We start from the raw sequence: 110,626 nt of genomic DNA on the forward strand, positions 1-110,626 counted from the left end.
CCAATGATTTCCTGGGTGGCTGCATCGATCACCGTGGTACCGACGGGCACCGGCAGCACCAGGTCTTCACCCTTGGCACCGGTGCACTCGGTGCTGCCGCCCTTCTCACCGTTCTGCGCGTTGAAACGGCGGGTGTAACGGTAGTCGACCAGGGTGTTGAGGTTGATGTCGGCTTCGAGCCAGATCGACCCGCCGTCGCCACCGTCACCGCCATTGGGGCCACCCTTCTCGATGAATTTCTCCCGGCGGAAACTCATCATGCCGTTGCCGCCGTCACCCGCTTTTACGTGTATGGATACTTCATCGACGAATTTCATCTGGACCTCCCGCGCTCGCGGGCCGCTGCAAACAAGGAACTAGTGTGGTGTTTCAGAAGTTCGCGCAAAAATTGGCGAGTGATTTTTTGACCTGGGCTAGGCGCCGCGACGAGTCATAGCAGGGCTATGGCGAGGAGTGGCAACAACATCCAGGCCGAAAAAGCGCCGCCAAAATTGTGCAGGTAATTTCTGAAACACCACACTAGCTTAACTACAAACGAAAAAGCCCCGTCGGGTAGACAGGGCTTTTCTTTCGTCACGAGCCTTAGGCGGCGGCGACGATGCTCACGTAACGACGACCAAAGGCGCCCTTCACGTCGAACTTGATCACGCCGTCCACTTTCGCGAACAGGGTGTGATCCTTGCCGAGGCCCACGCCGTAACCGGCATGGAACTGGGTGCCGCGCTGACGCACGATGATGTTGCCGGCCTTGACGACCTGGCCGCCGTACAGCTTCACGCCAAGGCGTTTGCTTTCGGAATCGCGACCGTTACGAGTAGAACCACCCGCTTTTTTGTGTGCCATGAGTCAATTCTCCGGTAAAGGCGAGATCAGGCCTGAATGCCAGTGATCTTGATTTCAGTGAACCACTGACGGTGGCCCTGACGCTTCATGTGGTGCTTACGACGACGGAATTTGATGATGGTGACCTTGTCGTGACGGCCCTGGGCAGTCACTTCGGCGGTCACTTTGGCACCATCAACGACCGGCAGACCGATCTTGACGTCGTCACCGTTGCCAACCAGCAGAACCTGGTCGAAGGTGACGGTTTCACCGGTGGCGATGTCGAGCTTCTCGACCTTCAGGTATTCGCCTTCGGCGACCTTGTATTGCTTGCCACCAGTAACGATAACTGCGTAGGACATGGTAAATCTCCGTTAAACCTGCTCACCCGGTGCTTTATAAGAGGAATCGTCGACCGGCATGGCTGCACGGGACCGGAAGGAGCGCCGCGCAATTGCGTAAGACAGGGGGTTAACCCTAGGAATGTTCAGGGCCCGCGATTCTACGCAAGCAATGACCAAGAGGCAAGAGCCGCCAGGCCGTGCCTTGACACGCCCCCACCCCACCCCTAGCATGCCGCGCAACCTCGTTCAGCGGCCATGCCGGGTCGGTGCCCATCCGAATCGGCAGGAGCGGCGAGCCGCGGGAGCGCGATGGCATTCCCTGGGATGGCACTTTGGCCGGTCCCTAGGGCATAGTCTGGCGGTCATGCGCCATCCGGCCGCCTGAATATTGCCCGGACCTCCAGTGGACACCTCTCAATGACGCAGCAATCCCAGTCCTTCTATCGCGTGGTGACGGACGATTTCGCCGCCGTAGACGGCATCATCCGCCAGCAGCTGACCTCGCGCGTGCCGCTGGTCGAGAAGATTGGCGACTACATCGTCTCCGCTGGCGGCAAACGCCTGCGTCCGCTCCTGGTGCTGCTGGCCGGCAAGGCGCTGGGGCGCGCCGATCATGACCTCCAACTGCTGGCGGCCACCATCGAATTCCTGCACACCTCCACCCTGCTGCACGACGACGTCGTCGATGCCTCGGGGATGCGCCGTGGCCGCTCCACCGCCAATGCCCTCTGGGGCAACGCCCCCAGCGTCCTGGTCGGCGACTTTCTCTATGCCCGCTCCTTCGAGATGATGGTGGCGTTGGGCTCCATGGAGGTGATGCGCATCATTTCCCAGGCGACCCGCGTCATCGCCGAGGGCGAGGTACTGCAGCTGTCGAAGATCCGCGACGCCAGCACCACCGAAGAAATCTACATGGAGGTCATTCGCGGCAAGACCGCCATGCTCTTCGAAGCCTCCACCCATAGCGCGGCGATCCTGGCCGGCGCGAGCGCGGAACAGGCCGAAGCCCTGCGCCGTTATGGCGATCACCTGGGCGTGGCCTTCCAGCTGGTAGATGACCTGCTCGACTACCAGGGTGATGCCGTGGCCCTGGGGAAGAACGTGGGCGACGACCTGGCCGAGGGCAAACCGACCCTGCCGTTGATCGTGACCATGCGCGAAGGCAATGCCGAACAGGCTGCCCTAGTGCGCCAGGCGATTCGCCAGGGCGGCAGCCAGGACCTGGAAAGCGTGCGCGCCGCCGTCGAAGCCGCTGGCGCTCTGGACTATACCGCTCGCAAGGCGCAGGAATTCGCCGAGCGGGCCATTGCCTGCCTGGACGCCCTCCCCGCCAGCCCCTACCGTGATGCCCTGGCCGACCTGGGTCGTTTTTCGGTGGCCCGTACCCACTGAGGTTCGTTACCGATAGAGCAAGCCCGCCGTCGTCAGACTGCGGGCTTTTTCATGTCCGACCAAAAAAGTCAGGCAATGGCTTGCTATTTATTGAATAAGAATTATTCTCATAAATAGCCCTCAGGAGCCCTTGCCATGACCTATCTCATCGACGCCTGGCTGGACCGGCCTCAGCCCTATCTACGCATTCTCAATCGGGAAACCGGCAAAGTCTGCGCGGAGCTGGACGAAACCGCCTTGGAAGAACTCAAGGATCTAGGCGAACTGGATCTGCACAGCCTTACCTCCAGCGAACCGCGGGTGGTGAAGGAGCAGATCCGCCAGGTCTTCCTGTTCAGCTACGCCCTGGCGCTGCGCCCGGAAAACGACGGGCTGCGCCTGGACTGCTGAAAATCTAGAGGACGTCGAGAAGCTCGACGTCGAACACCAGCACGCTATGTGGCGGGATACCGCCGACGCCCTGGGCGCCATAGGCCAGCTCGCTGGGCACATGCAGGCGCCACTTGCTGCCAGCCGGCATCAGCTGCAGGGCTTCAGTCCAACCGGCGATCACGCCACCGACCGGAAACTCGGCTGGCTGGCCGCGCTGGTAGGAGCTGTCGAACACGCTGCCGTCGATGAGGGTGCCGTGGTAGTGGGTACGCACCTGGTCTTCACGGGTAGGCGTGGCGCCCTCGCCCTGGGTGAGCACCTCGTACTGCAGACCGGACGGCAGCACCACGACACCGGGGCGCTCGGCGTTGGCCTTCAGGTAGTCGACGCCTTCCTGGGCCGCGGCCGCTGCCTTGGCTTGGGCTTCCGCCTGCATACGCTCGCGAATGACGCGGAAGCTGGCGTTCAGCGCCTCGACATCCACCCGGGAGTCCTGGCCGTCGAAGGCCTCGTTGAGACCGGCGAGCACAGCCGCCAGCTGCATGCCGGGGACCGGATTCTGACGCAGCTGATCGCCCAGCTGGCGGCCGATGCCATAGCTGACGCGGGCTTCGTCGGTATCGAGCAGGATGTCGTTCATAGCAGTTTTTCCATCATGAAAAAGGAGCCGAGCCTAGCACATCAGCGGCTCGGCTCGCCGCCGCCCTGGGTGCCGCGCTGCCGTCGACAGCGCTCGGAGCAATAGCGCACCTCGGCCCAGTTACGCTCCCACTTCTTGCGCCAGGTGAAGGGGCGCTGGCAGACCGGACAGAGCTTGGTGGGCAGATCGCCCTTCTTCATAGGGATTCCCCTGCGTCGAGACGCACCAGCAATTCATCGGCTGACCGCCTCAGTGCCTGCCGCCGCTGCAGTGCCGGGCGGCGCCCTCGCTCAAGAAGCGTTCCGGTAATTCAACGGGATCTTCAGCGGCTCGGCCGAACGTGGCGCCATACCGACCATCTCGTCGTAGGCGCTGTGCTGGATGAGAAAGCACGGCAGCGCCGGCAGGTCGGCCAGCAGGCGTCGCGCCTGGGCGGCCGAGCCCAGGCGATAGAAGTGGCCATCACGCCCGGTCAGCCGTGTACGACCGTCCTGGGTGAGCACTTCGAGTACATAGAAGCCGCCCTCGATGGACAACAGATTGAGTTCACGAACCTCACCGGCCTGGGCGCGCTGGGTCAATTCCGGCAATTGCATGGAAACCTCCGGGTCGAGATCGGCAACCGGGATGGTGCCGAACGGCTGCTGTGAGCATTCGACAACCTAGGACAGGCAAGCGCAGCGGCGCAATCCACAAAGCGTAAGCGGAGATGCCCGGAACGGACGAGCGGCTGCCCTACCCTAGTGCTTGGTCAGACGATCCAGGTAGCCCATGGCGAAGGCAGACACCACGAACACCAGATGGATAATCACGTACCACTTGAGGTATTCGGGATTGGTGTTCTGAGCGTCCATGAAGATGCGCAGGAGATGGATCGAGGAGATGGCGACGATGGAGGCAGCCACCTTGTTCTTGAGCGAACCCGAATCCATCTTGCCCAGCCAGCTGAGCTTTTCCGACCCTTCGTCGATATCCAACTGGGACACGAAGTTCTCATAGCCGGAAATCATCACCATTACCAGCAGACCACCCACCAGCGCCATGTCGATGAGCGACAGCACCAGCAGGATCAGCTCGGCCTCGGTGGACTCGAAGATATGCGGCAGGACGTGGAAGACTTCCTGAAAGAACTTCAGCGCCAACAAGACCAGCGCCAAGGATAGCCCCAGATAGATGGGGGCCAGCAGCCAGCGGGAGGCGTAAAGGGCTTTTTCGATCAGACGTTCCATGCAGACTCGCTCGGATTACCAGGGCCGGGCGAGTATACCGGGGCGTTGCAGGCGGACCAATGCGGCAGGTTGTACCTGACTCAGGCGTCGGGGCCGACCTGGAAACGCACCTGCTGATGGGCGCGCTCGCCATTCATCTTGCGCAGCTCGCTCTGCATGTGCAGGCGCCAGATCTGGGTCTCTTCGACCTGGATGTAGCCCTGCTCGACCAGGTTCTCGGCAATGGCGGTCATGACGCCTTCAGCGGCCTTGGGACCATGGAAGGGACCCTGCGCCTTGATGGCGGTAGGCTGCTGACCGTTGAGGCCAGCGGCGCACAGCAGGGTCCAAAGGCCCTGCTCCTGACCGAGCGGCTTGATTTCGCATTCGATACGGGTGACGAGGCCCAGGCAGGGGCGGATCAGGGTAATGGTGCGGGACATGGCGTCATCCTCTCGAAGCGCTCGATGCTCGCCGGTCCTAGGGCCAGAGGTATCCACAGAGGCTGTGGACAACCCTGTTGGTCAACAGGGGGCAAGCGGGTCTGGGCGCCGTGCTACTTGGGCTACGACGCCTTGTACAAAATCCGACCTGCCCCCTGGACCTCAGTTCTCCTCCGCTTCGTTGTTTTTCCCTTTTGCCTGGGAGTTATCACTGAGTTTGTCGGCCAGTTCATCTTCCAGCTCGAGCTCGGCGATTTCCTTGAGACGCTGCACCACACGGGCATTCACGCTGCCATCGGGGAAGCGGCCCTTGGCATCGGGCGCACCGGCAGGCTCACCCACCAGCAGCGACAGGGCCTCGTCCGCCTGACGTACGGCATAGACATGGAACAGCCCCTCGCGGACCGCTTCCAGCACGGTTTCGTCGAGCATCAGATTGGTCACGTTGGCGCGTGGGATGATCACGCCCTGCTCGCCGGTCAGGCCACGGGCCTTGCAGAGGCGGAAGAAGCCTTCGATCTTCTCGTTCACACCACCGACTGGCTGCACTTCCCCGAACTGGTTGATGGAGCCAGTGATGGCGAAGCACTGCTTGAGCGGTGTGCGCGACAGCGCGGAGATCAGGGTGCAGGCCTCGCCAAGGGAGGCACTGTCGCCATCGACATAGCCATAGGACTGTTCCAAAGCGATGCTGGCCGAGATCGACAGCGGAAATTCCTGGGCATAGCGACTCCCCAGGTAACCGGTCAGGATCATCACGCCCTTGGAGTGGATGGGCTGGCCCAGGCTGACCTCGCGCTCGATGTCGAGAATGCCGCTGGCGCCCGGGTAGACGGTGGCGGAGATGCGCGCCGGCATGCCAAAGGCGGAGTCGGCCACTTCCAGCACCGTCAGACCGTTGCACTTGCCCACCGCGGCGCCCTGGGTGTCGATGAGGATAAGCCCGGTGAGCATGTCGTCCAGCACCCGGGCGCAGACGCGTCCGGTGCGGGTTTCCTTGGCCTTGAGGGCGCGCTCCACATGGCCCTTGTCGGTGCGCTCGTCACCGGCCAGATGGCGGATGAAATCGGCTTCGCTGACCAGCTGGAAGAGATCGCCGATGCGCGCCGACAGCCGCCCCTGGTGTTCGGCCAGCCGGGCGCTGTAGGTGGCCAGACGCGCCACCGCGGCCGAAGTCAGAGGCGCCATGCCCTCTTCCGAGGTGCGCGTCTTGAGCAATTGGGCGAACTGCTCCAGGCTCTCGTCGCGCAGCGGCAGCTCTTCATCGAAGTCCACCAGTACCCGGAACATCTCCTGGAAGTCCGAATCCAGCTCTTGCAGGGTGTAGTAGATGTTGCGCGAGCCGATGATGATGACCTTGAGCTGCAGCGGAATCTGCTGCGGCGCCAGGCTCATGGCGGTGAGTCGCCCCAGCTCGGCCAGCGGCGACTCCATCTTCAGCTGGCGTGAATGCAGGGCCCGCTTGAGCGCGTCCCAGACGAAGGGCTCGGTCAGCAGCTTGTCCGCCTCGACGATCAGGAAGCCGCCATTGGCGCGATGCAGCGCGCCCGGGCGCAGCTGACGATAGTTGGTGTAGAGCGCCCCCTGGTCGGACTGGTATTCGATGCGGCCGAAGAGGTTGTCGTAGGTCGGATGGGGCTCGAACACCACCGGGGCACCACCAGTGACATGGTGGCCGATGATGAGATTGGGCTCGTACTGCTCGCGCAGTTCCTTGCGCCGCTGCATGTCGGGCTTGGCGTCGTCGGCCAGTTGCTCGACCACCGTCTTGAGCAGATCCACCTGCATGGCCTGCAGATAGGCACAGACGCCGGGGTTGTCGTTGTACTTCTCCGACAGCGGCGCCAGGAGCGGCTGCAGGGCCTGGATGATGGTGTCCTCGTTCAGCGCCCGCAGCTGGTTGCTCGACTCGCGCCGCCATTGCGGCAGGCTGGACAGCTCTTCGTTGAGACGTTCTTCGAGGCTGGAGATATCGGCGTGAAAGCGTTCGCGCTCGGCCTCGGGCAGCTGGGCGAATTCGGCTTCATCCAGCGCCTTGCCCTCCTTCATCGGTGTGAAGGCGACATTGTTGGCATCGCGATAGAGGGCGATCTCCTTTTCCAGCGCGAGCTTTTCCACCACGTCCAGGGCCTGGTCGTAGCGCTGATTGAACGCACGCTCGATGGCGTTCTTCTTCTGTTGGAATGCCGGATGCTCGAACACCGCCGGAAAGGTGGCCAGCAGGTTGTCGATGAACTGCGCCATGTCGGCCACGAAGGCCTCGCCTTCACCAGGTGGCAGTTCCAGGGCGCCGGGAGCGCGCGGCTCTTCGAAATGATTCAGGTACACCCAGTCGTTCGGCGTGGGCTGGCGTTTGGCTTCGGCCTTGAGGTAGCGCTGAACGAAAGAGAAGCGGCCGGTGCCCGGCTCGCCCATGACAAAGACGTTGTAGCCGGGCCGTGGCATCGCCACCCCGAACTGCAGCGCCTCTACCGCACGCTCCTGGCCCAGGATGCCGCGGAAGGGTTCGAGCTGATCGGTATCGGCGAAGGAAAATTGTTCGGGAGCGAAAGGGCGGGTCAGCTCATCGGGAGCGAGCCGGAGACCGGCCGCGACGGGATCGTGCATCGTAAGTCCTTGTCAGGCATGCAGGCAGTGTCCGCATTCTGCGACCGGGATGACAACCGAGGCAAGGCAAGTAGCGCGCCGCGGTCGCTTTCGGCAGCGCGTCTCGAACACACGACTGCAACGTCCGTCGGTATTTTTCAGTGGCAGCGTTTTTTGACGAATTTCTCACCAGCCGCCAACTAAGCTCTGTTCATGGGGATCAGTCGTAGGATCCCGTGAGGAGGCCCGATGGCTGTCTCTCGTCGTTTCATACCGTTGTTCGCCCTGCTGTCCGCGCTCGCGGCCTGTACCAGCTATCACGACCAATTGATCGCCAAAGGCTATCCGCCGGCCTATGCCGACGGCTTCAGCGACGGCTGCCAGACCGGCAAGCAGGCGGTCAACGGCATAGGGTACGAGCACAAGGATGCGCGCCGCTTCGCCGCGGAGAAGCCCTATCAACAGGGCTGGGACGCAGGCTACGCACAGTGCGTGCAGGTGGCCCAGCGCGAAGAACAACAACGCTTCATGGACCAGGTTCGGGAAAACCGCGAAGGCGCCGAGCAACTGCACCTGCGCTCCAAAACACGTTGAGGTCGCAGCCAACCTTGCAGCGTGGATAGGATGACCTATGCTGGCGGGCCCGCTTGTCGAGCCCTGCCGATGTCTGCCCGTTCGCCGCTGTTCGCCGTCGCCCTGCTGCTGGTCGCCATGACCTCCATCCAGACCAGTGCGAGTCTGGCCAAGACCCTGTTCCTGCGCCTCGACCCGGTCGGCGTTACCACCCTCCGCCTGATCTTCGCCGCCCTGGTGCTGCTGATCGTGTTGCGGCCCTGGCGCAATTTTCGTCGCGAGGCCCTGGGCAGCCTGCTGGGCTATGGCGTCGCCATGGGCGTGATGAACCTGACCATCTACATGGCCATGCAGCGGCTGCCGATCGGCATCGCCGTCGGCCTGGAATTCGTCGGCCCTCTGGTGGTGGCCTTGTGTGCGCTGCGCCGCTGGCTGGACCTGTTATGGATCGTCCTGGTGGTCGCCGGCCTGGCCGTGCTGTTGCCCTTCGGCCACAGCGCCTCGGCGTTGGACCCTCTGGGTACCGCCCTGGCCCTGGGCGCCGGTGCCTGCTGGGCCCTGTACATCGTGCTGGGCAAGCGCGCGGGCGCGGTCCATGGCACTGCCACGGTAGCCTTTGGCGCCACCATCGCCGCCCTGGTCATCCTGCCCATCGGCATCCTGCACAGCGGCAGCAACCTCTTGATACCGGAAATCTGGCCGTTGGCACTGGCCCTGGCGCTGATGTCCACGGCCATCCCCTACGCCCTGGAAATGGTCGTACTGACCCGCCTGCCCGCCTCTACCTTTGGCACCCTGATGAGTCTGGAGCCCGCGCTGGGCGCGCTCTCCGGCTGGGTATTTCTCGGCGAGATCCTCGGCGTCGCCCAGTGGTTCGCCCTCGCCTGCATCATCGTGGCATCGATCGGCGCCACCTGGAGCAGCCGCCTGACTCCGGAGCAAACGCCGCTCTAGGGACTCTATAACGAGGCGAACCCTCAAGCGGAGTGCCGACGATGATCTATCTGATAATGGGCGTTTCGGGTAGTGGCAAGACTACCCTGGGCGAACTCCTGGCCAGCCGGCTGGGCTGTCGTTTCGACGATGCCGACACCTTTCACAGCCAGGCCAACAAGGACAAGATGGCCAAAGGCATCGCCCTCACCGACGAGGATCGCTGGCCTTGGCTGGATGCCATCCACGATGCCATGCAGCAGGCGCGAGCCGAGGGCACTACCCGGGTGTTCGCCTGCTCGGCGTTGAAGAAGGTCTATCGCGATCGCCTGCTGAACGGCCTCGAAGGCGTGCGCCTGCTGTTTCTCAAGGGCTCCCCGGAGCTGCTCGCCGAGCGTATCGGCAGCCGCCGTGGGCACTTCTTCGATCCCAAGCTGTTGCAGAGCCAACTCGATACCCTAGAAGCACCCGACCACCTGGAGGCCCAGGTACTGGACGTTCGCAAGCCGCCCGAGCAACTGGTGGACGAGGTGCTGGAGCACGACCGCAGCGCCTGAGCGCAGCGGTTACGGCGTCAGACCGCGACCGGTGCCTTGATGTGCGGATGGGCCTGGTAGCCTTCCAGCTCGAAATCCTCGAAGCGGAAGGCAAACAGGTCCTGGACCGCCGGATTGAGCTTCATGGTCGGCAGCGGCAGCGGTTCGCGGGTCAGCTGCAGATCGGTCTGCTCCAAGTGATTGGCATAAAGGTGGCAATCGCCCCCGGTCCAGATGAATTCGCCAGGTTGCAAGCCGGTCACCTGGGCGACCATCAGGGTCAGGAGCGCATAGCTGGCGATGTTGAAAGGTACGCCGAGGAAAATGTCGGCGGATCTCTGATAGAGCTGGCAGCTCAGGCGGCCGTCGGCGACATAGAACTGGAACAGTGCATGGCACGGCGGCAACGCCATCTCGTCCACCAGCGCCGGGTTCCAGGCCGAGACGATCAGCCGGCGTGAATCGGGCTTGGCGCGGATCATGTCCACCACCCCGGCGATCTGGTCGATATGGCGACCATCCGGTGCCGGCCAACTGCGCCACTGGTAGCCGTAGACCGGTCCCAGCTCACCGTTCTCGTCGGCCCATTCGTCCCAGATGGAGACGCCGTTGTCCTTCAGGTAGCGGATATTGGTCTCGCCCTGCAGGAACCACAGCAGCTCATGGATGATGGATCTGAGATGGCATTTCTTGGTGGTGACCAGGGGAAAGCCCTCGGCCAGGTCGAATCTCATCTGGTAGCCGAAGACGCTGTAGGTCCCGGTGCCAGTGCGGTCGCTCTTGAAGGTGCCGTGTTCACGCACGTGGCGCATCAGGTCGAGGTACTGTTTCATGGCGGGGGCGCTACCTGGCAAAAGCCAAATGGTATCAAATCGCGCCATGCGGGAGCGGTCGCGCTTGTCGCAGCCAGCAGCGGGGCACAAAAAAGCGGCCCGAAGGCCGCTTCTCGTCGCTTAGCTGTTAGCTGTTAGCTGTTGGCCGGCGGCGCCGTGAGGGTCGCTGTCTCGCGTTCGCGCTGGGTGATCTCCGAGGCCGTGGCGTCCATGGCCTCCTGCAGCCCCTGCAGGCGCTTCTTCTCGGCACGCCGGGTGAAATACCAGGCGAAGAAGGTGAACAGCGAGACCGCCAGCAGGATCAGGCTGGCAATGGCATTGATCTCCGGCTTCACGCCCAGGCGCACCGCGGAGAAAACCTCCATGGGCAGCGTAGTGGAGCCGGGACCGGACACGAAGCTCGCCAGCACCAGGTCGTCCAGTGACAGGGCGAAGGACATCATGCCACCCGCCGCCAGCGACGGCGCGATCATGGGAATGGTGATCAGCAGGAACACCTTCCAGGGGCGTGCGCCCAGGTCCATGGCCGCCTCTTCGATGGACAGGTCCAGCTCGCGCAGGCGCGAGGAGACCACTACCGCCACATAGGAGGCACAGAAGCTGGTGTGGGCGATCCAGATGGTGGTCACGCCGCGGTCCTGCGGCCAGCCGATCAGCTGCGCCATGGAGACGAACAGCAGCAGCAGCGACAGACCGGTGATCACCTCGGGCATTACCAACGGCGCCGTGACCATGCCGCCGAACACGGTGCGGCCACGGAAGCGTGGGATGCGGGTCAGCACGAAGGCCGCCAGGGTCCCGAGGATCACCGAGGAGATGGCCGTGTAGAAGGCGATTTCCAGGGAGCGGAACACCGCACTCATCAACTGGGTGTTGTCCAGCAGTCCGACGTACCACTTCACCGACCAGCCACCCCAGACGGTCACCAGGCGTGACTCGTTGAAGGAGTAGATGACCAGGATGACCATCGGCAGGTAGATGAACAGCAGCCCGAGCACCAGCATCAGGTTGGTGAACTTGAGGCCTCTCATAGCTTGCCCTCCAGTTCCTTGGCTTGGTTCCTGTTGAACAGCACGATGGGTACGATCAGGATCAGCAGCATCACCACGGCCAGCGCCGAGGCCACCGGCCAGTCACGGTTGTTGAAGAACTCCTGCCAGAGCACGCGGCCGATCATCAGGGTCTCCGGGCCACCCAGCAGCTCGGGAATGACGAATTCTCCCACCGCCGGAATGAACACCAGCATGCAGCCGGCGATGATGCCGTTCTTGGACAGCGGCACGGTGATCTTCCAGAAGCTGGTGAAACGGCTGGCTCCCAGGTCGCCAGCGGCTTCCAGCAGGGTCAGGTCGTGCTTCACCAGGTTGGCGAACAACGGCAGGATCATGAACGGCAGGTAGGAATAGACGATCCCCAGGTACACCGCGAAGTTGGTGTTGAGCATCTGCAGCGGACTGCTGATGATCCCCAGACTCATCAGGAAGCTGTTGATCAGGCCATTGGTGGAGAGCAGGCCCATCCAGGCATAGACGCGGATGAGGATGGCGGTCCAGGTCGGCATCATGATCAGTAGCAGCAGGACCGTCTGCTTCTCGCGACTGGCGCGGGCGATGGAATAGGCCATGGGATAGCCGATCAGCAGGCAGATCAGGGTGCTGATACCGGCCATCTTCAGCGAACCGAGATAGGCATCCAGATACAGCGGATCATCGGCGAACATCATGTAGTTGCCGAAGTTGAGCGCGATATCCAGTTGCTGATCGGCGTAGCTGAACAGCTCGGTATAGGGAGGAATGGCCACGTCCGCTACCGAGAAGCTGATCTTGAGCACGATCAGGAAGGGCAGCAGGAAGAACAGGAACAGCCAGACGAAGGGCACGCCAATGGTCAGGCGGCGGCCATCCAGCAGGCGCTTGAGCAAGGGAGGTCTGGTCATGCTTGCAGTACCACGCCGCTGTCGTCTTCCCAGTACACCACCACGGCGTCATCCCAGGTGGGTCGCTTGCCGAGCCGCTCGGCGTTGGCGATGAAGCACTGCACGATGGGCCCGGTCCCCAGCTTGACGTGATACACCGAGTGCCCGCCCAGGTAGGCGATGTCGTGCACAGTACCGCTGCACCAGTTGTAGTTGGGATGCTCGTGATCGGCCGGCAGGCTGGTACCCATCAGCAGTTTCTCGGGACGCAGGGCGAAGGTGACCTGCTTTTCCTGGGCCCGGGTGCTGATGCCGTGACCGATGTAGATCGGCCGTTCCAGCTGCGGGCTGTGGATGATGGCGTGGTCGGCGCCATCGTCGGTCAGCTCGCCGTCGAAGATGTTGACGCTACCGATGAACTCGCAGACCAGCCGGCTCGCCGGGGTCTCGTAGATGTCCATGGGGCTGCCCACCTGGGCGATCCAACCCAGGTGCATGATGGCGATGCGCTCGGCCATGGTCATGGCCTCTTCCTGGTCGTGGGTCACCATGACGCAGGTCACGCCCACGCGCTCGATGATCTCCACCAGTTCCAGCTGCATCTGCGAACGCAGCTTCTTGTCCAGGGCGCCCATGGGTTCGTCGAGCAGCAAGAGCTTGGGCCGCTTGGCCAGGGAGCGCGCCAGGGCAACCCGCTGGCGTTGGCCACCGGAGAGCTGGTGCGGTTTGCGCTTGGCGTACTGGGTCATGTGCACCAGCTTGAGCATCTCGGCCACACGTGCGTCGATCTCGGCCCTGGGCAGCTTGTCCTGCTTGAGACCAAAGGCGATGTTCTGCTCCACGCTCATGTGCGGAAACAGCGCATAGGACTGGAACATCATGTTGATCGGCCGCTCGTAGGGCGGCATGTCGGTGATGTCCACGCCGTCGAGGAAGATGCGCCCTTCGCTAGGTCGCTCGAAGCCGGCCAGCATGCGCAGCAGGGTCGACTTGCCCGAGCCCGAGCCGCCGAGCAGAGCAAAGATCTCGCCCTTGTTGATGGTCAGGGAGACGTCGTCTACAGCGACGGTTTCGTCGAATTTCTTGGTGACCCGGTCGATCTTGACCAGGACTTCCTTGGCTTTCTTGTCGCCGGTGGCGGCTTTCTTGAAGGCACTGGTGGCGGTCGCCATGTACATCTCCCCAGGAAAATCGGGGACCGGCCTGGCCGGTCCGCTTAGCGTTGGTTATTTGCCGGACTTGACCCGCGTCCAGCTACGGGTTTCCAGGCGCAGGAGTTGCGGGGGCAGCTCCTTCATGACGTAAAGCTTGTCCATCACCGCTTGTGGCGGATAGACGGTCTCGTCTTGCCGCAATTCGGCATTCATCAACTCGCCTGCCTTGGGATTGGGGTTGGCATAGCCGACATAGTCACTGACCTTGGCAATCACCTCGGGCTGCAGCAGATAGTTGATGAAGGCATGGGCCTCCTTCACGTTCTTCGCATCCTTGGGGATGGCCAAGAGGTCGAACCAGAGGTTCGCACCCTCCTTGGGAATCGCGTAGCCGATGTTGACGCCCTTCTTCGCTTCCTCGGCACGCGAGCGCGCCTGAAAGACATCACCGGAATAACCGAAGGCCACACAGATGTTGCCGTTGGCCAGATCCGAGATGTACTTGGAGGAATGGAAATAGGTGATGTACGGCCGCACCTTGAGCAGCTGTGCCTCGGCCTTCTTGTAGTCGTCAGGGTTGGTGCTGTTGGGGTCGAGCCCCAGGTATTGCAGTACTGCCGGATAGACCTCATCGGGCGAATCCATGAAGGAGACACCGCACTTGCTCAGCTTCTTGAGGTTCTCGGGTTCGAACAGGATGGCCCAGGAATCCAGCTTGTCGGTTCCCAGCGCAGCCTTGACCTTGTCGACATTGTACCCGATGCCGTTGGTACCCCACAGGTAGGGAACGCCGTATTGATTGCCCGGATCACTCTTTTCCAGTTGCTTGAGCAACGCCGGATCGAGGTTCTGCCAATTCGGCAGCTGGCTCTTGTCCAGCTTCTGGAAGGCGCCCGCCTTGATCTGCTTGGCCAGGAAGTTGCTCGAAGGCACCACCACGTCGTAGCCGGTATGGCCGGCCAGCAGCTTGCCTTCGAGGGTTTCGTTGGAATCGAAGACGTCATAGACCGGGGTGATACCGGTGGCCTTCTGGAAATCCTCGAGCGTGGTCTCGCCGACGTAATCGCTCCAGTTGTAGACGCGTACCGTCGGCTCGGCGACAGCAGTTCCCATGACGGTCAGGGTGGTCATGGCCAGCAGGGTTTTACGCAACGAAAGCACGGGCGGCTCCTTTCATGGTGGGCATCGGGGCGACACCCTTTCAGCGGTCCATACAGACGTACGGCACGCCGGAGCAACCCCGGCGTGCCGTCCTTTTATCCGCACATGGCGGCAGACATCACTTACCGGACTTGATGGTGGTCCAGGTGCGGGTCATCAGACGCTGGGTCTTGGCCGGAAGATCCGGGAAGGCGTACAGCTTGCTCATGGTTTCCTGGGTCGGGTAGATGCCCGGGTTGGTGCGGATCTCTTCGGCTACGAGCGGAGTCGCCTCTTTGTTGCCGTTGGGATACTGCACATAGTCGCTGACCGCAGCGATCACCTTGGGCTCCATCAGGTAGTTGATGAACTTGAGCGCGCCCTCGGGATTCTCGGCATCCTTGGGAATGGCCATGGTATCGAAGAAGGTACCAGCGCCTTCCTTGGGAATGTTGTAGGCCACGGTCACACCGTTCTTGGCATCGGCCGCGCGGGCCTTGGCCTGGGCGATGTCGCCGGAATAACCGACGGCCACGCAGACGTTGCCGTTGGCCAGGTCCGAGATGTACTTGGAGCTGTGGAAGTAGGTGATGTACGGACGGACCTTGAGGAACAGCTCCTCGGCCGCCTTGATCTCCTTGGGATCCTGGCTATCCGGCTTGTAGCCGAGATAGTGCAGGCCGGCGGGAATGATCTCGGTGGGCGAATCTAGTACCGCCACGCCGCAGCCCTTGAGTTTGGAGAGGTTCTCCGGCTTGAAGATCAGGTCCCAGGAATCCACCGGCGCATTGTCGCCCAGGGCCGCCTTGACCTTGGCTGGGTTGTAGCCGATGCCGATGGTGCCCCACAGGTAGGGGATGGCGTACTGGTTGCCCGGGTCGCTGACTTCCAGGGTCTTCATCAGCTGCGGATCGAGATTCTGGTAGTTGGGCAGCTTGGATCTGTCCAGCGGCTGGTAGACGCCGGCTTTGATCTGCTTGGCCAGGAAGGAGTTGGACGGCACCACCACGTCGTAGCCGGAACGGCCGGCCAGCAGCTTGGCCTCGAGGGTCTCGTTGCTGTCGTAGACGTCATAGACCACCTTGATCCCCGACTCCTTCTCGAAGTTGGCGATGGTGTCTTCGGCAATGTAGTCGTTCCAGTTGTAGACGTGCAGGACCTTGGGGTCCGCCGAGACGTTGCCGGCGAAGAGACCGGCCAGGCTCAGCGCTAGAAGAGTCTTGCCAAAAACATTCATGCGGTGGTGCTCCTCAAGTCATCGTTGGTCTTTTGATTCGGTGCGCGGCCAGCGCCCGCGCGCAGTCTGGCAAGGTCCGCCGCTAGGCTCAAGCCTTGCCGGCCATTAGCCACGTTGACGCAGCACCGCATGGGTCTGATCGAGACTCAGGCGCGCCAGGGTGACGAGCTCGTCGATGGACTCCGGCGTGATGACCAAGGGCGGGGCGATGATCATGGTATCGCCCACCGCACGCATGACCAGACCATTGCGGAAGCAATGCTCGCGGCAGAGCATGCCCGCCCCACCCTCGTACCGGGTCCGCGTCTTCTTGTCCCGCACTAGCTCCAGCGCCGCCACCATCCCGACGCCGCGGGTCTCGCCCACCAGCGGATGGTCGGCCAGCTCCGCCCAGCGTTTTTGCAAATAGGGTGCCGTGGCGCTGCGAACCCGGTCGACGATACCCTCGTCACGCAGGATGCGGATGTTTTCCAGGGCCACGGCAGCCGCCACCGGATGCCCCGAATAGGTGAAGCCGTGGTAGAACTCGCCGCCCTCGTCCAGCACCTTGACCACTTCGTCGCGCACCACCACGCCACCCATGGGCACGTAGCCCGAGGTGAGACCCTTGGCGATGGGCATCAGGTCCGGGGCGTTGCCGTAATACTGGCTGCCGAACCATTCGCCGGTACGGCCGAAGCCGCAGATGACCTCGTCGGCGATGAAGAGGATGTCGTACTTATCCAGGATCTGGCGCACTCGCGGCCAGTAGCTTTCGGGCGGGACGATCACCCCGCCGGCACCCTGGATGGGCTCGGCGATAAAGGCGGCGACACGTTCTTCGCCGACCTCGAGGATCTTCCGCTCCAGCTGATCGGCCGCCCAGACGCCGAATTCCTCCGGACTCATCTCGCCGCCTTCACCGAACCAGTAGGGCTGCGGGATATGCACGATGTCGGGCAGCAGACCGCCCTGCTCGTGCATCGCCGCCATGCCGCCCAGGCTGGCGCCGGCCATGGTCGAGCCGTGGTAGCCATTCCAGCGGCCGATGACCACCCGCTTCTCCGGCTGGCCCTTGGTTGCCCAGTAATGGCGCACCAGACGCAGCACCGTATCGTTGGCCTCCGAGCCCGAACCGGTGAAGAACACGTGATTCATGCCTTCCGGTGCCAGCTCGGCGATGGCCTTGGCCAGCTCCAGCGCCGGCGGGTGGGCGGTCTGGAAGAACAGGTTGTAGTAGGGCAGCTCACGCATCTGGCGACTGGCCGCCTCGACCAGCTCTTCACGCCCGTAGCCGACGTTCACGCACCAGAGCCCGGCCATGCCGTCGAGGATGCGCTGACCCTCGCTGTCCCAGAGGTGCACGCCCTCGGCACGGGTAATGATGCGTGCGCCCTTCTCGTTGAGCTGGCGATAATCGGTGAAGGGCGCCAGCAGGTGCCGGCGACTCAGGTCCTGCCAATGGGCGGTGGTAAAGGTAGTCACGAAGCCTCTCCTTGAATCGCGGTCAGACGCTGAGCAGCAGGAATTCCCGCTCCCACGAACTGATCACGCGCTTGTAATTCTCATGTTCGGCGCGCTTCACCGCGACGTAGCCACGGGTGAAACGACTTCCCAGATAACGCTCCAGGGTGGCCGACTGCTCCATGCGCTCCAGGGCGGCTTCCAGGGTCAGCGGCAGGCGCAGGTTGCGGCGCTCATAGCCGCGGCCTTGTACCGGAGCACTGGGCGAGACGTTCTCGACCATGCCCAGGTAGCCACACAGCAGGCTGGCCGCCAGGGCCAGATAGGGGTTGGCATCGGCCCCGGCCAAACGGTTTTCCACCCGACGATTCTGCGGATCGGAATCCGGTACCCGCAGGCCCACGGTGCGGTTCTCTTCACCCCACTCCACGTTGACCGGCGCCGAGGTATCGGGCAGGAAGCGGCGGAAGGAGTTCACGTTGGGCGCGAATAGCGGCAGCGCCTCGGGAATGTATTTCTGCAGACCGCCGATGTGGTGCAGGAAGAGCTCGCTCATGCTGCCATCGGGGTTGGAAAACACCGTCTTGCCGGTCTTGAGATCCACCACGCTCTGGTGCAGGTGCATGGCGCTGCCGGGCTCGCCGGTCATGGGTTTGGCCATGAAGGTGGCGGTGACGTTGTGCTTGAGCGCGGCCTCGCGCAGGGTGCGCTTGAAGACGAAGATCTGGTCGGCCAGGTGCAGCGGATCACCGTGACGGAAGTTGATCTCCATCTGGGCGGTGCCTTCTTCGTGGATCAGGGTATCCAGATCCAGCTCCTGGGCCTCGCACCAGTCGTACATGTCTTCGAACAGCGGATCGAATTCGTTGGCCGCATCGATGGAAAAGGATTGGCGCCCCGTTTCCTGGCGGCCTGAGCGGCCCACCGGAGGCTGCAGCGGATAATCGGGGTCGTCGCTGCGCTTGGTCAGGTAGAACTCCATTTCCGGCGCGACGATAGGCTGCCAGCCGTGCTCGGCATAGAGCTTGAGCACCTTTTTCAGCAGATTGCGCGGCGATAGCTCGATGGGGATGCCGCGCTTGTCGTAGGTATCGTGGATCACCAGGGCCGTGGGCTCCAGCGCCCAGGGCACCAGGAACACCGCGCGATCGTCCGGGCGACAGTGCATGTCGATGTCGGCCGGGTCGAGCAATTCGTAGTAGATGTCGTCGTCGACATAGTCCCCGGTCACGCTCTGCAGGAGCACACTCTCCGGCAGGCGCATGCCCTTTTCATTGAGGAACTTGGCGGTGGGGGAAATCTTGCCGCGGGCAATGCCGGTCAGGTCGGCTACCAGGCATTCCACTTCAGTGATCTTGCGTTCTTTCAACCAGGCGGTCAGCCGGTCAAGCGGGGTGCTCATAAAGACCTCGAAGGTTCGAGCGGGAGATAGAGAACATCAGCGATGGGCAGCGCGCTCCTTGCAGGCACTCCCAAACGCCTGGAACAGGGCAAGGTACACGGGATGACTGCGCACCTGCCATTCCGGGTGCCACTGCACGCCACAGGCGAAGGCCTGAGCCTCACGGACCGAGACGGCCTCGATGAGGCCATCGGGAGCCAGCGCCTCGGCACGCAACCCCGGTGCCAGGCGCTCGATGCCCTGGCCATGAATGGAATTCACCTCGAAGCGCGCCGGCAGGTCCAGGGCCTCGAACAGGCCACCCGGCTGAACCTCGACCGGGTGGTGCAGGCCATAGTGCTCCTCCAGGGTTTCGCCGTGCTCGCGGTGATCCATGAAGGGCCCTGCCTCGTGCACCTTCTGGTGCAGGCTGCCGCCAAAGGCCACGTTCATTTCCTGGAAGCCTCGGCAGATGCCCAGCACCGGCACACCGGCCGCCACGGCCGCACGCAGCAGTGGCAGGGTCACGGCATCACGAGCCGCATCGTGCAGGGTACCGGGCTCGCTGGGTGCGCCCTGGTAGTGTTGCGGCTCCACGTTGGACGGCGAACCGGTGAACAGCAGACCGTCCAGGCGCTGGACCAACGCCTCGGTTGCGATCAGATCGGCTAGCGCGGGAATCACCAGCGGCATGCCTTCGGCCCCCTCCACCACCGCGCGCAGATACTTGTCGCCCGCGATATGGAAAGGATGCAGACCTAGTTGTCGGGTACAGGCTGTGACACCAATGAGCGGCAGCGCAGACATGGGACACCGGGGTGATCAGGATCACCCGAGCCTAGTCTTGTTCGTTATTTTTCACAACCACCGCCAAAAAGTTTCGAGATTCTGCACAGAAGCAGCGAAACAGAGGTCCTCGACCGCCCGTGAGTGCGCCAAAAACAGGCACCTCCGCACCACCCTTGAGCGCCGCTGCCGCCAGTTGACTTTGGTCCGCCTTTCGGATTGACTCCAGGGTGGTAACTCCGCTGATTGATATTTTTAACAGGGGCGCTGGCAAAGCGTCGGAGCGCAGGCGAGACCGTACTCTCAGGTCGCTGTCGGATCGACAGCGGGCACTCGTGCCCTCACTGCGGTTGGCCCACTGGGCAAACAGGCGCGTCAGGCGCTAACCGTTTTGTCGAGCGCAGCCAAAAGCAAAGGTGTTTCATCATGTCGGTACCCCCGCGTGCCGTTCGTTTGGATGAAGCGACCGACTTCCTCAGGGAACATCCTGAGGTTCAGTTCGTCGATCTTCTGATTGCAGATATGAATGGCGTGGTGCGTGGCAAACGCATCGAGCGCAACAATCTGCCCAAAGTCTTCGAGAAAGGAATCAACCTCCCCGCTTCGCTGTTTGCCCTCGACATCACCGGCTCCACCGTCGAAAGCACCGGTCTCGGTCTCGACATCGGCGATGCCGACCGCGTCTGTTTCCCCATCACCGACACCCTCTCCATGGAGCCCTGGCAGAAGCGCCCCACCGCGCAATTGCTGATGACCATGCACGAGATGGAAGGCGAGCCCTTTTTCGCCGATCCCCGCGAGGTCCTGCGCCAGGTCGTGCAGCGCTTCGACGAACTCGGACTCACCGTCTGCGCCGCCTTCGAGCTGGAGTTCTATCTGATCGATCAGGAGAACATCAACGGCCGTCCGCAGCCACCGCGCTCACCCATCTCCGGCAAGCGTCCCCAGTCGGTCCAGGTCTACTCCATGGACGATCTGGACGAATACGCCGACTGCCTGCAGGACATCATCGACGGCGCCCGCGCCCAGGGCATTCCGGCCGACGCCATCGTCGCCGAATCGGCGCCAGCGCAATTCGAGGTCAACCTCAATCACGTCGCCGATCCGATCAAGGCCTGCGACTACGCCGTGCTGCTCAAGCGTCTGATCAAGAACGTCGCCTACGACCATGAAATGGACACCACCTTCATGGCCAAGCCCTACCCGGGCCAGGCGGGCAACGGCTTGCACGTGCATATTTCCCTGCTGGACAAGGAAGGCCGCAACATCTTTGCCGGCGAGGATCCCGAGCAGAACGCCGCATTGCGTCATGCCATCGGCGGTGTGCTCGAGACCCTGCCCGCCTGCATGGCCTTCCTCTGCCCCAACGTGAACAGCTATCGCCGCTTCGGCTCGCAGTTCTTCGTGCCCAATGCACCGAGCTGGGGCCTGGACAACCGCACCACGGCCCTGCGCGTGCCTACCGGTACACCGGAAGCGCACCGCATCGAGCATCGGGTAGCCGGCGCCGACGCCAACCCCTACCTGCTGCTGGCCGGTGTCCTGGCTGGCGTGCACCACGGTTTGACACGACAGATCGAGCCCGGTCCGGTGACCGAGGGCAACTCCTACGAGCAGCACGAGCAGAGCCTGCCGAACAACCTGCGCGATGCCTTGCGCTACCTGGACGACAGCTCGGTGATGGCGGAGTACATCGATCCGAAGTACATCGACATCTTCGTCGCCTGCAAGGAGCACGAGCTGGAGGAGTTCGAACACTCCATCTCCGACCTCGAGTACAACTGGTACCTGCACACCGTGTAGGCGTATGCCTGCCGACCGGCCCCGCGCCGGTCGGCAGGCACCTGCGCTGCGTACCGCCCGCCCCGAGCCTGGTCGATCGTCCCATCGCTCGCCGCAACACCCTCGCCGACGCTCCTACCGTTACAGGAGATAAACTGCGGACCTCGAACGCTTCCCGCCGTACTGCGCCAGCCCGCTCGCGCCTTTGCGCCTGAGGCGATCTGCCGGCCCTTTTCCCTTTCAGCCCCCCGAAGACTCTGGATGGAGAGCCTCGCCATGACCACCCTCACCACGCCGCGTGCCGACGGCTTCCACATGCCGGCCGAATGGGCCGACCAGCGCCAGATCTGGATGGTCTGGCCCGAGCGCCCCGACAACTGGCGCCTCGGCGGCAAGCCCGCCCAGGCGGCCTTCACCGCGGTCGCCCAGGCCATCGCCCGCTTCGAGCCGGTCACCATCGGTGCCTCGGCGCAGCAGTACGAAAACGCCCGCGCCCGCCTGCAGCATCCCAATATCCGGGTGGTGGAAATCAGCAATGACGACGCCTGGTGCCGCGATACCGGCCCGACCTTCGTCAGCGATGGCCAGGGTGGTGTGCGTGGAGTGGACTGGAGTTTCAATGCCTGGGGCGGCCTGGACGGTGGCCTCTACTTCCCCTGGCAGCGCGACGACCAGGTAGCGGGCAAGATCCTGGCAATCGAGAATCTTCCGGGCTACCGCACCCCGGATTTCGTTCTCGAAGGCGGCTCCATCCATGTCGACGGCGAAGGCACCCTGATCACCACCGAGGAATGCCTGCTCAACGCCAATCGCAATCCACACCTGGATCGCGCGCAGATCGAGCGTTATCTGAGCGACTACCTGGCGGTGGACAAGGTCATCTGGCTGCCCCACGGTCTCTACAACGACGAAACCAACGGCCATGTGGACAACTTCTGCTGCTATGTGCGTCCGGGTGAGGTGCTGCTGAGCTGGTGCGACGACCAGGCCGACCCCAACTACAGCCGCTGCCGCGAGGCGCTGGCCGTGCTGGAGCGCGAGACCGATGCCCGTGGCCGCACCTTCAAGGTGCACCGCATCGTCACCCCGGGTCCGCTGTTCGCCAGCGAGGACGAATGCCGCGACGTGGACGCCTGCCTCGGCACCCAGCCACGTCGTGCCGGCGAGCGCCTGGCGGCCTCCTACGTCAACTTCCTGATCGTCAACGGCGGCGTCATCGCACCGACCTTTGGCGTCCCCGAGGATGCCGAGGCGCTGCGTACACTGCAGGCCTGCTTCCCGGAGCACGAGGTGGTACAGGTGCCTGGCCGCGAGATCCTGCTGGGTGGCGGCAACATCCATTGCATCACCCAGCAGCAGCCAACCGGTCGCTGATTTCCGGTAGAAACGAAAAAGCCCGTCTTTCGACGGGCTTTTTCTTGACCTGGGCGCGGCTTAGAGCAGCGGCAGGGTGTAGCTGACGATCAGACGGTTTTCGTCCTGGTCACGCTGACCGGGAACGCCCTGGCTGCTGGCGGCCGGCAGGTCGGAACGCAGCGAAGCATTACGCCAGGTGAAGCCAAGGCCTTTCAGCTGGCCTTCCGGAATGACGTAGCTCAGAGTCAGGTCGCGTTCCCACTCCATGTAGTCGCCGTTGCGGGTACTGATGTTGTCGCCGTACTGGTAGATGATGCCGGCAGTCAGCCCCTTCACGCCCAGCTGACCGAAGTCGTAGGAGTAGCGAGCTTGCCAGGTGTCCTCACCGGAACGAGCGAACTTGTTGATCTGCAGGTCGGTGATGATGTAGGCGGAAGCACCATCACCCTGGTTCAGGAAGGGGAAGTCGCTGTTGCCATTGCTGCCCTGATAGCCGGCGCCAAAGGTGTGGCCCTTGATCGAGTAGGTGAACAAGGCACTGTACAGACGGTTGTCGACTTCGCCACGGGTAACGGCGCCGGTGGCAGTACGACCGTAGTAACCGCTGGAGGCGTAGAGCGCACCCTGGGTATCGGCATTCTTGTTGGCGCCATCGCCATTGCTGTCGAAGTAGCGCAGATCGGTCTTGAAGGTACCTTCGCCCAGCTTGACGCTGTGGGTCAGGCCCAGGAAATGCTGGCTGTAAAAGTCTTCCAACTGACCGAAGTAGTACTGCAGCGTCAGGTCTTTGGTGACCTTGTAGTCGGCACCAGCGAAACGGAACTGGTTGCTGTCACGCGCGGTGGTACCACTGTTGGAACCCGCGATGGACATTTCTTCGTAATTGCTGGAAGCACGACCTTTGACGTGTTCGATCTGACCGGCAGTCAGCGTCAGGTCCTTGATTTCCTTCGAAGTCACCTGACCACCCATGAAGGTTTGCGGCAGGATACGACCATCGTTGAAGGTGACGACCGGAAGCTTGGGCATCAGGGTGCCATAGCGCAGCTCGGTCTGGGAGATCTTCATCTTAGCGGTAGCGCCAACGCTGCTGAATTCGTCGACAGAGCTGCCGTCGGACTCACGCGGGAACATGGTACCCGGCTGGTTGGAACCGTCGGCCTTGCCCGCACGGCCACCGCCGTCCAAACGCAGGCCCAACATGCCGATCGCGTCTACACCGAAGCCAACGGTGCCTTGAGTAAAGCCGGACTGATAATTGAGCAGGAAGCCCTGACCCCATTCCCGGTTGGTCGACGGGTTAGCGGTGCCATTGCGGTTGTCGAGGTTCTCGTAGAAATTGCGCAGGCTTAGGGTTGCTTTGCTGTCTTCGACGAAGCCGGCAGCTTGAGTGGCGGCAATGAGGGACAGGTTCAGACAGGCCGCGGAGACCGCGACCACCAGTGGCTTCTTGACCATGAGTGCTCCAGGGGTAAATCGTTGTTATGCAGCCACCAGCGGTGTCAGCGCCTACTGGTGGTATGCCCGACGGGCCGTGCGGAAGGGAAAGCTAGAGGGCTTTTGTTTCATTTTCGAGAATTTTCCCAGGCCTGGTCGACTTTTGAGTTGCGACCTCCAGCACAGGACCTCTGCTACCGCCTTCCACGTTGCGAAAGCTAATTGCAAAAAAGCATTTCGTCTAGCAATACGTGGTCGAAAAACCGCCCTAAGGTCTTCCCCTGTAACCGGTCGGTCATGAACAAGGGGAACCTGTTCTTCCGCACCTGCGGTAAAGGCGAATCTTTTCCCTGATATCGTCGATCCCTTCCCTTCCCGGACGCTCTGGGACGGTAGTTTCGCGCTCTATCTCTGCGCTTCAGAAAGCACACGCCCTGATCTACCACACTCAAAATCCATTAGAGTTCTGTATATATTTCAATGGCTTGCAGCTATTTTCCGTCGACTATCAGGCTGATCCCTACAGCCGAAGGCATTCTTGCCTTACCTGCCGGTAAGAATGTCCGCGTGGAACCACGCTCGCCTGGTTACGAAAAGGTCCGAGAGTCTATTCATGACTTCGGTCAATTCGTGCCGAGCGCCGGCCTGTGAAGCAAAGGCGTCGATACTGACGGCAGGCGAGGAAGGCGCCAGCCAACGGGCGATGTTGCTCTTGAGACGCGTCAAGATCGAGCGCGGGAGCAGAACGTAGAAAGGCCTGCCAAGATGCGGGCCCTTTACCGGGCAACCGCCCTGCTAGAGCGGTCGGGAGAGCTGGTCAGCGCAGCGAACCTAAGGACAGCAGGACCTGGCAAGGGAGTGCTAGCCCTGAACCACCTGGTCCTTACCCTGGCGCTTGGCTCGGTACATGGCCTCGTCAGCGCGAACATAGAGGGTATCCAGCGACTCATCCTCTTCGCGCAGGACGGTGACCCCCTGACTGATGGTGACTTTCAGTGGACCTTCAGCAGTGGGCACCGCCAGTTGCCGGACGGCACGCTGCAGGCGGCTGCCTATCTGCAGCGCGAGGTCGCTGTCACACCCCGGCAGCAACAGGGCAAATTCTTCACCACCGATACGGCCGAAAAGATCACCGCGACGGGTAGTTTGAGCCCCACATTCGGCAACACGCTGTAACACTTGATCGCCCATCTGATGGCCGAAGCGATCATTGATCTTCTTGAAGTCGTCGATATCGAGCAGCAGGAAGGCGAGCGGCTCCCCTTCGCTACGGGCAAACTCGAAGGCACGTTGCGCGCTTTCGAAGAAATGGCGGCGGTTGCTGCTTCGCGTCAAAACATCGGTGGTGGCGAGTCGCTGCAGCTCTTCCTCCATACGCTTCTTCTCGGTGATGTCTTCGGCGATTCCCACCACCAGGAGCGGCATACCGGCTTCGCTGCGCTGACTGACAAAGCATTTGTCGCTGAGCCAGCGAATCTCGCCGTCGGCACGGATGATGCGGTACTCACGCGATTCGATAGCGCCCTGCTCTATCACCTGTTCCAGGGTTCGTTGCGCGTATTCGAGGTCATCGGGATAGATGTTGTTAAGCCAGGTACTGTAATCGCTCAACACCTGCGATTGGGAGCGACCGAAGATCTGCTGGTAGGCGGGGCTGACGTAGATGATCTGACGAGTGCGCCAGTCCAGCGCCCACAGCACGGCGTTGACGCTTTCCAGGAGCGCACTGAACAGCTGTTCGCGATCACGCAGGCGATCTGCTTCGGCCCGCGAGTGCAGGAGCGCCAGAAGATTCTCTTCCGGGGTGGGAAGAGCAGACAGCGGGGGTTGTTCATCCATATACACATGCGCCTACGCGGGGTCCTGAGGGAATTAGAGACAGCTGAAAGCAAGCTGGTTCAATCCCCGCGCAGCGCAGCCCACCGCTTCGGTGGGCTTTTGTGAAGCCTTTCTCAGGCGGTCCCAGCCGGTCGCAGCGAATAGGTCTTCAGCTGTTCGGCGAACTCGCGCAGCGACTGGATACCGCTGGCTTCGGCCTCGCCGATCCACTGCCGGGTCGCGGCCAGCATGTCGTGGCCATTGGCACTGGTGCGGGCCCAGATCTGCTGCAGCGCCAGGCGCTTTTCGTAGATCAGCTTCAGCGTCTGGCTGTGCTCGAGCAACTCATCGATGCGTACCTGGTGGCGCGCCTTGAGCAGACTGGTCTCTCGCGCCAGCAGACCACGCGCCCGACGAAACAGCGGGCGCTGGGAGGGTGCGGCGCTGACGCGCTCCTGACGGAGCAGCGGACCTATTACCTGCTTGCGGTACTGGGCCATGATCTGGAAACGGTTGTTGAGGATGGCCATGGCGGTATCCATGTCCAACTGTCCCTTGCCCTCGATACGGTGGGCGATGGGCGCGACGCGATTGACCTTGGCCAGGCGCAGCCAGGTGAACAGCTTGATCCAGGCCCAGCCCATGTCGAATTCCCAGCGCTTGACCGACAGCTTGGCCGAGTTGGGATAGGTGTGGTGGTTGTTGTGCAGCTCTTCACCCCCGATGACGATGCCCCAGGGAACGAGGTTGGTGGCGGCGTCGCGGCATTCGAAGTTGCGATAGCCCACCGCGTGCCCCAGGCCATTGACCACACCGGCGGCCCAGAAGGGAATCCAGACCATCTGCACTGCCCAGACGGTGAGACCCAGGGCGCCGAACAGAGCCACGTCGATCAGCAGCAGCAACACGACCCCCAGATTGCGGGTACGCGGATTGGAATAGAGCTTGCGCTCGATCCAGTCGTCCGGGCAGTTCTTGCCATAGATGCGCAAGGTGTCGGCGTTGTTCGCCTCGGCCTTGTACAACTCGGCGCCGCGCCGAACCACGGTGGCAAGCCCCTTGTGCACCGGGCTGTGCGGGTCGTCTTCGGTTTCGCACTTGGCGTGGTGCTTGCGGTGGATGGCGGTCCACTCGCGGGTGTTCATCGCCGTGGTCAGCCACAGCCAGAAGCGGAAGGCGTGCTTGAGCGCCGGATGCAGCTCCAGCGAGCGGTGGGCGGAGTAACGATGCAGGTAGACGGTGACACTGACAATGGTCAGGTGAGTCAACACCAGGGTGACCACCACCAGTTGCCAGACCGTCAGGTCGAGCAGGCCGTTGTAGCTCATGACGCAGAGGACCTCGCGCGGATGTTGTCGTGCAACTGTCACTGAAAGTTCAGTGAACAGGCGTTCGCGCATTATTGCCGGGGTTGGCGATAAATCCAGCCCTACCTTTTGCTACACAACGTGTCCTTCACAAACCGCTAATTCTAAAAGCGCATAAACAAAGCATTATTAGCAATTTTAAGAAATAACAAACCTCCTTCTAAGATAGCGTCACCTCTTCACTTACCCCTCCTTCGAGGACGCCATCCCATGAGCTCCGCTCCGTTCCGCAGCCTGGAAAACCAGGACGAAACCGCACTGCTCCGCGACATCCAGCAGGCCTTGCGTGGCCTCCGGTTCGGCGCCATTGAGATCACCGTGCACAACGGTCAGGTGGTGCAGATCGAGCGCAAGGAGAAATTCCGGCCTCAGACCGGCCCGTCAAACAAGCATTGAGTTCACGAGATTAGCGGACGAGCGGGCAAGGTGCCCGCCAGACGGTGTTCGCCTTTCCTACGTAAAGGAGCCTTTCCATGTCCCTTCGCCGCTTCGCCATGGCCGCACTCGCCAGCGCCTTGTTCGCCAGTCAGGTCCACGCCGTTGAGTTGCTCAACGTGTCCTACGATCCGACCCGTGAGCTCTACCAGCAGTACAACGCCGCCTTCGCCAAGCACTGGAAGGCCGAGACCGGCGAAGACGTGAGCATCAAGAATTCCCACGGTGGCTCCGGCAAGCAGGCCCGCTCGGTGATCGATGGCCTGCAGGCCGATGTCGTCACCTTGGCGCTGTCCGGCGACATCAATGCCCTCAATCTGCACCAGCAGCTGGTCGACCCCAACTGGCAACAGCGTCTGCCGGACAACAGCACGCCCTATACGTCGACCATCGTCTTCCTGGTGCGCAAGGGCAATCCCAAGGGCATCAAGGACTGGGACGACTTGGTCAAGAAAGACGTCCAGGTCATCACCCCCAATCCCAAGACTTCCGGCGGTGCGCGCTGGAACTTCCTTGCCGCCTGGGCCTATGCCAAGGCCACCTACGGCAGCGATGCCGAGGCGCTGAAGTTCGTCACTGAGCTCTATCGTCATGCGCCGGTGCTGGATACCGGCGCGCGCGGCGCCACCATCAGCTTCGTACAGCGCCAGCTCGGCGACGTGCTGATCGCCTGGGAGAACGAAGCCTATCTGTCGCTCAAGGAAGAAGGCGGCGACCAGCTTGAGATCGTCACGCCGTCACTGTCGATCCTGGCCGAGCCACCGGTGGCCGTGGTGGACAAGGTGGTGGACAGGAAGGGCACCCGCAAACAGGCCGAAGCCTACCTGAAGTACCTCTACAGCCCCGAGGGCCAGCACATCGCCGCAGAGAATTTCTATCGGCCCCGCGACGCCAAGGTGGCGGCGCAATTCAAGGATCAATTCAAGCCGGTGAAATTGGTGACCATCGACCAGGAATTCGGCGGCTGGAAAGCGGCCCAGCCGAAGTACTTCGCCGACGGTGGGGTGTTCGACAAGATCTTCGCCGACATCAACCAATAGCGTCCCGGCCGGGACGGCTCACGCCGACCAGCCCGGAACAGGTATCGTTCCCCCCTCTGCGCCCTGGCGAAGGCATCGCCGGGGCGCCTTGCAGAAGGACGTCTCATGTCTCGCCGCCTCTCTCCGGTCATACCCGGCTTCGGGTTGACCCTGGGCTTTTCCCTGACCTACCTGGCGCTGATCGTGCTGATCCCGCTGGGTGCCATGTTCCTCCATGCCAGCGAGCTGAGCCTCGGCCAGTTCTGGTCGCTGATCACCGGTCGTCAGGTGCTGGCTGCCCTACGGCTCTCCTTTGGCACCGCCCTGCTCGCCGCCTTCATCAACGGCATCCTCGGCACCCTGCTGGCCTGGGTGCTGGTGCGCTACAGCTTCCCCGGGCGCAAGCTGATCGATGCCATGGTCGACCTGCCCTTCGCCCTGCCCACCGCCGTGGCCGGCATCGCCCTGACCGCGCTCTATGCGCCGAACGGGCTGATCGGCTCGCTGTTTCCCTTCAAGATCGCCTATACCCCTATCGGCATCACCCTGGCGCTGATCTTCGTCACCCTGCCCTTCGTGGTGCGCACCCTGCAGCCGGTGCTGGCGGACATTCCCAAGGAAATCGAGGAAGCCGCCACCTGCCTGGGCGCGCGCCCCTGGCAGGTGTTCCGCTACGTGCTGGTGCCGACCCTGCTGCCGGCCTGGCTGACCGGTTTCGCCCTGGCCTTCGCCCGCGGCGTGGGCGAGTACGGCTCGGTGGTGTTCATCGCCGGCAACATCCCGTTCAAGACCGAGATCCTGCCGCTGCTCATCGTCTCCAAGCTGGACCAGTACGACTACACCGGTGCCACCGGCATCGGCGTGTTCATGCTGCTGGTGTCCTTTGTCATGCTGCTGCTGATCAACATCCTGCAGCGCCGCATCCAGCCCAACATCTAAGGACGACCGCATGAGCCTCATGACTTCGACCAAGGCCGATGCGCGCGCCAGCAAGCAGCGCACCCCGGTGGCCATCGCCCTGATCGCCAGCGCCTGGCTGATCTTCCTGCTGATCCTGGTGCTGCCGCTGTACATGGTGCTGAGCCAGGGCCTGGCCAACGGCATCGGCGCCTTCTGGAACGCCATCAGCGAACCGGATGCGATCTCGGCGCTCAAGCTGACGCTGTTCGCCACCGCCATCTCGGTGCCCCTGAATCTGGCCTTCGGCCTGGCCGCTGCCTGGTGCGTCACCAAGTTCGAGTTCACCGGCAAGAGCCTGCTGATCACCCTGATCGACCTGCCCTTCTCGGTCTCGCCGGTGATCGCCGGCCTCATCTATGTGCTGCTGTTCGGCGCCCAAGGGCTGATGGGCCCCTATCTACAGAGCGTCAACGTACAGATCGTCTTCGCCGTGCCAGGCATCGTGCTGGCGACCATTTTCGTCACCTTTCCCTATGTGGCCCGCGAACTGATCCCGCTGATGCAGGAACAGGGCACCCAGGAGGAAGAGGCAGCGCGGTTGCTGGGCGCCAGTGGCTGGCAGCTGTTCTGGCACGTGACCCTGCCCAACGTGAAATGGGCGCTGATCTATGGCGTGGTGCTCTGCACCGCGCGGGCCATGGGCGAGTTCGGCGCGGTGTCGGTGGTCTCCGGCCACATCCGCGGCCTGACCAACACCCTGCCGCTGCACATCGAGATTCTCTACAACGAATACAACATCGTCGCCGCCTTCAGCGTGGCGATCCTGCTGCTGCTGATGGCCCTGGTGATCCTGCTGCTGCGGCAGTGGAGCGAGAGTCGCCTGAGCCGCCAACTGCAGCACCGTGACGAGGAATAAGGCGCCATGAGCATCGAGATCCAGGGCATCAACAAGAGGTTCGGCGCCTTCCAGGCGCTCAAGGACATCAATCTGCACATCGAGAGCGGCGAGCTGGTCGCCCTGCTCGGCCCCTCCGGCTGCGGCAAGACCACCCTGCTGCGCATCATCGCCGGCCTGGAAGCGCCGGACACCGGCAACATCGGCTTCCATGGCGAAGACGTCTCCGGCCGCGACGTGCGTGATCGCAACGTCGGCTTCGTCTTCCAGCACTACGCGCTGTTCCGCCACATGACGGTGTTCGACAACGTGGCCTTCGGCCTGCGCATGAAGCCGCGCCGCGAGCGGCCGAGCGAAGCGCAGATCGCCAGCAAGGTGCACGAACTGCTAGACATGGTGCAGCTCGACTGGCTGGCCGACCGCTATCCCGAGCAGCTCTCCGGCGGCCAGCGCCAGCGCATCGCCTTGGCCCGTGCCCTGGCGGTGGAACCCAAGATCCTGCTGCTCGACGAACCCTTCGGCGCCCTGGATGCCAAGGTGCGCAAGGAATTGCGGCGCTGGCTGGCGCGCCTGCACGAGGAGATCCACCTGACCTCGGTATTCGTCACCCACGACCAGGAAGAAGCCATGGAGGTGGCCGACCGCATCGTGGTGATGAACAAGGGCCAGATCGAGCAAGTGGGCTCGCCCGGCGAGGTCTACGAGCAGCCGGCAAGCGACTTCGTCTATCACTTCCTCGGCGACTCCAATCGCCTGGCGCTGGGCGAACAGGAGGTTCTGTTTCGACCCCACGAGGTGGAGCTGGAGCGCGAGCCGCGGCCGGGTTATCACGCGGCAGAGGTGCGCGACATCCGCCCGCTCGGGGCCATCACCCGGGTGACCCTGCGAGTACCGGAGCAAACCGAGGTGATCGAGGTGGAGCTGGTCAAGGACCACCCGGTGCTGAGCGGGCTGCAACGGGGCACGCCCCTGCATTTCCTGCCGCGCACCCCCTGAATCCGGGGCGGGCAGCTACGACGAAAGTCGTAGCTGCTAAGGTCAGACAACGGTTGCAACCTCCGGAAAGCTGGCTCCATGATCGATAAAAGCTGACAGCCATCACGCTTTGACATCGATCCGAGCAGAATAACAAGGAGGTCCCATGCCCAGGCGCTGGCTGATCGTGTTGTCGCTTCACCTGGCCACCCTGGTCGGGGCCCTGCTGGCGTGGCAACTCCTGGCGCTGCCCGGCGTCCTTGGCCTCGGCCTGACCGCTGTCGCCGCTCTGTGGCCTTGGCTGCTGGTGCGCTCCCCCGCGCCACCGCCTGCTCCTCCTCTGGCGCTCGACGACCTCACCAGCGACCTGTCGCGCAGTACCGCGCGCAATGCGGTGGCCATCGCCGGGGTGGCCTTTGCTGCCCAGCAGCTGGCAGCCCGGTTGCAATCTCAGGCCAGCACGGCTGCGCAAATTTCCAGCAGTGCCACTGCCCTCACCCGGACCGAGCAGGACAGCGCCGGCAGCGCCCGCCAGGCCCTGGAGGTGGCGCAGCAGGTCCATGCGCGCAGCGAGATCGGTCGCGAAGCGCTGAGTTCGGCGATCGCCGCCATTCGCGCACTGAGCGATCACGCCCGCCAGAGCCGCGAACTGATCGCCGGCCTGAGTGCCCGCACCGACAAGATCCAGCAGGTCACCGAAGTCATCCAGGCCATCGCCAGCCAGACCAATCTGCTGGCGCTCAATGCTGCCATCGAAGCGGCGCGGGCCGGCGAGCACGGTCGCGGCTTCGCCGTGGTGGCCGACGAAGTCCGTGGCCTGGCGGCGCGGACCTCCACCGCCACCGGTGAGGTGGGGGTGATCGTCGCCGACATCAGCCAGCAGACCGAGGCCGTGGTCGCCCAGATTCAGGAACTGGCCCAGGCGCTGGAAGACGGTGTCCGCCAGGTGGAGCGCACCGGCGAAGGCCTGCAGGAGATCGCCCAGCTGGCGCAGACCGCCGAGCGCCAGGCCGAAGACATCGCCCAGGGCACCTCGGCCAATCTTGCGCAGCTGGAAAGCCTGGCCCAGGCAGTGGAACAGGTGCATAGCGATCTGGCCGACAGCGAACGTCAGACCAGCCGCCTCAGCAGCGCTGCCGACGAGCTGGTGGACATGGCCGAAGCCAGCAGCGAGCGCCTGGCCGAGGTCGGGCTGGACAGCTATCACCAGCGTATCTTCGAACTGGCGCGCCAGGGGGCGGATGCCATCGGCAGGCGCTTCGAAGAGGATCTGGCCGCCGGGCGCATCACCCAGGACGCCCTCTTCGACCGTCAGTACCAGCCCGTTCAGGGCAGCCAACCCGCCAAGTACCGCACCCGCTTCGACAGCTATACCGATGGCGTGCTACCGGCGATCCAGGAGCCGCTGCTGGAGCAGCATCCCGGCCTGGTGTTCGCCATTGCCTGTACGCCGGAGGGTTATGTGCCCACCCACAACCGCGCCTTCGCTCATCCGCCCACCGGGGATCTGGCAGTGGACACGGCGCGCAGCCGCAGCAAGCGACTGTTCAGCGATCGCACTGGCAAGCGCTGTGGCAGCCATCAGCGCCGCCTGTTGCTGCAAACCTACATGAGGGACACCGGCGAGGTGATGCACGACCTCTCGGTACCCATCCTGGTGAACGGTCGCCACTGGGGCGGACTGCGCCTGGGCTATCGCCCCGACACCGCGCGCTAGGTCACCTGCAGCTGGGTGACGGCCAACTTCCACACCGGCGCCTCCAGGCCCAGCATGCGCCCGGCCTTGTGTTCGAGCAGATCGTCGAGGGCTTCGCCAGGCGCCAGATTCGCTGCCTGAGCGGCCAGATGCAGGATCAGCGACGGCTTGGGCAGCACGCCGTGCAGGCTGTGCACGGCAGCCACCAGCTCGCGCAACTCCAGCGGCAGGCGCCAGTGTCGCTGCAACTCCGCAGAGAACTCCAGACTGTAGCTCAGCAAGGCACGCTCCAGCGCAGCCTCATCGATGGCACCGCCCTCCTCGCACCAGCGCTGCACGCCTTGCAGCACGGCCAACTCACCCAGCCGGTGCAGCAGGCCCGCGGTATAGCAGCGCTCGGCGTCCTCACGGGCATAGCGCAGAGCCAGCAAGCGAGCACAGTCGGCGGCGCGCTGGGCCAGGTGCAGATAACCTTCGGCACGCCCGGCCAGCAGCGGCTCGGCCAGGCGTGTCGCGCGCCTCAGACTCAGACCCAGCACCAGGTTCAGGGTAAAGCCGACGCCCAGGCGCGGCAGGGCCTGGCCAAGCGTCTGGCAGGACTGCCCGACGCGCTGGGAGGCACTGTTGGCCGCGGCGATCAGGGTCGCCGTGACCAGTGGATCCTGGCCGAACTCGGTTTCCAGCTCGCCCAGGCTGCAATTGGCGCTATCGCGACAGCGCTGAATGATGGCGGGCAGGTCGGCGAACAGCGGCACCGCATCGATCTCGGCTGCCATGCGCTGCAGATGGTCACCCAGCGTGCCCAGCGCCGTGGCATTGGTCGTCTGCGTCTCGTCACCCGCAGGCGGCAACAGGCTGCGCAGGCGGCGCAACACCTCTTCGGCGGCATAGGGTTTGACCAGATAGGCCGTGGGTGCCAGGCGCAGGGCAGCGCGCACATAGGCGGCATCGGCCTGATCGGATAGCAGAATTACCGGCTGCAGGGGCTGGGCGCCACGCTGGCGGATCCGCCGCAGGAGATCGAGCCCATCGCAATCAGCGGGGCGCTCGACGATGACCAGGGCGCATCTCTTGCACTGATCCAGTTCGGCGAGGGCCTGGTAGCCATGGCCATATTCATGGACAGCGGCATCGGCACGCACGGCCAGGATGAGTGACTTGAGCAAATCACGGGTCCAAGGATTGGCATCGACGATGAGTATCAGGGGCGGCATCCCAACCCACTCCTGCATGAGGCAAGCGAAGCGGCGGATGATGCGGCAAAGCGGGCATTATGCCAAGCAGGTCACACAAAACGTCTGTAATGGGGTTTTGCACCCGCTTGGTTAGCGCCGGAAGGGTGGCCGACAGGGATGACCAGGCGAAAAAAAACCGCCCTGTTACAGGGCGGTTTGGTCAGGACTCAGGCCAGTTCGGCAAAACACTCGCCGATGATGGCGAGGCCGCGATCCAGCTCTTCATCGCTGGCGGTCAGGGGGACCAGGATGCGCAGCACGTTGCCGTAGCTACCGCAGCTGAGCAGGATCAGGCCCTTCTGGCGCGCCCGGACCACGATCTGGCTGGTCAGCTCGGCATCGGGCTGCTCGATGTCGCCCCCCTTGCCCAGCTCCATGGCGATCATGGCGCCCAGGCCGCGCACGTCGCAGATCTGCGTGTGCTTGGCGGCCAGTTCGCGCAGGCCGGCGGTGAGGCGTTCGCCCACGGCCTTGGACCGGTCCAGCAGCTTCTCTTCCTCGAAGGTCTCGATCACCGCCAGGGCTGCGGCGCAGGCGATGGGGCTACCGGCGTAGGTCCCACCCAGGCCACCCGGGGTGACGGCATCCATCACCGTGGCCCGGCCGGTCACGCCCGACAGCGGGAAGCCGCCGGCGATGGACTTGGCGAAGGTCAGCAGATCGGCATCGACGCCCATCTGCTCCATGGCGAAGAAGGTGCCGGTACGACCGGCGCCGGACTGGACTTCGTCAGCGATCAGCAGGATGCCGTGGGTGTCGCACAGCTTGCGCAGGCGCTGCATGAACTCCTTGGGCGCGGCATAGAAACCGCCTTCGCCCTGCACAGGTTCGAGGATGATGGCGGCGATGTCGCCAGGCGCGGCATCGTTCTTGAAGATGCGCTCGACGCTGGCGATGGCGTCATCGACGCTGATGCCGTGCAGTTCGCAGGGATAGAGCGCGCGATAGACGCCGCCGGGCATCAGGCCCATGCCGGCCGAATAGGGCGCGACCTTGCCGGTCAGTGACAGGGTCATCATGGTGCGGCCGTGGTAGGCACTGGAGAAGGCGATGACACCGGCGCGCTGGGTGGCGGCGCGGGCGATCTTGACGGCATTCTCCACGGCCTCGGAGCCGGAGTTGAACAGTGCGGTTTTCTTCGGGAAGTTGCCTGGTACCAGCTCGTTGAGCTTTTCGCAGACCTCGACGTAGGGCTCGTAGGCCAGCACCTGGAAGCAGGTGTGGGAGACCTTGGTCAGCTGCTCCTGCACGGCCGCCACCACGCGCGGATGCAGGTGACCGGTATTGAGCACGGCGATGCCGCCGGCGAAGTCCAGGAACTCGTTGCCCTCGACGTCCCAGACCTTGGCGTTCTCCGCACGGGCGACGAAGATCGGGTGGGTCTGGCCGACGCCACGGGCGACGGCGGCGCTGCGACGGTGCATCAGGGAATCATTGGTGTGGCTCATTGCAGTCCTCGATGGCCGCTCATCGTGGCGGCCGGCTACGGGAAAGGCGCGGACCGGATTCCGGGCAGCATACGATGATCGACTGCCAACGGCCCGGCGTCCGCGCCGGGAAAAATCTTTGGATCGGGCGGGCCCCGTTGGGCTTCGACGATGGAGCCGTCTCAGCCCAACCTACGGTATAGGTAGGTTGGGCTAAGCGTAGCGAAGCCCAACGAACGGGATCAGACGCCCAGGCAGAGGTACTTGATCTCGAGGTATTCCTCGATGCCGTACTTGGAACCCTCGCGGCCCAGGCCCGAGGCCTTGACGCCGCCAAAGGGCGCGACTTCGTTGGAGATCAAGCCGGTGTTGATGCCGACCATGCCGTACTCCAGCGCCTCGGCCACGCGGAATACGCGGGACAGGTCGCGGGCATAGAAATAGGAGGCCAGGCCGAATTCGGTGTCGTTGGCCAGCTCGATGACCTCGGCCTCGTCCTTGAAGCGGAACAGCGGCGCCAGCGGGCCGAAGGTCTCCTCCTTGGACACCTTGGCGCTCTTGGGCACGTCGGCCAGGATGGTCGGCTCGAAGTAGCTGCCCCCGTTGGCGTGGGCCTTGCCGCCGGCGATGACCTTGGCGCCTTGGCTCACGGCGTCGTCGATGTGTTCCTTGACCTTGGCCGCCGCCTTGGCGTCTATCAGCGGGCCGATGGTGACGCCCTCCTCCAGGCCATTGCCGACCTTGAGCTTGGCCACCGCGGCCTTGAATTTCTCGGCGAAGGCGTCGTAGACACCGTCCTGGATATAGAGACGGTTGACGCAGACGCAGGTCTGGCCGGCGTTGCGGTACTTGGAGGCGATGGCGCCTTCCACGGCCTTGTCCAGGTCGGCGTCGTCGAAGACGATGAAGGGCGCGTTGCCGCCCAGCTCCAGCGACAGCTTCTTGATGGTGGGGGCGCTCTGCTCCATCAGCTTGGCACCGATCTCGGTGGAGCCGGTAAAGGAGATCTTGCGCACGATGGGGCTTTCGGTCAGCTCGGCGCCGATCTCGGCGGCGGAGCCGGTGACCACGCTCAGCACGCCCTTGGGCATGCCAGCGCGCTCGGCCAGCTCGACCAGGGCCAGCGCCGAGTACGGGGTCTGGCTGGCGGGCTTGATGACCATGGTGCAGCCGGCGGCCAGGGCCGGACCGGCCTTGCGGGTGATCATCGCGGTAGGGAAATTCCACGGCGTGATGGCGGCGGTGACGCCGATGGGCTGCTTGATCACCAGGATGCGCTTGTCGGCCTGGTGGCCGGGGATGGTGTCGCCATAGATGCGCTTGGCTTCCTCGGCGAACCACTCGATGAAGGAGGCAGCGTAGGCGATCTCGCCCTTGGCCTCGGCCAGTGGCTTGCCCTGCTCCAGGGTCATCAGCCGGCCCAGGTCATCCTGGTTCTCGATCATCAGCTCGTACCAGCGCCGCAGCTTGGCCGAACGTTCCTTGGCGGTCAGCGCACGCCAGGCCGGCAGGGCGCGGTTGGCGGCGTCGATGGCGCGCTTGGTCTCGGCGCGGCCGAGCTTGGGAATGGTGCCCAGGGTCTCGCCGGTGGCCGGGTTGTCCACCTTGACGGTGGCACCGCTGTCGGCGTCGATCCAGGCGCCGTCGACATAGGCTTGCTGGCGAAACAGGGAAGCGTCTTTGAGCTGCATTACGGTCTCCTTGGTGGAAAGGGCCGGAAGCAAGGGCATGACACCCCTGCGCCTGCGATAGGGTCAGGCTTGGAAACGCTGGCGTCGCCACCGTTCAGTGCCCGCGAGAGGAACGTCCGAAGCGCCACAGGCGTTCGAAATATTGAACGCATCCTAGGAGAATCCTGAACCCCTGCGCAAGAGCAGTGGCGAGGTTTTCGCGTCGCCCTCCTCCTTGTTTATGCAGCCCCTGCCGCGCACCGCGAAACAGTCGTTCAAAATCAACAACATCGTGCATCCGGGCATGGACGGTCGGAGGCAAGGTGAGTATGATGGCGACCGATTCAGCGTCACCGAATCGCTGCACTCGTAGCTCAGCTGGATAGAGTACTGCCCTCCGAAGGCAGGGGTCGTGGGTTCGAATCCCGCCGAGTGCGCCATCTCCTTTCCCTTGTGTCACAAGGGGTTAGCGCTCCTGACAGAAACCTGTCCTAGTCCTGAAAGTCGTTTTTGCCACAAATTTGCCACACTCAAGTGTGGCGGGAATGGTCGAAATGGCAACAATCAGGAATCGCGGCGAGTATCAGTGGGAAGCGCAAATTCGCCGTAAGGGCTATCCAGCCCAGCGCAAAACCTTCGAAACCAAAGCCGACGCCCAAGCCTGGGCACGTATGATCGAAAGCGAAATCGACCGGGGCATCTTTGTCTCTCGCGTTGAGGCTGAACGCACCGTCTTTCATCAACTCATTGATCGCTACATCTCCGAGATCGCTCCGAAACACAAAGGCGCGTACTCGGAAATCAAACGACTCGAAGCCCTCAAGCGCCATCCGCTGGCAACGCGCATCGTCGCCTCCCTCACCTCCTCGGATTTTGCCCGCTACCGTGACGAGCGCTTGAAGATTCGCAAGGGCAACACGGTGAAGCGTGAGCTGGCTTTGTTCCAATGCGTAATCGAGGTCGCCCGCCGCGAATGGGGTATTCATCTCGCAGAAAACCCCGTGAGAATGGTCAGCCGCCCCAGCTACAACGACGAACGCTCGCGGCGGCTCGATCCGGTTGAAGAGCAATACATCCTCAGCGCGTTGGAGCCGTGCGAACGCCGTTCGGACGGCACCTATGCTGATGCCTCTCACAATCCTTGGATACGGCCGATTGTCCAGATAGCGATCGAGACAGCCATGCGTCGTGGCGAGATTTTTGAACTGCGTTGGAAACATGTGAACCTGGATCGTAGAACCGCACACCTTCCTGCGACCAAAAATGGACTGCCAAGAACAATCCCGCTCTCACCCAACGCCATCCAGCTGTTGAGAGGACTACCACGCTCCCTGTGCGGTCGAGTCTTCCCCACCACTGCTGACGCTCTTAAAAAAGCCTTTGTGAGAGGGCTGGAGCGCGCGCGGTCAAAATACCTGACTGACTGCCATCAAGCTGGTGTGTTGCCCCAAGAAGATTTCCTGCTGGACCTACGCTTTCACGACCTGCGGCACGAGGCTACCTGTAGGTTAGCGACTAAATTGCCGAATCTTATCGAGCTGGCCAGCGTGACTGGGCACCGTGAGGTCAACATGCTCAAGCGGTACTACAACATCACTGCGGAGGAGTTGGCGGCAAAGCTGGCTTGACTGGGTGTCACATTGATGTGCGCTCCTCCCTACGTAGGGGCATAGACCTAACCTGTCGTTTGTTGCGACCAGCCATTGGCAACTCATTGCGGCCCTCTGCTAGTGGACAGCTATCGGCCAACAACTGCCCTCGGGTCGACCAGCTTTGTTTTCAGTCGATGAAAACTAAATTCCAGGGATAGCGTCAGGCTCCCAACAGCTATAGCCCCGATTTCTACCTGTCACGAGTGCAAATCACCCCAGGCTGCGGGCCGACGCGAAATAAAAAAGCCTACAAAAAGGCTATTGACACCTACAAATAGGTCATTTACTCTGAGTGAAACCATACCAATAGGTGATTTCACATGGATAAGCTTACAAACGCCTACAGGTCGCTCGAAGTCATTTCACAAGGCGAGTTCAATATACGGTTTCCAGGGAAAAAAACTCTTGGTGACGTTGTGCTGGGGATGGGGGGACTCGTCGAGGCTCTGAAAGAGGATAAGGGCCTACCGCTTCGCAAGATCGCAAAAATCGCCGAGGTTTCATCCGCAGGCCTAGATCGTTGGCGTAACAACGGTTACGGCAGCAAGAAGCACTGTGAAAAGCTCATAAGCTACTGTGAACAACAAACCCAAGAGTTGAGCACAACAAACACGGCCAGCACCATTTCAAGTGCAAGCGTTACTGACAGCTTGCGCTCGTGCAGCCCAGCGCAGTTGGAAAAGGTCATACAGGAAGCGCTACAAGCACAACTTGGCTTTCCCAAATCTCTTGTATGCACCATGGTGAAGATGGAGGCGGGCAATGATGGTCATAGGCTTGAGATCATGATGCGCTGATGACACAAAGCGTTTAATGGATCACGGCACCGGCATGATTTACTAGCATCTTAATTATATTAAATCTGCCTTTATGCTCCACCAACCCATATCGATAGCTAGCGCAAAGGGTAGACGATACTATCGCGCGAATGCACAAGTTTAAATCTTAGGAGATAACATGCACAGTCTTCAAACTTCAGCCTGGGATAGAGCGTCCATGACTCTCATTGAAAATGTCACCAAGATGCCTATAGGTCAGGAACAAAAGATAAGTAAAATCATTGGAGTGGAGCACTGGACTCCTTTGCAGTTCAAGACCCGCCATCGCTTCGGGAAGCACGTCCGCGCCAATCTTGAACATTACGGACTAGTATTTGTCCGCAAAGCAGGAACCATTGCCGTCTATAAGAAATCGTCGATTTAAGTCGAATGGTAAACCGCTCGCTGGCACTTGGTGATTCTAAGGAAAGACAACGGCGTTCACGTATTGTTCTGTAGACACCATCGCCTTTAAGGTGTGAGACAGGAGTTCGCCGAAAATTCCAGCTTTACGCTATCCTAGTGCCGCTTGTTAAATTAATGGTAACGTCATGCGACCTATGTCTAACGAGACTAGAAATCAATTATTTCCTGGCAGGGCCTAGCAGGATAGAAAACGAGAGCGGCTGAGTCGAACTCGTTACCCCCTTTAATCAACCAATACTAACGGAGTGAGCGCTGTTCCAAAACCGCTGTATAAATGAAATGTGTGGATCGGCCTACTTGACGATACCGGCGGTGTTTTTTCCAGCCACTTACAAATCATTGAAAATCTTTTGCCCCTCTGTGTAAACAAATTATCAAACGCTCTACGGGCTCACCCGGAAGCTCCATTGATAAGAAGCCAATCACCAGTCTATTCCCCGAAACCACACTTGACTTAATTAATATAGCTACGCACCAAGCTCTTACCCTAGTGCCGCACCAGTTGCCCAAGATTCTAGCGCTGATTGCTGAAACTAAACCTAGCCAGGTATCAGATCTAAGCTATTTACGCCTTATCGACCTTGCTGAGCGCAGCTAAATTTTAATCCTTGACTGTGACCTGGCTATGAATACTCAGAATAGCTTAAGCAATTATTAACCACTTATGGCTGATCATAGACGTCGGTACGCTAGTCGAATTAGATGCAGACGTCAGCCCAGTCGTCTGCAAACAACCGGGAGCAAATAATCCGTTAAAAAACTGTCCTAGCTACCAACTCCGCAAGCGGCAAATACTGACCTCTCAGATCAATGGAGGGATAGCTAGATGTCAGTTGATTACGAAACCATCCAAAAAATACAGAAACTCGGCGATGATGTTCTTGTTGGTGTTGCAGAGGTAGCAGCATTGACCGGGTTCAGCGTACTTACCGTACGCCAGCGGAAGCTGCCTGGCCTTGAGCCGGTACATGGGTTATCGAGGCTTAGGTGGAGGCTTGGCGACCTCAGGGCATGGATGCGTACCGGAGATACGAATACTCGCCCCCAACCACCAAGAGAGATTGTACCTTCACAGCCGAAGCGCACGGGCAGACCCACGAAAAAGGCACGAGTAGAGGCGCGTCAATGATGGACGCCTCGATCCGACTTCTAAGTTTGCAGGCGGGGAAGCAGTGATCATGGGCAGACAGAGAACCATCAGAGACCAGAATTTCTGGCGATCGCCACGCCTCATGAATTGCACGACTGAGGATAAGGTTGCATTGCTGCACCTATTAACCGCGCCTGACAGCAACATCACTGGTGTCTACCCGCTCGTGCCGCGCATTGCGGGCGCAGAGCTCGGGTGGACCGCAGATCAATGGCTACAGGTTATCCATCGGCTGCAGGATGAAGACCTTGTCAAATATGACCACAACCGCTTCGTTGTCTGGGTGCGCCTTTGGTGGGACCACCATTCTGCAAGCCAAGTAACAGGTCCGAAACTAAGAGACCGCACGGTCAGTGAAATCCGTCGTATACCTGGCGAGTGGCTTGGTGAATTTCTAAATGACTTCAAAGAGCGACTAACCGGCGATCAGCAGCGCCTGGTTGAGGATTTGCTCCACTCAGACCGCCCACGCGTACCTGAAGAGGTACCGATACCACAGCAATGCGGTATCGATACCCTATCTGCCAACGCCCGCCCTAACAACAAACCTCAATCAAAAACACTAACCGAAACGTCGAGCGTGAGCTCTCGTAAGCTGGATATGTCGGGCATCCCTTCCGAACACCAGACGAATGTACACAGGGGACTGGTAAAAGCCATGACCAGCGGTAAGCTCCGCTTTGCGCCCCAGGTGATAGTTAACGCGATGGCTGACAATTACCGCTCGGTCTCAAGCAAGCCACAAAACGCAATGGCCCTGACGCTGTACCTAGCAGAGCACCTGAACAACGCCCCCTCAGCCAACAGCTCAAGGCCGTAAACTCGATCAAGCAAGAGCTGCGGGACGACGGTTGCTTTCATTCGTCAGGGACTGATTCGAAACCTAGGATCCGTGCCAATTCGCGATTGGATGAATCGACACGCAGGCGGCTAACCAGTCCCTGCTCTCGCTCCCGCTGCTTGAGTAGATAGGCATCGTCAAAGCATTGCACGATGTCATTCTCATTCAAGATTTTCGCCGTGACCTGTCGCTTCAGCCGATTGATTATCTTTCGAGCGCTGAGCTGAGCTGCCTCTCGCACATACGCACGCATGAGGAGATCTCGAAAAATCCAGTCCGAAATCCAACCTTTCGTGAATGCCCAAAACACCAAACGCTGGAAAGTATCCCAAGCCATGCGCGATTGCCCGCTGAGGTAGCGCCTCAGCACTCGACCATCAGCATCACCGAAGCCGGACACTTTCAGCTCAGCAAGCTGACGTTCAAGCTTCACCTTGGACATGCCTGACTTCATGCCAACCCCGGCGAACAGATACTCAATCAAATCAACAGGCACGCGGATCACGAAGTTTTTCCTGCCGGTGCCTTGGTGATGCTTGATCTCACGAAAGACAGCCAGCAGGGCTTCAGACGGCTCGATATCCTGGGAACTTAGCTTCATGCAGCTATTGTTCGACTACTCCGCCGCTCTGTCAAAAGCATATTGGCTTTCAAAAACGCGTGTTCTAGCAGTACGGGACCTTCGCTCGATTTAGAGCCGCCACCACCTGCCCGTAGCTGCAAGCTGAGCTCTGGAGCAAGCTAGGCACGGTCTTGAGCTCCCCGGAGTAAACCCGTGGTGTGGTGTGCCGCATCTGGCAAATACTTTACCCCGGCCCGGTTCGGCTTTCCGTGCCTTTCGTAATACCGACGGCCAAATTTTCCTCATCCATCCAGTCAATATTTCACTCAACCTCGTACCTAGCCGTTTTTGCGTTAGCGATTGCTAGAGATCCTCCATTCCTGCTACTTGGTCGTTACCTCAATCATCTTGGCATGCTTCTTTAGAAAATTTATCGAGGCACTTACTGTTTACAGATACCGCACACTCCCCAGATACCGAACGTGATGTCGGACAGGTCTCCTACAACTCTTTGTCTGCGCCCCCCAGCCATCCTTTCCAGGATACGCTTCATGCTTACCAGCGCTTTGTCTTTGCATCCTCATCACCTGTTCCCGAGGTGGTCACGTTGATGCGAGCAAAAAATGGGACAGGGTAGGGTTTGTACTCCCGCCAGGCATGGCGTACGTACAAGCGACGGTGCGGCAGTCGTTTCACTCCCTTGCTACGTCTACCGTCCCTGCTCAGGGCAAGCCCCGAGACCCCAGAGCGCAAAGCGGTTACCGATAAGGCACCAGGTAAGCTGGCCACCTAAAAATCAATTGAGATACCAAAAATTGAAAGAATTTCATGCTCCGCCAAGCCTCGGCTACGCATCTCTGAACCCGCTGAAGACGTCAGCACATCGTGCTCAATCCTCTGCTGCTCAAGAAGCCGACTCAGAAGGAAAAATTCATCTTGTGCTTCCATCTCCTGGAGACGCTCTGGTGCGCTGAGCGCCCAGCGATCAAGAATCCGCCAACCGCGGAAATGGTAGGAGCTAGAGAGGCGGATTGAATCGATAGTCGCTTTGCTCAGCACGCGTGTTGCAACACCTGAAATGTTTCGCTCAGTTAGCATCTGTGCTCTCCTTCAATATGCGATTGATCAAGCGGGTGTTTTGACCAATTGAAGATGATCGAAAACCACCTCTTTCCCGCAGCTCGCAGATATGTGCAGCGGCAAAACCGAGAAAACTCAAAGCATCTAAATCGTCTAATGCCAGGGCAGCATTCGCGGAACGCATTAACTTATTCGCAGCCTGAAGCCGAGCAATAGTCTCATCAAAACAGCCGACCCCGATATCTTCAGCCATACCCTTAGCACTCCTCATTAAATGAGCAATCATGAAATCAATCGCCAAGCAGCATTCGCAAGCGAGCTTCCGTATCTACCACCTCCCATGGCTTCAATGCCAAGCCAAATGATGGGATAGATAAATTGGTAGTTAAGATCTCTAAACGATAATTTCGTTTCCCTACTGGAAGGATACGCCAGGACCTGATCTCATTTAGCTTAAAAAAATGCCCACCCCCACTCACTGGATAAGCAAACAACTTATTATTTAGAGAATCGATACCAAGATATGCATCATTGATCTTGGCAAACACCTCCACCTGAGGCTCAAATTGCGTAGAACGATATCTATCGGCTATGCGCCTAAGCTTTTTTCCGTAAATCTCATTCACCTTCCAAAAAAACCATCCGCCTCCTGCGAAGTACATAAACAAGACCCAGAATAACCAGCGAATGGCTGGATTCTCGCTATTAGAAAATCCCAGGAAAAAAGGCAGATTAAAGCCAGTAAGCACTAGTACAACCAGTAGCAATGCGCCAATAGGTAGACAACCAACGGCCCAAGCTACCCGGATTAACTCCCAAATCAGTCTCATAGCTGCTCCAAAATTCATTTACGCTACGAATTTATCTGAAAATCAGTTATCCGAAAAGCAGATATAGCTTCACAGGCTGAATTGCCACTGGGCGCAGCCATGAGCAAAGCGATCTACCGACCTGAGCATGCGATTTTTCTGGAAGAGCTGAAGCAGATGCGGGTCAGAGCAGGGCTGACACAAGCCCAATGCTCAGCAGCATTAGGCAGGCCACAATCGTTTATGAGTGATGTAGAACGAGGAGTCAGGCGGCTGGATACGATTCAGCTTCGTGATCTATGCAAGGTCTTGAACACCGACCTCCTTAGCTTTATCGAGTCATTTGAGAAAGCGCTAGGCCGTAGCAATCTGAAATATTGAGGCCTTCAGCCTGCTACTGCTTCCTATAAAGCCGTTTGACACAGCAGGCAAATCTATCTAGCCCTTAGGATCGAGCGTACGTACGTGTAGGATCGATCCTTCGGTGCGCACAACAAACACCACCAGTAGTGCGTTAAATAGGCCATCTACTTGAATTAGATAAGCGCCATAACCTACAGATACTCTGTAGCAGGATGCGTCCTACTGCGAAAATACATCCGCCCATTTAGTTTCGACTCCCGCCAATGCCTTAGCGAACAGCCGAGTACACACTCTCACCAGCCCCGTAGTAGCTCGTGAAGATGTGATGGAAGGCCATCTCGCACTTCTCGTTGTAGACCCCCTCGTCGTAGCTCTCAGGCAAGCCCCGGTCGAAGACGATCTCCAGAGTACGCCGCACATCACTTCTGGCTCTGTCTTTCTTGCGCCAGTCGAGCACCAGCTTCTCGGCCTTTAGTGTCTCCAGAAGCTCCTTGCAGACCTTCTTCACCTGCGCCCTTTCCTTCTCCGCAAGCTCAGGCACGGGCTTGGTCAGGATGTCGAACAGAGCCAGCTCCTCCTCCGAGAGGTTCTCGCGGATAGCCCGTTGATCCTCAACCTGAAGATCCGCCGTGAGATCCACCAGCTCCTTGAAGAACACCTCGATGTTCAGGCTGCCAGAGTTGTAGGCGTCGATCAGCTTCTGGAACTTCTCCATGAAGTCTTTGCGAGTGGGATTCTCGGTCAGCATGGTTTCCAGTTTCATGCTCAGCAAAGCCCTGAGCTTCTCGGCCTCGGTACGCTTGCGACCCTGATTGAACTTCTCCTTGAGTTTCTCGAAGTCGATCTTGCTGAGGTCATGTAGTGGCTGATCGTCGTCTTCCTCGATGATGTAAGGCACCGGAGCAATGGATCGATCCAGCAGCTCCTCGACCTGCTGCATCACATCGGAGATGTCGACGGGTGGAGCCAGTGCCTTGATCTTCTGGGCAATCACGGAGAGCAGCACAGCGTCAGGAGCAAGCTCATTGGCATCAGGATCGGGAAGAATCGCTCGGTAGACCCGAGACACAATCCGGGCCTGACTCATAAAGCTGTTCTTGGTTTCCTCATTGGCAATGAGTTGCTCAACAGCATCATCCAGCTTGGCCACCTTCTCGAAGCCTTGAGCATCCTTGATAGCCTGGGCATTCACACCATGCTCGGACAGGAACGTGATCCCCCTGGCAAGCAAGTGCTTCAAGTACTCGACCAGCTCGGCCTTGTTCTTAATTGGCTCTCCCTCACCGCCTTCACCAGAAGAAGCCCCACCGTAGATCGCCAAGGCTTCCTGCAGCTTACGGAAGACCCCAACATAGTCGACGATCAGGCCCGCCTCCTTGCCCGGATACTTCCGGTTGGCCCGAGCAATGGTCTGCATCAGGGTGTGATTCTTCATCGGCTTGTCGAGGTAGATGGTCGAGCAAGAAGGCACATCAAAGCCGGTGATCCACATGGCGCACACGAAAACCAACCGAAGAGGATCCTTGGAGTCCTTGAACTTCTCGCCCAAGTTCTCCTCATTCATGCGCTTACGGTGCGGGATGATGTCCAGCCCTTTGTCGGCTAGCTCCTTCACCTCGTTCTGACCTTGGGAGACGACCACCGCCATGTCGGCCGATGTCATCACCTGGATCTTGTGCTGCAACTCCTCCTGCTGCTCCTTGGGAGCTATTGCGAGTTGAGCCTTCAGATCAGCCAGATACGTCTTCCAGTGATCCTGAACCTTGTTGTACATGCGGACGGCGGTGGCCTTGTCGATGCACACCAGCATGGCCTTGCCCTGGTAACCACGACCAACGAAGTGGTTCACCAGATCCTTGGCGATGGCCTCAAGGCGATCCTCTCGGGTGATCAGGTGATACTCACGGGCGAAGACCTGCTCGACTTTGCGCTCCTGCTCCTCATCCAGCTCGGCCTCTTCGAGTAGCGCCGCCATGTCCTCGTTGAGGTTGTCATTGATGAGCTGCATCTCGGGAATGCGGTTCTCGTAGTACAGCGGAACCGTGGCACCGTCAGCGATGGACTGGCCGAAGTCATAGACGGAGATGTAGTCACCAAAGACCTCCTTGGTCTTCTCCTCGCCAGCCATCAGTGGCGTCCCGGTGAAACCCAGGAAAGCGGCATTGGGAAGCGCCGTCCTCATGTTCATGGCTAGGGTGTCGTACTGGGAGCGGTGAGCTTCGTCGGTGATGACAATGATGTCCTGGCGATCTGAGAGCTGTGGGTAGACCTCGCCTTTCTTGGTGCCGAACTTCTGGATCAACGTGAAGACGTAGCGGTGATCTTCACTGAGCAACTGCTTGAGGTGAGCACCGCTGGTGGCATGGGCCTCAACTTCACCTACGGCACCAGTAGCAGCGAAGGTCTTGTAGATCTGCTCATCCAGTTCGTTGCGGTCGGTGACGATCACGAACGTCCAGTTGCCTGGGATCTTGCGCAGGATCTTCTGAGCGAAGAAGACCATCGACAGAGACTTGCCTGATCCCTGGGTGTGCCAGAAGACGCCAAGCTGCCCAGCTTGATCCTTTGGGCGATCCTTGGTCCGCCAGACCTCAGCGATGGCCTTATTGACCCCCAGGTACTGGTGGTTCTTGGCGATCTTCTTGATCACACCGCCAGCCACGTCCTCGAACACGGTGAAGTTCTCGACGATGTCCAACAGCCTGGAAGGCTCACCGATGCCCCGGATCGCCGTCTCCAGGGAGACAACGCCCTTCTCACCTTCATCGTTGATCCGCTTCCACTCGAACAGATGTTCCCAAGGCGAGAAGGTGCTACCCACCACCGTCTGAGAGCCATTCGATAGCATCAGTGCGCCGTTGTAGGTGAAGAGCTGCGGGATGACTGTGCGGTAGTCCGTGAGGTTGTCGTCGTAGGCGGCCTTGAGCGTCTTGTGCGTTGCCTTCAGCTCAACGAACAACAGCGGGATACCATTCACGAAGCCCAGTAGATCGGTGCGCCGCGTGTGGTAGTCCCCCTTCACCCAGAGCTGGGAGGCGAGGAAGAAGTCGTTCTCCTCAACATTGCCCCAGTCGATGACCTTGGCCACCTTGAGAGTATTACGCCCGTGCTCATCGGTAACCGAGACAGGCACCCCATCCTTCAGCAGCCGGTAGACCTCCTGATTGGCGTTGACCGGTAGCAGCTTGGAGCGATCCCGCGCCAATTCCTCGACCACCAGATCGATGGCCTCTTTAGGCAGATCAGAATTGAGCTTACTGAGCGCGGCCCGCATACGACTTTCCAGCACCACATCCTGCTGGGTCTGGCGACCTTCGCTGGAGGAGCTGCCTGTCCACTCTGCGTAGAGGTTTCCCGTTTCCCATCCGAGAGATTCGAACAGCGCGATGGCTGGCTGCTCAATCAAAGCATCCTCGGAGTAGTCGTGCGAATGCGGTGCTGCTGGGCTCATGCGCCTGAACTCCTTTTAGGTCGGCATGGAGATATCGGATACGTCGATCTCACCGGAGATTAGCTTGGGAAGGAGAAGATCACGCTGTGCTCGGAGGTTAGCGTTTTTCTTCTCTAAAACATCCGCCAATTCAACAGCAGGACGCACTTTCTCCGCGAATGCTATGCATACCTCTGGTGGAGGTAAATTAATATCGTAATTTGCAACAAGGTTGGGATGAAGATGCAGGACATTAGCACCAGTAGCATGATTTTTTACGTTATCAGAAAAATCAGACCACCTAAAGAACGCATACAGATAGAGCACCGAAACTCCACTCCTCGGAACTATTCTGACAAGATCCATGGATATGACGCCTTCCAACTCGCCAAGGTCAGGAACCAGCGCAGCCCTAGCTACAATACGACGCTCCTGTGTCATATCAGTCACCGCCATTACAATATCGCCAGCACTGACAAGTTGTTCAGGCCTATACTTTCCCGAATAGTACTTTAAGCCATCACGGCGGTAGCCACCGTCACGATTAATGCACTTCAAATTCACAAATGGCCGGCCATTTTCTACCAAGTCAGCGCTACGATATGATCTGCCGCGAACAACATCGGCAACATTATAGATAGGCATCTTTTCAAAAACGACGCCCTCATACCCCGGAAAGCGGAACTGAACGAACCACTCATCGTACAACCGCCGCGACATTTCTTCGAGGATCTCGATGCGGCGCGTGTTGTTTTCTATGAGGTTGTCGTAGGCTAGAAGCACAGACGCTATTTTTCGCTGCTCTTCAACTGACGGAACCCAAAAATCAAAAGACAACAGCTTCTCAAGACTTAGATTATCTTGCGTCGTCCCATGAGAGATACTCTGCATAGCGTTTTTAAGAGTATCCAAGTAGTACTTCACAAAGAAGATATCAGACTTTTGCGGATCAGCAACAAACCCAACAACACTATCTGGAAAACAGCCTGGAATAGACAGAATGGATGTTTCGGCAATGTTTGCGGCGATAGTTATACAAAGCGTGCCAGGTTGCCATAATTTACTTTGAGCAAGCCCTTTTTCATTATAGGTTGCTGAAAAGCATCGGAGATAGAGTTCAGCGCCTTTCACATCACCCGTCTGAAAAAAAGGGTAATCTCCACCATACAAAGACGGATCATTGCGCGGTCGATGCTTAGACTTGCCCCTGCCAACGAAACCCAGCTGGTCGAGCTTGTAAGGTACGCGCTCGGATCTCATTCCGAACCCTCAAGCAATACAGTTATGTTATTTGCAATTTGATCTTCTAGCTCGCGAGCCTCTGAATTAAGAACTTCCAGCTCCTCAGCGAGTTCTTCCAGTCGTGCAGTGAAATCGACATCCTCAGCCTCTCTAGCAGCAGCCCCCACGTATCGCCCAGGGTTCAGCGACCAGCCCTGAGACTCGATAAGCTCGCGAGAAGCAACCTTGCATAGTCCCGGCACATCCACGTAACCATCGCCCAGCCCTCTCTCCGCAAGTAGCTCAGCACTTCCCAGTTCTAGCTCCGGGGTTTGGCCTCGGTAAAGCCGCACGATGTTGGCAAGAAACTCGATCTGCTCAGGCAGCCAGTCGCGGTGAGCCCTGTCGATTTGCCGGTAGATGTGGCGAGCGTCGATAAACAGAACCTTGTCTGCTCGCTCCTCATCACGTTCTTTCGCCCTGTCGAAGAACCAGAGCGTGCAAGGCAGAGTCACGGTGTAGAAGAAGTTCGAGCCAACCGAAACGATCACATCGACCGCGCCACTCTCGACGAGCTTCTGTCGAATCACCTGCTCGCTGCCTCGTGCATCACCCGTCGAGTTCGCCATAACGAAGCCAGCGCGACCATTCTTGTTCAGCGATGCGTAAAAGAGCTGGATCCAGAGGTAGTTGGCGTTGTCTGTCTTCGGAACACCGAACGGGAAGCGCAGGTCGCCATCAAGGCGCTCCTTATCGACACCCGATACGTTGAACGGCGGATTGGCCATAACGAAGTCGAAGCGGCCGCCCTCACGAGTTACGGCCTCATGCGGGTCTTCGTAGTAGGTGTTGGCAATGCGCACATCACCCGACAGGCCATGCACAGCCAGGTTCATCTTGTTTAGATTGACCGTGACCTGCTCTTTCTCGGTGCCGAAGATGGAGATTTCTTCCATCGCAGACTTGTGGTGGCGCTTAACGAAGTCAGCCGACTGGGCGAACATACCGCCCGACCCACAAGCCGGGTCGAAGATCCGCCCATGGAATGGCTCGATGATCTCGACGATCAGCTTCACGATGGACTCAGGGGTATAGAAGACGCCACCCTTTTGGCCTTCCCTCAACGCGAACTTGCCCAGGAAGTACTCGTAGACCTTACCGAAAGCGTCCCCGCTGAGATCCACAGGCCCGAGCAGCTTGATCAGATCCAGCAGCACCTTGTTGCCGAGCTGGACGTAGTTGCGAGGCAGAGCCCCTTTGAGATCGACGTTCTCCTCTTCAACAGCCTTCATGGCTTCGTTGATCGCCAACCCTATGACATCGCCCTCGGTGAGCGTCTGCAGATAGGAGAAGCGAGCCTTCTCTGAAAGGAAAATAACGCCCTCCGCCAGATAGTCATCCTTGCTGACCTTGCGGCGACCACCAGAGCCAATCGGCCCCAGCTTCTCTTCGGCAGCGGCGTACATCTTCTCGGCATATCGCAGGAAGATCAGCCCCAGAACAGGCACCGAGAACTCCCCCGGCCTCAACCCCGTGTTGGCCCATAGTTGGTCAGCTACGGCCCACAAACGCTTTTCTACATCTCCGGTGACCAAGGTCGTCTCCAAGCAGTATTGAAAAAAGCAGGGAGCATACAACAGAAGGTCGTGGTGCTATCAGCAGTGTAGGCAATCCATCGACTGCACACCGGCGGCGTCTCTGTGAGCAAATCTTGCCGATTTTTGACTTCTGCCAACTTCAGTTTTAGATCAAAGATAGGTAGCTATGAATCGCTGCCTTCCAACATCTAATGGATCCAACGATCCTATATCCAACCATCCGAATGCCACAAATTTGCCACACTCGCCCCGCTAATCAAGGCGAAAACACGCTAACCCCCGCTAACACAACCCGTTGATTTCCCAGCTAATCCCCGCTAACGTACTGATTCTAAACGTCGACTTTTAGGACTCCGAAGGCAGGGGTCGTGGGTTCGAATCCCGCCGAGTGCGCCATACAAATCAATGACTTACCTCAACACACCATGGATCCAGTGCGAATCATGGGTGCAAGGTGGGTGCAGTCAATGAGAACCCTGCCAGCGACGGCAGGGTTTTTTCGTTTGTGAGGGTGCGATGGCCAAGGACAATCCTGTTTGGGCCGTTTACGACCAGCTGCGTACGTGCAGGCTCAACGAGCTTTATTACGGCCATCGCCTGGCAAAATACGAACGCATCAATTTCTGGGCAGAGATCATCGTTGCCGCGGCTTCTGCCTCATCTGCAGTCGCTGGGCTTGCCCTTTGGAACACAGGGCCCGGTAAATACCTATGGCAAATTTTGCTGATACTTGCCGCTGCAATCTCCCTGGCCAAGCCAATCTTGAACCTGACGAAGAAGATCAGAGCCTACGAAGAGGTGCTGATGGGTTATCGCATGATGGTCTACGACTATCGCGACCTTCGGATGGATATCAGCCAGAGCCAAAAATACTCAACTGCGCATCAGGCCAGGTTCAAAAAGCTGCAACAACGGATGAGGGAAATCTGCGGCAAGTCTCCGGAAAGAGTTAGCAAGGCAAGCCTCAAGAAGACGTGCCATAGTGCTGTACTCGAAGAATTTCCCGATGATCAGTTTTTTCTACCAGGAGAAAACCATGGCCAATGATCGAAATCCGCCTAGACAGCCGCCCCGTGATCCGCCCCGCCCACAACCACAAGACCATCCGCGCCCGAATCATGATACGGACAAAGGGCGGCGACATTTAGAGCCGGATACGCCTTGGCCCCGTCGATAACGTGACATGTCACGTTTCGTCGTTTTGCTCCTTCTCTGCTCGCGCGGCTTCCGCCAGGCGGCCGCCCGGGCGAATCTCGTCGCGTAGCGCCTCCACCATCTGCTGCGCAAAGTAGGCCTCATACGTGCGAATCTTGCCGGCGATGTCATCCGGAGTGGCGTCCTCCAGCAACACGGCGGCGACCCTTCCCAGCATCCGGCCATGAGCCTCGGCCATCGCTCTGTACTGCTTGGCAGTGGTGTCGGGAGTGACGCCTTCGTAGTAGGCAGTCCGCAGGTAAGCGCCAATGTCGGATAGCGCCTTCTGACGTTGTTCGGGGGTCATGCTCTTCTCCTGGCCTAGCCAGTGATCATCCGGCGCAGCGGCCCGTTGGTCTTGAAATCGTTGGCCACCGCCTGATAGCTCGCCTTCACCGCGCGTTGGGTGGACTGCTCCATCTGCATCAGCATAGCCGCGTCCGGGTTGCCATTGACCTGCATATGGACGGTCGGGGCGCCCAGGTGAATGACGGTTTCGCCACCGCCGCCACCATGGGCAGCGACACCCAGAGAGCCATCCGGCCCGCGCGTCAGCGGCATGATCGCCTCCGGCCCGGCCTCGCCCATCACCCCCAGGCCGCCCGCCATCTTGAAGGCCGTTGGCTGGTCCACGACGCCGTTCGTGAAGGCGCCGCCGTTGGCGAACATCTGAACCCCGCCATCCCACGCGCCGCCTTTGGCCTGCTTGAACATCGAGGCCACACCCGCGCCCCAGCTCGTCCCAGCGGCGGCACTGACCGCGCCGGCGAGCGCCTTGCGGATCTGGATGCGGATCAGGTCCTGAACGATCGAGTTGCCCAGGTCCTTGAACGACAGTTTCCCGGTGGTCACGAAGTCGGTCAGCGCGTCCTCGGCGCCGGTGAATGCGTTGGTGAAGAGGTTTCAAACTGCCCGGCCGTGTCCGCAGCGCTGTCGCGGTAGTTGTCTAGGGCACGGGTCATCCCGTTGGTCCAGTTCGCCTGGGCGGCGTCGACCTTCCGGAAGCCTTCCTCCATGGCTGCCACCCGCTTCGGGCCGTACTCCTGCTCCAGCCGGATCTGCTCGTCGAGCGCCTTGCGCTGGGTCTCGTTCTCCGCCAGGGCGCGCTGGGTGCGCAGGTCTAGGATCTTCTGGGTGTTCTCCCGCTCCAGTTCCAGGCGGGCCTGGATGCGCTGGGCCTCCTTGTCGCCCATCCCTACAGCGTCGGCCTGGGCCTGGTACTGCGCCCGGGCGTTGGCCAGCTCCTTCTCCAGATCCGCCTGGTACCGCATCGCCTCGCTCAAGCCATTGACGGCGGCCTTGGCCTGGGCGTATTGGTCTTCGAGCCAGCCGACCGCAGTGGCGTACTCCGAAAGGCTGACCTTGTTGTCGGCCAGCAGCAGGTCCAGCTGCTCGGTGCCCTTGGTGAAGTCGTCCAGCGCGGCGCCCACTGGGTCATAGGCGCGCTTGAGCTGGACGTATGCGGTGCCGGCTTCGCGGATCTTGGTGGCCAGCTCCTGCAGCGCCTTGGCCTGGGCCTTCTCAGCGTCCTTGTCTGGGCCGTTTCGGCCCTGCAGCTTGGAGATGTCGATCCCGGTGCGCACCACCAGCGGCGCGGCCGCAGGCTTGGGCGTGGCCGCGGCGCCGGCCATCAGCGCCTCGCCTCGCTTCAGCTGCTCCTCGGCTGTCTTCAGGTCCGCTTCAATGTCCTTGAGGGGGCGGAAGCCGAAGATGATCGGGTCAGCACCAACGGCCTTGGCACGCTCTAGCTCCTCGCGGAAGCTGGCAACCTGGTCCTCCAGGCGCGGCAGGTCGTCCAGGGCCGGCCCGTGGATCTTGGCCGCTACCGCCTGCCCCATATCAGCGCTCAGCTATGGCGCGACGCCCAAAGGTGGCATGGTGGTACGTTGGCTGAATTGACGGCGCCGGAGCTTATCCAGATCGCCCCAAAAAGCATTTACAGCCCTGAATAGAGAGCAAGAGTAGTCTCACCCAGAGCCAAGGCGGGAATACTCCAGGAGCTTTGAGCTATACCAGTACTTGTCAAAATATCGCCATAAGGCGGTGTCTTCTTATTTATAGCCGGCAAATTCTCGCTTGACCGCGATTAGTCGTCCACGCCTAGTGCTGAGCGTCGCTGCATTCTGGTCATAGCCCGGTTGGCTATCAACCTGTTGCGATGGTCGAATCTATCATAGAGGTCTCGCCGCCCCCCAATAATCCCATACAAAAAAAGCCGAACGACGCGTATGAAAATTTCAATTAATTCCACACTCTTATCGGACCATCGCGGAAAACTACCAACTGCAAGCGCACCGAACATGTGGTCTTCCGATATCGTATGAACGTATGCGTTCAAGCTGGCATATACGCCTTTCAACTCAGCAATGACATTCGCCCCAGTTATCGACGAAAAGAAAGCCACCCCAGCAGCGTCATTGAAAACATCAGGAACAGAGGTCCTTTGAAGAATCAACGACTGTTCGTTTGCAGAGAAAGCCTTTAGGTATGACTCAATCGATGATCGAAGAGTCCCACCTGCTGAACGATATAGCCCAAGCAGAACGCACATGATAAATTCTGAGCAATCTGAAACGACCTCTTCCAGGTAATTCACCCCAGACTGCGCATAAGAATCAAAAAAATCCTGTCGCACCAATCCTTCCTCGGACAAAAGCTCTCCAGCAGCTGTCAACAAGGCCAAGAACTGTGCGTGCGCCCTTCGAAGCTCAGCAGCCTTAGCTGGGTCATCCGAAACTCCAGCCAAAGATAGCGTACTGGCAAAACTGCGAAACTCTGAGAAATCCTGATTAGCAGACTGACTCATTCAATTGCCGTCCGTAGAGAACGAATAGCCTCATTCCAAGAAAACCCTATTTCTCGAGAGCTTTTCTTAATAATCTCCATAGAGTCAGATTCATCGCTAATTTTGCTCAACAAATCACCAACATCTCGCAAGCGCTCAGGGCTCGCATTTATTGAGCCCATGATAAGCAACCCTATCATTTCGTAGCGAGATCGCTTCTCCCACCTTGATATAGAGATTTGAAAAGCCTCGAAAGCGAACTTCGCGATATCCTCGTTAGCCGGAAACAATTCGATATCAGCAAGAACTAGTGACATAGAGCCTACAAGCGCTTTTAAGTCGCTCCGCCTATCACGCCGTATGGTTTTTTTCTCCACCTTTCGCCGCGTTGCCTTCTCGCTATAGGCGAGATTACGAAGATAGGAAACACCTTCTGAAAGGTCAGTTGATTCGCGCGAGCGAATTGCCCATATCAACTCCTGAAGAAGGTCCAACGTCCTCAAGGCAATATCAGCTTCCGATTGATCGGTCTTCTTGATGGCCATCAAGTAGCCCTCACCAATAGTTCATTTGTGACCCTTACAATCGAGCCCCTTATATCAGCAGCCGAATCCAACATAAAAATATTATTCAACTGCTGCTCTGCGTACTTCACCCGCCCCGGGATCTCAGATGTAAAAAGCTTGTCTCTCCAGTATCGATCGCCAGTTAGATACGCCTTGGCATCGTACAGCACATTAGTACCTTGTCGGGTCATAGTGAGAACAACACCGGCACACCGGACTGTAAGACCGTAGTTTTCCTTGCGATCCTCAACGATGCTCTTCAGCAAATCTAGGCCAGTCAGGGATAGAGGGTCTGGACGAACGGGAATCAAATAGTAGTCGCTTGCAATCAGGGCACTCGTCATCCAGACCGAAGGAGTAGGCGGTGTATCGATAATTACGTAGTCGTAATCAACAACGTCTTGGATTGCGCTCAAATACGCTTTCAGACGGTTTTCACGCCCTTCTCCGGGAGCCATTTCAAGGCGGTAGAGATCTAGGCTACCGGGAAGCAAAAACAAATTATCCCGTACTTCAACAACCTCGATCTCTTGGAGTGTTTTAGGCTGAACCTCCGCAGCTCCTCGAACTGTCGAGGCTTTTACCCTCTTCCTGTCGAAGAGGTCCAGCATCGTATCTCTGCCATCTCTCCGATGCGCGACATAGTCTGCTGGTGACATAAGGCACTGAGTCGCATTGAATTGAGGGTCAACGTCCAATATCAGTACCGAAGCGCTGTGCTGGCGCGTGAGACAGTCTGCAATGTTCACAGCGAGCGTAGTCTTACCTACCCCGCCTTTCATGTTGATAAGACTGATAACCTTCATCTGGATCCGCTTCCCTATGTAAATTTTTGGCAAGAATACATGAGAACCCCATAGGTTTGGCTAATCGCGATGGAAAGCTCCCCCCCTTCAACCCGGGAAAAGAGATTGCGTCGCAACTGATCCACCGACTATCGTGGGAGAGACATTAACCAGTACCACCAAGGTGTGACACTTGCTCCAAACCTATCCTTGAGGCCCGAAAAATGGGCGTTTCCGCGTCATGAGTTCAACTCCCGCCGAGTGCGCCATCTTCAGTTCACTGCCGTAAGGGTCGAGTGAACCCTAGCGAAGCCCGCCATCGAGCGGGCTTCGTCTTTCTGGCCGGCTGAACCAAGCGCTTCGAGCGAGCTCTCAAGCACGTCTTACCTGCGGACGAGGCCGAGATGAGGTCGATGATTCCCTTCCTCTTCCTTCCCCTCGCCCTGGTTGCCTGCACCAAGCAGCAGGGTCGCCCAGACGATCTCGGCCTGCCCAGCTGCGATCTGGCGCAGCAGCACGCCTTGCCGGGCGAGCTGGGTGGGTCGATCACCGATCCGCTGCAGGCGCATATCTCCATGCGCGCCAATGTGCTGCAGGCGGATGTGAGCACGGCGCGGATCGCTCGGCGGATCAGTCAGCAGCAGGCGAACCAGTTCAGCGAGCGTATCGCCCAGGTGCGGCAGCGGAGCCATGACTTCGTCAAGCAGCAGGGCTTCCTGAGCGCGGCGGAGCGGGCCAGTTTCGATCGGGAGTTCGATGGGATCGCCGAGCAGATTTGCAAACCGCATTAGGTGAGCGACCGGTCTTCACCCCACGACGGGTCGAAAGACCCGGGCGCGACCGTTAGGATAGCGCCGCCGATCCGGCGGTGACCTCTTGCCGCCCTCTTCTTCCAGCCCCGGGGACGACCCCGGCGATCGGTGGGCAGCGTTCCGGGACGGCCCGGTGTTACAGGAGGCCGTCGTTGGCTTGGTTCTATCTGGTGTGCGCAGGGCTGCTCGAGGTGGTCTGGGCGTTCTACATGAAGCAGTCCGCGGGCTTTACCCGTCTCACACCGACGATCATCACCGGGGTCGCCATGGTGGCCAGCGTGGCGCTGTTGTCGATCTCCATGCGCAGCCTGCCGCTGGGTACCGCCTATACCATCTGGACCGGCATCGGCGCGGTGGGCGCCTTCATGGTCGGTATCCTGGTGCTGGGCGAGGCGGCGAGTCCGCTGCGTATCCTGGCTGCGGCGCTGATCGTCAGCGGTCTGGTGCTGATGAAGCTGACGTCGTCCTGAGCGCCCTCCTCTAGCGCTGAATCCTCGGGGGCGCCAGCCAGCTGAACAGCAGCCCGCCAAGCAGGCCACCCATGGCCATCGCCAGCAAACCCTCCAGGGTGCGGGTGGCGTAGATGAGCACCGGCATGGGCGCGAAGGCATCGATCAGGCGGATGGCGACGATCACGCTGACGCTACTGGCCAGCGGCAGCAGCCAGGTGCGATGAGCGCCACTGCGGCGCCTGAACCAGAAGGCCACGGCAAAGGCTGGTAACCAAGCGGCGAGCACGATGGCGGCGTAGACGGGTCCGAAGCCGAGCAGATCCTGCACGGAGGTCCGCCAGCGCGTGGCACTGTCTATCGGGTGCCCAAGCCCCTGGAGCGCAGCCAGGTTGTACTGGGTCTGCACCAGGCTGCCCCAGGCGGTGGCCAGCAGCAGGGCTGCGGCGAATGCCAGCAGGGTGCGGGGTCTCGACAGGGCGCGCCAGAGCGGTTGGGACATGACTGAAAGATCTCCTGGAGAGATGCTGATGCTAGCGAAGGCAGGTGCGTGGAGTAGCTCTCAAGCGTTACCTAAAGCTTCCGGACGCTGGGCCTGGCTGGCGCTGCTGCTGGGACTGCTGGCGAGTTCGATGGCCCTGGCGACACCGGCCTATCGCGTCGAGACAGTGGCGACTGGCCTCAAGAGACCCTGGTCGCTGGCCTTCCTGCCCGATGGCCGAGCGCTCCTGACCGAGGGTGCCGGGCGTTTGCGACTGCTGGTACCGGACGGCACAGGCCGGCTCAGGCTACAGCCGGAAGCCATAACCGGATTACCGGAACTCTATACCGAGGGCCAGGCTGGGCTGTTCGAGGTGCTGCCGGATCCGGATTTCGCCCGCAACCAGCTGATCTATCTCTCCTATGCGACAGGCACGCGGCAGGCCAATCACCTCCGGGTGGTGCGGGCGCGGCTGGACGGCGGGCGCCTGCAGGACGTCCAGCCACTGTTCACCAGCCAGCCGGCCAAGGCCTACGGTCAGCACTTCGGGGCGCGGATGGCCCTGCTCGGCGACGGAACCCTGGCCATCGCCCTGGGCGACGGCAACGTCGAGCGCACCAACGCCCAGCGACTGGATACCCATCTGGGCAAGATCGTGCGCATCACTCGCGACGGCCAGGTGCCGACGGACAACCCCTTCATCAAGCGACCCGGCGCCCTGCCGGAGATCTACAGCCTCGGCCATCGCAATCCCCAGGGTCTGGTGTGGGTGGCCGAGCGCCAGGCGCTGTACGAGCACGAACACGGTTCCAAGGGCGGCGACGAACTCAACCTGATCCGCGCCGGCGCCAACTATGGCTGGCCGCTGACCACCGGCGGCGTGGACTATACCGGCGCGCGCATCACGCCCTTTCGCGAATTGCCGGGCATCACCCCACCGCTGCTGGAGTGGACGCCGTCGATCGCGCCCGCGGGCATGACCTGGTACGACGGCCAGGGCTTTCCCCCCTGGCGCGGCAGCCTGTTCGTGGCGGCGCTGCGAGAGAAGTCGGTGCGGCGGATACCGCTGGTGAACGGCGTGCCCGGTGAGCAGGAGGTGCTGTTCCGGGAGTTGGACCAGCGTTTGAGAGATGTGCGCAGTGGGCCGGACGGCAATCTGTGGCTGCTGACCGATGGCGAGGACGGCCAGCTGTTGCGGGTGGTGCCGGGGTAGGTAGCGAATGAGCCGTGATGCCGATCCGGTACAGCGCCAGTCGCGGCCATGCCGGTGTGCCGTAGGTTGGGTTGAGCACAGCGAAGCCCAACGTCGGCTCGGGGCTCACCATGTTGGGCATCGACGATAGGGCCGTCTCAACCCAACCTACAGAGATAGGGATAGCCTGTTGGGGCGGCAACTCGGGTAAGCCGCGAAACGCCTCGTCGAAACGACGAATAATCCGCCGTTTCGTCAAATAAAGCACAACGATTCGACGCTCTGACGCTCACATCTGGCAGCGCCGCTTTCTAAGCTGGAGCCTCAACCACGGAGGATCCCGCCATGAAAGTCACCCTGCTCGGCGCCGGCCATATCGGCTACACCATTTCGCAATTGCTGCACGCCAGTGGCGACTACCAGGTGACAGTGGCGGATCGTGACGAGCGTGCCCTGGAGGCAATCGCGGCCCTAGGCGTGCAGACCCGCACCCTGGACACGTCCGACGCCAGCGCTCTGACCGCAGCCCTGGACGATCAGGACGTGGTACTCAACGCCCTGCCCTATCACCTGGCGATTCCCGTGGCCCAGGCGGCCAAGGCCACCAACACTCACTATTTCGACCTGACCGAAGACGTCAAGGCGACCAAGACCATCCGCCAGCTGGCCGAGGGCGCGAGCAATGCCTTCATGCCCCAGTGCGGTCTGGCGCCTGGCTTCATCGGTATTGCCGCCCATTCCTTGGCCAAGCGTTTCGACAGTGTGCGCGAGGTGAAGATGCGTGTCGGCGCCCTACCGGAATTTCCCACCAACGCCCTGAAGTACAACCTGACCTGGAGCGTCGACGGCCTGGTCAACGAGTACTGTCACCCTTGCGAAGCCGTGCGCAACGGCGAGCTGCAACTGGTGCAGCCGCTGGAAGGCCTGGAGCATTTTTCCCTGGATGGCGTGGAATACGAGGCCTTCAACACCTCGGGCGGCCTGGGCACCCTCTGCGAGACCCTGCAGGGCCAGGTGGAAACCCTGGACTACAAGACCGTGCGCTATCCGGGTCACCGCGACCTGATGAAGTTCCTGCTGGAGGATCTGCGCCTGGCCGGCGACCAGGAACAGCTCAAGAACATCCTGCGCGGTGCCGTGCCCACCACCATGCAGGACGTCGTGCTGGTGTTCGTGACCGTCAGCGGTATGCGCGGCGGCAAGCTGGTGCAGGAGGTGTTCAGCCGTAAGATCTTTGCCGCCGAGCGCGACGGTCGCCTGACCAGCGCCATCCAGATCACCACCGCCGCCGGCATCTGCACCGCCCTGGACCTGTTCCGCGAAGGCAAGCTGCCGCAGCGCGGCTTCATTGCCCAGGAACAGGTGGACATGGACGCCTTCCTGGCCAACCGCTTCGGCAAGGCCTACCAGCCGGCCTGATCGGGAAGCTTAGCGGCCGATGTGGGGTCCATAACGGAACAGTTTCCGTTGGAGGACCCCTCGTCATGCTCAGCGTCGCCATCGTCGGTTGCGAACAGATCCACGCCCAGGACTACCTGGACACCAGCCTGGCCGATCCGCGCGTGCGGGTAGTGGCCGTAGCCAGCGAACGCGATCCTGCCCGCGCCCGGCGTCTCGCCGCGCCCCATGGTCTGCCGGTGCTGGACGATTTCGCCCAGTTGCCCGAGGTGGATCTAGCCTTCGTCACCACGGCCATCGAGGATCACGAAGCAGCTGTAGCCGCGCTACTCCCCCGCGCCCGCCATCTGTTCGTGGAAAAGCCCCTGGCGGTATCGGCTGCGCGCGCGAAGGCGCTGGCCGCGCAACTCGCCGGGCGCTCCTGCTTCAGCGGCTTCTATCTGCGTACCGACCCTGCCCTACAGCAATTGCGTCAGCTGGCTCGCGCTGGCGCCATCGGCACCCTTTCCCACCTGTCGCTCACGGCTGGCCACCCAGGTCTGCTGGAAGGCTGGCTAAGCGACTGGCCGGCGCATCTGGACGAGACGCGCATGGGCTATGGCGCCTTTGGCGACCTGGCCGTGCACCTGCTGGACTTCAGCGCCTGGCTGACCGGTGAATCCCTGACGGTCGAGTACTGCCGCCTGGAACGCGATGCGCGCTGGCCACTGGATCATGGCGGCGAGGCGTTGCTCCGGGCCGGCGACCTGCCGATCCAGCTGCGGGCCAGTGCCACCCTGCGCGGTCCGCGATTGGCGATCCGGCTGGATGGCAGCACGGGCACCCTGGAACTCACCGCTGGGCGTCTGCTGCTGCACGAGGCCAGTGGTGAGAGTCAGGTGCTGGCCGAGGCGATCGCACCCGGTGTTCCCCAGGGCGCCCAGGCGGTATTCGATCAGCTGCTCGGTCAACCGCGTCCCGAATTGGCCAACCTGGAGGATGCCCTCGCGGCCAACGGCCTGCTGGATCGCCTCTATGGACGCGACTAGAACGTCAGGCCAGGCCGTGTTGGCCACCGTTACCGAGAGACCGGAGGGGTTAAAGGTCAGTCTGATGGTGCCGATAGCGAGGCATCCGGCGCAGTTCGGCTGGCATCCCCGTCGCTGAAAGGAATTCCCAATGGTCTGGTTCAACAATCTGGCGCTGGCGAAAAAACTCGCCGTGGCCTTTGGTCTTTGTACGCTCATTACCCTGGGCATAGGCGCAGCGGGCATGAGTGGACTCAACAGCCTCAATGCGCTGCTGAGCACCTTGCTGAATGACAATCTGCGCTCCATCGTTCAACTCAACGATGCCAAGAGCAACGTGATCGGTCATAACCGCGACATCTTCCGCCTGATGTCCATGGCCTATGCCAATGCGCCCCAGGCCGAGCAGGATCGCATCATCGCGTCTCTGCGCTCCAACCAGGCCGATGCCGAAAAACCCTTCGCCGCCTATCGCGCCACGCCCTTGGAGCCTGATGAAAAGGCCGCGGGTGATGCCTACGAGGGTGATTGGAAAACCTATCTGGCCGGCATCGACGCCGTACTGGCCCGGTTGGCTGCCAAAGACGTAGCCGGTGCCAACCAGTTGCTCAACGAGCAGGTGCAACCCAGCTATCGCAAGACCATGGCTTCTTTCAAGATCATGGTGGAATCCAACAAGCGGCAGAGTGCCGAAGCCGGTGTCGAGGCGCAGACCACGTACGATAAGGCGTTCTGGACGCTCACCGGTGGTCTGCTGTTGGCCACACTCTGCGCCCTGGCGCTGGGCATCGTCATTACCCGCCTGATCGTGGCACCGATCCGCGAGGCCGTTTCCAGCGCCGAGCGTGTCGCCCAAGGCGATCTGACCCTGCCGATCCAGAGCAGCCGGCGTGACGAAGCGGGCCAGCTGCTGCAAGCCCTGGGCGGCATGCAGCGCAGCCTGAAGGACACCGTGCAGCAGATGGCCGGTGCCGCCAGCCAGCTCGCCGCGGCGGCCGAGGAACTGCATGCCGTGACCGAGGAGACCTCCCGGGGCCAGGTTCGCCAGCACGACGAGGTGCAGCAGGCCGCCACCGCCGTCAACCAGATGACCGCCGCCGTCGAAGAGGTAGCACGCAACGCCGCGTCCACCTCGACCGCTTCCCAGGACACCAGTCGCGAAGCCCAGCAGGGTCGCGAGCAGGTGCAGCAGGCGGCCCAGGCCATGGCGGTGATGACCAGCGAGATCACCGATTCCACCCAAAAGGTGCAGACCCTGGAAGGCCAGGTGCGCGAGATCGGCAAGGTGCTGGAAGTGATTCGTGGCATCGCCGAGCAGACCAACCTGCTGGCGCTCAACGCCGCCATCGAAGCCGCCCGCGCCGGCGAGCAGGGTCGCGGTTTCGCCGTGGTGGCGGATGAGGTCCGCGCCCTGGCCCATCGCACCCAGGGCTCCACCGGGGAGATCGAGCGCATGATGAGCGCCGTGCGCGACAGCGCCGAAGAGGCGGTGAGCGCCATGCACAAGAGCCAGTCCCTGGCCGGCGATACCCAGGAGCGCGCCAACCGTGCCGGTGAAGCCCTGGACCGCATCACCAACGGAATCGCCAGCATCGAGGAGCGCAACCTGGTGATCGCCAGCGCCGCCGAAGAGCAGGCCCAGGTGGCTCGCGAAGTGGACCGCAATCTGGTCAACATCCAGGACCTGTCTACCCAGACCGCCACCGGTGCCCAGCAGACCGCGGCGTCCAGTCAGGAGCTGTCGCGCCTGGCGACGTCCTTCCAGGGCCTGGTCGCGCAATTCCGTTATTGATCGCTCGTTCAGCAAACTTCCGACCAGTGGTCGACCCGCCCTCATCTCTGTGAGTGGCGGGCTTGCTGCGCTCCAGAGGGGCTGACGAGCCTTGTCCAGGTCGGCGCCAGGGAACATTGGGCAACAGGGCCGTTCTGAGCTGAAACACCTGAATGGATGCTCCCATGCGCTTTACCTACGATGCCCGCCGAAGTTACCGCCTGATCGGCCTCGACGACGGGCGTCTGGCCGGGCAGTTGCTGCGTGGTCAGCTCTACATCATGGTCGCCGGCGACGGTAAGCAGCCGCAGTCGTACGCTCAGCTGGAAGACGATCAGCTACGTACCGCCGAAGGCCGCCTGATCGGCTGTCGCGAAGCGGACATCCTCACCCTGCAACGCACCGGTGTCGCCTTACGCCTGGAGCCGCTCGACGCCTGAAGCGTTTGGCAATGGCCAAGGCAGTCCGGCGTGAGCGAGGCCACCACCAGACTCAGCTGGGTCCCGTGCTGAGAGCCAGCTCCAGACCGTGACCCTCATACGGTCAGCGAGGCCACCTAGGCGCTTTTCGTGCAGCTGGGATTTCCCATACGCGAAAGGACTCTCCTTTCTCCATGCCCTTGGACGTCAGATCGCGCCGGAAGCGTATCGGGGTAAGGCCAAGTATCAAATCTGCCTGCATCGACACATCCTCTGCTGATCGCGGGAACCTCGTTGGGTCTTTGCCCCTCCATTTCCTTGAACGTCATCGAAAAGATGCCAAACGGGCGCCTTCTTGGCCCCTTCAGGAGATGTCATGTCCAGCGACAACCAATACAGCATGCAAAACCCCCTTACCCAGTATCCCCAGCCGGAATTTCCCAAGCAGCCTCAGGAAGCACCGGGCCTGGCGCAGGTGATGCAGCCGCGCCCCGACCATGGCGAGACCAGCTACAAGGGCTTCGGTCGTCTGGCTGGCCGCAAGGCGCTGATCACGGGTGCGGATTCGGGAATTGGCCGGGCGACTGCCATTGCCTATGCCCGTGAAGGGGCGGATCTGGTGCTCAACTACCTGCCCGAGGAAGAGACTGACGCCCAGGAAGTGGTGAAGCTGGTGGAAGCCGAAGGGCGCAAGGTGGTCTGCGTGCCCGGTGACCTGAAGGACGAAGCCTTCTGTACCCAGCTGGTGAGCAAGGCCAAGGAGGCCCTCGGCGGTCTCGACATCCTGGTCAACGTGGCCGGCAAGCAGACTGCGGTGCAAGACATCGCCGAACTGACCACCGAGCAGTTCGATGCCACCTACAAGACCAACGTCTACGCCCTGTTCTGGCTGTGCAAGGCCGCGCTGCCGCACCTGCCGGCTGGCGCCGCCATCATCAACACCACCTCGATCCAGGCCACCCAGCCCTCGGAGTTCCTGCTGGACTACGCGTCCACCAAGGCGGCTATCACCAACTTCACCAAGGGCCTGGCCAAGCAGGTCGCCGCCAAGGGCATTCGCGTCAACGCCGTAGCACCCGGCCCCTTCTGGACGCCACTGCAGCCTAGTGGTGGCCAGCCCCAGGAGAAGATCCCCACCTTTGGTGGCGAGACGGTGTTCAAGCGTCCTGGCCAACCGGCGGAACTGGCACCCATCTATGTGCTGCTGGCCTCCCAGGAGTCGAGCTATGTGACCGGTGAGGTCTATGGCGCTACCGGAGGCATGGGCTGACAGCCATGGCAGTCTTCGATCCGGCTCGCCAGGATGGCTACGCGCCCCTGGCGGGCTACGCTGCCCTTTCCGACGGTCGTTCGGTCGCCCTGGTGGCGCCAGACGGCTCGCTGGACTGGTGGTGCGTGCCCAACATGGACTCCGCCCCACTGTTCGACCGCCTGCTGGACGCCCCCGCTGGCGGTTTCTTCACGATTACCCCGGTTGCCGACTACCGCGTCGAGCGGGCCTATCGCCAGGACAGCAATGTGCTGGAAACCTGCTTCCATACCGCCGATGGCAGCGTGCGCCTGACCGAGTCGCTCAACAGCGGTTCGGCCGGCCGCCTGCCCTGGTGCGAATTGGGTCGCCGGGTCGAGGGCCTGTCCGGACGGGTCGAGCTGCGTATCGAACTGGTGCCCGGCACCCAGGGCCAGACCGTGTCGCCCTGGATGCGCAGCACGCCCAATGGCGAAGTCATGCACGTCGACGGCGTCATGGCGACCCTGCGTTATTGCGAGCGGCTGGAAATCCTCGAATGCGATGACCGCCGACTGGTGGCGCGGCTGGTATTGGAAGCGGGCCAGCGCAGTGTCCTGGCGCTGACCGCGACCGAAAACGAACCTTTGGTAGTGCCTACGCTGGAGGAGGTTGACCAGCGTATCGACCGCAGCGACCAGGCCTGGCGTGAATGGGCCCAGGGTTTCGCCTACCAGGGCGAATTCCTCAGCGAGGTGAAGCGCTCGGCGCTGGCCCTCAAGCTGCTGCTCTACTCGCCCACGGGCGCCATCGTCGCCGCGGCTACCACCTCGCTGCCGGAGCGCATCGGCGGCGACAAGAATTACGAGTATCGCTATGCCTGGGTGCGCGATGCGGTCTTTACCATCAAGGCCTTCTTGCGGCTGGGTGCCCTCGGCGAGGCCCAGGCGGCCCTGGCCTGGATTCAGAACGTCATCCGCCGCCACGGCAATCGCCTCCACACCTGCTTCACCCTGGAAGGCGAACTGGCCCCCGAGGAACGCATCATCCCGGTTCCTGGCTATCGCGACTCCCAGCCAGTGCGCGTCGGCAATCGTGCCAGCGCCCAGTGTCAGCTAAGTCTCTATGGCGATCTGCTGGAGACCTTTCGTCTCTATGCGAGCAAGGGTCATGTGCTGGACTTCGCCACCGCCAGCTTGCTCACCGACCTGGCCAATCTCTGCGCCGATGGCTGGCGGCAACCGGACGCCGGCATGTGGGAGTTGCCCGAGGAGCGCCACTACACCCTGTCCAAGCTGGGCTGCTGGTTCGCCCTGGACCGCGCCGTGACCCTGGCCCGCGATGGCCATATCCCCGACGCCATGTGCGGTCGCTGGGCGCGCGAGCGTGACCGCATCCGCGATTGGGTCAACGAACACTGCTGGAGCGAACGCAAGCAGGCCTACACCTTCTATGCCGGTACCGAGCGGCTGGATGCCGGGCTGCTGCTAGGTATCCGCTTCGGTTTCGACGGCGGCGAACGTTCGGTCAGTACCCTGGCGGCCATCCGCCGCGAGTTGGCCCATGGACCTCTGGTCTATCGCTACAGCGGTGCCGAGCAGGAGGAAGGTGCTTTCCTGGCCTGTTCCTACTGGATGGTCGAGGCCTATGCCGTGCTAGGCGAGGTGGATCAGGCGCGTATCCTGATGCGCGAGGTCCTGGCCGCCAGTCTCAATGGTGTCGGCCTGATGACCGAGATGCGCGATCCCCGTGACGGCGCGGCCCTGGGCAACTTCCCCCAGGGCCTGAGTCATTTGGCCATGGTGCATGCGGCGCTGATCCTGGAAGCACCGGAGCCCGAGGCATGACGGTCCTGGACTTCGACCGACCGGTGGAGGACGTCGCTCGGCAACTGATCGGTGCGACATTCAGGGTCGGAGGCGTGGGCGGCCTTATCGTCGAGACCGAGGCCTACGACGGCGAAGACCCGGCCTCCCACAGCTTTTCCGGCCCCACGCCGCGCAACAAGGCCATGTTCGGTCCGCCCGGGCATGCCTATGTCTATCGCTCCTATGGCATCCATTGGTGCTTCAATCTGGTCTGCCGCGAAACGGGCCACGGTGCCGGCGTCCTGATCCGCGCACTGGAGCCCTTGTGGGGCTTGGAGACCATGCGCGAGCGGCGTGGTGGGCTAGCCGACCGTCTGCTCTGCGCCGGTCCCGGTCGTCTCTGCCAGGCGCTGGGCATCGATGGCAGCCACGATGGCTTGCCGCTGGACGCACCGCCCTTCCAACTGGAGTCAGCTATCGCAGACGTGGTGGTAGTCGAAGGCCCCCGCATTGGCATCACCCGTGCCCGCGAAGTGCCCTGGCGTTTCGGCCTGGCCGGCTCACGCTACCTGAGTCGTGGTTTCGCCACGGCAGCATCGGTACGAAACAACGGCTAGGCTCAAGACAACGGCCACTGCTGTGTTGCTCGCCTGGAGGTCTGATGCGCCCTCGCTACCTGCTGCTTACCCTGCTACTGCCCTCCCTTACCCAGGCCAGCCTGCGCTGTGGGCAGAACCTCGTCGAAGAAGGCGACAGCGTCGAGCAGGTCCTGGCCGCCTGCGGGGCCCCGGCCGAGCGCAAGGTCAATCCCCCTGCCCTGCGCAACAACCAGGTACCCAAATTCAATGCAGCCGAGACCCAATTCTGGACCTATGGCCCGGAAAACGGCGCCTCGCGCCACCTCAGGTTCATCGATGGCAAGCTGGTAGAGATCAGGGTCGAGCGGTAGCGGACGGGAGCTTCCCTCACCCCAACCCTCTCCCAGGGGGAGAGGGGGCAGAGCGGTTCAGGCGTAGGTTGGTTGAGCGCAGCGAAGCCTAACAGCCCCTCACCTGTCAGACCGGAAAAAAAGAACCGCCCGAGGGCGGTTCAAGCGGAGCACGACCTAGGGCCGTGGTTAGAACTTGGCTTCCAGGTCCAGCTGCAGGGTCTTCACGTCCGCATCGTTGCGGAAGCGGCTGGCGGTGTCGGACTCGGCGAGGAAGTAGGTCAGGCCCACGCCGAAGTTCTTGTCGATCTCGTAGCCGAGCTTGAGCTTGTGCCCACGCGCACCGGTCGAGCCGTTGCCGAAGTCGGAGTCGGTGAAGGCGCCCACCACGGCGTTGCGCTGGACATCGCGGTAGTTGTATTCCAGCCCGACCCGCTGCATCAGCTTGGTTTTGGCGCCCACCAGCCAGGCAGTGTCCTCGCCGTCGTCGGCCTTGTCGTTGACCACGTACTGGCCATAGAAGGACAGCGGCACCCACAGCTTGGTCAGGTCCAGCTGGGCGAAGCCCTCGTAGAGCTGGAAGCGGTCGGTGGTGTTGCCATTGACCGCCAGGGCGCAGGGCGCGGTGACCGAACCGGTGGTCGGGCAGGCGCTGTCCTGTTCCTTGTCGTAGGCATAGACACTGCCGCCCACCATCAGCTTGGCGGCATCGCCCAGGTTGAAGCGGCTGCCCAGCTGGCCGGCGTAGAGGCGCAGGTCATGCTTGAATTCATAGCCTTCGCCGTCGACGTTGTCCTTGAGCACATAGTAGCCCGTGCTGCCGAACAGCTCGGCACCCCCTCCCAGGTCGTACTTGTAGGTGCCGGCCAGGCCTTCGGGGTTGATGTCGGCGTCCCAGATGACGTCGCCGGTGCTGACCCACTGCTGGCCCATCTTGCCGCCCACCAGATGCAGATTCGGCACTGCCGTGGGGTGGTAGTCGATGTAGGCCTGATCCAGCCAGAGCTGCTTCTTATTGAAGTAGTTGTTCAGGTCCTGATTGGTGGAGCGGGCGTCGTCGCCACCGCCGGTGGCGATGCGGATGCCAGTGTTCACCTGCGGATTGATCTCGCTGTAGGCACCCAGCCGCGCGCGGATACGCTGGCGGTCACGGTCGCGGCCGTTGTCCGGCTCGCCGCTGATGTCGATGCTCTCGTGGCGCACCCGCACGTCGCCCTTGATCTGGGTCTTGGCGGCCCAGGCCAGCTTCTTCTCGAAGTCGGAGGTCTTCTGCTGCTGGGCAACCTGGGCGGCACGCGCCTGCTGCTCCTGCTGCAGGTCGCCGCGCAATTCGCTGTATTGGGCCGAGGTGATGGAGCCATTGGCCTTGAGCATGTCGAGCAGCTTCTCATCGACAGCGGCACTCGCGGCGGCCGAGCAGGTAGCCAGGAGCACGCCCGAGAACAGCGCCGTGAATCGATAAGGGTTAACAGACATCGGCAGATCTCCTTTCAAGACAATCCAGGCGGTAGTGGCTGGCGGTGCAGCCCGTCACAAAGCTGGGTCAGTCTCGGCAGAAGAGATGTCGTTTTGCTTGCAGGAACATAAAGGTTTTAATTCAAGTCACTGAATCTAAAGCAAAAGTTAACCAAAGATTCATCCGTTCGGACGGCTCCGCTGCGGACCGGGAAGGATGAGGACGACCAGAAGCCCTGGCTCGCCGCTTTTCAGCCGCCATGAAAAAGGCCACTCCAGGGAGTGGCCTTTTTTCGAAACGACACCGTATCAGCCGAAGCGACCGGTGATGTAGTCCTCGGTCTGCTTCTTGTCCGGCTTGGTGAAGATCTTGTCGGTCTTGTCCACCTCGATCAGCTCGCCCAGGTACATGAAGGCAGTGACATCGGAGCAGCGCGCCGCCTGCTGCATGTTGTGGGTGACGATGACCACGGTGAAGTCCTGCTTGAGCTCGGCCAGCAGCTGCTCGATACGCGCGGTGGAGATGGGATCCAGCGCCGAAGTGGGTTCGTCCAGCAACAACACCCGCGGACGCAGGGCGATGGTACGAGCGATGCACAGGCGTTGCTGTTGACCACCGGAGAGCCCCAGGGCGCTCTGATTCAGCTTGTCCTTGACCTCATCCCACAGCGCGGCGCCGCGCAGGGCCTGCTCGACGCGATCCTGCAACTCGACGCGGGAGAGCCGCTCGTGGTGGCGGATACCGTAGGCGACGTTGTCGGCGATGGACATGGGAAAAGGCACCGGCTTCTGGAACACCATGCCGATGGTGCTGCGCAGGCGGCTCAGCGAGTACTTGGGATCGAGGATGTTCTCCCCGTCCATGAGGATCTCGCCGGTCGCTTCCAGCCCCGGGTACTCCGAGTAGATGCGGTTGAAGATGCGCAGCAGCGTGGACTTGCCGCATCCGGAGGGGCCGATGATGGCGGTGATCTGCTTGGCCGCGATGTCCAGGTTGATCGACTTGAGCGCCTGATGGCCCTTGTAACGGAAGCCGACGTCGCGCGCCTGCAGTTCCGGTATCTGCGTCTGCATGGTAGTCACTTGGAATCCCGGTTACGAAAGAAGAAGCGAGAGGAAAGGTTCAGGAACAGCACGAACAGGGTCAGCAGCAAGGCGCCGGCCCAGGCCAGTTGCTGCCAGTTCTCGAACGGACTCATGGCGAACTGGAAGATGGTCACGGGCACGCTGGCCATCGGCTTGAGCAGGTCGGCGCTCCAGTACTGGTTGCCAAAGGCGGTGAACAGCAGCGGCGCGGTCTCGCCGGTGATGCGGGCGATGGACAGCAGCACCCCGGTCACCACGCCGGCGCGGGAGGCGCGCAACAGGACCTGCAGGGTCACCTTCCACTGGGGAATGCCCAGCGCCAAGGCCGCTTCGCGCATGGCCGCGGGCTGCAGCTGCATCATCTCGTCGGTGGTACGGGTCACCACCGGCACCACCAGCATGGCCAGTGCCAGGGCCCCGGCGAAGCCGGAGAAGCCCACGCTGCCGCCAGTGGCCTGATTGAGCGGTACCACCACGGCGGTGTAGATGAACAGACCGATGACGATGGACGGTGCCGACAGCAGGATGTCATTGACGAAGCGCACCACCAGACCGAGCTTGGAATGGCGGGCGTACTCGGCCAGCCAGAGTCCGGCCAGGATGCCGATGGGGGCGCCGATGGCGGTGGCCAGCAGGGTGATCAGCACGCTGCCGAACAAGGCGTTGGCCAGACCACCGTCGGTGGCGCCGGGTGGCGGCGTCATCTCGATGAAGATGGTCGGGCTGAGGGCGGAGAGTCCCTTGAGCAGGGTGGTGCCGAGGATCCAGGTGAGGAAACCCAGGCCGACCACGGCGGCGGCGCTGCCGAAGATCAGCGCGATGCCGTTCTTGATCCGGCGCTTGCGATAGAGATAGGCGTCGATATGCATCAGTTACCTGCCTTGCGCGACAGCTGCGCCAACATCAGACGCGCCGCCAGCAGCACGAAGAAGGTCACCACGAACAACAGGAAGCCCAGGGCGATCAGCGAGGAGCGGTGCAGATCGGTGTAGGCCTCGTTGAATTCGTTGGCGATCACCGAGGCGATGGAGCTGCTTGGCATCATCAGCGACGCGGAGAACTGGTGGGCGTTGCCCAGCACGAAGGTCACCGCCATGGTCTCGCCCAGGGCTCGCCCCAGACCGAGGAAGGCGCCACCGACCACCGCCGAGCGGGTATAGGGCAGTACGATGTCCCAGCAGACTTCCCAGGTCGTTGAACCCAGGGCATAGGCCGACTCCTTGAGCTGGGGCGGCACGCTGCGGAACACCTCGTACATCACCGAGGTGATGAAGGGCAGGATCATGATCGCCAGGATGATGCCGGCGGTGAGCATGCCGATGCCCAGCGGCGGACCCTGGAACAGGATGCCGATGATCGGGATGGCGCCCAGGTAGTCGTTGATGAAGGGCGAGATGTACGCGGCCATGAAGGGGCCGAAGACGAACAGGCCCCACATGCCGTAGATGATCGAGGGAATACCTGCCAGCAGCTCCACCGCCGTGGCCACCGGACCGCGCAGCCAGGTGGGGGCGATTTCCGACAGGAACAGGGCGATGCCGAAGGCGGTGGGCACGGCCAGCAGCAGGGCGATCAGCGAAGTCATCAGGGTGCCGTAGATGGGCACCAGGGCGCCGAATTTCTCGGCACCGACGTCCCATTCGGCGGACGTCAGGAAATCCAGGCCAAAGGTCATGAAGGCCAGGCGGCCACCCCAGAGGGTGGACAGGGCTGCCCCGACCAGCACCGCGAGTACCAGCAGGGCCGCGGAGAACAGCAGGCGCCGGAACCAGGTGTCCGCGCGGGTATCCCGGCGGATGCGCTCTTCCTGAGCGGCCGAAAGGGGAAGGGTTTGATCGGTCATGGCGATTTCCGGTCAGCAGATCGGGATGCGCGAAGCCGCCCGGACCCCTCGCGGGATCCCGGACGGCAGGCGGTCTTGCTTACTTCTTGAAGTCGGAAGCCCAGTAGCCTTCGATCTGCTTGACCAGCGCGTCGGGAACCGGGACGTAGTCCAGTGCCGCGGCGTCCTTCTGGCCGTTTTCCAGGGACCACTTGAAGAAGTCGAAGGCGACCTTGCTGCGCTCTTCGTTCTTCGGCTCCTTGTACATCACGATCCAGGTGGTGGCGGTGATCGGCCAGGCATCGGCGCCCGGAGCGTTGGTCATCAACAGGTTGAAGTCCTTGGCGCTCTTCCAATCGGCGGTAGCGGCAGCGGCCTGGAAGCTCTTGGCGTCAGGCTGCACGAAGTTGCCGGCGGCGTTCTTCAGCTGCACATGGGACATCTTGTTGGTCAGCGCATAGGCGTACTCGACGTAGCCGATGGAGCCCTTGATCTGCTTGACGTAGGCAGCGATACCCTCGTTACCCTTGCCACCCACACCGACCGGCCAGTTGACGGTGGTGCCGAAGTTGAACTTCTCCTTCCACTCCGGGCTGACCTTGGCCAGGTAGTTGGTGAAGTTGTAGGAGGTACCCGAACCGTCCGAACGGCGCACTACGGTGATGGCGCTGGCGGGCAGCTTCATGCCGGGGTTCAGGGCAGCGATGGCCGGATCGTTCCAGGTCTTGACCTCACCCATGAAGATCTTGGCCAGCAGCGGGCCGTCGAGCTTCAGCTTGCCGGGCTCGATGCCTTCCACGTTCACCACCGGCACGATGCCGCCGATGATGGTCGGGAACTGGCCCAGGCCGCCTTTTTGCAGATCCTCGGTGCTCATCGGGGCGTCGGTGGCACCGAAGTCCACGGTGGCCGCCTTGATCTGGGCGATACCGCCGCCAGAACCGATGGATTGGTAGTTGACGCGGTTACCGGTCTTCTCGCTGAAGGTCTGCGACCACTTCGACAGAACGGGATACACGAAGCTCGAACCTGCGCCCGTGACATCCACGGCATGAGCGGCAGTGCTCAGGCAAAAGGCCGACAACAACAGGGAGAGGCTGAACGTGCGTTTCATGGTTGCTCCATTACCTAGTGAGGGCTGGCGCTAGGCTATTGCCGAAATGTGACAATTAAGTGTCAGCGCCATGACGAAACGAGGAAGGCAGAGCGCCAGTATCAGCCCGCTCTGACCGGCTCATGGCTGCTTCCAGGGACACCTCAGGTCGTGTGCTCCTGTGCTCATTCAGCTGCTCGCAGACGACCTCCAGCGATCCTCTGGCGACGCCCTGCCCACGCGTAGAAGGCCGCAGTCGGCTATCGCCGGCATCCTGTGCTGCGGCTAAAGCCCTGTCGCCAAGCGCTATCCAGCTGCCTCGGCCGATTTCAAGCCATACAGGACGGCAGAAGATTTAGCCAAGGCTATATATATTAGAACTATCTACAAGATAGACTTTCTCTATTCGGCTAGGTAAGGTGGCGGCCTCTTTGGGGAGTAGCCTGCTTCCACCACGGTGGAAAGCGTCCTGATCAACATACTCGGCAACCGCCGTGGTCAGGACAGCCAGTCAGGGTTGGCGAGACCAGGGGCATCACCGCGCCGTGCCGGGCGTGCGGGGATGTCTTGTGGATCCGAGCCCGGCCGGCGCTGTCACGATGAACCCCGCTTCCCTGATGTTCCTGGCGTTTGCCATGTCCACCGATGCCTTTGCCGCCGCCGTCGGCAAGGGTGCCAGCCTGCACAAGCCCTGCCTGCGCGAAGCCCTGCGCACCGGTGCCATCTTTGGCGTCATCGAAGCCATCACCCCGGTGATCGGCTGGGCCGTCGGCCTGACCGCCGCCCAGTACGTCCAGCCCTGGGATCACTGGATCGCCTTTACCCTGCTCACCGTGCTGGGCCTGCGCATGATCTGGGCCGGCTTCGGCGCGCCCGACGCGGAAGAAGAAAAACCCCGCCAGCATTCCTTCATGCTGCTCGCGCTCACGGCCGTGGCCACCAGCATCGACGCCCTCGCCGTAGGCGTCGGCCTGGCCTTCATCGACGTCAACATCATCACTGCCGCCCTGGCCATCGGCCTCGCCACCATGGTCATGGTGACCACCGGGGTAATGCTGGGGCGGGTGATGGGCAACCTGGTCGGCAAGCGAGCGGAAATGCTCGGTGGCGTGGTGCTGATCGTGATCGGCGCCGTCATCCTCCACGAGCACCTGACCTCCGTCGCCACCTGATGGCCCGGCTCTGGCGCGGCGCCCTCATCACCCTGGCCGCGAGCCTGCTGGCCGCAATCGGCTTTCTCGCCTGGCAACGCTTCTGGCCAGCCCAGGCCGCCACGGGCTGGCACTACGAAGTGGCCTATCCTGACATCGCCAAGGCCAGCGCCCTGGCCTGGCAGGGCGACGCCCTGCTCGCCGCGGAAGAACTCAAGGATGGCAAGGGCCGCCTGCTGCGCATCGATGCCCAGGGCCGACGCAGCGTGCTTAGCGCGGGCCTGTACAAGCCCGATGGCCTGACGCCCTATCGCAACGGTTTCGCCTATAGCCAGGAAGGCGGCACTCATCCGATCCGCTGGTTCGATGCCGCGGGCAGTCGCGATCTCTTCATAGGTATCAACGCCCAGGGCCTCTGGGTCGAAGGCGAGCACCTCTATGCCGTGGAAGACCGCAAGGGTGAGGGACGCCTGCTGCGCTACGACGCCGCCGACGGCAGCCTGACGGTGCTGCGCGACCACCTGGACGAGGCGGAGTCCTTTACCCGCTGCCCGGACGGCACGGCCTTCTATACCGAGAAATCCCACGGCCTGGTGCGTCAGCTCAGCGACGATGGCCGCGATCCGCCGGCGCTGAGCGAGCTGCGCGAACCGAGCTTTCTGCTCTGCGACCACCGCGGCCTGTGGATCAGCGAAGACTCCACCCACCGCGCCCGGCTGCTGCTCTGGGATCGCCAGTCAGCGCCACGCGCCATCCTGACCTTTCTACGTGCCCCCCAGGCCCTGCTGCCCAAGGGCGACGGTTATCTGCTGGCCGAGGGTGGGCGCGACCGAATCATCGCGCTCTATCCACGCTAGGTTCCGTACTAAAGCCACCTGCGCGCGGTGGCACTTCGTCCTGCACCTAGAGCATGCGCTTGAGGGTATCGTCCCGACGCACCAGGTGATGCCAGAGCGCGGCCAGCACATGCAGCCCGATCACCCAATAGAAGGCCTTGCCCAGCCAGAGGTGCACGCCCTTAAGCGACTGCGCCAGCTCGCGATCCACGGCGAAGGGCGACGGCAGCGCCAGGGTGCTGGAGGGGATCTTCACCTCGCCGATGGTCAGCCAGACGGTGAAGAGGCCCAGTAGCGGCTGGGCCAGCAGGAAGGCATAGAGGGCGTAGTGGGTGAGCCGACTGATCCGCTCAAGGCCTGTGGCCAGCGGCGGCGTGATGGGTGGCACCGGATGGCGCTGGCGTACCCAGAGGCGCGGCACCACCAGGAGCAATACCAGCAATCCCACCCAGAAGTGGCCGAGGGTCACCCACTGGCGCTCCAGGGAGCCACGTTCGAACTGACCGCGGTTGGTGATCAGCACATAGGCCAGCAGCACCAGCAGGGCCATGAGCCAGTGCAGCAGGCGTGCGCTGCGGGCATAGCGAGAAAGGGATGAAGCCGAAGGCATGACGAGGTCCTGATACCGAGATGATAAGGCGCCGGCAGTGTAGCGGCGCCCTAGAGCCAAGGGTAAGACGGCTGCAGCCTCAACCGCAGGGCGCTGCCGAGCTGTCCAGCAGCAGCTTGCTCAGTTGCTGCGGTGGCTGGTGCACCAGCCCGGTGGGCGATTCGCAGACGCGCTGCACGAAATTATCGCTGAACAGCAGCTTGCCATGGACGAAGTGTTCCTCCGGGCGGCGATTGGGATTGTCGATGCGGGTACCCAGGCGCTCCGCCAGCCAACTGCCAGCTTCGTAATGGCTGATCCAGCGCTCGCCCTGCAGACCGGCCAGGGCATTGGCCGGTGCGTCCCGCGCCACCACGATCACTGGCACATCGCTGACCTCGGGCACCAGGTCGTTGTGCCCCCAGTGACCGCCCTCCCCCAGCCGCTGGCCGTGATCGCCCGTGATGATCAGGTAGCGCTCACCCTCCAGGCGGTCGAAGTCGGCGAGGATCTCGGCGAGCAGGCCATCCAGGTAATGCAGCGAATTGTCGTAGGCATTGGCCTGGCCCTCGATGCCGGTGTCCGGCCAGGGGGCTGGCGTGGCCTCGTGCCGGTAGTTCTGCGCATAGGGCAGGTGCGCGGTACGCAGATTGAGCACCACGAAGTTGCGCGGCGCCCAGCGCTGTTCGTCGAGGATAGCCAGCAGGGCACGATCCTGGCGTTGCAGGAAACGCAGCGGATGGTCCTCGCGGGTGATGGACACGTCCAGATAGCGACTGCCCAGGTGCGCCAGCAACTTGGATTCCTGGGACGACAGCCAGTGGGTGCGAAAGCCGGCGGCCTGGGCGAAGCGGAACAGGTTGATCTCGCCGGTGCGCAATCGCTGGTCCTGGCCCGGCTCGCGGATGGGATTCAATAGATAGGGCAGGCTGACGTCGGTGGCCACCCCTGCCGCTACCCCGGGCCGGATCAGCGCCTGGGGATTGCCCGCCAGATAGGCCGATAGCTTCGGGGTGGTATTGCGATGGTAACCGAAGGCGCCCAGGCGATCGCTGCGCAGGGAATCGGCCACCACCAGCCAGACATGTCGCGCGGTGCTGGGCACCTGGACGAGGTCATAGGGCGCATAGGCCGTGGGCGGCAGGGTCACCTCGCTACGCCCGGCCAGACGCACCGCCCAGGCGGAAAAGGCATTGAGGCTGTTGTGCAGGCCGCTGCGACTGGGGCTGGGCACGAAGGCGTCGAGATTGCGGTAGGTGGCGCGATAGGGCTTGGACAGCAGCACCGCGGCGATCAGGACCAGCGCCCAGCGACTGGCGGGCAGCGACACCCGGCCCGGCAGGTACAGATGCAGGGCGATCAGCAGACCATAGGGCAGCCCCACGCACAGCAGCACCGGCCAGTGCTCGGGCAGGCTGACCCAGAGTGTCTGCCGGACCTCGGTGGTATCGCCCAGCAGCGCCTGGATATCGATGGCACTGAGCGGCTCGCCGAAAAAGCTCAGGTTGCCCAGCTGCAGCAGCTGCATCAGGGCGAACAGCAGCAGGAGGGCAGCCGCCAGGCGCGGCAGGTTGCACAGCCACAACGCCAGGCTGAACACCCAGAGCGCCGCGACATAGCCCGCTTCCAGTTCGGCGCGGTTGTTCGGAGTGAAGAGCTGCTGGAGGAAGTCGTCGGCCAGCAACAGCAGGCCACTCAGGCTGCTCAAGGCCAACAGGTTGCACCAGGGTCGCCAACCTCGGGCCTGGGGATGAGTGCGCGCAGCGAGCAGCATCAGGGCACCCTGCGCGAGGGCATGGATAGGCAGCGGCGAACGAACATGGCGGGCTCCGGCGACAGGAAGCCGCCACCCTGGAGGGCGAACCTTAATGGAGTCTTAGTGGCTCATCCGCGGTTACAGATGACCGCTCGGTCATCCGGCAGGTCAGGCCAGCTTGACCCTGAAGTCACTTCAGGCTTCAGGATGGTCAGATAGAGAGGCGCTTGCACGCCTCGCCTTCTTTTCAGCCGGAGACCTAGAGATGAGTGGCTCCACCCGTCACCACGATCACGATCACGATCACGATCACGATCATCAGCATGGCCACGAGCACGGCCATGGTCACTCCCATGCCCCGCGGGTAACCGCCGACAACGAGCGCAAGCTCAAGCTGGTCTTCTGTCTGACCTTCGGCTACGCCATCGTCCAGGCCGTGGGTGGCTGGTGGTCCGGCTCCCTGGCGCTGATCGCCGACTCGGGGCACATGGTCTCGGATGCCGCCGCCCTGCTGCTGGCGCTGGTGGCCTACCGGGTGGCGGCCAAGGCCGCCAATGCCCGCTTCACCTATGGCTTCCACCGGGTGCGCATCCTCGCGGCCCTGACCAATGGCGTCGCCCTGCTGCTGCTGGTCCTGTGGATCGGCTGGGAAGCGATCATGCGATTGCGCGAGCCCACCGAGGTCTTGTCCGGCCCCATGCTGGTGGTGGCGGTGATCGGCCTGGTGGTCAACATCGTCGGCTTCCTGGCGCTGAACGGCGGACACAAGGACGACAGCAATCTACGCGGTGCCCTGCTGCACGTGGCCGGCGACCTGCTGGGGTCGGTAGGCGCCATCGTCGCCGCCCTGGGCATCCTCTGGACTGGCTGGACCTGGCTGGATCCGGCGCTGTCGATCCTGGTCGCCCTGCTCATCGTCAAATCGGCCTGGACCCTGGTGCGTGACGCTGGTGCCGTCCTGCTGCAGGCGGCGCCGCGGGAATTCGACACCGCTGGCGCCACGGCAGAGGTGCGCGCCCTGCCGGAGGTGGCCGAGGTGGGCCACCTGCACGTCTGGACCCTGACCGACGAAACCCGCATCGCCACTCTGCACATCACCCCGGCGCCGGGCAGCGATCCGCTGCGGTTGCCGACTCTGGTGGGTGAGCTGCTGCGCAGTCGTCATGGCCTGCAGCACGTGACGGTGCAGGTGGATCCGCCGGGTACCCTCGACGGGCACTGCGCTTAGTCGCGTGGGGAGGCCTCATCCAGCGGGCGGCGGCGACCGGTCAGCATCGACAGCGGCAGGTTGTCGCGAATCCTCAGGCTTTCCACCACCGCCGCCAGGGCGTGCAGGCAGACCAGGGCCAGCAGGCCATTGGCAAAGAGCGCGTGCAGGTCTTCGGGCCAGTCGGCGCCCCAGAGGGCATCGACCTCGTGCATGAGGAAACCGGTCACGCCCAGGCCGCCAATGGCGACCATCATCAGCAGCATCACCAGGGCGCCCAGGGGCGAATGGCCGAGGCGATGATGGGGCCGCCCCTGCCAGAGATCACGCAGATGAGCGCCAAGCCGGGCGCGAGTCGGCCAGAAGTCGCTCCAGCGCGCGCTGCGCGGGCCGACGAAGCCCCAGACCAGCCGCACCAGCAGCCAGGCACTGGCGTAGTAGCCGATCCAGCGGTGCCAGAAGGCGCCCTTCTCGTTGAAGAAATAGTTAGCGAAGAAGGCGGCGGCGACCGACAGGTGGAACAGCCGTACCAGGGGGTCCCAGAGCCGCACGGTCGCCGTCTTCATCAGCTGCCGATCTCGCTCTTGACCGCCTTGCCGCTCACCGGGTCGTGATAGATCTCGACCTTGCGCTTGTCCTTGTCGAAGCCGTAGATCTCGTAGCAGTTGCCCTTGGTGATCTTGAATTTCTTGATCTCGTAGCCCTGGTCACGCAGCTGCGCCTGGAATTTCTCGGCGTCTTGCCAGGTGGACTTGTCCGCCTGGGTGCACTGGGGTTCGGCGGCAAGGGCCAGGGGACTTGCGAACAGCAACGGCAGCAGCAGGCGGCGCATGGCGACACTCCTCGTGGTTGGAGTGGCCAGACTCGACGCCGAAGCTTAATGCAATCTTAGGATGCAACGCCCGGTAACAGATGCGCCTGCCGCTTCGCCAGGACGCCGGCGATGATGGCGGGCTAGAGGCATAGCGGAGAGGAACGCGGCCGTGCGAGTACTGCTGGTGGAAGACGATGCGGCCCTGGCCCAGGGCATCCGCATGGCCCTGCGCGGCGAGGGCTATACCCTGGACTGGGTGGCCGACGGCCTGGCCGCCGAGCACGCCCTGGCGCTCGAGCGTTTCGATCTGGTGCTGCTGGACCTGGGCCTGCCGCGCCTCGACGGCCTCGACCTGCTGCGCCGCCTGCGCAGCCAGCCTGACAGTCAGGTGCCGGTACTGGTGCTCACCTCCCGCGACGCCAAGGCCGATCGCATCCAGGGCCTGGATGCCGGCGCCGACGACTACCTGGTCAAGCCGTGCGACCTGGACGAGCTCAAAGCACGTATCCGCGCCCTGATCCGTCGCAGCTGCGGCCGGGCGCACCCCTTGCTGGAGCACGCCGGCATCAGCCTCGATCCGGCCAGCCAGGTGGTGCACTATCGCGGCGCCGAGGTGGTGATGACGCCCATGGAGTACCAGCTGCTGCATCTGCTGCTGTTGCGGCCGGGCGCCGTCATCACCCGCGAGCGGCTGAGCAACGCCCTCTATGGCTGGCAGGAAGCGGCCTCGGGCAATACTCTTGAAGTGCTCATCCACAACCTGCGCAAGAAGCTCGACAGCGGGTTGATCCGCACCGTACGCGGTGTGGGCTATCTGCTGGAGCGCCAGCCGTGATCGCCATCCGCACCCGCATCCTCGCCCCTACCCTGGCCCTGGTGCTGGCAGGCAGCCTGGTCCTCGCCCTGTTGGCGCTGCGCGACAGTCACCGCGAGATCGAGGGCATCTACGACGCCCAGCTGGTACAGGGCGCGCGGCTACTGGAAGGGCTGCTGCAGGCCGGCCTTCCAGCGGCGGATACCGGGCCCGAACTGGTCAGGGTGTTCGACCGGGCCATGCAACCCCGTCCCGGCAACGTGCCGGCGCACCCCTACGAGAACCAGCTGACCTTTCAGGTCTGGACCGCCGACGGCCAGTTGCTGGTTCGTTCCGGCAACGCGCCGCGGCTGGCCGAGGTGCCGCCCGAGGGGCTGCACGAGGTGTTCGAGAACGGTCGCGAGTGGTGCGGGATGCTGGTGCGGACCGCCGACAGCGGCCTGCGCATCTGGGTCGGTGAGCGCGAGGATCTGCGCCAGGACCTGATCCAGCGCATCGTCAGCCATACCCTCTGGCCGACCCTGGTGGGCCTGCCGCTGCTGGTGGGGGTGCTCTGGCTGCTGCTGGGTTGGGGATTGCGGCCCCTGCAGGATTTCGCCCGCGGCCTGCGCGAACGCGATCCGCACAGCCTGGCGCCACTGCCCGAGGCGACGCTGCCGCCGGAACTGCAACCCATGCGAGGCGCCCTGGATCATCTGCTCGCCCAGTTGCGCACCCTGCTCGATCGCGAGCGCCGCTTCATCGCCGATGCCGCTCACGAATTGCGCACGCCCCTGGCGATCCTCGATTTGCACGCGCAGAACGCCCAACGCGCCGAGACGCCCGAGGAGCGCGAGGAAGCCCTGGGCTATCTGCGCCAGGGCGTCAGCCGGGCCACCCGCCTGGCCAGCCAGCTGCTGACCCTGGCGCGGCTGGAGCCGGGCGCCGCCCAGGTCCAGCCGCTGGCCCTGGAACCCCTGGTGCGCGAAGAACTGGCGGAATTGACGCCGCTGGCGCTGGAGCGGCAGGTGGAGCTGGTGCTGGCGGCCCAGGCCGGGCCAGCGGTGCTCGGTGATCCGGACGCCATCGCCATCGCCCTGCAGAACCTGGTGACCAACGCCCTGGCCTTCGCACCAGCCGGCAGCACGGTGGAGGTGGGCATCGAAGCCAGCCAGGACGACGGGGTCCTGCTGCGGGTGGAGGATCACGGCCCCGGGGTGGACGAGTCCGACCTGGCGCGGCTGTGCGATCGCTTCTACAGCGCCGGCAATCCCCAGGGCGCCGGGCTGGGGCTGGCCATCGTCGAGACCATCACCCGCCGCCTGGGCGGCATCCTGAGGTTCAGCAACCGAGCACGGGGCGGCTTCTGCGTGGAGCTGCACCTGCCACGCGCGGTCTAGGCCTGCTGGTAGCCAGCCACCTTGGCCGGCTGCGCGGGCCGGGTCAGGCGCAGGCCAAGACCCATCAGCAGCACCACACCCACCGCCATCAGCAGCCAGGCGTTGGCCAGGCTGTCCAGGTAGTCGCGCAGGATGCCGGCGGCCAGGGGCGCCAGGCTGGCGATGAGATAGCCGCCGCCCTGGACGAAACCGAGCAGTGCACCGGCCTCGGCCGGGTCGCGGACCTTGTCCATCGCCAGGATCAGCGACAGCGGAAACAGCGCGCCGATGCCCAGGCCGAGCAGGATGGCGGTGGGCACCGCCAGTTGCAGCGGCGCCAGGGCCAGGCACAGCAAGCCGATCAGCACCACGCCGAGTACGCCCAGCACCAGCGGACGGCGATTGCGCAGCCGGGCGATGGTGGCCGACAGCAGGAGACCGGCGCTGACCTCGGCCAGACTCACGCCGCCCAGCAGCAGACCGCTGTCGGCCGGTTGCCAGCCGAGACCGGTGTAGTACGGCGGCAGCCAGGCCAGCACCAGGGTGTAGGCCGCAGTGCCGATGCCAAAGAAGGCCAGTAGCAGCCAACCCTGGCGCTGACGCCAGGGTTGGGCGCGGGGGGTGATGGTCTGCGCCGGCGCATCGGGGCGCGCCAGGGCCAGCCAGGTGCCGAGGGCGAGCAGCACCGGCAGGGTCCAGAGCGCCAGGCCCTGGGCCCAGCCCCAGTGCTCGGCCAGGGGCGCCGCACTGGCCGCCGCCACCGCGGCACCGCCCATGATGCCGGTGGTGTAGAGGCCCATCAGGGTGCTGGTACGTTGCGGATAGCAGCGGCGGATATAGGCCGGGATCAGCGCCTGTACCAGGGCGATGCCAACGCCACCCAGGCCGGCGGTGAGGATCAGCCCCAGGCCGCTCGGCTCCTCCCAGCGCAAGGCATTGGCCAGGGCCAGCAGCAACAGGCCCAGGGCGATGCCACGGCGCTCACCGAGCCAGGCCTACAAGCGGGCACCGCCCAGGGCGCAGAGCCCATGGCGGCGATGGGCAGCGTGGTGAGGGCCCCGGCGCCGCTGCCTTCCAGACCGGTCGCGGCCTGGATGCCATCCAGCAGCGGACCGATGGCGGCCAGGATCGGCCGCAGGTTGAGGCCGACCAGCAGCACGAGCAGTACGGCGAGGAAGGCATCCTGGCGCGGCGCGGGCGTAGTCGGGGATGATGATGACGCGGAAAGCATGGACAATCTCCAGAGTGACGCGATATTTCTCTTGATGAGAAGTATCTTAACATCAAGATATATTCGCGAGGTAATCCGATGGCCGATCGCGCCGAATTCGCCGTGGACCAGTGGCACCGGGAACGCCCCGACCTGGACGCCCTGCCCATGCGCCTGGTCGGTCGTCTCGGCGAAGTCGCCCAGGTGCTCAATCGCGATGTCCTGCAGCCCTTCTTCGACGAGCATCGGCTGCACTATGGCGAGTTCGATGTGCTGGCCACCCTGAGGCGCGCTGGCGAGCCCTATGCCCTGAGCCCGACGGTGCTCTATGAGTCGGCCATGATCTCCTCGGGCGGCATGACCAATCGCCTCGACCGCCTGGAGCGCGCAGGCCTGATCGAGCGCCGCAAGAATCCCGAGGACCGCCGCAGCACCCTGGTGGCGCTCACCGCCGCGGGCTTCGCCCTGATCGACGGCCTGATGGCCGCCCATGTCGACAACGAACGCTGCGCCCTGGCTACCCTCAGCGAGGCCGAGCAGCAGCAGCTGGATGCCTTGCTGGGCAAATGGCTGGCCGGCCGCGCGCCGTCCTGACGGCCATGTTCATCGACTTCAGCTCATGCAACGGGTTGCACGCCGTGGCCCAGGACTTCGCCCATGGCGACCGGGTGCCGCCCCACCGCCATCGCCAGGCACAGCTGATCCATGCGCTGTGCGGCGTGGTGATCGTCAACACCGCCCAGGGGCGCTGGGTGGTGCCGCCGGAGCGTGGCGTCTGGGTACCCGCTGGCGAAGAGCACGACCTGCACCTGCTAGGGCGCGTCGAGGTACGCACCCTGTTCGTCGACCCCCAGGTGCGCGCCGATCTGCCGACGCGCTGCCAGCTGATCGCCGTCTCACCGCTCTTGCGGGAACTCATCCTGGCCGCCCTGCCACTGCCGGTCGACCGACCGGCCGAGGGCCGCGCCCGGTACATCCTGCAGCTGATGCTCGACGAACTGCAGGGTTCGCCCACCGCCGGGCTGCACCTGCCCTGGCCGAACGATGCCCTGCTCGCCGAGCTCTGCCGCCACCTGCGCCAGCATCCCGGCGAGCGCTGGACCCTGAGCCGGCTGTTTCTCCGCGAGACCGGCCTGAGTTTCGGCCAGTGGCTGCAGCGGGCGCGACTGGATTCGAGCCTGACCTCGCTGGCCGCCGGCCACACCATCGTCGACGTGGCCCTGGATCACGGCTACGCCAGCCCGAGCGCCTTCGCCACTCGCTTCCGCCAGGTGCTGGGCGTGTCGCCTTCGGCCTATCGCGGCCAGGCGGGACTGCCCGACGCCCCTAGCCCAGACGCGCTTCCAGGCCCACGTCCGCCGGATCGATGAGGCCCAGGGCCGCGCCCCGCTCCGGGTGAGCGGCCAGCGCCAGGCGACCGCCATAGGGATGACGCGGGTGGATCGCCAGCTGATTGCAGGCTTCCACCACGCTGGCCACCTCCTCCAGCCGGGAAAAGTCGATACCCGGCGCTATGCCCTGGCTGTAGAGATTCAGCGCCAGGGTCACCAGATCCACGTTGCCGGTACGTTCGCCGTTGCCGAACAGGCAGCCTTCCACCCGCGTCGCGCCGGCCAGCTGGGCCAGCTCGGCACAGGCGACACCGGTGCCACGATCATTGTGCGGATGGACGCTGATGGTCACATGGGACGCCGGGCCCAGGCCGCGGATGAAGCCTTCGATCTGATCGGCATAGACGTTGGGTGTCGCCACCTCCACCGTCGCCGGCAGATTGAGGATCAGCGGTCGCTCGGCCGAGGGCTGCCAGGCCTCGAGCACTGCCTGGCAGATCTCCAGGGCGAAGTCCGCTTCGGTAAAGCAGAAGGTCTCGGGCGAATACTGATAGGTCCAGGCCGTATCCGGCTGGGCATCGCACCTGGCGCGTACCCGCTGGGTACCGGCTACCGCCATGGCCAGGGTCGCGGCGCGATCCTGATCGAACACCACCCGGCGAAACAGCGGCGCGGTGGCGTTGTAGAGGTGCACGATGGCGCGCGGCGCGCCGACCAGGGACTCGAAGGTACGGTCGATCAGTTCGACGCGGGCTGGCGTCATCACCTGTAGCCAGAGATCCTGGGGCAGCCCGTCCGCCGTGACCAGCTCGCGCACGAAGGCGAAATCGGTCTGCGAGGCCGCCGGAAAGGCCACCTCGATTTCCCGGTAGCCCACCGCCACCAGCAGGGCGAAGAAGCGCCGCTTGCGCTCCAACCCCATGGGTTCGATGAGGGCCTGGTTGCCATCGCGCAGGTCGGTGGAGCACCAGCGCGGCGCCTGGGTCAGCTGGCGACCCGGCCATTGGCGATCGGGCAGGTGAGGCGCGGCGAAGGCTTGGTACTTGGTCTGAGGTTGCTTGAGCATGGGGGACTCCAGGGCTGGGCCCTTGAGTCTGACCGGCGCCGCCCCCCGCTGCGCTTGCGAGCAGGACAGCCCCCTGCGCGATCCGGACAGCCACCAGATGAAAAAAGCCGTCGGGGAGCACCCGGCGGCTTTCTTGACCTCAACAGCAGGGCGATCAGTCTACCGAGATGCGCTCCAGCGGTACCGGCTTCAGCCGCGGCGTGAGCACATGGATGACCACGATGGCCACCAGGTAGGCGCTGCCGGCCACGATGAAGATCGGCTGGTAGGACTTGAAGATCTGCAGGATGTAACCGTTGTAGGTGGTCATCAGCATGCCGCCGATGGCACCCGCGGTACCGCCGATGCCGATCACCGAGGCCACGGCTTCCTTGGGGAAGAGGTCCGACGGCAGGGTCATCAGGTTGGCCGACCAGGCCTGGTGCGCCGCGGCGGCGAGACCGATGATGCCCACCACCAGCCACAGGCTGGAGACGAACTGGGCGGTGACGATCGGGACGACCGCCAGGGCGCAGAGCAGCATGGTGGTCTTGCGTGCCAGGTTGGCGCTGCGGCCGAGCTTCATCTGCTTGGAAGAGCCCCAGCCGCCCATCACCGAACCGATGTCGGCCAGGATATAGATGGCGATCAACGGCGGACCGAAGGATTTCAGATTCAGGCCATAGGTCTTGCCGAGGAAGTCTGGCAGCCAGAACAGGTAGAGCCACCAGATCGGATCGGTAAGGAACTTGCCCGCGGCGTAGGCCCAGGTCTCGCGAAAGGTCAGCAGCTTGAACCAGGAGATCTTGGTCTGGGTGGCCGGCGTCGCCGCCACCGGGGAGCCATCGTCCGCCTGGATGTAGGCCAGCTCTTCACGGCTCACCTTGGGGTGTTCGTGAGGGCGACGATAGATCAGCAACCAGGCGATCAGCCACAGCGCAGTGACGAGGCCGATGGAGATGAAGGCCGCACGCCAGCCCCAGGCCAAAGTGATGGCTGGCACCAGCAAAGGTGTGATGATTGGCCCCATGGCGGTGCCGGCGTTGAACAGCCCGGTAGCCTGGGCGCGTTCCTTTTGCGGAAACCATTCCGACACCGCCTTGAGGCTGGCCGGAAAGCTGCCGGACTCGCCGAAGCCGAGGGTGAAGCGCACTAGCACGAAGTGCGTGACGGTATGGGCGATGCCATGGCCGATGCTGGCGATGGTCCAGATAGTGAAGGCAAGGGCGTAGCCGATGCGTACCCCGACCTTGTCGATGATGCGGCCAAAGGTCAGGAAGCCGATGGCATAGGCGCACTGGAACCAGAACACGATCGTGGCGTAGTCGGTCTCCGTCCAGCCCAGGTCCGCCTGCAGCGTGGGCTTGAGGATGCCGATCATCTGGCGGTCGATGTAGTTGATACCGATGGCGACGAACAGCAGGGCGCAGATCAGCCAGCGATAGCGCGTGAAGCGGGAGGTTTGCTGGGTAGCGGCGACGGGCGGGACCTGCGGCCGCGAGACGGACTCCGTCTCGGGAGTGACCTGGATAGTCATCGAATAGGCTTCCTGACTTGTTGTTATTGACCGGGGTGAACCGGGGTCGTTGGAAAGCTGTTACTAGATATTCATATGACATCGTATGAGTGACTTCCCTAGGTGTCAATGCGCCCAAAGCAGAGTGGTCAGACATCTTTGTTAGGGCTAGGAGATCCGTAACGGTGAGCCCCAGGCAGCCAGCGCCGGGCGCGATATCAGCAGGGCGGCAATCCGTGACGTGGGTGGCACTTTTCCGCCTAAAGACATCTAATACGGACTTTGAAGCGAAGCCGTCGCCTCATCCTGGCCTGACGAGTCCACTGTGCCCCTCGCCGATATCCCTTCCCTGCTGGCACGCATCGCCGAGCTGGAGCAGCACAATCACCAGCTGCGCCATCAGCTCGACGACCAGGCCATGCCGTCGGAGGGCGCCGCCACCCTGGCCAGCGAGCGTTATCAGTTTCTCTTCAACGCCATGGACGAAGGCTTCTGCATCATCGAGTTCCTCGATGGTCCCCATGGTCCCCTGAGCGATTACCTTCACGTCGAGGCCAATCCGGCCTATGCCGCCCATGCCGGCATTCCCAACGTGGTGGGCCAGAAGTTGCGCGACATGGTCGGCGACGAGGCCCAGGCCTGGCTCGACCGCTACGGCCACGTACTGCGGACGGGCGAATCCATCCGCTTCGAACAGGAGCTGGTGGCCACCGGGCGCTACCTGGACGTCACCGCCTTTCGCGTGGAGCCGGCCAGCCGCCGTCAGGTCGCGGTGCTGTTCCAGGACATCACCCCACGCAAGCGCGCCGAAGCCGCCCTGCGCCAACTCAACGAGACCCTCGAAGAACGGGTGCAGGCCGCCCTGGCCGCCAACCGTATCCTGGCCAACGTGGTGGACGGCGCCGCCGCCCTGATTCAGGTACTGGATTTCAATTTCCGCTGGCTGGCGATCAACGGCTCCGGCGCCGATGTCTTCGAACAGGTGATCGGGGTCCGCCCCCGTATCGGCGCCTCCTTCAGCGAAAGCCTCAGGCACCGTCCCGAACTGCGCGACGGCATCCTCGCCCACTGGCGCCGCGCCTTCGCCGGCGAGACCTTCAGCGAGATCATCTCGGTGGGCGAGGAGCGAGGCCTGCGCCATTACGAGCTGCAGTTCAGCCCCTTGTACGATGCCGAAGGCCGCACCATCGGCGCCTACCAGTTCGCCTATGACGTGACCGAGCGGCTCAACGAGCAAGAGCGCATTCGCCTCATGGAAGAAGCCCTGCGCCAGTCGCAGAAGATGGAGGCGGTCGGCCAGCTCACCGGCGGCATCGCCCATGATTTCAACAACCTGCTGACCGGCATCCTGGGGTCGCTGGAGATGCTCGACGTGCGCCTGCGGCAGGGCCGCCTACAGAATCTGGATCGCTACACCGGCACCGCCCGCAGCGCCGCCCAGCGCGCCGCCGCCCTGACCCACCGCCTGCTGGCCTTTTCCCGTCGCCAGACCCTGGATCCCCAGCCAGTAGCCCTGGAACAGTTGGTGATCGGCCTCGAAGACCTCATCCAGCGCAGCATAGGTCCGCAGATCGCCCTGGAGCGCGAGGCCGATCCAGGCCTCTGGCTGACCCATATCGACGGCTTGCAACTGGAAAACGCCCTGCTCAATCTCTGCCTCAATGCCCGCGACGCCATGCCCGAGGGCGGTCGCATCCGCATCGTCCTGAGCAACGAGCGTCTCGACGAGGCGCGTGCCCAGCGTTGCGCCCTGCCCCAGGGCGATTACGTGCGCCTGAGCGTGGGCGATACCGGCAGCGGCATGAGCGACGAGGTGCGCGCCCGGGTCTTCGATCCCTTCTTCACCACCAAACCGCTAGGCCAGGGCACCGGCCTGGGCCTGTCCATGGTGCATGGCTTCGTGCTGCAGTCGGGTGGCGAGATCCAGATCGAATCCGCACCCGCGGCGGGTACCTGGGTCCACCTCTATCTGCCGCGCCATCATCGGGTGCCAATCGCTGACACCACAACCCATGTCGAACCCGAGCCCAACCTTCCCGGCCAGGGCGAGACCATCCTGGTGGTCGACGACGAACCCACCATCCGCGCCCTGCTGGTCGACGTCATGACGGCCCAGGGCTACCAGGTACTGGAAGCGGCCGATGCCGCCACGGCACTGGCACTGCTGCTGCCCGACACCCCTTTGGACCTGCTGGTCACCGATGTCGGCCTACCCGGGACATTCAATGGTCGCCAGCTGGCCGACGCCCTGCGCGGCCTGCGTCCGGGCCTGCCGGTGCTGTTCATCACCGGCTACGCCGAAAGCCACATCATCGGGGACGGCGATCTCGAAGCCGGCATGCGGGTGCTGACGAAGCCCTTCACCCTGGATGCCCTGGAACGGCGCATCCAGTTGATGCTGACCCCACCCTGATCCAGGTCCGGCAGCGAAATAGATAGCCTTTTGCTATCATCGGTGAATCGAATCCCTCCCCGCCCTTTCCACCGAGACGTCCATGGACAAGCGATCCTTGGTCCACCTGCTGCTGATCTTCGCCATGATCGCCTTCATGGCCCTGCTGGCGTCGCTCATCCGCTAACGACGTTAAGCCAGCCATAAGCCTGGTGGTGGCACGCTCTATCCCGTGCCGAAGAGGCATCGTAGAAGCTGACATCTGCGCTTTTGAGCCCGGGAGGATCCGGGCTCTTTTTTGTGCGGAGAAAATGCGCAGCAGTCCACGAGTCGAGGTGTTGCCCCTGCGGTAGGCCATTAGGGCCCGGCATGATGGGGCTCTTGTCCAGGAGGGACACGCCATGATCACCAGGATGCCGTCCGTTATCGCTCCGTCGCTCGCCTTCGATGTCTGCCCCCTGGGTGCGGAAGCCTCTTCGCTGTCCCTCGATATCCTCCGCCAAGGGTTCCTGGCCCTGGATCATCACGGCCAGCTCGACACGAGTCGCGCCATCAAGCGCCAGCTGCGGGCGCGCCTGGTCGACGCCGTCGATGCCCAACTGCCCAGGGTGGTGGTCGACACCCTGGAACGCGCCCTTCCTCAGCAGCTGCCCCGGCAGCAGCGCCGCACGCACGGCGGCTGAGCGCCTGCTTCAGTCCTGATAGTCCGGCTCCAGCCGCAGCAACTGACGCTTCACGCTCTCCAGATGCAGCCGCGCGCTGTCGGCATTGCCCTGCAGCATCTGCTGGCAGGCGGCGTGGGCGATCACCGGGTCTACCGGTTTGAGCGGTCGACCGCTGGCCATGGCCTTGAGCTGCACCTCGGCGGCGCGCTCCAGGTAGTAGAGATCGTCCCAGGCTTCGGCGATGCTCGGCCCCAGCACCAGCGGCCCATGATTCTTCAGCATCACCACCACCGCCTCGCCCGCCGCCCGCGCGATGCGCTCGCCTTCGGCAGCGTCCAGCGCCAGGCCGTTGTAGTCCTCGTCCACACTCAGGCGATCATAGAATTTCAGCGCGGTCTGGCCGGCCCAGACGAAAGGCTCGCCTTCCAGCAGGCAGAGCGCCGTGGCATGGGGCATATGGGTATGGAACGCCGCCCGCGCCTGGGGATTGAGCCGGTGCAGCTGAGCGTGGATGTGGAAGGCGGTGGCCTCGGGTGCGCCCTCGCCCATGACCACGCCACCGTCGAAATCGCAGATCAGCAGGGAAGAGGCCGTCACCTCGGCAAAGGCCAGGCCATAGGGGTTGACCAGGAAGAGATCGTCGTGACCCGGCACCACGAAGGAGAAGTGGTTGCAGATCCCCTCGCCCAGCCCGAGGCGCGCGGCCATGCGGAAGCAGGCGGCCAGATCGAGGCGGGCCTGGCGGATGGCCGGGGTATCGAGAGTGCGAGGGCTGGTCGCGATGGAGGCGGCAGGTTCGAAGGCGTGGGCCATGGGCGGCTCCTTGGACGGGGAGCCTAGGCATTGCACAAAGGATGCCGAGGGTTGTCACTCCGCTGTCATCATCAAATTGCAGCAATACCTTGTTACATCTAGTGGCCTCTTCCCCTGCTGAGATCCTTTCATGGCGTTCATCCCCACCCTTCTCGCCCGTGCCTGCAGCCTCGCCCTCCTTGCCAGCTCGGCGGTCATGGCCGCCGAACCGGCGCGCAACGTCATCCTCTTCATCCCCGACGGCCTGCGGGCGGGCATCGTCGATGCGCAGACCGCGCCAAACCTGGCGCAACTGCGACGCGAAGGGGTGAACTTCCAGAACAGCCATTCGCTCTTTCCCACCTTCACCACCCCCAACGCCTCGGCCATGGCCACCGGGCACTACCTGGGCGACACCGGGGATTTCGGTAACACGATCTACACCGGCTTCCCGGTTCCGGGTGCTAGCAACAGCGTCACGCCCTTCCTGGAAAACGACGAGGTGCTGGGCGATGTCGACGAGCACTTCGCCGGCAACTACCTGGACGAGGAAACCCTGCTGGCCGCTGCGCGCCAGGCCGGGCTGTCCACCGCTGCCGTCGGCAAGCTCGGCCCCGTCGCCATCCAGGACGTGACCGCCCGCGATGGGGAAAAGACGGTGATCGTCGACGACTCCACCGGCCACCCCACCGGCATCCCCCTGAGCGCGGCCATGCAGGACGCCCTGAAACAGGCCGGCCTGCCGCTGGAAGCCCCGAGCCGGGGCGCCAATGGCAAGGCCGGCAACGCCACCACGCCGGGCACCCTGAGCGCCAACGTCGAGCAGCAGCGCTACTTCCTCGGTGTCACCAACCAGGTGCTGCTGCCGCGCTTCAAGGAGAGCGGCAAGCCCTTCGTGCTGGTGTTCTGGTCGCGCGATCCCGACGGCACCCAGCACAACCAGGGCGACAGCCTGGGCAAGGTCACTCCGGGCATCAACGGCCCCACCAGCCTGGCCGCCATCCGCAACGTCGACGCCAACCTCGGCGCCCTGCGCGCCCGACTGAAAGAGCTGGGCCTGGATGGCAATACCGACATCTTCGTCAGCGCCGACCACGGCTTCTCCACCATCTCCAAGGAGAGCAAGACCAGTCCGGCGGCCAAGGCCAGCTACCCCGACGTGCCCAAGGGGCTGTTGCCGCCCGGCTTCCTCGCGCTGGATCTCGCCACCGCGCTGGAATTGCCGCTGCTCGACCCGGACGCCAAGGGCGCCGCGGTGGAGATGGACAAGGGCCAGCACCCGAGCAAGGCCAACGGCCTGATCGGTCCCGATCCGGCCAAGCCGGAGGTGGTGGTGGCGGCCAACGGCGGCTCGGACCTGGTCTATCTGCCCCAGGGCGATGCCAAGGCCCTGGCGCCCAAGGTGGTCGCGGCACTGCTCAAGCAGGACTATGTCAGCGGCCTGTTCGTCGACGACGACCTGGGCAAGATCCCCGGCACCCTGCCCCTGTCGGCGATCAACCTCAAGGGCTCGGCGCTCACCCCCTACCCGGCCATCGTGGTCAACTTCCGATCCTATGACAGCGGTTGCGGTAAACCCGACGTCTGCGCCGTGGAGGTAGCCGATACCGGCCTGCAGCAGGGCCAGGGCATGCACGGCAGCTTCAGCCGGGGCGATACCCACAACTTCATGGCGGCTATCGGCCCGGACTTCCGCAAGGGCTTCGTCGACCTGAGCCCGGTCAGCAACGCCGACGTCGGCCAGACCCTGGCCCACCTGCTGCATCTGGAGATCCCGGCCAAAGGGCAACTGGTCGGCCGAGTGATCGGCGAGAGCCTGGAAGGCGGTAAGCCGGTCAAGGCCAGCCACCAGGTGCAGCGTTCCGCACCGGCGGCGGGCGGGCTGGTCACCGAACTCAAGACCCAGAATGTCGGCAGCACCCGCTACTTCGATGCCGCCGGCTTCAAGGGACGCTCGGTCGGGCTTTGATCCGCGGTCAAAGGGTAAGGGTGCCGCGGATGCAGTCCTGTACCGCGCCACCCACCCAGATGCGGCCGGCGATGCGTGCCACCCGCACCCGGCCGCGGCGGCCCATGGCCGTGCCCTGGCTGGCCAGGTAGCGCTCCGGGGCCAGGCCTGCCGGGATCAGCCACTGCGCCAGGCTGGCGTTGAGGCTGCCGGTGACCGGATCTTCGGCGAACTCCTCGCCCATCAGGGCACGCACCTCGAACTGCGCCTCGGCAGCGCTGCCCGTCCAGGGTGCGATCAGGCCGACATTGAGACCCTCTAGCGCCGTGTAGTCCGGTCGAATCGCCAGCAGCTCCTCGCGACTTTCCAACAACACCGCGACCCAACCGGGGCCATTGTCGGCCCATTGGCTGGCCTGGAAGCGCTCAAGCGAAAGACCTGTGCCACGGGCGATGCACGCCAGCACCTCGGGCGCCACCGGCCCGCCCCGCAGCAGCGGTGGCGCGGCGAAGGCCAGCTCCTCGCCGGCCGCGCGGATCGGCACCAGGCCCGCGCCGCACTCCTGGATCACCTCGCCGCCGCGCGGCTGGCCGCCCTCGCGCAACCAGACATGGCAGCTGCCCAAGGTCGGATGGCCCGCGAAGGGCAGCTCGCGGACCGGGGTGAAGATGCGCACCCGGTAGTCGGCGGCCGGATCAGTGGGTTCGAGGAGAAAGGTGGTCTCCGACAGATTGGTCCAGCGCGCCAGGGCGGCCATCTGTTCGGTGGAAAGCTGATCGGCACCGCAGACCACTGCCAGGGCATTGCCCTCCAGGGGGCGCTGGGCGAAGACATCGACCTGATGAAAGACGAGGGACATGGCGGTGGGCTCCTGGGGCAAAGAGCCGATTGTCCGCGGTCGGCAGGCGCTAGGAACAGCCACAGCCAGGTGGCTAAGGGGCCGTACAGAAGGGTGTTGCGCGTGGGATTAGCGTGGAAAACGCTGCGCGGTTTTCCACCTTACGGCATCGACGCGGGGCTTGCCCTCACCCCAACCCTCTCCCCGAGGGAGAGGGGGCGGTTTCGAGCGCAGGGCGGCGCCTCGCACGAATCACCGGTCACCCGTAGGTTGGCGCTGAGCGCAGCGAAGCCCAACGGTCGGACCACCCGCCCTCACCCCAGCCCTCTCCCAGAGGGAGAGGGGCGGTTCCGAGCGGTGGTGGCGCCACTCCGTAGCATGGACAACGGCGCAGCCTTGTCCACGAATCCGCCGCCCACCCGTAGGTTGGCGCTGAGCGCAGCGAAGCCCAACGTGGGCACGACACCCTCACCCAATCCCTCTCCCAGAGGAAGAGGGGGAAAAGCCGAGGCACGTCCGCCCCCTCATTCCACCGCTGGTCGCCCGAAGATCCGGGTCACCGCATCCAGGTGCTCGGCCATGGCCTGGCGGGCGGCGTCGGGGTCGTGGGCTTCCAGGGCGTCGAGGATGGCGAGGTGCTCCTGCTGGGAGCGGTCGGGCATGTCTTCCGGGGTGTAGCGGCGCTGCAGGAGCTGGAACATGCTGCCGTAGCGATGGCCGAGCAGATGGCGCAGCAGCAGGGCGTAGGCCGGGTTGCCGCTGGCCTGGGCGATGCGGATATGGAACAGCCGGTCACCCGGATGGGTAGTGGAGCCCAGGCGATTGTCCTCGACGTTGCGAACATAGGCAGCGCGGATACCGGCCAGATCACTGTCGCTGGCATGCCGGGCGGCCAGGGCGGCAGCTTCCGGTTCCACCAGGCAGCGCGCCTGCAGCAGGGCGAAGGGCGGGATCTCGGCGTCCAGATCCAGCGCCAGGCTCAGTTCCGGATCCATCTCCGCCCACTGACCACGCCCGGCCAGCTCCAGCACCGGAGTATCCGGTGGTGGCGGGGCACTGGGCACGCAGACCCGTACGCCGTCGCCGACGCGCACATCCACCAGGCCAATCACCTCCAGGGCGATCAGGGCTTCGCGCACCGAGGCCCGACTCACGCCCAGCTGCTTGGCCAATTCGCGCTCGGCGGGCAGGCAACTGCCCGGCGGGTATTCGCCGCCGTCGATAAGGGCGCGCAACTGGTCGGCGATCTGCCGGTAAAGCCGTGGTTTTTCAATTACCTGAAGGGGCATGGCGGTCTCGTCTCATGCAGGTCGCGCAGTTTGCCGCGAAAAAATCCTTGCCTGAGAGCCTAGCAGGGTCTAAACAATAGGACCAATGGCCTGACCATTGACCGCTGGCGGTCAGGCGACTCACAACAATAAACAGCCAAGAGGTCTCTCGCATGAGTCATGCAGGCAAACGCGTTCTGGTCACCGCCGCCGGCCAGGGGATCGGTCGGGCCACCGCCCTCGCCTTCCATCGCGCCGGTGCCGAAGTCATCGCCACCGACATCAATGCCGCCGCCCTGGACAGCCTGGATGGGCTGCAGACCCGGGTGCTCGACGTCACCGATGCCGCGGCCGTGTCGGCTCTGGTCGCCGAGCTGGGCAGCTTCGACGTCTTGTTCAACTGCGCCGGCTACGTCCATGCCGGCAGCATCCTCGATTGCGACGAAGAGGCCTGGCGCTTCTCCTTCGAACTCAATGCCACCGCCATGTACCGGATGATCCGCGCCGTGCTGCCCGGCATGCTGGCCCAGGGTGGCGGCTGCATCATCAACATGGCCTCGATCGCCTCCAGCCTCAAGGGCGTCCCCAATCGTTGCGCCTATGGCGCCAGCAAGGCGGCGGTGATCGGCCTGACCAAGTCGGTGGCCGCCGACTATGTCGGCCAGGGCATCCGCTGCAACGCCATCTGCCCCGGCACCGTGGATTCCCCTTCGCTGCACCAGCGCATCGCCGACCAGGCCGCCCGTGAAGGCCGCAGCGAAGCCGAGGTGCAGGCCGCCTTCGCCGCCCGCCAGCCGATGGGTCGCGTGGGCCGCCCGGAAGAGATCGCCGCCCTCGCCCTGTATCTTGCGTCCGACGCCGCCGCCTTCGTCACCGGGACTGCCCAGGTGATCGATGGTGGCTGGAGCGTCTGACGCCGCTTTTCGTCTGTACCCTTTCGCCCCTCATAGGAGCTCCGATGAAACTCTTGCGCTACGGCCCCCAGGGCCAGGAAAAACCCGGTCTGCTGGATGCCCAGGGCCGGCTTCGCGACCTCTCCGGCCAGGTGGCCGATCTTGCCGGCGAGGTGCTCGGCGCCGACTCCCTGGCCCGCTTGCGCCAGCTGGACCCGAACAGTCTGCCGCTGGTGGACGGCTCACCGCGCCTGGGCCCCTGCGTCGGTCGGGTCGGCAAGTTCATCTGCATCGGCCTCAACTACGCCGACCACGCCGCCGAATCCGGGCTGGACGTGCCCAAGGAGCCGGTGGTGTTCAACAAGTGGACCAGCGCCATCTGTGGCCCCAACGACGCCGTGCAGATCCCCCGCGACTCGACCAAGACCGACTGGGAAGTGGAGCTGGGCGTGGTGATCGGCAAGGCCGGACGCTACATCGACGAGGCCAATGCCCTGGACCACGTGGCCGGCTATTGCGTGGTCAACGACGTCTCCGAGCGCGAGTGGCAGATCGAGCGCGGTGGTACCTGGGACAAGGGCAAGGGCTTCGACACTTTCGGCCCGCTCGGCCCCTGGCTGGTCACCGCCGACGAAGTGGCCGACCCGCAGAACCTCGACCTCTGGCTGGAGGTGGACGGCCACCGCTACCAGAACGGTAACACCCGCACCATGATCTTCACGGTGGCCCAGATCATCGCCTACCTCAGCCGCTGCATGAGCCTGCAGCCGGGTGACGTCATCTCCACCGGCACCCCGCCGGGCGTGGGCATGGGCGTCAAGCCGCAGTCGGTGTACCTCAAGCCCGGCCAGGAAATGCGCCTGGGCATCCAGGGCCTGGGCGAGCAGCTCCAGCGCACCGTCGCCGCAGACTAAGCACCTCCCCTCCACCCTTTTTCCAGCAACCCCCCGTGCCCGCTTTCATCCAGCGGGCACGGGCCGGGTTCGCTCATCCCGCGAAAACCCTCGAGGACAGCGCCATGCCAACAACAATTACCGGCCTGCAGATCGAAGACATCCGTTTCCCCACCAGCCAGGCGCTGGATGGCTCCGATGCCATGAACCCCGATCCGGACTACTCCGCCGCCTACGTTATCCTGCAGACCGACCAGCCGGGTCTGGAAGGCCACGGCCTCACCTTCACCATCGGCCGCGGCAACGAGATCTGCTGCGCCGCGCTGCGCGCCCTGGAACCACGGGTGCGCGGGCTGACTTTGGAATGGATCCAGGAAGACCCAGGGCGTTTCTGGCGGCACATCACGGGTGACAGCCAGCTGCGCTGGATCGGCCCGGACAAGGGCGCCATCCACCTGGCCACCGGCGCGGTGGTCAACGCCGCCTGGGACCTCTGGGCGCGCGCCGTGGGCAAGCCGGTGTGGCGCCTGGTGGCGGACATGAGTCCCGAGGAGCTGGTGCGCTGCATCGACTTCCGCTATCTCACCGACTGCATCACACCCGAGGAGGCCCTGGCCCTGCTGCGCCAGCGCGCCGAGGGCAAGGCCGAGCGCCTACAGCGCCTCGAAGCCGAGGGCTATCCCTGCTACACCACCTCGGCCGGCTGGCTCGGCTATCCCGACGACAAGCTGCGCCGCCTCTGCCAGGAGGCCATCGACGCCGGCTTCTCCCACATCAAGCTCAAGGTCGGTCGCGACCTTGCCGACGACATCCGCCGGGTGCGCATCGCCCGCGAGGTGATCGGCCCCGAGCGCCAGCTGATGATCGACGCCAACCAGGTATGGGAAGTCGGCGAGGCCATCGACTGGGTGCGCGAGCTGGCCTTCGCCAAGCCCTGGTTCATCGAGGAGCCCACCAGCCCCGATGACGTGGAAGGCCATCGCGCCATCCGCGAGGCGGTGGCGCCGGTCAAGGTGGCCACCGGCGAGATGTGCCAGAACCGCATCCTCTTCAAGCAGTTCATCATGCGCGGCGGCCTGGACGTGGTGCAGCTCGACGCCTGCCGCCTGGGCGGCCTCAACGAGGTGCTGGCGGTGCAGCTGATGGCCGCCAAGTACGACCTGCCGGTCTGCCCCCATGCCGGCGGCGTGGGCCTGTGCGAATACGTGCAGCACCTGGCGATGATCGACTACCTCTGCATCGCCGGCACCCACGAGGGCCGGGTGGTGGAATACGTCGACCACCTCCACGAACACTTCGAGGACCCTTGCCGGGTGCGCGGCGCGGCCTACCTGGCACCCCAGGCGCCGGGTTTCTCCATTGCCATCAAGGCGGCCTCCCGCGCGCGTTATCGCCACGCCGGGGAGCAGCCGTCATGAGCCTGCGCCTGGATGCCCACCAACATTTCTGGCGCTACCGCCCGGCCGAATTCGGCTGGATCGACGGGCGCATGCCAGGGCTGCAATGCGACCACCTGCCGGCCGATCTGCAGCCGCACCTGCAGCGCGCCGGCTTCGACGGCTGCATCGCCGTCCAGGCGCGCACCCAGGAAGAGGAGACGGATTTTCTGCTCGACCTGGCCGCCCAGACGCCTTGGGTACAGGCGGTGGTCGGCTGGACCGATCTGCGCGCCGCCGACCTGGTAGCGCGCCTGGAGCGCCGCCAGGGCAGTCGCCACCTGCGCGGCTTTCGCCATCCGGTGCAGGACGAAGCCGATCCCGGCGCCTGGCTGGACGATGTCGCCGCCAACCAGGGCGTCGCCACCCTGCAACGCCATGGCTATCTCTACGAATTGCTGATCCATGCCGAGACGCTGCCCGCCGCCACCGCCTTCGCCGCCCGCCACGACCACGGCGTGCTGGTGCTGGACCACCTGGGCAAGCCGCCGGGACGGGTCGCCCCCGCCGACTACGCCCGGCTGCTGGCACCCCTGGCCCGGCTGCCCCACGTCCATTGCAAGCTCTCCGGGCTGGTCACCGAGGCCGACTGGCACGGCTGGCAGGCGGAGCAGTTGCTGCCCTATGCGCGCATCGCCCTGGAGGCCTTCGGGCCGGAGCGGTTGCTGTTCGGGTCCGATTGGCCGGTCTGTACCCTGGCCGCCAGCTACGCCGAGGTGGTCGACCTGGCCGAACAGGCCCTGATGGACCTCACGGCCAATGAGCGCGCGGCGGTCTTTGGCGGCAACGCGGCCCGCCTCTATGGCCTCGGCACCCAGCCACGGGAGAAGGTGGCATGAACCTGCAGCTGGCCGACAAGGTGATCCTGGTCACTGGCGGTGGCTCCGGCATCGGCGCCGCCATCTCCCTGGCCCTGGCCGCCGAGGGCGCCATCCCGGTGAGCCTCGCCCGCGAACCGCTGGAGGCCGACTTTGCCGAACGTCTGGCCGAACAACAGCCAAAAGCTCGGGCCTTCACCGTGGAACTGTGCGACGAAGCCGCCTGCGAGCGGACCGTGGCCGCCGTGCAGGAGGCCTACGGCCGTATCGATGGACTGGTCAACAACGCTGGGGTCAACGATGGCGTGAGCCTGGCTGCCGGGCGCGCCGCCTTCGTTGCCTCCCTGGAACGCAACCTGGTGCACTACTACCACCTGGCGCACCTCTGCCTGCCGGCGCTGCGCGCCAGTACCGGCGCCATCGTCAATATCGCATCCAAGACCGCCCTCTCCGGGCAGGGCGACACCAGCGGCTACACCGCGGCCAAGGGCGGGGTACTGGCCCTGACCCGCGAATGGGCCGCCTCGCTGCTGGGCGACGGCATCCGCGTCAACGCGGTGATCCCCGCCGAGGTGATGACGCCGCTTTATGAGCGCTGGCTGCAGGGCTTCCCCGATCCGACGGCCAAGCTCGCCGCCATCACTGCGCGCATCCCCCTTGGCCGGCGCATGACCACCCCGGAAGAAATCGCCGATACCGTGGCCTTCCTGCTCTCGTCACGGTCCAGTCACACCACCGGCCAGTGGCTGAGCGTCGACGGCGGCTACCTGCATCTGGACCGGGCGCTGACGTGAAGACGTGGAGGTAGGTTGGCGCTGAGCGCAGCGAAGCCCAACAAGTGGGCAGGCGCCCTCACCCTAACCCTCTCCCAGAGGGAGAGGGGACGGTTCCGTGGATCGTGTTTAGGTTTGGCGTTAACCGAAAGCAGCAACGCGTGGAAAACGCCCTGCGGTTTTCCACCCTACGCCAGACTAAACGTAGGTTGGCGCTGAGCGCAGCGAAGCCCAACAGGGGGCGCCGCCCTCACCCCAGCCCTCTCCCAAAGGGAGAGGGGGCGGTTCCGTGGATCGTGCTTAGGTTTGGCGCTAGCCGAGCGCAGCGACGCGTGGAAAACGCCATGCGGTTTTCCACCCTACGCCAGCTCGACGTAGGTTGGCGCTGAGCGCAGCGAAGCCCAACAAAGGGTGAGCACCCTCACCCCAGCCCTCTCCCAGAGGGAGAGGGGGCGGCTCCGTGGATAGCCTTTAGGTTTGGCGTTAGCCGAGCGCAGCAACGCGTGGAAAACGCCATGCGGTTTTCCACCCTACGCCAGACTAAACGTAGGTTGGCGCTGAGCGCAGTGAAGCCCAACAAGACACGGGCGCCCTCACCCCAGCCCTCTTCCAGAGGGAGAGGGGGCGGTTCCGTGGATAGCCTTTAGGTTTGGCGTTAGCCGAGCGCAGCAACGCGTGGAAAACGCCATGCGGTTTTCCACCCTACGCCAGGCTCGACGTAGGTTGGCGCTGAGCGCAACGAAGCCCAACAAGGGTCAGGCATCGTGGCACCTCGTAGGGTGGACAACGGCGCAGCCTTGTCCACGCGCCAAACACCGAATCCGCTATCGCTTGGGACTCAAGGGACTGTCGTCCTGGTCCTCGCGCTCTTCGGTGGTGGTGGTGTTCGCCGAATCCGGCACGTCGCCGTATTCGTCGTAGTCGTGGGGGGTCTGCTTGTCGTCCGCGGGTTCGGGATTCATGAGGTACTCCAATAAAAGAAGTGCCTTCGGTGGAGTCCGCCAGCCCCTGCGGCGTTCCCGCTAGACCAGCGCCACCAGACGTTCGGCGACCCGGTCGAAGGGTTCGATGCTGCGCTGGGCGCGACACAGCGGAATCACCCCCTGCACCGCCGCCACCAGCAGCGTAGCCAGCCCCGTCGCTGCCTCGGTCGAATGCCCATGCTCGACCAACGCCACCTGCAAGCGCGCCTCCCAGCGGCGATAGATGCCCGCTGCCGCGTCCAGCTCGCGCTGGGCGATCTCGTCCACCGGCTCTTCCACCGCCACCGCCATCACCGGGCAGCCGACGCGAAAGTCCGAGTCCAGCAGGATGTCGCGCCACAGCTGCAAAAAGCCCTGAATCCCAGCCAGCGCCCCGGCCTGCAGCTGCCGCTCCAGATCGCGACTGACCTGGGCGCCCGCCAGCTCCACCGCCTCCACCACCAGCTGGTGCTTGCCGCCGGGAAAGTGATGATAGGTGGACCCCAGCGGCGCCTCAGCGCGCTTGATGGTCTCGCGGATGCTGGTGGCGTTGAGGCCGTGCTGCGCCAGCATGGCCGACGCGGCCACCACCACCCGTTCCCGCACCGTCGACTGCTCGGTCATCCATTCTCCTTGCTATGACAGTCGTCATAATTTACCGTCCAGGCATTATAACAACTGTCATAGGGACCACCCCATGCCCAGCGACGCCCTCGTCGAGGCCTTGATCACCGCGGACGGTTATCGCCTCAGCACCAGTCGCTTTCCCGCCGAGGGCACGCTGCAGGGACGGCTGATCGTTGCCGGTGCCACCGCCGTGCCCCAGGGCTTCTACCGGCGCTTCGCCCAACACGCCGCGGCCCGCGGATTCGAGACCCTGACCCTGGACTATCGCGGCGTCGGTCGCTCGGCACCCGCTTCGCTCAAGGGCTTTCGCATGGACCTGCTGGACTGGGCGCGCCAGGACCTCGCCGCCGCCGTGGACGCCATGGCCCAGGGCGACGTCCCGCTCTACCTGGTCGGCCACTCCTATGGCGGCCATGCCTTCGGCCTCCTGCCCAATCACGCCAAGGTCGCCGGCTTCTATGTCTTCGGCACCAGCGCCGGCTGGCACGGCTACATGCCGCCGCTCGAACGCCTCAAGGTGCTGGGCATGTGGAAGCTGGTGCTGCCGGTGCTGACCTGGTGGAAAGGCTACTGCCCCTGGAGCGCCCTGGGCCTGGGCGAAGACCTGCCGCGCGACGTCTATCGCCAGTGGCGGCACTGGTGCAGCTATCCCCACTATTTCTTCGACGACCCCGCCATGCGGGGCATCGAAGCCGGCTATGCCGAGGTGCGCACGCCCATCGTCGCGGTCAATGCGCTGGACGACCTCTGGGCCACGCCGCGCTCGCGTGATGCCTTCATGCAGGCCTATCGCAACGTCGACCTCAAGCGCGAAGACCTCGACCCCCGCCAGCACGGCGGCGCCATCGGCCACATGGGTTACTTCCGCGCCAACGCCCAGCCCCTATGGGATCGCGCCCTGGACTGGTTCGTCGCCCTGTCCCGCTCACCGGGGCTGAGCTGAGTCCCAAACCGGCCGCCCCAGCGGCGCGCCTGTCGCTTTTCCAAAAGCTACTCGTCGTTTCCGGACAGCCACTCCGCTGCCCCAGGTCCCATTGTGGCGGCACGAATAACAAGGAGTGACACCCGTGCTGATCGGCGTCCCGTTGGAATCCGGTGCAGGGGAAACGCGCGTGGCCGCGACCCCCGAAACCCTCAAGAAATTGATCGGCCAGGGCCACCAGGTGGTGGTGCAACAGGGTGCTGGCGAGCGGGCCAGCGTGCCCGACGCGGCCTATGCCGCCATCGGCGCCCAACTTGGCGATGCCGCCGCGGCGCTGGGCGCCGACCTGGTGCTCAAGGTCGCAGCGCCCGATGCGGCAGAGCTGGCGCTGATGAAGCCTGGCGCCGTGCTGATCGGCATGCTCAACCCCTTCGCCCAGGAGACCCTGGACCAGCTCAACGCCCGCGGCCTCACTGCCTTCGCCCTGGAAGCGGCGCCGCGCACCTCCCGCGCCCAGAGCCTGGACGTGCTCTCCTCCCAGGCCAACATCGCCGGCTACAAGGCAGTAATGCTGGCGGCCGACCACTATCCGCGCTTCATGCCCATGCTGATGACCACTGCCGGCACGGTGAAGGCCGCGCGGGTGCTGATCCTTGGCGCCGGGGTGGCCGGGCTGCAGGCCATCGCCACCGCCAAGCGCCTCGGCGCGGTGATCGAGGCTTCCGATGTGCGCCCGGCGGTCAAGGAGCAGATCGAATCCCTCGGCGCCAAGTTCGTCGACGTGCCCTTCGAGACCGAGGAAGAACGCCAGTGCGCCGAAGGCGTCGGCGGCTATGCCCGGCCCATGCCGGCTACCTGGATGGAGCGCCAGGCCAAGGCCGTGCACGAACGCGCCAAGCAGGCCGACATCGTCATCACCACCGCACTGATCCCCGGTCGTCGTGCGCCCACCCTGCTGCACGAAGCCACCGTGGCCGAGATGAAGCCCGGCTCCGTGGTCATCGATCTGGCCGCCAGCCAGGGCGGCAACTGCCCGCTGACCGAGCTGGACCGGGTGGTGGTCAAGCACGGCGTCACCCTGGTGGGCTACGGCAACCTGGCCGCCCGGGTGCCGGCGGACGCCTCGGCGCTCTATGCCCGCAACCTGCTGGACTTCCTCAAGCTGGTGCTCAAGGACGGGGCCTTCCACCTCGACCTAGAGGACGACATCGTCGCCGCCTGCCTGATGTGCCACGGCGGCGAATTGCGCCGCAAGAACGCCTGAGCCCCAGCCCGGCCCCTCTGCCTTTAAAGGACTGCCCCCCATGGATCTGATTTCCGACGGCATCTACAACCTGATCATCTTCGTGCTGGCCATCTATGTCGGCTACCACGTGGTCTGGAACGTCACCCCCGCGCTGCACACCCCGTTGATGGCCGTGACCAACGCCATCTCCGCCATCGTCATCGTCGGCGCCATGCTCGCCGCCGCCCTCACCGTCACCCCGCTGGGCAAGACCATGGGCACCCTGGCCGTGGCCCTGGCGGCGGTCAACGTCTTCGGCGGCTTCCTGGTCACCCGCCGCATGCTGGAAATGTTCAAGAAGAAGGCCCCCAAGGCCCCGGCGGAGAAGCCCTGACATGAGCATGAACCTCATCACCCTGCTCTACCTTGTCGCCTCGGTGTGCTTCATCCAGGCACTCAAGGGCCTTTCCCACCCCACCACCTCGCGCCGCGGCAACGCCTTCGGCATGGCTGGCATGACCCTCGCCGTGCTCACCACCCTGGCGTTGATCCACAAGCTCGGCAGCGAGCTGGCGGTGCAGGGCATCGGCTATGTCATCGTCGGCCTGCTGGTCGGCGGCAGCGCCGGTGCCTACATGGCCAAGCGCGTGGAAATGACCAAGATGCCCGAGCTGGTCGCCTTCATGCACAGCATGATCGGCCTGGCCGCGGTGTTCATCGCCATCGCCGCGGTGGTCGAGCCGCAGTCCCTGGGCATCGTCGCCACCTTTGGCCAGCCGATTCCCAGCGGCAACCGCCTGGAGCTGTTCCTCGGCGCGGCCATCGGCGCCATCACCTTCTCCGGTTCGGTGATCGCCTTCGGCAAGCTCTCGGGCAAATACAAGTTCCGCCTGTTCCAGGGCGCCCCGGTGCAGTTCGCCGGCCAGCACATCCTCAACCTGGCCATTGGCGTGGCCATCCTCGCCCTGGGCCTGATGTTCACCTTCAGTGGCAACCTCGGCGCCTTCGCCGTGCTGGTGGCCCTGGCCTTCGTCATCGGCGTGCTGATCATCATCCCCATCGGCGGCGCCGACATGCCGGTGGTGGTCTCCATGCTCAACAGCTACTCCGGCTGGGCCGCCGCCGGTATCGGCTTCTCGCTCAACAACTCCATGCTGATCATCGCCGGCTCACTGGTGGGATCGAGCGGCGCCATCCTCTCCTACATCATGTGCAAGGCGATGAACCGCTCCTTCTTCAACGTCATCCTCGGCGGCTTCGGCGGGGCGACGGAAGCCGCGGCCAGTGGCGGTAGCCAGGAGCAGCGCCCGGTCAAATCCGGCTCGGCGGACGACGCCGCCTTCCTGCTGGGCAACGCCGACAGCGTCATCATCGTCCCCGGCTACGGCCTGGCCGTGGCCCGCGCCCAGCACGCCCTCAAGGAGCTGACCGAGAAGCTGGTCCATAACGGCGTGACGGTGAAATACGCCATCCACCCGGTGGCTGGCCGCATGCCCGGCCATATGAACGTGCTGCTGGCCGAGGCCGAGGTGCCCTACGACCAGGTGTTCGAGATGGACGACATCAACTCCGAATTCGGCCAGGCCGACGTGGTGCTGGTGCTCGGCGCCAACGACGTGGTCAACCCGGCCGCCAAGAACGACCCCAAGTCACCCATCGCCGGCATGCCCATCCTCGAAGCCTTCAAGGCCAAGACGATCATCGTCAACAAGAGATCCATGGCCAGCGGCTACGCGGGCCTGGACAACGAACTCTTCTACCTGGACAAGACCCTGATGGTCTTTGGCGATGCCAAGAAGGTCATCGAGGAGATGGTCAAGGCGGTGGATTAAGCCCTGCCCTCGCGACCGTTTGGGCGGTCGTGGGGGTAGTTCGTCGGCGATGAAATCCGCAGCGCCTACCCCTTCCAAACACTTTCACCCCAAGCGAAGCCTTGCCAACCCTCGGTTTCGGCTGCACTCGCTGCAAAAATCGTCAGACTTCACTGCAAAAGTCTTAGCAATTCCGGCCTTTTGCCAGCCTTGACGCCTCCTACCGTGCCTCCTACTGTGAAATCCATCACAAGGAAGCAGCCGTCACGATCCCTCGTCTCGGCCCCGGCCAGGACGCCGCTATGCCGCCCAAAGACCGTCACGGCAAGACCGCGCAAGACTATCGCGCCGCGCTCATCGCCGAACTCGACGCCGTTCCCGGCTACCGTCGCCGCCGCAAGGCGCAGCGCTCTCCTCTGCTATTCGTCTGGCTACTGGTGCCTGTCGCCCTGCTCTGGCTGAACTGGCCTTGGGTAGAGCGTTGGCTGCATCCTGCGCCTGTGGCTGAACCGCCTTTTGAAGTTGCGGAAAGCAAAACGCCTGCATCTCCCCTCCCTCCTTCTTTACCTGCACCTCACCAAGCCATAGCCGCGCCTCAACCTCTAGATGCCTGCCTCAAGCAGGGCAACGTGGTGGATGAAGAGGTATTGCGTTGCCGCTATGGCGCCGTGCCTCGTGCGCAAGAGCCGGCTTCGGCTCCGCAGGGAATGGTGTCAGCAGCCTATCTCGCCCAGTACAAGGCGGGGCAAGAGCTAGCTCCCGTGTATACCTCTTCCTCACCTTCTTTCAGCGAAAGCCATTGGGTTCGCAAGTGGGATGGCAGCGGTTCGTATTTGGCTACTTGGGAGGTACAAGACAGTCGGATTGATTACGGCAGTGTTTGCGGGAATCACCGTAAGGGATCAATTGAGTATCGGGAGTGTAGGAAAGGGGCAAAACAGTGGTTCAAGGGGCAATGCGCAGCATTGGGTAAGGCCAAGGGGCAAGAGCTGACTCGCGAGAGGTATTGCTCAGCGGCTGAAGAGTTTGGACCGATGGGATAATCCATTTTTAGCAAGACACTATCGATCCGCCAATTCTAGTCCGCACAGATCCATTCCTCCTGCCCAACGCTTTGGCAGAGAGCGTCTATACTGAAAATTATCTTATATATTTTTTACGATTTCCTAATAAAAAGAGGGCATATGGCAAAGAGAAGCGGCTTTGAGAAAGTGATTCGAGCCATAGCGCGTGAAACAGCCAAACAGCAACGACTTCAAGCCTCTGAACAACGCGCCTTACAGCAGGAGGCCGACCGTACGCAACGTGAACAAAGAAGAGATAGGGCTATAAAAGAACGCGAGCAAGCTCGCTACAGCCGCGAGTCCGAACGATTTGCAAAGCAAAACTATTTAGAATTTCAAACACAAGAAGCACGCGACAAAAATGGTAGCACCGCACTATTCTTAAGCGAACTTGAGAATATTTTATCCGCTACATTAATGGTTGATGACACGGTTACCTTTGACTCGCTTAGAGTCTTAGAAAACCCACCACAATTCGCCCCACCAAAGTCTTTAACAACTGCCATAAAAGGTCCTTCCCTAGAGTCATTTACGTCAAAAGTACCCTCTTTACCTTGGCATGCCTTTTTAATGCCAGGCTATAAGGCCAAACACTCGGAAAAACTAAGACTCGCCAACGAGCAATTTATTGCTAGCGAGCAGCAAATCAACACTCAAAACACGCAACGTTTAGATTTATTAAGGAAAGCTCGCGAGGACCATGAAGCAGGAGTATCAGCTTTTTTGGAAAAGAAAGCACTTCGCGACTCTGAAGTCGATGCGTTTCGTTACTCTTATTATGAGGGCGACCCGGAGTCCATTGTAGCTTATTGCAGCATGGTTCTTGAAAAATCTGTCTATCCAGAAGGTTTTCCACAAAACTTTTCTCTGGCCTATCAACCTGACTCAAAACAACTGGTAATTGAGTATGAACTACCTACGGTAGAAATAATCCCCAGCGTAGCCGAGTATCGCTATGTCAAAACTAGAGACGAGATCGTTGAGAAGCTACGCAAGCCTGGAGAAATAAAAGCATTATATTCGGATGTTGTGGCGAGCATAGCACTAAGATGCTTACACGAAATATTCGAGGCTGACCAAGGCGAGTTTCTTGAGACCTGCTGTTTTAGCGGATATGTGAATACAATTGATCCTGCAACCGGCCGGGAGATACAACCGCATCTTGTTTCCGTCCGAACGTCGCGCAAAACTTTCACAGAGATAGACTTAGCGCGGGTAGATCGAGCTGTGTGCCTTAAAAATTTAGGCGCCCATGTTTCTAGATCTCCAAGCGAAGCTCAAGCCGTTAGGCCTATTATTGAATTTCATATGATAGACAAACGATTTGTTGACCAACAGGACCTTACTTCACAGCTGAGCTCTGCCACCAACCTAATGGACCTTAACCCATACGAATTTGAAACTCTTGTAGCAAATCTATTCTCGAAAATGGGACTAGAGTCTAAGCTTACAAGATCCTCGCGAGACGGAGGCGTTGACTGTATTGCTTACGATCCCCGACCAATTCTAGGGGGAAAAGTAGTAATTCAGGCAAAACGCTATAGACATACCGTGGGAGTTTCGGCAGTTCGAGATCTTTACGGAACGATGATGAATGAAGGTGCAAACAAAGGAATCCTAGTAACCACTAGCGGCTATGGACCCGACGCATTTGAATTCTCGAAAGACAAACCGATAGAGCTGATCGAGGGTGGCGGATTGCTTTTCCTCCTTCAAGAAATCGGAGTTGAAGCACGAATATTAATGCCTGAAGACTAGGAAAATGCACAAAAAAATCATCAAAATACAATCCTAACTTGCCACATAATAAAACCGCCTACTGAATAGCCGCTGCCTAACTTAAAGAAATCTCAACATAATACTACAGATAAAAACCATCACCTTTACCAAAAGGAATCTCAAGTTTAAATCACACAAGCTCTATCTAAATATTGCGTATCAATCCATTGGTCGATTGCAAAGCTTGCACTAATAATTGGATTATTTTCTTAAAAAGCTCAATGACTCCGACTACTCCTCATTAAATACTAGGCCCCAGCCACAGTACCCCCCACAAGGACCGTCCCTATGCCAACCTCCCGCTCCCTCATGATCGCGTTGCTTTTGGCCAATACCGGTGCCGCCTGGGCCGAATCTAATACGGCAACGGTGCAGCAAGACGGCGGCTTCAACAGGGTGAATCTGAATCAGGGCAGCGAGCTGTCGGCGCGTAACAAGGCCGATATCCAGCAGAGCGGCATCTTTCTCACTACCCAGGTCACCCAGCAGGACGATGCTGATGACAGCGTGCGGGTGGTGCAGGACAGTGCCAGGAGCTATGCCGAGGTCAACCAGACCTTGGGTTCGCAGCGGCGGGTGGATATCGAGCAGCTCAATGCGGGCTACGGGCGCGTGCAGGTCGATCAGGGGCCGGGCAGTGGTAACGAGACGGTGGTGCGGCAGAGCGGTCTGCGGCTGGACACCTATGTGCAGCAGGATGGTGGCTTTCACCGCATCGACATCGACCAGACCAGCGACCGGGCAGGTGGCAACACCCTGACCGCGCGGCAGGACGGCCTGAACGGTAACCTTGAGTTGCGCCAGAGCGGCGATGCGCTGGACCTGCAGGTGGTCAGCTTCGGGCTACGCAATAGCGCCTGGGTGAGCCAGAACGGCAACGACTCGACAACCCTCATCGAACAGCGCGGCAACGACAACTACATCGGCCTCAAGCAGGCCGGCGAGCGAACCGATTCCACCGTGGTGCAACAGGGTAACGGCAACGATGCCCGGGTCCGGCATTCCAGCGCCTATTCGCGGCCCAGCAACGTCGATATCGCCCAGCGCGGCGATCTCAACCGTGCAGACGTGAATGTCTATGGCGTGGGCAGCCAGCTGACCCTGGCGCAGAGCGGTAACGGCAATGGCGCCTCCGCCACCGTCTCCGGCGAGGGCAACCAGCTGGATCTGGTGTCCAATGGCGACGGCAATGGCATCACCGCCTATTACCTCGGTAACGACGGCCAGCTGAAGGTCGATCAGCAAGGCAACGACCTCGGGGTGACGGCCTTCGTGCAGGGCAATGCCTCCAGCATCACCGCCAGCCAGAGTGGCTACCAGCACACCGCCAATCTGACCCAGAACACGGCGGGCAATGCCATCAACATCACTCAGAGCGGCTTCTCCAACCACGCCGTCATTACCCAGTAACCTGAGATCAGCGGGGCCGGGCACCGTGCGCGCTGGCAACGTATGTGGGTTCCCTCTGCCCCGCCCGCTCTCAATCTTTGCCCCACGCGGCCGTTATCCTTGAGATGTACCTTTCAAGGAGTCCGCGATGTCCAGCACGCTGTCGGTGAATGGCATTGGCCACGGCATCTTGCGCGCGCCCACGCTCAGGCTGGGTGGCGCGACTGCCAAGCCCACCGCCGAAGACCAGGCGGCCGCCCAGGCCGAGCAAGCCAAGAAGCCCAAGGGCATCGGCAAGCCCAACCCACTGAACCAGATCAAGGACCAGGCCGAAGCCGACGCCGCCCCTGCCAGCGAGAAAGGCAGCACCGGTAACAAGACCCTGGATACCCTGCAGAAGGCCATCGACATGGCCAAGCGGCAACTGGAGCTGGCGCAGAAGCAGTTGCGCGCGGTAGAGGCTCAGAGCAAGGGCGAGGGCAAGGCTGACGAGGCCAGCCAGGCCGCGCGCGAAGCCGCCCAGGC

General features: G+C 62.5%; 109 protein-coding genes, 1 tRNA gene, 1 pseudogene and 1 riboswitch (2 of these 112 cut by a window edge). Of the genes and pseudogenes, 55 read left to right on the forward strand and 56 right to left on the reverse strand.

Annotation, left to right across the window (positions count from 1 at the left end):
• The 3 genes from cgtA to rplU all read right to left on the reverse strand — a co-directional run.
• Positions 1-317, reverse strand: partial view of an Obg family GTPase CgtA gene (cgtA, locus tag ACWPW1_RS18650; protein WP_454253648.1) — the 5' end (the start) only. The gene continues 895 nt to the left of window position 1, outside the view; the window shows 317 of its 1,212 coding nt (coding positions 1-317); it begins with the start codon at positions 315-317; its stop codon lies off the left edge, out of view.
• Between the two features lie 265 nt (positions 318-582).
• Positions 583-843 carry a 50S ribosomal protein L27 gene (gene rpmA, locus ACWPW1_RS18655; protein WP_059316110.1) on the reverse strand — a complete coding sequence of 87 codons (261 nt, stop codon included), beginning with the start codon at positions 841-843 and terminating at the stop codon, positions 583-585.
• Positions 844-869: 26 nt separating this feature from the next.
• Positions 870-1,184: a 50S ribosomal protein L21 gene (gene rplU, locus ACWPW1_RS18660; RefSeq protein ID WP_007160791.1), complete on the reverse strand. Its 315-nt coding sequence runs from the start codon at positions 1,182-1,184 to the stop codon at positions 870-872.
• Positions 1,185-1,583: 399 nt separating this feature from the next.
• On the opposite strand from rplU, the gene ACWPW1_RS18665 reads away from it, so the two are divergent.
• Positions 1,584-2,558 (forward strand): polyprenyl synthetase family protein, encoded by a 975-nt coding sequence (locus ACWPW1_RS18665; protein ID WP_059316111.1) that lies wholly within the window; start codon positions 1,584-1,586, stop codon positions 2,556-2,558.
• A 135-nt stretch (positions 2,559-2,693) separates the two neighbouring features.
• Entirely contained in the window at positions 2,694-2,948 is a 255-nt protein-coding gene (locus ACWPW1_RS18670; RefSeq protein WP_059316112.1) for a hypothetical protein, read from the forward strand.
• 4 nt (positions 2,949-2,952) lie between these two features.
• On the opposite strand, the gene ACWPW1_RS18675 is transcribed toward ACWPW1_RS18670, so the two are convergent.
• The 6 genes from ACWPW1_RS18675 to ACWPW1_RS18700 form a co-directional block, all read right to left on the reverse strand.
• On the reverse strand, positions 2,953-3,570 hold the full coding sequence (locus ACWPW1_RS18675) for an FKBP-type peptidyl-prolyl cis-trans isomerase (protein WP_059316113.1): 618 nt from the start codon (positions 3,568-3,570) through the stop codon (positions 2,953-2,955).
• Positions 3,571-3,611: 41 nt separating this feature from the next.
• On the reverse strand, positions 3,612-3,770 hold the full coding sequence (locus tag ACWPW1_RS18680) for a DUF2256 domain-containing protein (protein ID WP_082696387.1): 159 nt from the start codon (positions 3,768-3,770) through the stop codon (positions 3,612-3,614).
• A gap of 90 nt (positions 3,771-3,860) precedes the next feature.
• Positions 3,861-4,166: a DUF6482 family protein gene (locus ACWPW1_RS18685; protein ID WP_064308082.1), complete on the reverse strand. Its 306-nt coding sequence runs from the start codon at positions 4,164-4,166 to the stop codon at positions 3,861-3,863.
• A gap of 144 nt (positions 4,167-4,310) precedes the next feature.
• On the reverse strand, positions 4,311-4,799 hold the full coding sequence (locus ACWPW1_RS18690; protein ID WP_017640865.1) for a TIGR00645 family protein: 489 nt from the start codon (positions 4,797-4,799) through the stop codon (positions 4,311-4,313).
• Between the two features lie 80 nt (positions 4,800-4,879).
• Positions 4,880-5,221 (reverse strand): PA4575 family protein, encoded by a 342-nt coding sequence (locus ACWPW1_RS18695; RefSeq protein ID WP_007160783.1) that lies wholly within the window; start codon positions 5,219-5,221, stop codon positions 4,880-4,882.
• Between the two features lie 162 nt (positions 5,222-5,383).
• Positions 5,384-7,828 carry a Lon protease family protein gene (locus tag ACWPW1_RS18700; protein ID WP_059316114.1) on the reverse strand — a complete coding sequence of 815 codons (2,445 nt, stop codon included), beginning with the start codon at positions 7,826-7,828 and terminating at the stop codon, positions 5,384-5,386.
• A 228-nt stretch (positions 7,829-8,056) separates the two neighbouring features.
• On the opposite strand from ACWPW1_RS18700, the gene ACWPW1_RS18705 reads away from it, so the two are divergent.
• The 3 genes from ACWPW1_RS18705 to ACWPW1_RS18715 all read left to right on the forward strand — a co-directional run bounded on the left by ACWPW1_RS18705 (position 8,057) and on the right by ACWPW1_RS18715 (position 9,870).
• A complete protein-coding gene (locus tag ACWPW1_RS18705; protein WP_059316115.1) occupies positions 8,057-8,401 on the forward strand; it encodes a hypothetical protein in 345 nt (114 codons plus the stop codon).
• Between the two features lie 69 nt (positions 8,402-8,470).
• On the forward strand, positions 8,471-9,334 hold the full coding sequence (locus tag ACWPW1_RS18710; RefSeq protein ID WP_059316116.1) for an EamA family transporter: 864 nt from the start codon (positions 8,471-8,473) through the stop codon (positions 9,332-9,334).
• Positions 9,335-9,375: 41 nt separating this feature from the next.
• Entirely contained in the window at positions 9,376-9,870 is a 495-nt protein-coding gene (locus tag ACWPW1_RS18715) for a gluconokinase (RefSeq protein ID WP_271652967.1), read from the forward strand.
• 17 nt (positions 9,871-9,887) lie between these two features.
• Here ACWPW1_RS18715 and ACWPW1_RS18720 read toward each other — a convergent pair whose 3' ends face one another.
• The 9 genes from ACWPW1_RS18720 to ACWPW1_RS18760 form a co-directional block, all read right to left on the reverse strand.
• A complete protein-coding gene (locus tag ACWPW1_RS18720) occupies positions 9,888-10,682 on the reverse strand; it encodes a thymidylate synthase (protein ID WP_017640870.1) in 795 nt (264 codons plus the stop codon).
• A gap of 134 nt (positions 10,683-10,816) precedes the next feature.
• Positions 10,817-11,713, reverse strand: a complete 897-nt coding sequence (locus ACWPW1_RS18725; RefSeq protein ID WP_059316118.1) for an ABC transporter permease subunit — start codon at positions 11,711-11,713, stop codon at positions 10,817-10,819.
• Positions 11,710-12,618 carry an ABC transporter permease subunit gene (locus ACWPW1_RS18730; RefSeq protein WP_323147947.1) on the reverse strand — a complete coding sequence of 303 codons (909 nt, stop codon included), beginning with the start codon at positions 12,616-12,618 and terminating at the stop codon, positions 11,710-11,712. Before ACWPW1_RS18730 ends, ACWPW1_RS18725 begins: the two co-directional genes overlap by 4 nt.
• The gene (gene potA / locus ACWPW1_RS18735) at positions 12,615-13,769 is read right to left on the reverse strand and encodes a polyamine ABC transporter ATP-binding protein (RefSeq protein WP_059316120.1); all 1,155 of its coding nucleotides are present in this window, start codon (positions 13,767-13,769) and stop codon (positions 12,615-12,617) included. The genes ACWPW1_RS18730 and potA overlap by 4 nt, the downstream gene beginning before the upstream one ends.
• Positions 13,770-13,823: 54 nt before the next feature.
• Positions 13,824-14,882 carry a polyamine ABC transporter substrate-binding protein gene (locus tag ACWPW1_RS18740; RefSeq protein ID WP_169853377.1) on the reverse strand — a complete coding sequence of 353 codons (1,059 nt, stop codon included), beginning with the start codon at positions 14,880-14,882 and terminating at the stop codon, positions 13,824-13,826.
• Positions 14,883-15,030: 148 nt separating this feature from the next.
• On the reverse strand, positions 15,031-16,128 hold the full coding sequence (locus tag ACWPW1_RS18745; protein ID WP_454253649.1) for a polyamine ABC transporter substrate-binding protein: 1,098 nt from the start codon (positions 16,126-16,128) through the stop codon (positions 15,031-15,033).
• Between the two features lie 105 nt (positions 16,129-16,233).
• A complete protein-coding gene (locus tag ACWPW1_RS18750; protein WP_414206109.1) occupies positions 16,234-17,592 on the reverse strand; it encodes an aspartate aminotransferase family protein in 1,359 nt (452 codons plus the stop codon).
• Between the two features lie 22 nt (positions 17,593-17,614).
• Positions 17,615-18,973 carry a glutamine synthetase family protein gene (locus ACWPW1_RS18755; protein ID WP_017640877.1) on the reverse strand — a complete coding sequence of 453 codons (1,359 nt, stop codon included), beginning with the start codon at positions 18,971-18,973 and terminating at the stop codon, positions 17,615-17,617.
• Between the two features lie 36 nt (positions 18,974-19,009).
• The gene (locus ACWPW1_RS18760; RefSeq protein ID WP_454253650.1) at positions 19,010-19,759 is read right to left on the reverse strand and encodes a gamma-glutamyl-gamma-aminobutyrate hydrolase family protein; all 750 of its coding nucleotides are present in this window, start codon (positions 19,757-19,759) and stop codon (positions 19,010-19,012) included.
• Between the two features lie 405 nt (positions 19,760-20,164).
• Here ACWPW1_RS18760 and ACWPW1_RS18765 point away from each other — a divergent pair, with 405 nt between their 5' ends.
• Positions 20,165-21,541, forward strand: coding sequence for a glutamine synthetase family protein (locus tag ACWPW1_RS18765; RefSeq protein WP_007160769.1), 1,377 nt, complete (start codon positions 20,165-20,167; stop codon positions 21,539-21,541).
• Between the two features lie 255 nt (positions 21,542-21,796).
• A complete protein-coding gene (gene aguA / locus ACWPW1_RS18770) occupies positions 21,797-22,894 on the forward strand; it encodes an agmatine deiminase (protein ID WP_454253651.1) in 1,098 nt (365 codons plus the stop codon).
• A 60-nt stretch (positions 22,895-22,954) separates the two neighbouring features.
• Here the strand turns inward: aguA and ACWPW1_RS18775 are convergent, their stop codons facing one another.
• The 3 genes from ACWPW1_RS18775 to desA form a co-directional block, all read right to left on the reverse strand.
• Positions 22,955-24,334, reverse strand: coding sequence for an OprD family porin (locus tag ACWPW1_RS18775; protein ID WP_454253652.1), 1,380 nt, complete (start codon positions 24,332-24,334; stop codon positions 22,955-22,957).
• Between the two features lie 840 nt (positions 24,335-25,174).
• The gene (locus tag ACWPW1_RS18780) at positions 25,175-26,152 is read right to left on the reverse strand and encodes a sensor domain-containing diguanylate cyclase (RefSeq protein ID WP_059316127.1); all 978 of its coding nucleotides are present in this window, start codon (positions 26,150-26,152) and stop codon (positions 25,175-25,177) included.
• A gap of 113 nt (positions 26,153-26,265) precedes the next feature.
• The gene (gene desA / locus ACWPW1_RS18785) at positions 26,266-27,459 is read right to left on the reverse strand and encodes a delta-9 fatty acid desaturase DesA (protein ID WP_059316128.1); all 1,194 of its coding nucleotides are present in this window, start codon (positions 27,457-27,459) and stop codon (positions 26,266-26,268) included.
• 249 nt (positions 27,460-27,708) lie between these two features.
• Here desA and oscA point away from each other — a divergent pair, with 249 nt between their 5' ends.
• The 6 genes from oscA (at position 27,709) to ACWPW1_RS18815 (ending at position 33,439) form a co-directional block, all read left to right on the forward strand.
• On the forward strand, positions 27,709-27,894 hold the full coding sequence (gene oscA / locus ACWPW1_RS18790; protein ID WP_059316129.1) for a sulfur starvation response protein OscA: 186 nt from the start codon (positions 27,709-27,711) through the stop codon (positions 27,892-27,894).
• A 77-nt stretch (positions 27,895-27,971) separates the two neighbouring features.
• Positions 27,972-28,973 (forward strand): sulfate ABC transporter substrate-binding protein, encoded by a 1,002-nt coding sequence (locus ACWPW1_RS18795; protein WP_454253653.1) that lies wholly within the window; start codon positions 27,972-27,974, stop codon positions 28,971-28,973.
• A gap of 105 nt (positions 28,974-29,078) precedes the next feature.
• Positions 29,079-29,891, forward strand: coding sequence for a sulfate ABC transporter permease subunit CysT (cysT, locus tag ACWPW1_RS18800; RefSeq protein ID WP_454253654.1), 813 nt, complete (start codon positions 29,079-29,081; stop codon positions 29,889-29,891).
• 10 nt (positions 29,892-29,901) lie between these two features.
• Complete coding sequence (gene cysW, locus ACWPW1_RS18805; protein ID WP_338545162.1) at positions 29,902-30,768, forward strand: sulfate ABC transporter permease subunit CysW; 867 nt, start codon at positions 29,902-29,904, stop codon at positions 30,766-30,768.
• Between the two features lie 6 nt (positions 30,769-30,774).
• Complete coding sequence (locus ACWPW1_RS18810; protein ID WP_454253655.1) at positions 30,775-31,743, forward strand: sulfate/molybdate ABC transporter ATP-binding protein; 969 nt, start codon at positions 30,775-30,777, stop codon at positions 31,741-31,743.
• A 145-nt stretch (positions 31,744-31,888) separates the two neighbouring features.
• Positions 31,889-33,439, forward strand: coding sequence for a methyl-accepting chemotaxis protein (locus ACWPW1_RS18815; RefSeq protein ID WP_454253656.1), 1,551 nt, complete (start codon positions 31,889-31,891; stop codon positions 33,437-33,439).
• Here the strand turns inward: ACWPW1_RS18815 and ACWPW1_RS18820 are convergent.
• The 3 genes from ACWPW1_RS18820 to gabD form a co-directional block, all read right to left on the reverse strand.
• Positions 33,436-34,632, reverse strand: a complete 1,197-nt coding sequence (locus ACWPW1_RS18820; RefSeq protein WP_454253657.1) for an HDOD domain-containing protein — start codon at positions 34,630-34,632, stop codon at positions 33,436-33,438. The genes ACWPW1_RS18815 and ACWPW1_RS18820 overlap by 4 nt on opposite strands.
• A gap of 188 nt (positions 34,633-34,820) precedes the next feature.
• Positions 34,821-36,101 (reverse strand): 4-aminobutyrate--2-oxoglutarate transaminase, encoded by a 1,281-nt coding sequence (gene gabT / locus ACWPW1_RS18825; RefSeq protein ID WP_271652976.1) that lies wholly within the window; start codon positions 36,099-36,101, stop codon positions 34,821-34,823.
• A 221-nt stretch (positions 36,102-36,322) separates the two neighbouring features.
• A complete protein-coding gene (gabD, locus tag ACWPW1_RS18830) occupies positions 36,323-37,771 on the reverse strand; it encodes an NADP-dependent succinate-semialdehyde dehydrogenase (protein WP_454253658.1) in 1,449 nt (482 codons plus the stop codon).
• Between the two features lie 342 nt (positions 37,772-38,113).
• On the opposite strand from gabD, the gene ACWPW1_RS18835 reads away from it, so the two are divergent.
• The 5 genes from ACWPW1_RS18835 to ACWPW1_RS18855 all read left to right on the forward strand — a co-directional run bounded on the left by ACWPW1_RS18835 (position 38,114) and on the right by ACWPW1_RS18855 (position 42,616).
• Positions 38,114-38,190: transfer RNA gene (locus ACWPW1_RS18835), tRNA-Arg, on the forward strand.
• 105 nt (positions 38,191-38,295) lie between these two features.
• Positions 38,296-39,378: a site-specific integrase gene (locus ACWPW1_RS18840; RefSeq protein ID WP_454253659.1), complete on the forward strand. Its 1,083-nt coding sequence runs from the start codon at positions 38,296-38,298 to the stop codon at positions 39,376-39,378.
• Between the two features lie 344 nt (positions 39,379-39,722).
• Positions 39,723-40,199 carry a hypothetical protein gene (locus ACWPW1_RS18845; RefSeq protein ID WP_454253660.1) on the forward strand — a complete coding sequence of 159 codons (477 nt, stop codon included), beginning with the start codon at positions 39,723-39,725 and terminating at the stop codon, positions 40,197-40,199.
• 160 nt (positions 40,200-40,359) lie between these two features.
• Positions 40,360-40,605 (forward strand): hypothetical protein, encoded by a 246-nt coding sequence (locus tag ACWPW1_RS18850; protein WP_454253661.1) that lies wholly within the window; start codon positions 40,360-40,362, stop codon positions 40,603-40,605.
• Between the two features lie 1,219 nt (positions 40,606-41,824).
• Complete coding sequence (locus ACWPW1_RS18855) at positions 41,825-42,616, forward strand: hypothetical protein (protein ID WP_454253662.1); 792 nt, start codon at positions 41,825-41,827, stop codon at positions 42,614-42,616.
• A 37-nt stretch (positions 42,617-42,653) separates the two neighbouring features.
• Here the strand turns inward: ACWPW1_RS18855 and ACWPW1_RS18860 are convergent, their stop codons facing one another.
• From ACWPW1_RS18860 to ACWPW1_RS18875, 4 genes are all read right to left on the reverse strand, one after another.
• Positions 42,654-43,238, reverse strand: a complete 585-nt coding sequence (locus ACWPW1_RS18860; RefSeq protein ID WP_454253663.1) for a hypothetical protein — start codon at positions 43,236-43,238, stop codon at positions 42,654-42,656.
• Between the two features lie 750 nt (positions 43,239-43,988).
• On the reverse strand, positions 43,989-44,297 hold the full coding sequence (locus ACWPW1_RS18865; RefSeq protein WP_074583986.1) for a hypothetical protein: 309 nt from the start codon (positions 44,295-44,297) through the stop codon (positions 43,989-43,991).
• Positions 44,287-44,532 carry a hypothetical protein gene (locus ACWPW1_RS18870; RefSeq protein WP_454253664.1) on the reverse strand — a complete coding sequence of 82 codons (246 nt, stop codon included), beginning with the start codon at positions 44,530-44,532 and terminating at the stop codon, positions 44,287-44,289. The genes ACWPW1_RS18865 and ACWPW1_RS18870 overlap by 11 nt, the downstream gene beginning before the upstream one ends.
• A 37-nt stretch (positions 44,533-44,569) precedes the next feature.
• Positions 44,570-45,109, reverse strand: coding sequence for a hypothetical protein (locus tag ACWPW1_RS18875; RefSeq protein ID WP_454253665.1), 540 nt, complete (start codon positions 45,107-45,109; stop codon positions 44,570-44,572).
• Positions 45,110-45,208: 99 nt separating this feature from the next.
• On the opposite strand from ACWPW1_RS18875, the gene ACWPW1_RS18880 reads away from it, so the two are divergent.
• Complete coding sequence (locus ACWPW1_RS18880) at positions 45,209-45,469, forward strand: helix-turn-helix domain-containing protein (RefSeq protein ID WP_454253666.1); 261 nt, start codon at positions 45,209-45,211, stop codon at positions 45,467-45,469.
• 250 nt (positions 45,470-45,719) lie between these two features.
• Here ACWPW1_RS18880 and ACWPW1_RS18885 read toward each other — a convergent pair whose 3' ends face one another.
• Genes ACWPW1_RS18885 through ACWPW1_RS18895 form a run of 3 tightly spaced genes read right to left on the reverse strand, consistent with a single transcriptional unit; the run spans position 45,720 to position 51,697 of the window.
• Positions 45,720-48,902 carry a type I restriction endonuclease subunit R gene (locus ACWPW1_RS18885; RefSeq protein ID WP_454253667.1) on the reverse strand — a complete coding sequence of 1,061 codons (3,183 nt, stop codon included), beginning with the start codon at positions 48,900-48,902 and terminating at the stop codon, positions 45,720-45,722.
• Between the two features lie 15 nt (positions 48,903-48,917).
• Positions 48,918-50,141, reverse strand: a complete 1,224-nt coding sequence (locus ACWPW1_RS18890) for a restriction endonuclease subunit S (RefSeq protein WP_454253668.1) — start codon at positions 50,139-50,141, stop codon at positions 48,918-48,920.
• Entirely contained in the window at positions 50,138-51,697 is a 1,560-nt protein-coding gene (locus ACWPW1_RS18895; protein ID WP_454253669.1) for a type I restriction-modification system subunit M, read from the reverse strand. The genes ACWPW1_RS18890 and ACWPW1_RS18895 overlap by 4 nt, the downstream gene beginning before the upstream one ends.
• A 519-nt stretch (positions 51,698-52,216) precedes the next feature.
• On the opposite strand from ACWPW1_RS18895, the gene ACWPW1_RS18900 reads away from it, so the two are divergent.
• Positions 52,217-52,747: a hypothetical protein gene (locus tag ACWPW1_RS18900; protein WP_454253670.1), complete on the forward strand. Its 531-nt coding sequence runs from the start codon at positions 52,217-52,219 to the stop codon at positions 52,745-52,747.
• Positions 52,748-52,886: 139 nt separating this feature from the next.
• Here the strand turns inward: ACWPW1_RS18900 and ACWPW1_RS18905 are convergent, their stop codons facing one another.
• The 6 genes from ACWPW1_RS18905 to ACWPW1_RS18930 form a co-directional block, all read right to left on the reverse strand.
• Positions 52,887-53,201 (reverse strand): hypothetical protein, encoded by a 315-nt coding sequence (locus ACWPW1_RS18905; RefSeq protein WP_454253671.1) that lies wholly within the window; start codon positions 53,199-53,201, stop codon positions 52,887-52,889.
• A 14-nt stretch (positions 53,202-53,215) separates the two neighbouring features.
• Entirely contained in the window at positions 53,216-53,746 is a 531-nt protein-coding gene (locus tag ACWPW1_RS18910; RefSeq protein ID WP_454253672.1) for a phage tail tape measure C-terminal domain-containing protein, read from the reverse strand.
• Between the two features lie 8 nt (positions 53,747-53,754).
• Entirely contained in the window at positions 53,755-54,732 is a 978-nt protein-coding gene (locus tag ACWPW1_RS18915; RefSeq protein WP_454253673.1) for a hypothetical protein, read from the reverse strand.
• A 248-nt stretch (positions 54,733-54,980) separates the two neighbouring features.
• Positions 54,981-55,700 carry a hypothetical protein gene (locus ACWPW1_RS18920; RefSeq protein WP_454253674.1) on the reverse strand — a complete coding sequence of 240 codons (720 nt, stop codon included), beginning with the start codon at positions 55,698-55,700 and terminating at the stop codon, positions 54,981-54,983.
• Positions 55,697-56,224, reverse strand: a complete 528-nt coding sequence (locus tag ACWPW1_RS18925) for a hypothetical protein (protein ID WP_454253675.1) — start codon at positions 56,222-56,224, stop codon at positions 55,697-55,699. The genes ACWPW1_RS18920 and ACWPW1_RS18925 overlap by 4 nt, the downstream gene beginning before the upstream one ends.
• The gene (locus ACWPW1_RS18930; RefSeq protein WP_454253676.1) at positions 56,224-57,051 is read right to left on the reverse strand and encodes a ParA family protein; all 828 of its coding nucleotides are present in this window, start codon (positions 57,049-57,051) and stop codon (positions 56,224-56,226) included. The genes ACWPW1_RS18925 and ACWPW1_RS18930 overlap by 1 nt, the downstream gene beginning before the upstream one ends.
• 383 nt (positions 57,052-57,434) lie before the next feature.
• Here ACWPW1_RS18930 and ACWPW1_RS18935 point away from each other — a divergent pair, with 383 nt between their 5' ends.
• Positions 57,435-57,821: a hypothetical protein gene (locus tag ACWPW1_RS18935; protein WP_454253677.1), complete on the forward strand. Its 387-nt coding sequence runs from the start codon at positions 57,435-57,437 to the stop codon at positions 57,819-57,821.
• A 173-nt stretch (positions 57,822-57,994) separates the two neighbouring features.
• Positions 57,995-58,312 carry a quaternary ammonium compound efflux SMR transporter SugE gene (gene sugE, locus ACWPW1_RS18940; protein WP_059316140.1) on the forward strand — a complete coding sequence of 106 codons (318 nt, stop codon included), beginning with the start codon at positions 57,995-57,997 and terminating at the stop codon, positions 58,310-58,312.
• Between the two features lie 10 nt (positions 58,313-58,322).
• On the opposite strand, the gene ACWPW1_RS18945 is transcribed toward sugE, so the two are convergent.
• Entirely contained in the window at positions 58,323-58,793 is a 471-nt protein-coding gene (locus ACWPW1_RS18945) for a hypothetical protein (RefSeq protein ID WP_454253678.1), read from the reverse strand.
• Between the two features lie 130 nt (positions 58,794-58,923).
• Here ACWPW1_RS18945 and ACWPW1_RS18950 point away from each other — a divergent pair, with 130 nt between their 5' ends.
• From ACWPW1_RS18950 to ACWPW1_RS18995, 10 genes and pseudogenes are all read left to right on the forward strand, one after another.
• A complete protein-coding gene (locus ACWPW1_RS18950; RefSeq protein ID WP_454253941.1) occupies positions 58,924-59,985 on the forward strand; it encodes a PQQ-dependent sugar dehydrogenase in 1,062 nt (353 codons plus the stop codon).
• Between the two features lie 324 nt (positions 59,986-60,309).
• Positions 60,310-61,383, forward strand: a complete 1,074-nt coding sequence (locus tag ACWPW1_RS18955) for a saccharopine dehydrogenase family protein (protein WP_454253679.1) — start codon at positions 60,310-60,312, stop codon at positions 61,381-61,383.
• Positions 61,384-61,448: 65 nt separating this feature from the next.
• Positions 61,449-62,390 (forward strand): Gfo/Idh/MocA family protein, encoded by a 942-nt coding sequence (locus tag ACWPW1_RS18960; RefSeq protein WP_454253680.1) that lies wholly within the window; start codon positions 61,449-61,451, stop codon positions 62,388-62,390.
• 130 nt (positions 62,391-62,520) lie between these two features.
• Positions 62,521-63,303: pseudogene (locus tag ACWPW1_RS18965) on the forward strand (MCP four helix bundle domain-containing protein); the annotation flags it as partial.
• A 27-nt stretch (positions 63,304-63,330) separates the two neighbouring features.
• On the forward strand, positions 63,331-64,161 hold the full coding sequence (locus tag ACWPW1_RS18970; protein WP_454253942.1) for a methyl-accepting chemotaxis protein: 831 nt from the start codon (positions 63,331-63,333) through the stop codon (positions 64,159-64,161).
• Positions 64,162-64,325: 164 nt separating this feature from the next.
• Positions 64,326-64,580: a hypothetical protein gene (locus ACWPW1_RS18975; protein WP_064308103.1), complete on the forward strand. Its 255-nt coding sequence runs from the start codon at positions 64,326-64,328 to the stop codon at positions 64,578-64,580.
• Positions 64,581-64,935: 355 nt separating this feature from the next.
• Complete coding sequence (locus tag ACWPW1_RS18980) at positions 64,936-65,829, forward strand: SDR family oxidoreductase (RefSeq protein ID WP_271652985.1); 894 nt, start codon at positions 64,936-64,938, stop codon at positions 65,827-65,829.
• Positions 65,830-65,834: 5 nt separating this feature from the next.
• On the forward strand, positions 65,835-67,634 hold the full coding sequence (locus ACWPW1_RS18985) for a glycoside hydrolase family 15 protein (RefSeq protein WP_454253681.1): 1,800 nt from the start codon (positions 65,835-65,837) through the stop codon (positions 67,632-67,634).
• Complete coding sequence (locus tag ACWPW1_RS18990; RefSeq protein WP_454253682.1) at positions 67,631-68,212, forward strand: DNA-3-methyladenine glycosylase; 582 nt, start codon at positions 67,631-67,633, stop codon at positions 68,210-68,212. Before ACWPW1_RS18985 ends, ACWPW1_RS18990 begins: the two co-directional genes overlap by 4 nt.
• Positions 68,213-68,256: 44 nt before the next feature.
• Entirely contained in the window at positions 68,257-68,544 is a 288-nt protein-coding gene (locus tag ACWPW1_RS18995; RefSeq protein WP_454253683.1) for a DUF2845 domain-containing protein, read from the forward strand.
• Positions 68,545-68,712: 168 nt separating this feature from the next.
• Here the strand turns inward: ACWPW1_RS18995 and ACWPW1_RS19000 are convergent, their stop codons facing one another.
• The 5 genes from ACWPW1_RS19000 to pstS form a co-directional block, all read right to left on the reverse strand.
• Entirely contained in the window at positions 68,713-69,999 is a 1,287-nt protein-coding gene (locus ACWPW1_RS19000; protein ID WP_454253684.1) for a putative porin, read from the reverse strand.
• A 288-nt stretch (positions 70,000-70,287) separates the two neighbouring features.
• Positions 70,288-71,052 (reverse strand): phosphate ABC transporter ATP-binding protein PstB, encoded by a 765-nt coding sequence (gene pstB / locus ACWPW1_RS19005; RefSeq protein ID WP_059316941.1) that lies wholly within the window; start codon positions 71,050-71,052, stop codon positions 70,288-70,290.
• Positions 71,053-71,057: 5 nt separating this feature from the next.
• Entirely contained in the window at positions 71,058-71,933 is an 876-nt protein-coding gene (gene pstA / locus ACWPW1_RS19010; protein WP_059316152.1) for a phosphate ABC transporter permease PstA, read from the reverse strand.
• Positions 71,933-72,907 (reverse strand): phosphate ABC transporter permease subunit PstC, encoded by a 975-nt coding sequence (pstC, locus tag ACWPW1_RS19015; protein ID WP_059316153.1) that lies wholly within the window; start codon positions 72,905-72,907, stop codon positions 71,933-71,935. Before pstC ends, pstA begins: the two co-directional genes overlap by 1 nt.
• 79 nt (positions 72,908-72,986) lie before the next feature.
• Complete coding sequence (gene pstS / locus ACWPW1_RS19020) at positions 72,987-74,000, reverse strand: phosphate ABC transporter substrate-binding protein PstS (RefSeq protein WP_271652990.1); 1,014 nt, start codon at positions 73,998-74,000, stop codon at positions 72,987-72,989.
• Positions 74,001-74,405: 405 nt separating this feature from the next.
• A riboswitch (yybP-ykoY riboswitch) is annotated at positions 74,406-74,574 on the forward strand.
• 4 nt (positions 74,575-74,578) lie between these two features.
• On the opposite strand from pstS, the gene mntP reads away from it, so the two are divergent.
• On the forward strand, positions 74,579-75,151 hold the full coding sequence (gene mntP, locus ACWPW1_RS19025; RefSeq protein WP_271652991.1) for a manganese efflux pump MntP: 573 nt from the start codon (positions 74,579-74,581) through the stop codon (positions 75,149-75,151).
• Positions 75,151-75,987, forward strand: a complete 837-nt coding sequence (locus tag ACWPW1_RS19030; RefSeq protein ID WP_454253685.1) for a hypothetical protein — start codon at positions 75,151-75,153, stop codon at positions 75,985-75,987. Before mntP ends, ACWPW1_RS19030 begins: the two co-directional genes overlap by 1 nt.
• A 46-nt stretch (positions 75,988-76,033) precedes the next feature.
• Here the strand turns inward: ACWPW1_RS19030 and ACWPW1_RS19035 are convergent, their stop codons facing one another.
• Together ACWPW1_RS19035 and ACWPW1_RS19040 are read right to left on the reverse strand one after the other, a co-directional pair.
• Positions 76,034-76,576, reverse strand: coding sequence for a cytochrome b (locus ACWPW1_RS19035; protein ID WP_454253686.1), 543 nt, complete (start codon positions 76,574-76,576; stop codon positions 76,034-76,036).
• Between the two features lie 79 nt (positions 76,577-76,655).
• The gene (locus ACWPW1_RS19040; protein ID WP_454253687.1) at positions 76,656-78,329 is read right to left on the reverse strand and encodes a phosphoethanolamine transferase; all 1,674 of its coding nucleotides are present in this window, start codon (positions 78,327-78,329) and stop codon (positions 76,656-76,658) included.
• A 247-nt stretch (positions 78,330-78,576) separates the two neighbouring features.
• On the opposite strand from ACWPW1_RS19040, the gene ACWPW1_RS19045 reads away from it, so the two are divergent.
• Positions 78,577-79,539, forward strand: coding sequence for a cation diffusion facilitator family transporter (locus tag ACWPW1_RS19045; protein ID WP_454253688.1), 963 nt, complete (start codon positions 78,577-78,579; stop codon positions 79,537-79,539).
• Here ACWPW1_RS19045 and ACWPW1_RS19050 read toward each other — a convergent pair.
• Both ACWPW1_RS19050 and ACWPW1_RS19055 read right to left on the reverse strand, forming a co-directional pair.
• Entirely contained in the window at positions 79,536-80,084 is a 549-nt protein-coding gene (locus tag ACWPW1_RS19050; protein WP_454253689.1) for a cytochrome b/b6 domain-containing protein, read from the reverse strand. The two genes, ACWPW1_RS19045 and ACWPW1_RS19050, sit on opposite strands and share 4 nt — an antisense overlap.
• Positions 80,084-80,350 (reverse strand): PepSY domain-containing protein, encoded by a 267-nt coding sequence (locus tag ACWPW1_RS19055; RefSeq protein ID WP_133861367.1) that lies wholly within the window; start codon positions 80,348-80,350, stop codon positions 80,084-80,086. The genes ACWPW1_RS19050 and ACWPW1_RS19055 overlap by 1 nt, the downstream gene beginning before the upstream one ends.
• A 151-nt stretch (positions 80,351-80,501) precedes the next feature.
• On the opposite strand from ACWPW1_RS19055, the gene ACWPW1_RS19060 reads away from it, so the two are divergent.
• Together ACWPW1_RS19060 and ACWPW1_RS19065 are read left to right on the forward strand one after the other, a co-directional pair.
• Complete coding sequence (locus ACWPW1_RS19060) at positions 80,502-81,167, forward strand: response regulator (protein WP_454253690.1); 666 nt, start codon at positions 80,502-80,504, stop codon at positions 81,165-81,167.
• Positions 81,164-82,525 carry an ATP-binding protein gene (locus tag ACWPW1_RS19065; protein ID WP_454253691.1) on the forward strand — a complete coding sequence of 454 codons (1,362 nt, stop codon included), beginning with the start codon at positions 81,164-81,166 and terminating at the stop codon, positions 82,523-82,525. Before ACWPW1_RS19060 ends, ACWPW1_RS19065 begins: the two co-directional genes overlap by 4 nt.
• On the opposite strand, the gene ACWPW1_RS19070 is transcribed toward ACWPW1_RS19065, so the two are convergent.
• Together ACWPW1_RS19070 and ACWPW1_RS19075 are read right to left on the reverse strand one after the other, a co-directional pair.
• A complete protein-coding gene (locus tag ACWPW1_RS19070) occupies positions 82,522-83,460 on the reverse strand; it encodes an MFS transporter (protein WP_454253692.1) in 939 nt (312 codons plus the stop codon). The genes ACWPW1_RS19065 and ACWPW1_RS19070 overlap by 4 nt on opposite strands.
• Positions 83,403-83,735: a hypothetical protein gene (locus ACWPW1_RS19075; RefSeq protein ID WP_454253693.1), complete on the reverse strand. Its 333-nt coding sequence runs from the start codon at positions 83,733-83,735 to the stop codon at positions 83,403-83,405. The genes ACWPW1_RS19070 and ACWPW1_RS19075 overlap by 58 nt, the downstream gene beginning before the upstream one ends.
• A 78-nt stretch (positions 83,736-83,813) precedes the next feature.
• On the opposite strand from ACWPW1_RS19075, the gene ACWPW1_RS19080 reads away from it, so the two are divergent.
• Both ACWPW1_RS19080 and ACWPW1_RS19085 read left to right on the forward strand, forming a co-directional pair.
• Positions 83,814-84,308, forward strand: a complete 495-nt coding sequence (locus ACWPW1_RS19080; protein ID WP_454253694.1) for a MarR family winged helix-turn-helix transcriptional regulator — start codon at positions 83,814-83,816, stop codon at positions 84,306-84,308.
• A 5-nt stretch (positions 84,309-84,313) separates the two neighbouring features.
• Positions 84,314-85,084 (forward strand): AraC family transcriptional regulator, encoded by a 771-nt coding sequence (locus ACWPW1_RS19085; RefSeq protein WP_454253943.1) that lies wholly within the window; start codon positions 84,314-84,316, stop codon positions 85,082-85,084.
• Here ACWPW1_RS19085 and ACWPW1_RS19090 read toward each other — a convergent pair.
• Entirely contained in the window at positions 85,041-86,111 is a 1,071-nt protein-coding gene (locus ACWPW1_RS19090; protein ID WP_454253695.1) for a 2-isopropylmalate synthase, read from the reverse strand. The genes ACWPW1_RS19085 and ACWPW1_RS19090 overlap by 44 nt on opposite strands.
• A gap of 154 nt (positions 86,112-86,265) precedes the next feature.
• Complete coding sequence (locus ACWPW1_RS19095; protein ID WP_059316166.1) at positions 86,266-87,627, reverse strand: MFS transporter; 1,362 nt, start codon at positions 87,625-87,627, stop codon at positions 86,266-86,268.
• Between the two features lie 304 nt (positions 87,628-87,931).
• Here ACWPW1_RS19095 and ACWPW1_RS19100 point away from each other — a divergent pair, with 304 nt between their 5' ends.
• Together ACWPW1_RS19100 and ACWPW1_RS19105 are read left to right on the forward strand one after the other, a co-directional pair.
• A complete protein-coding gene (locus ACWPW1_RS19100; RefSeq protein WP_454253696.1) occupies positions 87,932-90,019 on the forward strand; it encodes a PAS domain-containing protein in 2,088 nt (695 codons plus the stop codon).
• 380 nt (positions 90,020-90,399) lie between these two features.
• Positions 90,400-90,681, forward strand: a complete 282-nt coding sequence (locus ACWPW1_RS19105; protein WP_434774993.1) for a hypothetical protein — start codon at positions 90,400-90,402, stop codon at positions 90,679-90,681.
• A 9-nt stretch (positions 90,682-90,690) separates the two neighbouring features.
• Here the strand turns inward: ACWPW1_RS19105 and ACWPW1_RS19110 are convergent, their stop codons facing one another.
• Positions 90,691-91,476, reverse strand: a complete 786-nt coding sequence (locus ACWPW1_RS19110) for an aldolase (RefSeq protein WP_454253697.1) — start codon at positions 91,474-91,476, stop codon at positions 90,691-90,693.
• 130 nt (positions 91,477-91,606) lie between these two features.
• Between ACWPW1_RS19110 and ACWPW1_RS19115 the strand changes: the two genes are divergently transcribed.
• Complete coding sequence (locus ACWPW1_RS19115) at positions 91,607-93,424, forward strand: alkaline phosphatase family protein (RefSeq protein WP_454253698.1); 1,818 nt, start codon at positions 91,607-91,609, stop codon at positions 93,422-93,424.
• A gap of 7 nt (positions 93,425-93,431) precedes the next feature.
• Here ACWPW1_RS19115 and ACWPW1_RS19120 read toward each other — a convergent pair whose 3' ends face one another.
• Positions 93,432-94,262, reverse strand: a complete 831-nt coding sequence (locus ACWPW1_RS19120) for a PhzF family phenazine biosynthesis protein (protein WP_454253699.1) — start codon at positions 94,260-94,262, stop codon at positions 93,432-93,434.
• A 503-nt stretch (positions 94,263-94,765) separates the two neighbouring features.
• On the reverse strand, positions 94,766-95,530 hold the full coding sequence (locus ACWPW1_RS19125) for a FadR/GntR family transcriptional regulator (protein WP_454253700.1): 765 nt from the start codon (positions 95,528-95,530) through the stop codon (positions 94,766-94,768).
• A gap of 152 nt (positions 95,531-95,682) precedes the next feature.
• Here ACWPW1_RS19125 and ACWPW1_RS19130 point away from each other — a divergent pair, with 152 nt between their 5' ends.
• From ACWPW1_RS19130 to ACWPW1_RS19150, 5 genes are all read left to right on the forward strand, one after another.
• Complete coding sequence (locus ACWPW1_RS19130) at positions 95,683-96,423, forward strand: SDR family oxidoreductase (RefSeq protein ID WP_059316172.1); 741 nt, start codon at positions 95,683-95,685, stop codon at positions 96,421-96,423.
• Between the two features lie 44 nt (positions 96,424-96,467).
• Positions 96,468-97,316 carry an ureidoglycolate lyase gene (locus ACWPW1_RS19135; protein WP_454253701.1) on the forward strand — a complete coding sequence of 283 codons (849 nt, stop codon included), beginning with the start codon at positions 96,468-96,470 and terminating at the stop codon, positions 97,314-97,316.
• A gap of 104 nt (positions 97,317-97,420) precedes the next feature.
• Positions 97,421-98,713 (forward strand): L-fuconate dehydratase, encoded by a 1,293-nt coding sequence (locus tag ACWPW1_RS19140; RefSeq protein WP_454253702.1) that lies wholly within the window; start codon positions 97,421-97,423, stop codon positions 98,711-98,713.
• Positions 98,710-99,570, forward strand: coding sequence for an amidohydrolase family protein (locus ACWPW1_RS19145; RefSeq protein WP_454253703.1), 861 nt, complete (start codon positions 98,710-98,712; stop codon positions 99,568-99,570). The genes ACWPW1_RS19140 and ACWPW1_RS19145 overlap by 4 nt, the downstream gene beginning before the upstream one ends.
• Positions 99,567-100,343, forward strand: coding sequence for an SDR family oxidoreductase (locus ACWPW1_RS19150; protein WP_454253704.1), 777 nt, complete (start codon positions 99,567-99,569; stop codon positions 100,341-100,343). Before ACWPW1_RS19145 ends, ACWPW1_RS19150 begins: the two co-directional genes overlap by 4 nt.
• 803 nt (positions 100,344-101,146) lie before the next feature.
• On the opposite strand, the gene ACWPW1_RS19155 is transcribed toward ACWPW1_RS19150, so the two are convergent.
• Both ACWPW1_RS19155 and ACWPW1_RS19160 read right to left on the reverse strand, forming a co-directional pair.
• The gene (locus ACWPW1_RS19155; RefSeq protein WP_167348568.1) at positions 101,147-101,284 is read right to left on the reverse strand and encodes a hypothetical protein; all 138 of its coding nucleotides are present in this window, start codon (positions 101,282-101,284) and stop codon (positions 101,147-101,149) included.
• 60 nt (positions 101,285-101,344) lie between these two features.
• Entirely contained in the window at positions 101,345-101,908 is a 564-nt protein-coding gene (locus ACWPW1_RS19160) for a TetR/AcrR family transcriptional regulator (protein WP_059316177.1), read from the reverse strand.
• A 73-nt stretch (positions 101,909-101,981) separates the two neighbouring features.
• On the opposite strand from ACWPW1_RS19160, the gene ACWPW1_RS19165 reads away from it, so the two are divergent.
• The 8 genes from ACWPW1_RS19165 to ACWPW1_RS19200 form a co-directional block, all read left to right on the forward strand.
• The gene (locus tag ACWPW1_RS19165) at positions 101,982-102,854 is read left to right on the forward strand and encodes an alpha/beta hydrolase family protein (RefSeq protein WP_454253705.1); all 873 of its coding nucleotides are present in this window, start codon (positions 101,982-101,984) and stop codon (positions 102,852-102,854) included.
• 124 nt (positions 102,855-102,978) lie between these two features.
• Positions 102,979-104,097 carry a Re/Si-specific NAD(P)(+) transhydrogenase subunit alpha gene (locus ACWPW1_RS19170; RefSeq protein ID WP_454253706.1) on the forward strand — a complete coding sequence of 373 codons (1,119 nt, stop codon included), beginning with the start codon at positions 102,979-102,981 and terminating at the stop codon, positions 104,095-104,097.
• Positions 104,098-104,137: 40 nt separating this feature from the next.
• Positions 104,138-104,452, forward strand: a complete 315-nt coding sequence (locus ACWPW1_RS19175) for an NAD(P) transhydrogenase subunit alpha (RefSeq protein WP_454253707.1) — start codon at positions 104,138-104,140, stop codon at positions 104,450-104,452.
• Position 104,453: 1 nt separating this feature from the next.
• Positions 104,454-105,890 carry an NAD(P)(+) transhydrogenase (Re/Si-specific) subunit beta gene (locus ACWPW1_RS19180; RefSeq protein ID WP_434775000.1) on the forward strand — a complete coding sequence of 479 codons (1,437 nt, stop codon included), beginning with the start codon at positions 104,454-104,456 and terminating at the stop codon, positions 105,888-105,890.
• 281 nt (positions 105,891-106,171) lie between these two features.
• Positions 106,172-106,912, forward strand: coding sequence for a hypothetical protein (locus ACWPW1_RS19185; protein ID WP_454253708.1), 741 nt, complete (start codon positions 106,172-106,174; stop codon positions 106,910-106,912).
• Positions 106,913-107,053: 141 nt separating this feature from the next.
• Positions 107,054-108,691 carry a restriction endonuclease gene (locus ACWPW1_RS19190; RefSeq protein ID WP_454253709.1) on the forward strand — a complete coding sequence of 546 codons (1,638 nt, stop codon included), beginning with the start codon at positions 107,054-107,056 and terminating at the stop codon, positions 108,689-108,691.
• Positions 108,692-109,000: 309 nt separating this feature from the next.
• A complete protein-coding gene (locus ACWPW1_RS19195; RefSeq protein ID WP_454253710.1) occupies positions 109,001-110,122 on the forward strand; it encodes a hypothetical protein in 1,122 nt (373 codons plus the stop codon).
• A gap of 127 nt (positions 110,123-110,249) precedes the next feature.
• A protein-coding gene (locus tag ACWPW1_RS19200; protein WP_271653023.1) for a hypothetical protein crosses the window boundary here: on the forward strand, positions 110,250-110,626 show its 5' portion. The gene runs 106 nt beyond the window's last position; 377 of the gene's 483 nt are visible here — the first part of the coding sequence; its start codon is at positions 110,250-110,252; its stop codon lies beyond the right edge, outside the window.

It is taken from the genome of Pseudomonas sp. Marseille-Q7302 (assembly GCF_965111925.1).

Excerpts from the sequence above, each read along its gene's own strand:
- rpmA (WP_059316110.1), bottom strand. The coding sequence starts at position 843 with ATGGCACACAAAAAAGCGGGTGGTTCTACTCGTAACGGTCGCGATTCC.
- rplU (WP_007160791.1), bottom strand. The coding sequence starts at position 1,184 with ATGTCCTACGCAGTTATCGTTACTGGTGGCAAGCAATACAAGGTCGCC.
- ACWPW1_RS18665 (WP_059316111.1), top strand. The coding sequence starts at position 1,584 with ATGACGCAGCAATCCCAGTCCTTCTATCGCGTGGTGACGGACGATTTC.
- ACWPW1_RS18670 (WP_059316112.1), top strand. The coding sequence starts at position 2,694 with ATGACCTATCTCATCGACGCCTGGCTGGACCGGCCTCAGCCCTATCTA.
- ACWPW1_RS18675 (WP_059316113.1), bottom strand. The coding sequence starts at position 3,570 with ATGAACGACATCCTGCTCGATACCGACGAAGCCCGCGTCAGCTATGGC.
- ACWPW1_RS18680 (WP_082696387.1), bottom strand. The coding sequence starts at position 3,770 with ATGAAGAAGGGCGATCTGCCCACCAAGCTCTGTCCGGTCTGCCAGCGC.
- ACWPW1_RS18685 (WP_064308082.1), bottom strand. The coding sequence starts at position 4,166 with ATGCAATTGCCGGAATTGACCCAGCGCGCCCAGGCCGGTGAGGTTCGT.
- ACWPW1_RS18690 (WP_017640865.1), bottom strand. The coding sequence starts at position 4,799 with ATGGAACGTCTGATCGAAAAAGCCCTTTACGCCTCCCGCTGGCTGCTG.
- ACWPW1_RS18695 (WP_007160783.1), bottom strand. The coding sequence starts at position 5,221 with ATGTCCCGCACCATTACCCTGATCCGCCCCTGCCTGGGCCTCGTCACC.
- ACWPW1_RS18700 (WP_059316114.1), bottom strand. The coding sequence starts at position 7,828 with ATGCACGATCCCGTCGCGGCCGGTCTCCGGCTCGCTCCCGATGAGCTG.
- ACWPW1_RS18705 (WP_059316115.1), top strand. The coding sequence starts at position 8,057 with ATGGCTGTCTCTCGTCGTTTCATACCGTTGTTCGCCCTGCTGTCCGCG.
- ACWPW1_RS18710 (WP_059316116.1), top strand. The coding sequence starts at position 8,471 with ATGTCTGCCCGTTCGCCGCTGTTCGCCGTCGCCCTGCTGCTGGTCGCC.
- ACWPW1_RS18715 (WP_271652967.1), top strand. The coding sequence starts at position 9,376 with ATGATCTATCTGATAATGGGCGTTTCGGGTAGTGGCAAGACTACCCTG.
- ACWPW1_RS18720 (WP_017640870.1), bottom strand. The coding sequence starts at position 10,682 with ATGAAACAGTACCTCGACCTGATGCGCCACGTGCGTGAACACGGCACC.
- ACWPW1_RS18725 (WP_059316118.1), bottom strand. The coding sequence starts at position 11,713 with ATGAGAGGCCTCAAGTTCACCAACCTGATGCTGGTGCTCGGGCTGCTG.
- ACWPW1_RS18730 (WP_323147947.1), bottom strand. The coding sequence starts at position 12,618 with ATGACCAGACCTCCCTTGCTCAAGCGCCTGCTGGATGGCCGCCGCCTG.
- potA (WP_059316120.1), bottom strand. The coding sequence starts at position 13,769 with ATGGCGACCGCCACCAGTGCCTTCAAGAAAGCCGCCACCGGCGACAAG.
- ACWPW1_RS18740 (WP_169853377.1), bottom strand. The coding sequence starts at position 14,882 with ATGACCACCCTGACCGTCATGGGAACTGCTGTCGCCGAGCCGACGGTA.
- ACWPW1_RS18745 (WP_454253649.1), bottom strand. The coding sequence starts at position 16,128 with ATGAATGTTTTTGGCAAGACTCTTCTAGCGCTGAGCCTGGCCGGTCTC.
- ACWPW1_RS18755 (WP_017640877.1), bottom strand. The coding sequence starts at position 18,973 with ATGAGCACCCCGCTTGACCGGCTGACCGCCTGGTTGAAAGAACGCAAG.
- ACWPW1_RS18760 (WP_454253650.1), bottom strand. The coding sequence starts at position 19,759 with ATGTCTGCGCTGCCGCTCATTGGTGTCACAGCCTGTACCCGACAACTA.
- ACWPW1_RS18765 (WP_007160769.1), top strand. The coding sequence starts at position 20,165 with ATGTCGGTACCCCCGCGTGCCGTTCGTTTGGATGAAGCGACCGACTTC.
- aguA (WP_454253651.1), top strand. The coding sequence starts at position 21,797 with ATGACCACCCTCACCACGCCGCGTGCCGACGGCTTCCACATGCCGGCC.
- ACWPW1_RS18775 (WP_454253652.1), bottom strand. The coding sequence starts at position 24,334 with ATGGTCAAGAAGCCACTGGTGGTCGCGGTCTCCGCGGCCTGTCTGAAC.
- ACWPW1_RS18780 (WP_059316127.1), bottom strand. The coding sequence starts at position 26,152 with ATGGATGAACAACCCCCGCTGTCTGCTCTTCCCACCCCGGAAGAGAAT.
- desA (WP_059316128.1), bottom strand. The coding sequence starts at position 27,459 with ATGAGCTACAACGGCCTGCTCGACCTGACGGTCTGGCAACTGGTGGTG.
- oscA (WP_059316129.1), top strand. The coding sequence starts at position 27,709 with ATGAGCTCCGCTCCGTTCCGCAGCCTGGAAAACCAGGACGAAACCGCA.
- ACWPW1_RS18795 (WP_454253653.1), top strand. The coding sequence starts at position 27,972 with ATGTCCCTTCGCCGCTTCGCCATGGCCGCACTCGCCAGCGCCTTGTTC.
- cysT (WP_454253654.1), top strand. The coding sequence starts at position 29,079 with ATGTCTCGCCGCCTCTCTCCGGTCATACCCGGCTTCGGGTTGACCCTG.
- cysW (WP_338545162.1), top strand. The coding sequence starts at position 29,902 with ATGAGCCTCATGACTTCGACCAAGGCCGATGCGCGCGCCAGCAAGCAG.
- ACWPW1_RS18810 (WP_454253655.1), top strand. The coding sequence starts at position 30,775 with ATGAGCATCGAGATCCAGGGCATCAACAAGAGGTTCGGCGCCTTCCAG.
- ACWPW1_RS18815 (WP_454253656.1), top strand. The coding sequence starts at position 31,889 with ATGCCCAGGCGCTGGCTGATCGTGTTGTCGCTTCACCTGGCCACCCTG.
- ACWPW1_RS18820 (WP_454253657.1), bottom strand. The coding sequence starts at position 34,632 with ATGCCGCCCCTGATACTCATCGTCGATGCCAATCCTTGGACCCGTGAT.
- gabT (WP_271652976.1), bottom strand. The coding sequence starts at position 36,101 with ATGAGCCACACCAATGATTCCCTGATGCACCGTCGCAGCGCCGCCGTC.
- gabD (WP_454253658.1), bottom strand. The coding sequence starts at position 37,771 with ATGCAGCTCAAAGACGCTTCCCTGTTTCGCCAGCAAGCCTATGTCGAC.
- ACWPW1_RS18840 (WP_454253659.1), top strand. The coding sequence starts at position 38,296 with ATGGTCGAAATGGCAACAATCAGGAATCGCGGCGAGTATCAGTGGGAA.
- ACWPW1_RS18845 (WP_454253660.1), top strand. The coding sequence starts at position 39,723 with ATGGATAAGCTTACAAACGCCTACAGGTCGCTCGAAGTCATTTCACAA.
- ACWPW1_RS18850 (WP_454253661.1), top strand. The coding sequence starts at position 40,360 with ATGCACAGTCTTCAAACTTCAGCCTGGGATAGAGCGTCCATGACTCTC.
- ACWPW1_RS18855 (WP_454253662.1), top strand. The coding sequence starts at position 41,825 with ATGGGCAGACAGAGAACCATCAGAGACCAGAATTTCTGGCGATCGCCA.
- ACWPW1_RS18860 (WP_454253663.1), bottom strand. The coding sequence starts at position 43,238 with ATGAAGCTAAGTTCCCAGGATATCGAGCCGTCTGAAGCCCTGCTGGCT.
- ACWPW1_RS18865 (WP_074583986.1), bottom strand. The coding sequence starts at position 44,297 with ATGCTAACTGAGCGAAACATTTCAGGTGTTGCAACACGCGTGCTGAGC.
- ACWPW1_RS18870 (WP_454253664.1), bottom strand. The coding sequence starts at position 44,532 with ATGGCTGAAGATATCGGGGTCGGCTGTTTTGATGAGACTATTGCTCGG.
- ACWPW1_RS18875 (WP_454253665.1), bottom strand. The coding sequence starts at position 45,109 with ATGAGACTGATTTGGGAGTTAATCCGGGTAGCTTGGGCCGTTGGTTGT.
- ACWPW1_RS18880 (WP_454253666.1), top strand. The coding sequence starts at position 45,209 with ATGAGCAAAGCGATCTACCGACCTGAGCATGCGATTTTTCTGGAAGAG.
- ACWPW1_RS18885 (WP_454253667.1), bottom strand. The coding sequence starts at position 48,902 with ATGAGCCCAGCAGCACCGCATTCGCACGACTACTCCGAGGATGCTTTG.
- ACWPW1_RS18890 (WP_454253668.1), bottom strand. The coding sequence starts at position 50,141 with ATGAGATCCGAGCGCGTACCTTACAAGCTCGACCAGCTGGGTTTCGTT.
- ACWPW1_RS18900 (WP_454253670.1), top strand. The coding sequence starts at position 52,217 with ATGGCCAAGGACAATCCTGTTTGGGCCGTTTACGACCAGCTGCGTACG.
- ACWPW1_RS18905 (WP_454253671.1), bottom strand. The coding sequence starts at position 53,201 with ATGACCCCCGAACAACGTCAGAAGGCGCTATCCGACATTGGCGCTTAC.
- ACWPW1_RS18915 (WP_454253673.1), bottom strand. The coding sequence starts at position 54,732 with ATGGGGCAGGCGGTAGCGGCCAAGATCCACGGGCCGGCCCTGGACGAC.
- ACWPW1_RS18920 (WP_454253674.1), bottom strand. The coding sequence starts at position 55,700 with ATGAGTCAGTCTGCTAATCAGGATTTCTCAGAGTTTCGCAGTTTTGCC.
- ACWPW1_RS18925 (WP_454253675.1), bottom strand. The coding sequence starts at position 56,224 with ATGGCCATCAAGAAGACCGATCAATCGGAAGCTGATATTGCCTTGAGG.
- ACWPW1_RS18930 (WP_454253676.1), bottom strand. The coding sequence starts at position 57,051 with ATGAAGGTTATCAGTCTTATCAACATGAAAGGCGGGGTAGGTAAGACT.
- ACWPW1_RS18935 (WP_454253677.1), top strand. The coding sequence starts at position 57,435 with ATGAGGTCGATGATTCCCTTCCTCTTCCTTCCCCTCGCCCTGGTTGCC.
- ACWPW1_RS18945 (WP_454253678.1), bottom strand. The coding sequence starts at position 58,793 with ATGTCCCAACCGCTCTGGCGCGCCCTGTCGAGACCCCGCACCCTGCTG.
- ACWPW1_RS18950 (WP_454253941.1), top strand. The coding sequence starts at position 58,924 with ATGGCCCTGGCGACACCGGCCTATCGCGTCGAGACAGTGGCGACTGGC.
- ACWPW1_RS18955 (WP_454253679.1), top strand. The coding sequence starts at position 60,310 with ATGAAAGTCACCCTGCTCGGCGCCGGCCATATCGGCTACACCATTTCG.
- ACWPW1_RS18960 (WP_454253680.1), top strand. The coding sequence starts at position 61,449 with ATGCTCAGCGTCGCCATCGTCGGTTGCGAACAGATCCACGCCCAGGAC.
- ACWPW1_RS18970 (WP_454253942.1), top strand. The coding sequence starts at position 63,331 with ATGGCCGGTGCCGCCAGCCAGCTCGCCGCGGCGGCCGAGGAACTGCAT.
- ACWPW1_RS18975 (WP_064308103.1), top strand. The coding sequence starts at position 64,326 with ATGCGCTTTACCTACGATGCCCGCCGAAGTTACCGCCTGATCGGCCTC.
- ACWPW1_RS18980 (WP_271652985.1), top strand. The coding sequence starts at position 64,936 with ATGTCCAGCGACAACCAATACAGCATGCAAAACCCCCTTACCCAGTAT.
- ACWPW1_RS18985 (WP_454253681.1), top strand. The coding sequence starts at position 65,835 with ATGGCAGTCTTCGATCCGGCTCGCCAGGATGGCTACGCGCCCCTGGCG.
- ACWPW1_RS18990 (WP_454253682.1), top strand. The coding sequence starts at position 67,631 with ATGACGGTCCTGGACTTCGACCGACCGGTGGAGGACGTCGCTCGGCAA.
- ACWPW1_RS18995 (WP_454253683.1), top strand. The coding sequence starts at position 68,257 with ATGCGCCCTCGCTACCTGCTGCTTACCCTGCTACTGCCCTCCCTTACC.
- ACWPW1_RS19000 (WP_454253684.1), bottom strand. The coding sequence starts at position 69,999 with ATGTCTGTTAACCCTTATCGATTCACGGCGCTGTTCTCGGGCGTGCTC.
- pstB (WP_059316941.1), bottom strand. The coding sequence starts at position 71,052 with ATGCAGACGCAGATACCGGAACTGCAGGCGCGCGACGTCGGCTTCCGT.
- pstA (WP_059316152.1), bottom strand. The coding sequence starts at position 71,933 with ATGCATATCGACGCCTATCTCTATCGCAAGCGCCGGATCAAGAACGGC.
- pstC (WP_059316153.1), bottom strand. The coding sequence starts at position 72,907 with ATGACCGATCAAACCCTTCCCCTTTCGGCCGCTCAGGAAGAGCGCATC.
- pstS (WP_271652990.1), bottom strand. The coding sequence starts at position 74,000 with ATGAAACGCACGTTCAGCCTCTCCCTGTTGTTGTCGGCCTTTTGCCTG.
- mntP (WP_271652991.1), top strand. The coding sequence starts at position 74,579 with ATGAACCCCGCTTCCCTGATGTTCCTGGCGTTTGCCATGTCCACCGAT.
- ACWPW1_RS19030 (WP_454253685.1), top strand. The coding sequence starts at position 75,151 with ATGGCCCGGCTCTGGCGCGGCGCCCTCATCACCCTGGCCGCGAGCCTG.
- ACWPW1_RS19035 (WP_454253686.1), bottom strand. The coding sequence starts at position 76,576 with ATGCCTTCGGCTTCATCCCTTTCTCGCTATGCCCGCAGCGCACGCCTG.
- ACWPW1_RS19040 (WP_454253687.1), bottom strand. The coding sequence starts at position 78,329 with ATGCTGCTCGCTGCGCGCACTCATCCCCAGGCCCGAGGTTGGCGACCC.
- ACWPW1_RS19045 (WP_454253688.1), top strand. The coding sequence starts at position 78,577 with ATGAGTGGCTCCACCCGTCACCACGATCACGATCACGATCACGATCAC.
- ACWPW1_RS19050 (WP_454253689.1), bottom strand. The coding sequence starts at position 80,084 with ATGAAGACGGCGACCGTGCGGCTCTGGGACCCCCTGGTACGGCTGTTC.
- ACWPW1_RS19055 (WP_133861367.1), bottom strand. The coding sequence starts at position 80,350 with ATGCGCCGCCTGCTGCTGCCGTTGCTGTTCGCAAGTCCCCTGGCCCTT.
- ACWPW1_RS19075 (WP_454253693.1), bottom strand. The coding sequence starts at position 83,735 with ATGCTTTCCGCGTCATCATCATCCCCGACTACGCCCGCGCCGCGCCAG.
- ACWPW1_RS19080 (WP_454253694.1), top strand. The coding sequence starts at position 83,814 with ATGGCCGATCGCGCCGAATTCGCCGTGGACCAGTGGCACCGGGAACGC.
- ACWPW1_RS19085 (WP_454253943.1), top strand. The coding sequence starts at position 84,314 with ATGTTCATCGACTTCAGCTCATGCAACGGGTTGCACGCCGTGGCCCAG.
- ACWPW1_RS19090 (WP_454253695.1), bottom strand. The coding sequence starts at position 86,111 with ATGCTCAAGCAACCTCAGACCAAGTACCAAGCCTTCGCCGCGCCTCAC.
- ACWPW1_RS19095 (WP_059316166.1), bottom strand. The coding sequence starts at position 87,627 with ATGACTATCCAGGTCACTCCCGAGACGGAGTCCGTCTCGCGGCCGCAG.
- ACWPW1_RS19105 (WP_434774993.1), top strand. The coding sequence starts at position 90,400 with ATGATCACCAGGATGCCGTCCGTTATCGCTCCGTCGCTCGCCTTCGAT.
- ACWPW1_RS19110 (WP_454253697.1), bottom strand. The coding sequence starts at position 91,476 with ATGGCCCACGCCTTCGAACCTGCCGCCTCCATCGCGACCAGCCCTCGC.
- ACWPW1_RS19115 (WP_454253698.1), top strand. The coding sequence starts at position 91,607 with ATGGCGTTCATCCCCACCCTTCTCGCCCGTGCCTGCAGCCTCGCCCTC.
- ACWPW1_RS19120 (WP_454253699.1), bottom strand. The coding sequence starts at position 94,262 with ATGTCCCTCGTCTTTCATCAGGTCGATGTCTTCGCCCAGCGCCCCCTG.
- ACWPW1_RS19125 (WP_454253700.1), bottom strand. The coding sequence starts at position 95,530 with ATGCCCCTTCAGGTAATTGAAAAACCACGGCTTTACCGGCAGATCGCC.
- ACWPW1_RS19130 (WP_059316172.1), top strand. The coding sequence starts at position 95,683 with ATGAGTCATGCAGGCAAACGCGTTCTGGTCACCGCCGCCGGCCAGGGG.
- ACWPW1_RS19135 (WP_454253701.1), top strand. The coding sequence starts at position 96,468 with ATGAAACTCTTGCGCTACGGCCCCCAGGGCCAGGAAAAACCCGGTCTG.
- ACWPW1_RS19140 (WP_454253702.1), top strand. The coding sequence starts at position 97,421 with ATGCCAACAACAATTACCGGCCTGCAGATCGAAGACATCCGTTTCCCC.
- ACWPW1_RS19145 (WP_454253703.1), top strand. The coding sequence starts at position 98,710 with ATGAGCCTGCGCCTGGATGCCCACCAACATTTCTGGCGCTACCGCCCG.
- ACWPW1_RS19150 (WP_454253704.1), top strand. The coding sequence starts at position 99,567 with ATGAACCTGCAGCTGGCCGACAAGGTGATCCTGGTCACTGGCGGTGGC.
- ACWPW1_RS19155 (WP_167348568.1), bottom strand. The coding sequence starts at position 101,284 with ATGAATCCCGAACCCGCGGACGACAAGCAGACCCCCCACGACTACGAC.
- ACWPW1_RS19160 (WP_059316177.1), bottom strand. The coding sequence starts at position 101,908 with ATGACCGAGCAGTCGACGGTGCGGGAACGGGTGGTGGTGGCCGCGTCG.
- ACWPW1_RS19165 (WP_454253705.1), top strand. The coding sequence starts at position 101,982 with ATGCCCAGCGACGCCCTCGTCGAGGCCTTGATCACCGCGGACGGTTAT.
- ACWPW1_RS19175 (WP_454253707.1), top strand. The coding sequence starts at position 104,138 with ATGGATCTGATTTCCGACGGCATCTACAACCTGATCATCTTCGTGCTG.
- ACWPW1_RS19180 (WP_434775000.1), top strand. The coding sequence starts at position 104,454 with ATGAGCATGAACCTCATCACCCTGCTCTACCTTGTCGCCTCGGTGTGC.
- ACWPW1_RS19185 (WP_454253708.1), top strand. The coding sequence starts at position 106,172 with ATGCCGCCCAAAGACCGTCACGGCAAGACCGCGCAAGACTATCGCGCC.
- ACWPW1_RS19190 (WP_454253709.1), top strand. The coding sequence starts at position 107,054 with ATGGCAAAGAGAAGCGGCTTTGAGAAAGTGATTCGAGCCATAGCGCGT.
- ACWPW1_RS19195 (WP_454253710.1), top strand. The coding sequence starts at position 109,001 with ATGCCAACCTCCCGCTCCCTCATGATCGCGTTGCTTTTGGCCAATACC.